The following is an 86248-nucleotide window of genomic DNA, read 5'->3' as shown; positions in this document are numbered from 1 at the left end:
CGGGCTGGTCCCGTGCGAAACCTAAGAAAGGTCTCGTGAAGCTTGCTTCTCGGGGCCTTTTTCTTTTCTGCCTGTCTCGTGCCTCCTTTTTGATTGTTGCTCTTCCTCAGTCTTCCGAACGCTTCCAGCGCTCGTGAAGCTCGGTGATCAGCTGCGGGGCGTTGCCCTCAAGCCAGCTGACAAAATCGCTCTCCTCGGCCTTCAACTCGAGCTTGAGTTGCTTTCCACGACGTCCGATCGTGACAGTGGCGGCACCGACCCCCGGAATCACCGTGCCGGGCCGCCCGCGAGGGCGAGACGAGGATGTGGTCTGTTCGGGCTTCCCTGCAGCAGAGAGGACGGCCAAAAATGCATGATCGGATTTCTCGTCAATACCGCCTTGGTAGGATGTCTTGGCCTCACCCGCCAAAGCTGCAAGCAGTTCGCGATCGGCATCCGTAGCCCCCAGCAACTTCTTGAGCTCTTCCCACCTGGGCCGACCAATGCCCGGAGCGGCACCGATGGCGAGGACCAAGTCCTCCCCAACGGTGCGGACCACGCTTAACAGCTGCGACACTCCTGCCTCGGTCAGATTGAGAACCTCGGCGACACCCTTGTTAGTGCGTTCGGATGCGCTCAGATGGTCACCGTCGAGCAAGGCTGCGGCAACAAGCGCTCGTTCGATGAAGCTTAGATCCCGCCGCTCCTGGTTCTCTAACAGCTGATCACGAAGTGCCTGATCGCCCTCCATCTCTGTGACAATGGCGCGGACCTTGATCCCAAGTTCTCTGCAAGCTTCCAGTCGACGACGGCCATAGATCAGGCTGTAGCGATCACCATCAAGCGGCCGGACGAGGATTGGTACTCGCTGTCCGTTCTTGGAAATTGACGCCTTGAGGCCCGCAGTCTCAATCTGCAGCCTGTCATCGAGCCGACCTGTGGTTTCGATTTGGTCAGGCTCGATTTCGAAAACGCCGCCGCGCAGCCTGCGCCCTTCAAGAGCGTCGGGCGCGTTGCGCAGGGTCTGCAGTGGCAGTCCCAGTTTAGGCTTTCTTGCCATTGCGTCCCCACGTGTTCTGGATGATCGCCGCGATCTCGTCGTTGACGGCGTTCATGGATTCGATTGCACGATCGAAAGTCTGACGCGTGAAGTCCTTCTTGTCGGCCTCGTAGAGCGTCTGCTTCGTCAGCCCTGCATCAGAGATCGCAGTAGACTCAACCATGTGGTTGGTCAGGACTGACCTGCCGAACAGACCCCGGATGAAAGCAATGACCTCGGTCTGCGGGGCATCACCCACCTTGTAGCGGGTCGGCAGAAAGCGCAGCCAGTCGAAGCGAAGGTTTGCGCCAGCATCCCGGATGACGCCAAGCAGATCAGCGGTCATGCGCAAAAACTGCGACATGGACATCAGATCGAGCATTTGGGGGTGAACGGTAACAAGCACCCCTGAAGATGCTGAAAGGGCGGACATGGTTAAAAAACCAAGCTGCGGCGGACAGTCGATGACGACGACGTCATAGTCCGCTTCGACACTGTCGAGCGCGTCGCGCACACGGGCAAAGAATGCGCGGGCGCCGCCACGCTGAATGGCTGCCGGTGTCTCATGTTCGAATTCCATGAGCTCGAGGTTCCCGGGAATCAGGTCAAGACCACGGATGTAGGTCTTGCGGATCACGTCCGAGATCGGGACCGGTTCATCGTAGCGAACCGCATCATACAGCGTGCCACCCTCCATCAGGTCCAGCTCAGGCTGGATGCCATGCAGCGCGGAAAGGGATGCCTGGGGGTCCAGATCGATCGCAAGGACACGATATCCCTTGAGAGCCAAGCGCTGTGCAAGGTGAGCGGATGTTGTCGTTTTCCCGGACCCGCCTTTGAAGTTCACAACAGAAACAATCTGAAGCTCGTCACCGGCACGACGCCCCGGAACGTAGGTTCCAGGCTTCTTCGCGTTTGCCTCAAGAGCGTGGCGAATCTCCCAGATATCATCGAGGGTATATCGCCGGTGGCTGCCCGCAGTGGTTTCGACGTCAGCGATCTTTCCTTCTCGATGAAGCTTGCGAAGGTAGGTATGATCGACGCCAAGCAACTCGGCCGCCTCGCCGCTGGTCAGGCTGCGCATGACTTTTTTGGCGTCGGGAGGGAAGTGGGCAGCACGTTGCGCATGAAGATTGGACGCAAGAAGCTCTGCGTAGTGCCCGATGGCAATGTCCAGGTCCTGCTCAGCTTCGCTCATCTCTGCCTCGATTCGTGGGCGCGTTTTTTATGTGATCGCGCGTTATTTATCGAGACTATTGCCCGAGCTATCAGATTCGTGCAAGCTCTTTCTAGATTTGGTGTCAGTCGCTGCGTCATGCACAAGAGTAGCTAGGGTTTGCGGCAGGCTTGTCTTAGGAACCTTTCGGATATACATTACAAGACGTATATCCGCATGGGAGGTCACGATGCAGGTCGCAAAATGGGGTAACTCGCTGGCCGTCCGTTTGCCCGCGGAGCTCGTCCGAGAGCTTGGTCTCAAGGAGGGTGATCAGATCGACCTGGTCAAGGACGACGGTCGGGTCAGAGTCCGTCGCCTTGCTCGTGCGGATGAGGTACTTACCGGCCTGCGCCGCTTCCGGGGCAAGTTGTCCGCAGCAGAACGTCTGAGCCGCGACGACGCACATGAGCGTTGAGTTCGCGGACACGAATGTCGTTCTTTACCTGCTCGACGACGGCCCAAAGGCCGATCGCGCCGAGGTCATCCTGGGGCAGGGGCCCCGGATCAGCGTTCAGGTTCTAAACGAGTCACTGGTGAACTGCCGCCGCAAAGCTGGCCTCGGTTGGGAGGAAGCAGCGGCCTTTCTCGAAGGCGTGCGCGCCTTGTGTCCCGTCGAAGATCTCACCGTGCAGACCCATGACGTCGGCCGCGCTTTGGCGGAACGCTACGGCTTCTCGATCTACGACGCGATGATCGTGGCCAGCGCTTTGGTTGCGGGGTGTACCACGCTGTGGAGCGAGGACATGCAAGATGGCCTGCTGGTGGAAGGCCAGCTTCGCATCGTCAACCCCTTTGCATGAGCGAACGGCTTCTGTGCCTGAAACTGACCACAACCTTGTAATCCTTCCCTATAGTGGAGGATTTGCAAGGTTGTTAGGCTACTCAAGCAGCCCCAGCCTCTCCGCCCGCTCCAACAGCATCTTGACTGACGACGGCTGCCATCTCGTTCGGCCACGTGGTGTGCGTTCGCGCATTGATTCCAGCCGTTCACAGATCGCCTGGAGCGTAATGCCGGGATCCGCGCCCTTGATGGCGGCGACGATGGCGGGCAGGCGGTCGTCGGTTTCGCGGCGGCCGGCGCGGGCCAAAACTGTCTCGGGCAGGAAGCCGTCGCGGACATAGGCCTTCACGGCGCGCAAGAGACGGCTTTGGGTCCAGCGACGCGCCTCGGGCAAGGGGCCGTTGATGATGCGCACCACGTCTTCCCAGGCCAAGTCAGGGCGCAACCGGCGCACATGGGGCACCCAATCTTGTGCCGTTTCGTTCAGACGCTCCATGTAGCCGTCCTGTCGCGCTAGCCGCACCTTGCGAAGAGCGGCAGGGTCTTTGGCCCGCAGTCCAGGGTTTCCGCCCACGCGGCCCTTTGTGCGCGCACTGGCGAGGCCGGCCTTGGTGCGCTCCCGGATCAGGGCGCGCTCGAACTCGGCCGCAGCGCCCAAGACCTGCAGCGTGAACTTGCCCTGCGGGGATCCAGTGTCGATCGGGTCCTGGATCGAGCGAAAGAACGCACCCCTAGCCTCCAGCCGCTCGATCACTTCCAGCAGATGCGACAGAGACCGCGCAAGCCGGTCGATCCTCACGACGACCAGCGTATCGCCACTCTGGATGCGTTCGAGCACACGCCCAAGCACCGGCCGCGCGCGATTGCCGCCTGAGGCGTGCTCTTCATAGATTTCGGCGCAACCCGCAGATTTCAGGGCCTGCGACTGGGGCAGGGGGGTTTGATCCTCTGTGGATACGCGCGCATAGCCTATCAATGGCATCAAAACAGTCTTTTTGCAGTTTCATATAGCGGCAATAAACGACCGTTTGTAAACGAATGCAATGGCGCTCTCTGTGGCCTTGCTCAACGGAAAACCCTTGGTTTCCATAGGCTGAGCGCGATTAGAGAGCCCTCGCCGACCATCACCCGCGCGTGCTATATAAGGAGCGCTGGCGTCCTCTGACAAAACCCTTGGGTAACGTGCAGAATTCCAGTATTTTGCACATATGAAGCCTCAAGCGCCTGCGTTACATGATGAATCGGACGTTCTCTTCCTCGACGCTGAGGAGGTGGAACAGTCGTCTGAGGACGATCTTTGGTTCCTGCCCGGTCCCATGGAAGAGGAGCCGGATTATCTGCCGCCGGGACCACGGGCCGAGCCGCGTGACGCCGAGGTCCTCGACGATTGGCGCAAAGCAGAGGCGGGTCATGCTGCGCGTCTTGCCCGTGTGGCCGGTCGAGTCGGTGCGCTGGACGACCGGCTGAAGCGGGGCCCGGAAGGATGGCGGCACAGGCTTGCCCTGTTCGAGGCTGCCGACCTCAGCTGGTTCGCGGGTGACCGCATTGGCCCAGATCGGCTGGCGCTCTGGATCTCCATGCGCTTGTCCGGCGTACAGGACGACACTGCCGCGCTCGCGCGTGTCGGTTGGGCGGTGCGGCGGCTATCCGGTGGGCCAGGACCGGAGGTAGACCTTTCCGCCTTCCTTGACCGCCGCGACCCCGAGAACCTCGCGGATGAGGCCGAACCTTTTGCGGATCGCGCAGGCGGTTGGCTGGACCTTACGGCGCAAGCTTCCGAGTTGCACCCGATCACCCGTGCTTGCTTGGGCTTTCACCTCTGGAGCCTAGCGGGACTCGGGCAGCAAAGCGATCGAATGGAGGCGGCCGTCACAGCTGCGCGGATCGCGGCCAGCGAGGGCAAGGGAGCAGTCTTTGCACCTCTGGCCATGGGCGGGGCAGGGGGGTTGCGCGCGGGCGGCCCACCCGCTGACCGTCTGGCGCGATGGCTCGACGGGTTGGAGACCGCCTGCCTGACCGCAATGCGGCACCTTGACGATATCGAGACATGGTCAGCGAGGGCGGAAACGGAGATGACCCCACTCTCGGGCAAGACCCCGCGTGCCTTGCGCGCTGTGGTGACCGAATGGCCCCTTGTATCCGCTCCGATGGCCGAGGCGATGACCGGCGCCAGTCGCGCCGCAGTCCAGCGCAACCTTGCCTGGATGGAAGCGCATGGGCTGATCCGCGAAGTGACAGGGCAGGGGCGGTACAGGATGTGGCGCGCCACGAACTGACGGCTCTGAACGGTCCTTCACCTGGTGGGTTACAGGATCGCCCCGACATTCAAGACTTTGCTCAAGCTGTGCAAGTTGGTGATCCGGATAGCACCGATGCGGTAGAGGATAAGGTGCCGGCAAGGGCACTCTGCCACGGAAACTGCGGTGATTGACTATCCGCGTACCGAGCTCCCCAGCCACTCGCCAATAAATTCGCTTGCGTCGGCAGTTACGAAAACATATCGGTAAACGACGATAGCCGATTTTAGATGAGGCCAAGATGACAGAAGTCCAGCAAGACCTTGAGGACATGAGAATGGCGGCAACAGCCAAGGCCCTGGGCCATCCGGCGCGATTGCGGATCTTGCGGCTGCTGGCGCGAACACCGGGTTGTATCGGCGGTGATATCGTCGAGGCCGTCGGCCTCGCGCAGTCCACGGTGTCCGAGCATCTCCGCATCCTAAAGGAGGCGGGCGTGATCGAAGGGCAGATCGACCCGCCGCGGGTCTGCTATTCACTCAGCCCTGGGGCCTTGCTGCCCCTCTCGGCGCTGATTGAAGAACTCGACGTCATTCGCAGCGAGTCTGCCTGCTGCATAACCCCTGCTAGAGCCCAAGGTTGATCAATGTCACTTTTTGAACGCTATCTGTCTGTCTGGGTGCTGCTGTGCATCGTCGCGGGCATCGTGCTCGCCTCGCTGCTGCCGGGCCTGTTTGCAGCGTTGGCCGCGCTCGAATATGCCTCGGTCAATCTGGTGGTCGCTGTCCTGATCTGGGCGATGGTCTATCCGATGATGGTCGCCGTGGATCTGAGCGCGCTCAAGGGCGTGGGCCAGCGCCCCAAGGGCCTGGTCATAACCGTGGTCGTGAATTGGCTGATCAAGCCCTTCACCATGGCCGCCCTGGGCGTGCTGTTTTTCGAATACGTCTTTGCGGACCTGATCGACCCGGCGGATGCAGGCCAGTACATCGCCGGGCTGATCCTGCTCGGGGCAGCACCCTGCACGGCGATGGTCTTCGTCTGGTCCCAACTTACAAAAGGGGATCCGAATTACACGCTGGTCCAGGTGTCACTGAACGATGTGATCATGGTGTTCGCCTTTGCGCCCATCGTGGCTCTGCTGCTTGGCGTGACCGATATCGCCGTTCCTTGGGAAACGCTGGTTCTTTCCGTGGTTCTCTATGTCGTTCTGCCGCTTGCTGCCGGCATCTTCACCCGGTCCAGACTGATGACCCGGGGTGGAGAAGCTGCAGTTTCTTCTTTCACCGCGCGGATCAAGCCCGCCTCGGTTCTGGGGTTGCCTCTGACAGTGGTGCTGTTGTTCGGGTTTCAGGGCAGCGTCATCACCGAAAACCCGTTCCTGATCGTCCTGCTTGCCACGCCGATCCTGATCCAGTCCTACGGGATCTTTGCCATCGCCTATTACTGGGCGTGGCGTTGGAAGGTGCCGCATAAGGTGGCCGCCCCCTGCGCGCTGATCGGTACATCGAATTTCTTCGAGCTGGCCGTTGCTGTGGCCATTGGCCTTTTCGGTCTCAATTCCGGGGCTGCGTTGGTGACGGTAGTCGGCGTTCTGGTGGAGGTTCCCGTGATGCTTTCACTCGTCTGGTTCGCCAACCGCACAAGGGAGCGATTTCCGGCATGAGTGTCGTCATCTACCACAATCCGGACTGCGGGACATCGCGCAACACTTTGGCAATCCTGCACGCTGCGGGCACCCTGCCAACGGTGATCAACTACTTGGAAACGGGTTGGACGCGTGCGCAGCTCTTAGGTCTGTTCGCTGCGGCTGGCGTAACCCCACAGGAGGCACTGCGCGTTGCGCGAAGCCCGGCAGAAGCAATGGGGCTTACCGCGCCCGGTGTGTCGGACGAGGTTCTCCTCACTGCGATGGTGGAACATCCGATCCTGGTCAACCGCCCCTTCGTCTGCACGCACAAGGGCGTTCGGCTCTGCCGCCCATCTGAAACCGTTCTAGACCTGCTTGATACGCTGCCGCCGGGGCCGCTTGCGAAGGAAAACGGTCAGCTCATTATTGATGATCGGGGAAAACGAATTGCCTGACGACCTGACGAACCTGACCACCCCTCAGCTTGATGAGCAGCACTTCGCTTCAATCGACCGCGAACGACTGCGGCCTACGATCGTCCGAACGCATCCACCGCGTATTCTGATCCTCAATGGCTCGCTGCGGGTCCGCTCATTTAGCCGGCTGTCCGCGGAAGAGGCCGGGCGCATCCTTACGCGCCTGGGGGCGGAAGTGCGGTTTTTCCATCCATCCGGCCTCCCGCTGGTTGATGACGGGGTCGATGCCAGCCACCCGAAAGTCCGCGAGCTCCGCGATCTGGTCACATGGAGCGAGGGCATGGTCTGGTCAAGCCCTGAGCGTCACGGCGCGATGACCGGGTTGATGAAGACGCAGATCGACTGGATCCCGCTGTCCGAGGGCGCCGTGCGCCCGACGCAGGGAAAGACGCTGGCAGTAATGCAGGTCTCGGGCGGATCGCAGAGCTTCAACGCCGTGAACCAGATGCGGCTGCTCGGGCGTTGGATGCGGATGGGGCGTGAGATCGAACTGGTTCAGCGTCGCACCTATCAGGAAATCACTGGCCTTCTGCTGGAACGTAGTGTCGATGCGGCTTGGCTTTGCGGCTATCCCTATCTCCAGCACGCCGATTTGCTGGATCTTGTCGCTGCGCCTGTGTGGCGCGGTGGCCCGCGATACCAGTCTTACCTCATTGTCGGGGCTGAAGATGGAGCGGAAGCGCTGTCCGACCTGCAAGGGGGCACGCATGCATTTTCCGACCCGGATTCGAACTCTGGCTATCTTGTGACCGCGACCGATCTGCGCCGGATGGGGGAACAGGTCGAGGGCTTCTTCAGTCGATCCATTTTCACGTTTGGCCATCGCAACGTGGTGCGCGCGGTGGCGGATGGCGAACATCCGCCAGAACGTGGTCATCGGTCCCGGTCTGAAGGGTCTGCTCCTGATCACAACCGTGGCGGGCATGACGGGCCCTTGTATCGCGATCCTCACCGAAACAGGCGCATCTGTTCTGGTGACGCAGAACGCGCAGCGGCTTATGGCGTTCAACCGGAAAGCTAGGAGGGGATGGGGCTTGCCGGCCGCTTCACCACTTGCAAAGCTGCTGAGCAAACCGTGAGTTGAATCCGGGTTGCCACGCGACTACCATCACAACTTACGAACCTCTCTGGACCCGAGCTAGGAATGCGCCGCTGGATCTCTTCGTTGCTGGTTGTCCTGATTGCTCTCGGCGGTCTGATCCAGCATGCGGAGATGGCTTTAGCTGCTGATATGCCCGGTCACCATATGTCGGCCGAGATGATTGCGGCTGACACGCAGCATTATGACAAAGAGCATCCTCCGTCCCAATCGGCTATGACCGATGCCTGCGCGATCATCTGTCTTGGCACGTCTACGCCTTGGATCGTCACCGCGCATTTGGCCCCGGTCAGGAACGAACACCCCTTGCAGTGGCCGTTCACCGATGCGGCCCATGACAGTCGCGTCGTCGGCCCCGCCGTCCGTCCTCCGAATTCCCTCTGAGCGTTTGCTTCGTGATGCCTCATCAGAGGCGTCTGACACAGTTTGCCCCCCGGGGCATGATGGATTTCTTACATGACAAACTTACTCGATCGCCGCGGCTTTCTGGCCGGGTCCAGTGCTTTAATCGCTGCACTTTCGCTGCCACGCGCTGGCCTTTCACAGACGGCCCCACTTGGGCTGCGCGCGACCACACGCTCTCTGGACATCGACGGGCGCGCGGCGACCGTCTTCGGACTGGTCAATGGCGCCGGTGGCCAGGGGCTGGTTCTGGACCCCGGCCAGCGCTTCCTCGTCAACCTGACCAATGATCTCGACGTGCCGACGATCGTTCACTGGCATGGGCAAATTCCGCCCAATGTGCAGGACGGCGTGCCCGACATGCCATTGCCGCTGCTGCGCCCCGGCGAAACGCGGTCCTATGATTTCGAACCAGCGGCCGGAACGCACTGGATGCACAGCCATGTGCCGGTTCAGGAAATGCAGTTGCTGGCGGCGCCGTTAATTGTCCGGCGCCCCGATGACGTGAAGGCCGACCGACAAGAGGTCACCATTTTCCTGCATGATTTTTCTTTCCGTCCGCCGGAAGAGGTTCTGGACGAGATCCGATCCGGGAAAGGCCATCCAGAGCCTGAAACTGCCGATGATGCGCAGGGCGCCAACGCTCATGCAGGGCATGATATGGGTGCGATGGGCACATCCGGCATGTCGGCGATGGAGGGGATGGAAGGCATGACCGCGGCCGGGATGGGCGGCATGGCGATGGACCTGAACGACTTCAATTTCGATGCCTATCTGGCGAATGACCGGACCCTCTCCGATCCCGAGATCGTGGCGGTCGAGAAGGGCGGGCGGGTTCTGCTGCGCGTCATCAACGGCGCCGCCGCCACGGTATTCTGGATCGCCTGCGGCGATGTTCCGGCGCGACTGGTCGCGGTGGACGGCCAGCCGGTGCAGGCACTTCCGGCGGCGCGCTTTGGCGTTGCGATGGGGCAACGACTGGATATCGAGCTTGACCTGCCCTCGGGCGGTGGTGCCTGGCCGATCCTGGCGCTGCGCGAGGGGGCGCATGAACGCACGGGTCTGATCCTGGCGACGGCCGGCGCGGATGTGCCGATCATCTCGGGCCTGTCGGACGAGGCGGCGCCGGCCTTTGACATTGACCTTGCGCAAGAGGCGGTCCTGCGGGCGCTTGCGCCACTGGCCGACCGTCCCGCCGATTTGTCGCCGATGGTCATGCTGGGCGGCCAGATGCAGCCGTATCGCTGGACCATCAACGACCGACTGTTCGAGGACCGGGTTCCGGTCACGGCGACCACCGGTCAGCGGGTCGAGTTAAATTTCCACAACATGTCCATGATGGGACATCCGATGCATCTTCACGGCCACCATTTCCAGGTTGTGGCCATCAACGGCAACCGCGTGGCCGGGGCGTTGCGCGATACGGTCTATGTGCCGCCGATGTCGATGGTGACCGTGGCGCTGGATGCGGGCGAGGCCGCCGAATGGATGCTCCACTGTCATCACATGCCGCATCTGGCCAGTGGGATGATGACCACCTTCAACGTCTCGGCATGAGGTGGGATAATGTCGAAATCCCGGCTTTTCGTTCTGATTGCGGTGATCGGTGCGGCTGTGTTTGTCTGGGCGCTTCGGCGCCCGGATACGGCCGCTGCCACAGGCACCCCGATGGTCACGGTCAATGTGCCATCGTCGCTGTCATTACCGGCTGCCAAAGGCCGGACCGCCTTTGATACGAACTGCGCGTCCTGCCATGGAGAGAACGCCAGCGGGAGGGACGGTATCGGTCCGCCCTTGATCGATCCGATCTATCGGCTCGGCCATCACGCGGATATTGCCTTTGAGCTGGCCGCGAGAACCGGCGCGCGGCAGCATCACTGGACATTCGGCAACATGCCCCCAACTGAGGGCGTCACCGATGCCGATCTTGCGGTGATCATCGCCTATATCCGCGAAATTCAACGTGCCAATGGCATCAATTGAAAGGACCATCGCCATGGTTCAACGTCGCTCAGTTTTGCGCCTTGCTCTTGCAGGCCCCGCATTGGCCCTGGCGCCGCGGCTCGTAGCGGCAAGCCATTCCCTGCCGCCGGCTTTTCGCAGGCAATTGGAACGCGATCCCAACGCACCTGCCTTGGGAAATCCCGACGGCAATGCGACGCTGGTCGAGTTTTTTGACTACAATTGCCAGTTCTGCCGCGCGATGTTGCCGGTGGTGGGTGCGCTTCTGGATACCGATCGCAGTCTGCGTCTGGTCATGCGCGAATGGCCGGTCTTCGGTGAGGGCTCGGTTTTCGCCGCACGGGCGGCTTTGGCGTCGCGCAGTCAGGGCCGCTATCCTGAATTTCATCGCGCATTACTGCAGCAGAAAGCCCGGGCCGAGCAGGCCAGCGTCCTGCGCACGGCGCGATCCATAGGACTGGATGCCCGGCAATTTCAACGTGACATGGACCGACCCGAGGTTGCCCAGCATATCGAACAGTCGAATACGCTGGCAGCGGCGATGGGTCTGGTTGGCACGCCTACCTTCATTGCCGGGGCGGATTCGCGGTTTGGTGCCGTGCCGTTATCCGAGCTGGCCGGGTTAGTTGCAGCGGTCCGCAAAAGCTGACGGTTCATTCCAATAGGAGGAGAGACAATGGAAAATTCTGATCACAAGATGAATCACGATCGCATGAATGGCGGAAGCTACGGCCGGTTTGCGGCGATGATCTTCACCTCGACCGTGGTCATGTTCGGCCTGATGTATCTGAACACGTGGTCACTGGATCACGTCTTCTTCAGTCAGACCCGGATGTGGATGGCGCTTTACATGGGCGGAGCCATGGCGCTGATCATGCTGGCCTTCATGCTGGGCATGTATCGCAATAGGCGTGCCAATCTCATGGTCGCGGGCCTCGCCTTGTTGGCCTTTGTCCTTGGGGTGTTTCTGGTGCGCAGCCAGGCGACCGTTGATGACACCGCATGGATGAAAGCGATGATCCCACATCATTCGATTGCAATCCTGACCTCGACCCGTGCCAATATCTCGGATCCGCGTGTGCAGGCCCTGGCAGATAGCATCGTCGAGGCACAAACACTTGAGATCGCCGAGATGAAGGCCCTGATCGCCGACCTTCAAGGTGGACCTGCGGCCACACCCGAAATCGATGGTCGATAGACCGCCTATTGGGGGTCCGTTGAACGACAGAAATCAAACAAGGAGTACCAATTTGCTGACGCGCAGACATTTCATCCAAACCACGACCGCGCTGTTTTCCGCTATGGCCGCCAGCCCGGTTCTCGCGACAAGCTGGCCCGATGCCGCACAGAAAGCGGCGTGGGACGCCGAGGTGACGCCGGCGGTTCCCAACCCTTGGGGACTTCACCCCCGTTTCCTGCCTCAGCGTGTTCTGGCAAATGATGGTCTGGTGCCGGGTGATATCCACGTCGATGCCGTGGCGAGATATCTTTATCACATCGAAGAGGGCGGGGTCGCGATGCGCTATGGCGTGGCGATCGGCAGGGGCGATCTGTACGAGCCGGGCGTCTATACGATCAAGCGCAAGGCCGAATGGCCGCACTGGACGCCGACCCAGAACATGATACAGCGCGAGCCGGAAATTTACGGCCAGTTTGCAGGCGGGGTGGAACCCGGCCCCCAAAACGCGCTCGGCTCTCGTGCGCTGTATCTCTATGTCGGTGACAGGGACACCTACCTGCGGATTCACGGAACACCGTTTCCAACCTCGATCGGCAGTCGGGCGAGCTCTGGCTGTGTGCGCATGGTCATGTCGCACATCAATGCACTGTATCCGCAGGTCCAGATCGGCTCGACCGCCTATCTGTATTCCCCCGATGGCAGCGTGACGCCGTTAAGCTGAGTTGCCTCGGCCCAGACGGCTTCGCTGCCTCAGGGGGCGCCGTCCGGGTCAGGATTGACGCGCGTTACAGATATGGTTGCCGTTCGCAGCACGCAGCGGCACCAGCGTCCTTTCGACCGGTCCCACGTGATAATACCAATAGCAATCGTCTTCCGCGACTAGCGTTGCCGTGGTCAGATCCTGATTCGGACCGGCAAGGGCAACGACCGCATCGGGGATAGGATAGAGAGAAGTTTGCGCAGTGCTGCTTTCCACCGTTGGAGCGGTGCAGCCGGCGGCTACAAGCAGTGTTACGGCAATTGCTGTGGTGTTTTTCTGCATGGAATCTCCAGAGGGTTAAGTGAGGTCTTCGGGAACCGATGTTGGCCAGTCATTTGCCGTGGCCGGCTTTTGTGGATTGGAGAGTCGGCCTCGGCAAAACCGGCCCTAGCGCCGTTGGCATCATTTGATACTCTCGCGCGTCATTCGGCTTTGGATCCTGCGCTCGCGTTTAGGCCAAGTCGATTTGATATAGGCCAGAACGGCGGCGATCTCGCTGTCGCTCATGGTGTCGCCAAAGCCCGGCATGTCACTTTCATACTGGCCACCCACGACTGCCGCAGTACCATCGCGGATGATCTTCATCAGCATGACATCGGGGTGATGCCATGTATGTCCGGCTTCATCATGCGGCGGGGCCGGATATCGACCGTTTGGAAGCGGAGATTTCCAGTCTGGCTGGCCCTGTAATTCATCGCCGTGGCAGCTGGCGCAATTCTCGGCATAAAGCGCTTTGCCCCGCGCGATCTCGGATGCATCTCCTGTCATATACATGCCCAATATGACGACGGCGGCAACGGCGATGGCTGCGTTCAAGGTGACACGGCGTGTCCCGTTTATCGCCATTGGTCAGTCGCGCAGCTTTTCCAGCAGTTCCACCACCTCGCGGAACATGACCCGCTGGCGATCCTGATCACCGGATTCAATCGCCGCCTCCATACAGCTTCGGGCGTGGTCCTCGATCAGAAGACGTTCTACCGCGCGCAGGGCGGATCGGATGGCAGCGGTCTGGTTCAGCACATCAACACAATAGCGACCATCCTCGACCATGCGCGACACACCCTGAACCTGACCGTTCAGACGTGACAGACGCTTGAGGACTGCATCGCGATTTTGTTTGTCATGGGCCAATGGCGCGCTCCGGACTTTATCGTTTACAGCTTGCATTATACCCACTGGGGGTATATCGCAAGTTAAACATACCCCCTATAGGTATCGGGCCGGAGGACAGTATGGACGAAGATCAGAACCATTCTCATGAACACCATGACCACGCGTCTCATGGTCATTCCGCCCCGGCGCCTTCCCAGCCGGAACCCGGCAAGGCCATCGATCCCGTTTGCGGCATGCAGGTCACGATCAAACCCGATGCGCGCCACCGCGACTATGGCGGCGACACCTTTTATCCCGCATTATTCGCCGAGCCGGCTCGGCGGCGCGCTGGAGGCGGGTTGAAGCCGTTCTTGCCGGCTTCTGGGCACCAGCTTGTTGCCGATGAGAGCTACGCATCCCGGTTTGGTTGAGAGAGTGGGCGAGACGACATCCTTTGGATGATTTCGCCCTATGGATCGGCCACGACTTCTGGCCGCCCCTGGGCGTTCATTCTGTCGGCGGCATCTGCAACTTGCTCGCGATTATGGGTCGGCCCCGCGTAGCATCTGGATCTGCGGCCAGATGGCGGCCCAGTAGGGCGCGGCCGTTGCGGCAAGTATCAAGGTCATGCGCCGGGCTGAAATGATGAGACGAGCGCCGGCGCGCAGCACGCGTTCCCGCAGGCGGCGCAGGCTCCAAGGGGCTTTCGTGGCGCGCGCCATGGCCCGGCGCGCCACGTGCATGATCTGGTAGGCGAGCATGGCGACGAGCAACCGGACTTCGTTGCAGGCGAAGGCATCGATGGGGGGCGTGACCGATTTCGGCTTCTTGCCGCGCAGATGGGTCTTGGCGCGATTGGTGGAGGACAGCGCTGGAGACAGCACGTCCATCAGCTCGCCCATGTGGCCTTCTGCTTTGCCGCGCTGGCGATAATGGTCCAGCAGGGCCTGCCCCTTCATCTGGAAGCGCGAGATCGAGGTGACGAGGAAGAAGCGGTCGAGCAGCAGATCGACACCTCGACTGACAGGCCCAAAGCGGCTCGGCCCCTATCCTGACCGTGAGCTGGATTGCCAAGAGGCACTGGAAGCGAGATTTGTCGCGCTGGTTGACGAGGCTGAAGCGGTCGGATGGGTGCGGACGGAGGTTTAGTTAGCGTCCGAGGAGCTGGTGTAATTTCATCGCCGCCAGCGGTGTGATCCCGGGTGGCCATCGAGGTGTAAGATCGAGGTGGAGTTTCGACGCTTCAACCACGCACCTTACGGAGACCCCGATGACCAAGACGAACATGGACCTGTCCGAGCTTCTGGCCAAGCACGATCAGGGAGACTTTCTGCGCGGCATAGCCGAGGCCGTGCTGCAGCTGATCATGGAGAGTGATGTGGAAGGTATCATCGGCGCCGGTCGCCACGAGCGCAGCGGCGAACGGACGACCTGGCGGAACGGGTATCGAGAGCGCGCTCTCGATACCCGTTTGGGCACGCTGAACCTGCGGGTGCCGAAGCTGCGCCAAGGCAGCTACTTCCCGGGCTTCCTGGAGGCCCGCAAGACATCCGAGCAGGCGTTGGTGGCCGTGATCCAGGAGGCGTGGATCGGCGGCGTCTCCACCCGCCGCGTCGACGAGTTGGTGCAGGCGATGGGGCTGAGCGGCATCTCGAAGAGCACGGTGTCCAAGCTGTGCAAGGACATCGATGAGCGGGTCGGTGAGTTCCTGAACCGCCCGCTGAGCGGGGAGTGGCCCTATGTCTGGCTGGATGCCACCTATCTCAAGGTGCGTCAGGGCGGCCGGATCGTGCCAGTCGCGGCCATAATCGCTGTCGCCGCCAACACCGAAGGACGCCGCGAAATCATCGGTCTGGGCATCGACCCATCCGAGGCCGAGACGTTCTGGACCGAGTTCCTGCGCTCGCTGCGGGCCCGGGGTCTCGGTGGCGTCCGGCTGGTCATCAGCGACGCCCATACCGGTCTCAAGGCCGCCATCGCCCGCGTGTTCGAATCCACTTGGCAAAGGTGTCGCGTTCACTGGATGCGCAACGCGCTGGCACACGTCTCGCGCGGCCAGCACACCGTGGTCGCCGCCGCGATCCGGCAAGCCTTCGACCAGCCCGACCGCGCCCATGCGGGCGAGACCTGGCACAAGGTGTCCGAGCAGCTGCGTCCGCGATGGCCCAAGCTGGCCGATCTGATGGACGCCAGCGAGCATGACGTGCTGGCCTACATGTCCTTCCCTCGCCAGCATCGCACCAAGCTTCACAGCACGAATCCAATCGAGAGGCTGAACAAGGAGGTGAAGCGGCGTGCCGATGTTGTCGGGATCTTCCCGAACGAGGCTTCCATCATGCGCCTGATCGGCGCCGTGCTGTTCGAGCAGAATGACGAATGGCAGACCTCTAGCCGATACATGATGGTCGAAGCCTTCGCCCAAATCGACAAGGAGGAGCCAAATTGATCCGGCGGATCGATTTCGGTGAAGAGGATCGGAAAATCGTGGCCGCCGATATGGGGTTGAACCGCAATGCCCTTGGCGTTCGGCTGCACAGGGCGCGCGCTGCTCTGCGCGAGGCGATCCAATACCATTGTGGAGCCTGCTGCCTGGAGGATCCCGATGATTGCTACTGCCCAGTCTAGCGCCGAAGCGATCCCCTACTGCGACAAGCAAAGCTAGGCGACGGAATCAGGCGAACAATTCAGGGCATTCACGGGCGCATTTGTTGGTCAAAATGATGTACACCAGATGCAGCGTTGCGAGACCCGCCAGCAGGCAGAAAAACGAAATATATGCGAATTGCAGGAAGGCGATATCGACCACGATCACCGCCCCCAGCGTCAGGGCGAAATGGCGCATGTGTTTGTAATGCGACAGCGCTGGCGGGAGGGTGATAAGGGTCACATAGATTGTATTGGTCAGCCAGCGTGGCATCATGAAATCCAGCCACATGGATTTTTCATAGGCCAGAGACTGATTGTTGACCTCGACCACCACCATGTCACTGTTTAGCCCGTGCGGTATGTAAAGCAGCAGTCCGAAAGCCAGCCCGATCAACGCCATGAGGCGGAACAACCGCTTTCGGGGGCTGTCGTCCGGTTCAAGCACGTAGACCGAGAAGGGGACCCAGATCGGCCACATGAACCAGGTGAAAAAGATGAACCCCATTGCCCCCCACAAAACCGTCAGGGGATCGTTTCCGTTCATGCCGACCCAGACAAAACCCTCGGTAAACTGCTGCAGTCCGGCGAAAAGCGGCATCAGGGCAAGCGGGAGATAGCGTTTGTTGCGCCGCCAAGCCACAATTGAAATGGCCGTGCCGCCGCCAACAAGAAAAACACTGGCGGCAAAGCTGACTTGAGCGGACAGGCACATTTGACTTCCCTCTGTCCTGTTTGTTCGGATCGTCAATCATGCAACGCTAAATCACCGGCCACCCAATTGGAAGAAACCAATTGGAGACCTGTGTTCTTGAAGTCCCAAGCCCGGAATTTTCGGAGAGCTGTAATGATCCGCAGCTCAAAGCGTCTGTGCATAACGGCAGCATGGCCGCTGGCGTTAGTTTGATTGTGCCGTTCTGCTTAAACCCTTAACACTTTAGAGAGTCGAGCACCCGAAGGAGGTAACACGGATGAGCGAGCTTTCCCAATACGCGATCCTTTTCGGGCTGAGTGTCGGTGTGTTCGGTTTCGTGCTAAGCCTTTACGGGCTCGCCCGGGCCATCGGGCGCACGCGCTCGGAACCGGGCAAGGACGTGCCCGCCACGGCCGGTACCTTGTCGCGCGATCCGGTCTGGGTCCGCTATCATGCGCGCTATGCCGGTTATGCGCTGCTGTTTCTGGCCTTCGACATGGAGATGGCGTTCATGTATCCGTGGGCGGTCGTCTACCGCGAAGAAGGGCTGATCGCATTGCTCGACATGGGCGTTTTCCTCTCAATCCTGTTCCTGGGCCTGCTCTATGGCTGGAGCCAGGGCGCGTTGAGGCGGCAATGACCATAGCCGGGGCGCGAGAGGGCGCGATGTACGGGATCAGGCGGGCGGTCGCGGCGGCCATGGCGCGCGATCTGACGGCCTTTGTGCTGCCCGGCCCGTCTGTCGCGCGGTCGATGGGGATCGACCTTGCCAATGCGCACCTGCGTGTTGTAGGCACCCCGCGCCATGCCGACGTTCTCATCGTCGTCGGCCCGATTCCGGACGGTCTGCGCGATGCCGCCGCCGTCACCTACGCGCAGATGCCGCGCCCCCGCGCGATCCTGGCACTGGGCGCAGGCGACATCGCCCCGTTGCCCGATGCGGACGTGTCGGCCCCGCTGACACGGGCCGGGCTGGCCGATCTGCGCCGCGTGATCGCCGCGGGCGCGTTTCGCGCTGACAGCGGGGAGTTTAACGCCCCCGCTCTTGAGGTGCGCGTGGAATACACTTGCCCGATGCACCCCGAAATCGTCCGCGACGCCCCCGGAGACTGCCCCAAATGTGGCATGACGCTGGTGCCGCGCGAAACAGCGTCCGATGGACATGGTGGGCACGGTGGCCACGACATGCCCCGGGAGGACAGGCCAAACCCCGCCGATCACGCACATGCGGGCCACGCTCACGACGCGGGCGGGTCGGGGGCATACACTTGCCCGATGCACCCCGAGGTGATCAGCGACGCACCGGGCAAGTGCCCCAAATGCGGCATGAACCTGGCGAAGGCGGAGGAGGTGGAAAGCCACGGTCACGGGCATGGGCATGGGCATGGGCATGCAAGCCACGCGCCCTCCGCGCATGGCGATCATGCCGGTCACGACGACAAGGCGGGCGGGTCGGGGGCATATAGTTGCCCGATGCACCCCGAGGTGATCAGCGATGCACCGGGCAAGTGCCCTAAATGCGGCATGAACCTGGTGAAGGCGGAGGAGGTGGAAAGCCACGGTCCCGGTCACGGTCACGGGCATGGCGGTCACGGCGGTCATGGCAAACAGCAGGACCATTCCGGCCACGATGGGCATGCCGGACATGGCGGCCACTCCAAGGCCACTATCGACGGGATCGAGCCGCATTTCATGTCGATGGTCGAGATGACCAAGGACCAGCCGCGCAGCAGCGACGGGTTACAGATGGACTGGATCAAGGTGCCGTTCGGGCCGTTCTTTCCCGGCCTGCCGGCTGGGCTGCGGCTGACGTTGACGCTGGATGGCGATACCGTTGCGGCCAGCGACGCCACGAGCCTTGTCGGCGCGACGGATTTGATGGATGGGCCGCAGATGAGGGTGGCCGATTTCGTCGAGCGTCTGGCCACCATGATGCCGCTCAGCAGCGTGTCCTATCGCGCGCTGGCTTGCGCTGCGATTGAGGTGGCCGCCGGCGTCGAGCCCGACCATGACGCGCGCCGTGGCCGCGCCGCCGCCGTGGAACGCGAGCGGATCGCCAGCCACCTGAACTGGCTGGCCGAGTTCGGCCTTCAGTCGGGTTTTTTGTGGCTCGCCGCGCGCGCTGGGGCGTTGCAACTGACCGTTCAAGGTGCCGACGTTGCCGGGATTGCCACGCAGGCTGGGGCGATCCGGCGGCTGTCGCGCCGGGTGCAGGCGGCCCCGCTGATGCGGATGCGGCTTAGACGCATCGCGCGCATCGGCAATGACGCCCCGGCCAGCGGCCCGGTGGACCGGGCGCGAGGTGGCGGATCGGATGCCCGAACGGGTGATCCAACGCTGAAGGATCTCGGGTTCGAAATGCGCGTCCGCAACGGCGGCGATGCGCTGGCGCGGCTGCGGCTGCGCTGCGAAGAGATCGCCCAAAGCCTCGACCTGATCGCGGCCGCCGGGATGATTGCTGTGCCGCAGGTGCCGGATGTGGACAGGGTGTCGGGCGAGGGCGAGGCTCGCATCGAAACACCGCGCGGCACGGCGTCGCTGCGCGTGAAGCTGGCCAATGGCAAGGTGGTCGAGGCCGATCTCGACACGCCGACAGACGTGAACATCGCCCTTGTCGAAACGGTGACGGCGCAGCAGGAACTGGGCGATGCCCTGAGCGCCGTCGCCTCGCTCGACCTGTCGCCCTGGGAGGTGCGTGGATGAGCATTCTTGTCGTTCTCCTGTCGCTCGCCGCCGGGGCCTATGCGCTGGCCGTCATCGAACGATGGGCCGTGCATGGGCACCTGAGCCTGACCGGTCCGGCCTGGGCCGCCTTGGCGCTTATGGGGCGGGAATCGCTGCTGGCGCGCAAATCTGACCGGTTGTTCTTTGAGCTTGGGCCGGTGCTGCTTTTGGTGGCGGGGCTGATGGCGGTGGCAGTGATCCCGCTGGCGCCGGGGCTTATCATCACCGACCTGGCGACCGGAGCGCTGTTTTTGAACGCTGCGCTGGCCTATGTGCTGGTGGCGCTGATCATGGCGGGCTGGGGGCCGAACGGGGCCTACGCCATGATCGCGGGCTGGCGGTTCCTGGGCCAGTTCATTGCCTATGCCATGCTGATCGTGATGCCGATCACCGCCGTCGCCATGCGGGCGGAGTCGCTCTCGACGGTTGAGATCGTCGCCTCGCAGGCGCAGCTCTGGAACGTGCTGTACCAGCCGATGGGGTTTGTCCTGTTCGTCGTGGCGGCGATGGGGCTGGCCTGGCTGCCGCCGCTGGACCTGCCCGATGCGACCGGCGAATTGGCCGGCGGGGTCGAGGCGGAATATACCGGCGTGCGGCTGGCAGTGCTGCGGCTGGCGCGGATGGTCATTATCCTGGCGCTGGCGGGGGCGACCGTGACCTTCTATCTGGGCGGCTGGCTGGGCCCGTGGCTGCCCGCGTGGGCCTGGAGCGCGATCAAGATCCTGGCCGTGGCCGCGGCCATGCTGAGCGTCGGGCGCTATATGCCGCGCATCCGCGAAGCGCGTTACCTGGCGCTGAGCTGGAAGCTGGGGATCTCGCTGGCGCTGGCCAATATCTTTGTCGTGGGCGTGATCGCGCTGGTGGTGCCGATATGACGGTTCAGATGATCTTCTTGGCGTTCTTCGGCGGCGCGGCGGTGTGGTTCGGCGTCGTGGTTTTCCGCACCCATTCGATGGTGCGCTCGGCGCTGGCGCTGCTGTTTTCGCAAACCGCGATAGGGGCGATGTTTCTGGTCATGCAGGCCGAGTTTCTGGGCGTGTTGCAGATCATGATGATGGCCACGGAAATGAGCGTGATGGCGATTTTCATGGTGATGTTCATGATGGATCCCGGCGGCATGGGCAAAATGGACATGACCCACCAGAAACGCCTGTCGCTCTGGGCCGGGGGCATTGGGCTGCTGGCGGCGCTGCTGCTGGTCTGGCTGCCCGATTGGGGTCCGGTCGCCCTGTCTGTGCCGGGTGCGCATGAACAGGCCGCCGATCTGGGCCGCGAATTGCTGGGCCGGTCAATGTTCATCTTCCAGTCGGCAGGGCTGACCATCCTGACGGCCATGGTTGCGGCCACGATGGTGGCCATCGTCCCCAACGCGGAGCAGAGCAAATGATTGTGGAGATGATGATCGCGCTCAGCGTCGGCGCGGGGCTGTTTGGTATCGGTCTTTACGGCGCGCTGAGCCAGACGAACCTGGTGATGATCATCATGGGGGTCGAGCTGATTTTGGCCGCAGCACTGGTCAATCTGGTGGCCTTCTGGCGCTATCTGCATCCCGATGAACCGGCCGGTCAGATGTTCGTGCTGATCGTGATGGCGGTGATGGCGGTCGAAATGGCGGTCGGCTTTGCCATCGCCATCGCGCGGTTCCGGGTGCGCGGGTCGGTTGAGATGGAAGAAGCGCGCGAGTTGAAGGGATGACGATGCTGGCGCTCATTATCCTTGCGCCGCTGCTGGCGGGTCTCGCGGCGCTTGTGCTGCGCCGCGCACCCGAAGCGATTGCACTGGCGGGCGTCGGCCTTGGGTTTGTCGCGGCGATGGCGTTGCTGGCGGGGATCGTTTCCGGTGGCACCATGCAACTGGTCCTGCCGGGGCTGCCGCAGATGCCGCTGCGGTTGGTCGCGACGCCGCTGACGGCGGTGTTTTCGGCCATGGTGGCGACGGTGGCGGCCTGTGTGCTGATCTACGCTGTCGGTTACATGCGCAGCGACCCCGAGAAGCCGCGCTTTTTCGGGATCCTGCTGCTGTTTGTCGCCGCGATGCAGGCGCTGGTTCTGGCGGGCGACTGGATCACCGTGCTGGCGGCGTGGGAACTGATCGGTTTTTCCAGCTATCTGCTGATCGGGTTCTGGCATGGGCGTGACGGCGTGCCCGGTGCCGCGATGCGGGCGTTTCTGTATACCCGCAGCGCCGATCTGGGGCTTTATCTGGGGATTTTCGTGCTGATCGGCTGGGCCGGCACCGCGGAAATCTCGGCCGCGTTGGATATCACCGGCACGCCCGCACTGGTCGCCGGGTTGCTGTTGCTGATCGGCGCGATGGGCAAGTCGGCGCAGGTGCCGTTGCAGGACTGGTTGCAGCGCGCCATGGCCGGCCCGACGCCGGTCTCCGCTTTGCTGCATTCCGCGACTCTGGTGGCGGCGGGGGCGATCTTGCTGATCCGCGTGACCCCGATGCTGCCCGCAGGCGCGCTGATTGCGGTCGGGCTGGTGGGCGGCGTCACCGCCGTCGTTGCCGGCCTGATCGCGCTGGCCGAGCGGGACCTGAAGCGGCTGCTGGCCGCCTCGACCTCCAGCCAGTACGGGCTGATGCTGCTGGCCATTGGCGCGGGGGTGCCGGTGGCGGCGCTGCTGCACCTTATCGCCCACGCGGCGATAAAGAGCACGCTTTTTCTGGGGGCGGGTGTGTTCCAGCATGATCGCGACAGCACCGACATGGATGCGGTCGCGGGCGCGGGCCGGGCACGACCGCTGGTGCTGGCCGCTTTCGGCATTGCTGCTTTGGCGCTGGCGGGGATCCCGCCGCTGGCGGGGTTCTTTTCCAAGGACGCGATCCTTGCCGCCGCGCTGGCGGCCCCCGGGGTCGTATGGCTCGCGCCGCTGGCGCTGGCAGGCACGGTGCTGACCGGGGCCTATATGGCGCGGGCGCTGCGGGTGCTGTGGCAGGGCGAGGCCCAGCCCGTTCTGGGCAAGGGGATGGGCTGGATGGGTGCGGGCATGGCGGTGCTGACGGCGCTGGCGGCGGGGCTTGGGTTCGCCTTCACGCCGCTGGAACATCTGCTTGAGGCCGAACTGCCGCCGGAAGGAACCGCGATGATCCTCGGGCTTATGGCGGCGCTGAGCGGCCTGGTGCTGGGCTGGTTCATCCAACCTGCCCGCCTGATGGGGCCGGTTCTGCCGATGGCGCAGCGCGGCTTTGCCGTCGCGGGCGGTATGGACGGGCTGGTGCTGCGCCCGTCGCTGGCTTTTGCCGCCGCCTGTGAAGGTTTCGAACGGCGTCTGCTGGCGTCGCAACTTGGCCTTGTGCGGATCTTGAGCCTTGGCACCGCATCCAGTGCCGAGCGTTCAGACAACCGGCTTTATGCCGCGACCCTTCAGGTGGGCCGGATGAACCTGCGCCTGGGTGACAGCGCCGAGACCACCGACACAAAAGGCATCGACGGGCTGATCTTCGGCCTTGTCGACCGGACAATTGCCGCCGGCCGCCGCCTGCGCCTGCTGCAAAGCGGGCTCATCCACCGCGAACTCGCCCTGACCGTCATGGGCATTGCCGTCATCGCGGCGGTGCTGCTGATCTTACCGATGTCCTCCTGAAGAAAGACGACCCCGCCATGCCCCTTCTCTCGATCTCCGTCTTTTTGCCGCTTCTTGGTGGCGTGCTGCTGATGGCCCTGCCAAACAAGTCGGCGCGCATCGCCCATGGCGTTTCCATCGCCACCACCGGGCTGACCTTCGTGGTGACGCTGGCGATCTGGGCGCGGGGCACGCTGCCAGGCGGTTTCGCGCAGGTCGAGGAGATCGCATGGATCCCGGCCATCGGCGCGGCCTACCGGCTGGGCATCGACGGGCTAAGCCTGCCGCTGATCCTGCTGACCTCGCTGCTGTTTTTCCTGTCGGCAATCTATGCGGCGCGGATCACCGACCGCCCGGCGGTCTTTGTCGCGCTGATGCTGATGCTGGAGACCGCGTCGATCGGCACTTTCGCGGCGCTGGACGCGCTCCTGTTCTACGTCTTCTTTGAAGTGTCGCTGGTCGGCATGTACTTCATGATCGTCGGCTGGGGCTATGAAGAACGCCAGCGCGCCGGGCTGATGTTCTTCATCTACACGCTGCTAGGCTCGCTGCCGCTGTTGCTGGCGATCATCGGGCTGTATCTGGCCACGGGAAGTTTTGACATGCGGCTGTGGATCGAGGCGCCGCCACTGACTGGGCTGGCGGCGATGCTGGCGCTGATCGCGATGCTGTTCACCTTCGCGGTCAAGATCCCGTCCTTTCCAGTGCATACTTGGCTGCCCGCGGCCCACGTGCAGGCCCCGACCGTGGGCAGCGTGATCCTCGCCGGGGTGATGCTGAAATTCGGCACATACGGCCTTGTGCGTTTCGCCTTACAGATGACGCCCGACGCCTTTGCGCAGGCCGGTCAGGTGGTGCTGGCCTTTGGCGTATTCAGCGCCCTTTACGGTGCCTTCGTGGCGCTGGCGCAGTCAGATCTGAAGAAGATGATCGCCTATACGTCGGTGAACCACATGGGCTATGTGGTGATCGGCGTCGCGGTGGCGGCGCTGACGCTGGACCCTGACTTGCGGGCGGTCGCGCTCAATGGTGCGACCTTGCAGATGGTCAGCCACGGCGTCGTCACCGGGGCGTTGTTCTTTCTCGTCGGCATGTTGCAGTCGCGCGCCCACGAACGCGAGATGACCGCGTTCGGCGGGCTGCTGGGGCAGGTGCCATGGCTGGGCTGGGCCTTCGTGCTGTCGGCCTTTGCCTCGCTCGGGCTGCCGGGGTTGGCGCATTTCCCGGCTGAATTTCAGATCTTCCTGGCCACGCTGAATGCTCAGCCCTGGGCCATCGTGGCGATTATCGCCATTGTGGTGACGGCGGGGCTTTACCTGCGCGCGATCGCGGCGGTATTTCTGGGCGAGCCGAACGAGAAATGGGCGGCGATGCCCGATCTGGACCGCGGCGAGATGCAGGCCGTCGTGCCGCTGCTCATCCTCATCATCCTTATCGGGGTCGCGCCGTCCTGGTTGCTGGGCATGATCGACGCGACGATGCGGGCACTGCAATTCTAATGGCGCGCGACCTGTCCTTTCTGTTTCCCGAGCTGATGCTGGCCTCCACTGTCGTGCTGATGCTGGTGGCCGAGATGCTGCGCGCGCCCCGTCTGGCGTTGGCGTTCGGGCTGATCGGGCTGGGTCTGTCCACCGCGCTGACCCTTCCGCTGCTGGAGGCCGACACCAGCGTCTTTGGCGGCACCTACCGCGTCGATCTGCTGTCCGGCTGGGCCAAGTTGATCTTGCTGCCGGGCACCGCGCTGGCGCTTTTGATGACGCGGGCCGAGATCGCCGGGAAGGACCGCGAGGGCAGCGTTTATGTGCTGCTGTGCCTGGTGACGCTGGGGGCGCTGATGCTGGCGGGCGGTGGCGACATGATGCTGCTGGTCCTGGGCGTGGTCCTGACGGGCCTCGGCTCCTTCGCGATGGTGGCCTGGCCGCGCAACGATGCCGCGACCGAGGCGGCGATGAAATATCTGGTGTTCGGCGCCGTCACCGGATCGGTGATGATCTACGGGCTGACCTTCTGGTTCGGTGGGGCCGGGTCGACGCTCTTTTCCGAGCTCGGGGCGCTCGATGGCAAGCCGCTGATCGCGCTGGCGGGGCTGGTCGCGGTGCTGATCGGGCTGGGCTACAAGGCGGCGCTGGTGCCGTTCCAGTTCTGGGCACCGGACGCCTATGACGGCGCGCCGGTCTCGGTCGCGGCGTTCCTGTCGGTCATCACCAAGGTTGCCGCGATCTTCGCCTTTGCGCAGGTGCTGCGCGATCTGCCGGTAGCCACCGGCTGGCCGTTCGTCGTCGCGCTGATCGCGGCAGTGACGATGACACTCGGCTATCTGGCGGCTCTGGTGCAGACCAATGCCGTGCGGCTGCTGGCCTATTCTTCGGTTGCGCAGGCGGGCTATTTCATGATGGGGATCGTGGCGCTCGGTACCAGCGCGCTGGCCCTGCCTTCGGTAATCGTGTTTGGTGCGGCCTATGTGGCGATGAACCTGGGAGCCTTTGCAGTCATAATGATCGCGGGCCGCAATCTGGACGATTTCAAGGGGTTCGGCCGCGCGCGACCGGTGGTCGGCGTGGCGATGGTCGTGTTCCTGCTGTCGCTCACCGGCATTCCGCCGCTCTTCGGCTTTGTCGGCAAGGTGCTGCTGTTCGGCGCCGCGATCGAGACCGGCTATCTGTGGCTGGCGGTGATCGGCATCCTCAACAGTGTGCTGGCGCTGGCGGTCTATCTGCGCATAGTGGTGTCGATGTATCAGGCGCGCGAGGGCGATGCGGGCCGGACTGATATGGCGCCGCCGCTGTTGGTCGTTCTCTGGGCGACCGCGCTGGTCACGGCGCTGATGGGGCTATTTGCGGGAGTGTTTCCCGGCTGACTTAAGGCGCGGTTTTGTGCCAGTCGGTCAAAGTGGTGATCTTGCTATCCTAGCCTGCCAGCGGCTCGGCCATTCGCTCCGCATTCCCGGGATTAAGCAGCGTCTCGATATCACCATAAGCGCGGCGGGTGGCCACGGCCCCAGCCGCGATACAGTGGCGCTTTAGACCGAATTCAAGTGTGCCGATCGACCGTCCGAATTCAGGCCGGATCACCAGATCCGCCTGCGCGAACCGCAACCGTGCATGTTCATACTGGCAGACTTCTATGGATCGCAGCATCGCCTGCATCCCGTTTTTCGGGCCAATGGTGTTTTCGCGCTGGCTTGGGTCGACGGCGATCACGATCTCGGCACTTGTAGCCCTCGCAACGTCGACCGGCGCTATGTCTGCGTAAGCCCCGTCCATCAGCACATGCGGTCCATCGACCAGGGGTGGCAATATTCCGGCGAGCGCCGCGCTTGCATTGATGTAATCTGTGGCATTCCCCTTGCCGAAAACCACACGTTTCCCGGTCAGCATATCCGTCGCGCAGACAAAGATCGGGATGCGACCATTCTCAAGATTTTTACCTTGCGTCAGACTTGACAGGACGCTGCGGCCCCATGTCTCGGTAGGCGCTCCAACTCCCCAGCCGAAGTACATGTCCCGCGCGGCAAGCAAAGCGGTTCGAAGGCCTTTCATCCGAGCGGTTAGACCTGGCAAGCGAAAGTCCGGGGTTGCCGGAAACCCGCTGGTGTCCATGGCGACCAATGCGTCGAACCAATCGTCGTTCATGGCGTATGTGGTGCCGACGACCGCACCCATGGACACCCCTACGATCGCGCTCGGGGTATAGCCCCTTGCGACGAGGGCGCGTAGGACACCGGCGTGTGACAGGCCTCTCGCCCCGCCACCACTTAACACGAGGGCAAAGGATTTGTGCGTCTTGCCGACTGGTTTCGTGAAATCCGTCAATGTTCAGCCTTCATGTTCGAAAAACGCATACAGCAGCCGCATGTTCGCTTAAACCCTGCATCGAAATAGACGCTGAACGAGGGATATCGTTACGAAATGAATTGTAACTGACGTATCTCGGTCACTTACTCGAGAAGGTGGAACACGCCAAAAAATCAAACCGTAACGATTTTTGCCAACCAACGTTGTAACGTCAGAGAGTGGGCAACGTCTATTTACCTAAACGGTCGTTCTCGATCGCAAGGAAAGTGGACAGGAGCCAACATGAAATCATTGACCCTTGAGGTCCGCGGGCTGTTCGAGGAACTCGATCATCTCGCGGTCGAACGCCATTTGTCAGCTCTCGACGGAGTGCACAGAGCCGAAGCGAACCCGGCATCGGAAAGCGTGACAGTCCAATACGACGAGACGGCAGTGGGCGAGGAAGAGCTGCGCAACACGGTTGAGGCCTGCGGATTCCACTGCGCCGGGGAGCGGGTTCCGAACCATGTCTGCCACGCCGACCATCAAATGTCTGGCGCGGAGGCCCCGGCTGGCCACGACGCGATGGCGCACGAGATGGGCCACGGCGGTGGTATGGACATGGCCAGCATGGTCCGCGACATGCGCAACCGCTTCTGGGTGGCGCTGCTGTTCACCATCCCGATCTTCACTTATTCGCCGATGGGTGGCCTGTTCACGCCACCCGCGCCGCCCTTCGGGCTGGAACTGGATCTGTGGCTGTTCTTCCTGGGTAGTGCCGCGATTATCTGGCCAAGCTGGCCGTTCTTCGTCGCCGCCTGGCGCGCCCTGCGCAACGGCATCCTGAACATGGCGGTCCTGGTCGTGCTGTCGGTTGGCACCGGTTATGTGTTCAGCGTCGGGTCTACCTTCTTCTTTCCGGGCGTGCAATTCTACGAGGCGGTGGCGGTGCTGCTGGTGTTCATCCTGTTGGGTCACTGGCTGGAGATGCGCGCGCGGGCCGGGGCGTCCGCTGCAATCCGCGCACTGCTCGATCTTGCACCGCCGATGGCGACCGTTATCCGCGATGGGCAAGACGTTGAGGTGCCTACCTCCGAAGTACTTGAGGGCGAGATCGTGCTGATCCGGCCCGGCAACAAGATCCCGGTGGATGGCGAGGTTGTCGAAGGCGCGTCGCTGGTCGACGAATCCATGCTGACAGGCGAATCCATGCCGGTCAACAAGGCCGTCGGCGACACCGTGATCGGCGCCACCATCAACAAGAGCGGCAGTTTCCGGTACCGCGCCACCAAGGTCGGGGCCGACACCGCGCTGGCGCAGATCGTCAAGCTGGTGCAGGAGGCGCAGAACTCCAAGGCACCCGCCCAGCTTCTGGCCGACAAAGCCTCACAATGGCTGGTGCTGATCGCCGTCGTGATCGGACTTGCAACCTTCGCGGTCTGGTTCTGGTGGATCGGCTCTCCGCTTTTGTTCGCGCTGACGCTGACGATCACCGTCTTCGTCATCGCCTGCCCGGACGCGCTTGGGCTTGCTACGCCGATGGCGGTGATGGTGGGCACAGGGTTAGGGGCGCAGCACGGTATCCTGTTCAAGAATGCCGGTGCGCTGGAAGACGCGACCAAGCTTGACGTGATCGTCTTCGACAAGACCGGCACGTTGACCATGGGCGAACCGCGCGTGGTCGAGGTCGTTGCCGCCGAAGGCGGCGCGGAGGATGACGCGCTGCGGGCTGCGGCGGCCGTCGATCGCGGCTCGGACCACCCGCTGGCGCTCGCCATTGTCGAACGCGCGGCGGACCTCGACGTCCCGCAGATGGCCGAGTTTCTCAACCTCGAAGGCCGCGGCGCGCGCGCCGAAGTCGCAGGCAAGACCGTGCTGGTCGGCAATCGGCGCCTGATGGACGAGGAGGGTATCGACGTCGGCACCCTGACGGCGGAGGCCGAGCGCCTGAAGGGCGAGGGCCGCACGGTTGTGCATGTGGCGCAGGGCGGACGGATGCTGGGCCTGATCGCCATCGCTGATGCGCCGCGTCCGAGCGCCAAGGCCACCGTGGTCAAGCTGCGCGCACGCGGCGTCGAGGTGGCGATGCTGACCGGCGACAACGAAGGTACCGCAAGGCGGATCGCGGGCGAGCTGGGCATCGACATTGTGCTGGCAGATGTTCTTCCGGGCCAAAAGGCCGAGAAGGTCAAAGAGCTTCAGGCCCAGGGTAAGAAGGTCGGCATGGTCGGTGACGGTGTCAACGACGCACCCGCGTTGACCCAGGCCGATGTCGGATTTGCCATCGGTGCGGGCACCGACGTGGCGATGGAAAGCGCCGATGTCGTGCTGATGAAAAGCGATCCCTACGATGTCGTGGGGGCCATCGAGTTGTCGCGCGCCACCTTGCGCAAGATGCACCAGAACCTGTTCTGGGCCGTGGCTTATAACGTGGTCGCCTTTCCGATGGCGGCAGGGGTGTTTTATCCGTTGATCATCAGCCCCGCCGTGGCAGCACTTGCCATGTCGGGCAGCTCCGCGCTGGTGGCGGTCAACGCGCTGCTGCTGAAACGAACGCGGCTGGAAGGTATTGGTGCGGGCAAGAGTGGGTCCGCCAGCGGCGGCGGTCAGGGCGATGCGCAGGCAGGCCAGGTGCCGCTTCACGCCGGACACTCGCAGAAATCACATTGAATAAGGGGGACTTGAGATGTCTGACACATCATCGACCAAGACACCGGACGGGAAGGGCATGGCGGCGCGGTTTCCCACCGCGTATTCCATCCTGTTCGGCCTGATCATCGTTGTCGCGGCGCTGACCTGGATTATCCCTGCGGGCCAATATGACCGCGCCATGAACGAAGAGGTCGGGCGCGAGATCGCCGTGCCGGGTACGTATCAAACGGTCGAGCCCAATCCGCAGGGGGTCATCGACGTCATGCTGGCACCGGTGGCGGGGTTTTATGATCCCGACAGCTATGCCGCAAATGCCATCGACGTGGCGCTGTTCGTACTGCTTTTGGGCGGCTTTCTGGGCGTGGTGAATGCCACGAATGCCATCGACACCGGCATCCAGACGGCGATGGTGCGGCTGAAGGGGCGCGAGATCTGGATGATCCCGATCCTGATGTCGCTCTTTGCCCTGGGCGGCACGACCTATGGCATGGCCGAGGAAACGCTGGCCTTTTACGCGCTTCTGATCCCGGTGGTGATCGCGGCGGGCTACGATTCCGTGACCGGCGTGGCGATCATCCTGATCGGTGCCGGGATCGGCACGCTGGGATCGACAATCAACCCCTTCGCCACGGTAATCGCGTCTAACGCGGCAGGCATCCCGTTCACGGATGGTATTGCGCTGCGGCTGGTCCTTCTGTTGGGAGGCCTCGCGATCTGCGTGGCCTACGTCATGCGCTATGCCTCGAAGGTTAAGGCCGACCCGGCCCGGTCCGTCGTCGCTGCGCAACGCGACAGCGACCGGCAGTTTTTTCTGAACGAGACGGATGCAACGTTCGAGGAGCCGAAGCTGAGCGGAACTCAGAAGCTGGTCCTGATCCTGTTTTTTACGACCTTTGCGGTAATGATTTGGGATGTCTCGAGCCAGGGATGGTGGATGGCTCGGATGGGCGCGCTGTTCTTCGGCATGGCCATCGTCGTCGGGCTGGTCGCACGGATGGGCGAAAAGAAGCTGACGTCGTCCTTTGTCGACGGAGCGAAGGATCTTCTGGGAGTTGCGCTGGTGATCGGTCTGGCGCGCGGCATCGTGGTGATCATGGAGCAGGGCCTGATTGCCGACACGATCCTGAATAGTGCCGCCGATACCCTCGGCGGCCTGCCGGAAGTCGCGTTCATCAACCTGATGCTTTGGATCGAGATCGGGATGAGCTTTCTCGTGCCGTCGTCGTCCGGCCTGGCCGTCCTGTCGATGCCGATCTTTGCCCCGTTGGGGGATTTCGCGGGGGTCGGCCGTGACCTCGTGGTGACGGCCTATCAATCGGCGAGCGGGCTCGTGAATCTGATCACGCCCACCTCTGCGGTTGTGATCGGCGGTCTGGCCATCGGGCGCGTGTCGTTCGACCGCTGGGTCGTCTTCGTCTGGCCCCTGCTGCTGATCCTCGTCGTCTTCATCTCGGCCGGGATCAGCCTGGCCGCCATTCTCTGATTAGAAAGAAGGAGGCATTCCAGATGTCTGAACCAAAATTGGGCGTTCATTCCGAAGCCGGTACATTGCGGCAGGTGATCGTATCGCCACCCGGCCTGGCGCATCGCCGTCTGACACCGGACAACCGCGAAGACCTGCTGTTCGACGATGTGTTCTGGGTCAAACAGGCGATCAAGGATCACGCCGTCTTTGCCGATGTCATGCGCGGCGAAGGGGTCGAGGTGTTGGATGCGATGGCGCTGCTGGGCGAGACGCTGGACATTTCCGACGCGCGCGCCTGGGTTCTCGACCACCGCATCACCCGCAATGACGTCGGCGTGGGGATGCGGGACGACTTGCGTGCCTGGATGGAGGGTCTGCCCGGCACGGAACTGGCCCGTTTGCTGGTCGGCGGCATCCGGGTGGACGATCTGCCTTTCACGCCCTCCGGCATGTTCGGCAGCTACCTTGGCCCCCACGGTTTCGTGCTGCCGCCGCTGCCAAATTTCATCTTTACCCGCGACAATTCAGCCTGGGTTTATGGCGGCGTGAGCCTGAACCCGATGCATTTCGCGGCACGGCGGCCCGAAACGCTGCTGATGGCAGCAGTCTACCGGTTTTATCCGACATTCGCGGATCGAGTGCGGGTCTGGTTCGGCGATCCGACGCGGGAATTCGGGACGGCCACGCTGGAAGGCGGCGACATCATGCCAATCGGGCACGGTGTCGTCATGGTCGGCATGGGCGAACGATCGACCCCGCAGGCGGTGGGCCAACTGGCCGAGGCGCTGTTCGAGGGTGGCGACGTGACGCGGGTGATCGCCTGCCAGATGCCCAGTTCGCGCGCGGCGATGCATCTGGACACCGTTTTCACCCATTGCGGGGGCGATGTGGTGACTGTCCCCCGTCAGCGGCTATGGCACAGATTTGAGGTTGTGATTTAAGGAGGATTTGGGCTTCGTCGTAGTGACGAAGGAACGAAGATGAAGCCCAAATCCTCCAATTCAAAATCGCCGACCAAGCCCCCTGCAGATCGGGTGGTCAAGGACATCCGGCGTCAGACCCGCCGCCACTTCTCGGCCGAAGACAAGATCCGCATCGTGCTTGAAGGTCTTCGCGGTGACGACAGTATCGCCGAGTTGTGCCGCAAAGAGGGCATCGCGCAGAGTCTGTACTACAGCTGGTCCAAGGAGTTCATGGAAGCCGGCAAACGCCGCCTGGCCGGGGACACCGCCCGTGCGGCGACCTCCGGTGACGTGCAGGACTTGCGCCGCGAAGCCCGTGCGCTGAAGGAGTGCGTGGCGGACCTGACGCTGGAAAACCGCTTGCTTAAAAAAAGCATGATCGCGGATGGGGGCGACGACGAATGAGGTATCCCGCATCCGAGAAGCTGGAGATCATCCGTATCGTCGAGCAGTCGCACCTGCCGGCCAGGCGGACGCTGGACCAGCTCGGCATTGCCCGCCGGACCTTCTACCGCTGGTATGACCGCTACCGGGAAGGTGGGCCGGAAGCGCTGGAGGATCGCCCTTCGGCACCGAACCGGGTGTGGAACCGCATTGGCGAGGACATCCAGGACCAGATCGTCGAGATGGCGTTGGAGGCGACCGACCTCAGCCCACGCGAACTGGCCGTGCGCTTCACCGACGAGAAACACTACTTCGTGTCGGAAGCCACGGTCTACCGGTTGCTCAAGGCCCATGACCTGATCACCAGCCCAGCCTATACGGTAATCAAGGCGGCCGATCAGTTCCACACCAAGACCACGCGGCCGAATGAGATGTGGCAGACCGACTTCACCTACTTCAAGATCATCGGGTGGGGCTGGATGTACCTCTCGACGGTGCTTGACGACTTCTCGCGCTACATCATCGCCTGGAAGCTATGCACCAACATGCGGGCCGAGGACGTGACCGACACGCTGGACCTCGCGCTCGCCGCCTCGGGCTGCGACAGCGCCACCGTTCTACACAAACCCAGGCTGCTATCGGACAATGGCCCCAGCTACATCGCGGGCGAGCTGGCCGAATACATCGAGTCCAACAAGATGAGCCATGTGCGCGGCGCGCCGTGCCACCCGCAGACCCAGGGCAAGATCGAGCGCTGGCACCAGACCCTGAAGAACCGCATCCTGTTGGAGAACTACTTCCTGCCCGGCGACCTCGAGTCCCAGATCGAGGCCTTCGTCGAGCACTACAACAACCAGCGTTACCACGAGAGCCTGGCCAACGTGACGCCTGCCGATGTCTACTTCGGCAGGGCACAGGCCATCATCAAACAGCGCGAAAGGATCAAACGAAAAACCATCGAATATCGGCGCTTGCAGCACCGCAAGCTCACAGCCTAACATCAAATCCCAGACGAGGCCCGCTCTCCGCTAGTCTACGCCCCAATCTGCGCCAAATGTTCTGACGACGGACACTCCGAGCTCGTTTTGATGTTTTGACCACAGCCCGCGGATCCCATACCGGCCAAGAGGCAGCACGCCTCGCGAAAAGGCCTGACACATGGACGCATTCGATCGTATCATGCCAGCCGAGGCGACAGCCCGCTAAAACCGGGGCTACCCACACATGATGTGACCGCCCCCCGACGGCATCTCTGTGCCAAGGTGGGTCTGCGATGATCCACAAAGGAGGACGGTCATGTCGGAGATTATCACGGTCGGGCTCGATCTGGCGAAGAATGTGTTCCAGGTGCATGGGGCGGACGCCGCAGGCGGTGCGGTGCTACGGAAGAAGCTGCGGCGCACGCAGGTGCTGGGGTTCTTTGAGGCTTTGCCGCCTTGCGTCGTGGCGATGGAAGCCTGTGGTGGTGCACATTACTGGGGTCGAGAGATTGGCAAGCTTGGACATGAGGTCCGGCTGATCCCTCCGGCCTACGTGAAGCCCTTCGTCAAACGGCAGAAGAATGACGCCGCCGACGCCGAGGCGATTTGCGAAGCTGCACAGCGTCCGACGATGCGCTTCGTGTCGGTGAAGAGCGAAGAGACCCAAGGGGCGGCGATGGTGTTCCGCGTGCGCGAGTTACTGATCCGGCAGCGCACCCAGGCGATCAACGCCCTGCGCGGTCACCTTGCCGAGTTCGGGCAGGTTGTGCCGCAGGGCGCTGCCAATGCCTCGAAGCTGATCGCCATCGTCGAAGATCCAGAGAGCGGGTTGCCCGCCGAGGCGACAGCCACCCTGCAGGTTCTGATCGGATCCTTGGCGCACCTCGAGGCGCAGATCGGGAGGCTCGATGCCGAGATCTCACGCTGCGCCAAAGAGAACGAGGTCGCCCGACGGCTGATGACGGTGCCGGGCATCGGCCCGCTGATCGCGACGGCCATCGCGACACTTGCGCCGCCTCCCGAGACCTTCCGGAAGGCCCGGGATTTTGCAGCCTGGCTCGGGTTGGTGCCCAGGCAACACTCGACCGGTGGCAAGCAGCGCCTCGGAGCGACGACGAAGATGGGCGAGCGGTCTCTCAGGCGGCTGCTGATCATTGGCGCCAACAGCGTGATCATCAAGCGCCACGTCCATCGTGAAGCTCAACCCGGCACATGGCTGGGGAACATGCTGTCGCGCAAGCCGTCGATGCTGGTGCGTGTCGCGCTGGCGAACAAGATGGCGCGGATTGTCTGGGCTTTGATGGCCCGCGGTGGCGTATACCAGTCTCCGGCCGTGGCAGCGTAAGCAGCCGTCGGTCGCGAGGACGTCGGAGCGGAAGAGGGCAAGGAGCAGTTTGGCGCAACAGTCGTGAGACGGGATCGGGAGAACCAGTGTGCAACAGAGTGCCTTTGAGCACGCGGCTTTGATCTGGACCCGACCTTCGAACACCATACGGGCCCGCGGCATGACCAAGGCCGCATCAGAGGCCGGACACATGTCAGCACCCGGTGACGCGCGGAAAGCAGCTCTGAAATTACCCCTTGCGCAAGGGGCGGTTACACATGTTGCACAAATCCCGTGTGGGATTCATCTCATGAATCCAGCGTGGTAGCTGGGATACATGAGCAGACCTACACCCCCGACCTACAGGACCAGGAACTGGCCAGCCTACAATGAAGCGCTCAAGCGCCGCGGCTCGCTGACGATCTGGTTCGATCCCGAGATGAGCTGGGATGCCGCGCCGACAGGTAGGCGTGGCCGCCAGCAGACCTACAGCGATGCCGCCATCCAGACATGCCTTTCGATGAAGGTGCTGTTCGGCATGGCGCTTCGGCAGACGACAGGCTTCGTCGAAAGCCTACTGCGGCTGGTCGGCCTCGACTGGGCGGTGCCCGACTTCAGCACCCTGTCCCGCCGCCAGAAGACCCTGGCCGTGAACATCCCGTATCGCTGCTCCAAGGGGCCGCTGCACCTGCTGATCGACAGCACGGGTATCAAAGTCGAGGGCGAAGGCGAGTGGCACGCCCGCAAGCATGGTGGACCCAAACGGCGCGTCTGGCGCAAGATCCATCTCGGGATCGACGAGGAAACACTGGAGGTTCGCGCAGTCGAGGTCACAGGGAGCCATATCGGCGATGCACCGGTCTTACCCGACCTGCTCAACCAGATCCCAGCGTACGAGCAGATCAGCAGCGTCACTGCCGACGGTGCCTACGACACCCGCAAATGCCACGATGCAATCGCTGACCGCGGCGCCCGCGCTGTCATTCCGCCTCGCAAGAATGCCAAGCCGTGGAAGACCGTCACCGCCGGCGCGATCGCACGAAACGAAGCGCTGCGGGCATCGAAATACCTCGGTCGTGCTCTCTGGCGACGATGGAGCGGATACCACCGCCGAAGCCGCGTCGAAACGAAGATGCACTGTGTGAAACTGCTGGGGCAGCGCCTCATGGCGCGGGACTTCGACCGACAGGTCGCGGAGCTTCAGGTCCGTATCGCCGTTCTGAACGGCTACACCGCGCTCGGCATCCCTGTCACAGAGCCCGTGGGATAAGTCTGTCCGGGGAAAGGGGAACCCCGGCCATCAGCCGATTTGTGCAACATGTGTAACCGCCCCTTGCGCAAGGGGTAATTTCAGAGCTGCTTTCCGCGCGTCACCGGGTGCTGACATGTGTCCGGCCTCTGATGCGGCCTTGGTCATGCCGCGGGCCCGTATGGTGTTCGAAGGTCGGGTCCAGATCAAAGCCGCGTGCTCAAAGGCACTCTGTTGCACACTGGTTCTCCCGATCCCGTCTCACGACTGTTGCGCCAAACTGCTCCTTGCCCTCTTCCGCTCCGACGTCCTCGCGACCGACGGCTGCTTACGCTGCCACGGCCGGAGACTGGTATACGCCACCGCGGGCCATCAAAGCCCAGACAATCCGCGCCATCTTGTTCGCCAGCGCGACACGCACCAGCATCGACGGCTTGCGCGACAGCATGTTCCCCAGCCATGTGCCGGGTTGAGCTTCACGATGGACGTGGCGCTTGATGATCACGCTGTTGGCGCCAATGATCAGCAGCCGCCTGAGAGACCGCTCGCCCATCTTCGTCGTCGCTCCGAGGCGCTGCTTGCCACCGGTCGAGTGTTGCCTGGGCACCAACCCGAGCCAGGCTGCAAAATCCCGGGCCTTCCGGAAGGTCTCGGGAGGCGGCGCAAGTGTCGCGATGGCCGTCGCGATCAGCGGGCCGATGCCCGGCACCGTCATCAGCCGTCGGGCGACCTCGTTCTCTTTGGCGCAGCGTGAGATCTCGGCATCGAGCCTCCCGATCTGCGCCTCGAGGTGCGCCAAGGATCCGATCAGAACCTGCAGGGTGGCTGTCGCCTCGGCGGGCAACCCGCTCTCTGGATCTTCGACGATGGCGATCAGCTTCGAGGCATTGGCAGCGCCCTGCGGCACAACCTGCCCGAACTCGGCAAGGTGACCGCGCAGGGCGTTGATCGCCTGGGTGCGCTGCCGGATCAGTAACTCGCGCACGCGGAACACCATCGCCGCCCCTTGGGTCTCTTCGCTCTTCACCGACACGAAGCGCATCGTCGGACGCTGTGCAGCTTCGCAAATCGCCTCGGCGTCGGCGGCGTCATTCTTCTGCCGTTTGACGAAGGGCTTCACGTAGGCCGGAGGGATCAGCCGGACCTCATGTCCAAGCTTGCCAATCTCTCGACCCCAGTAATGTGCACCACCACAGGCTTCCATCGCCACGACGCAAGGCGGCAAAGCCTCAAAGAACCCCAGCACCTGCGTGCGCCGCAGCTTCTTCCGTAGCACCGCACCGCCTGCGGCGTCCGCCCCATGCACCTGGAACACATTCTTCGCCAGATCGAGCCCGACCGTGATAATCTCCGACATGACCGTCCTCCTTTGTGGATCATCGCAGACCCACCTTGGCACAGAGATGCCGTCGGGGGGCGGTCACATCATGTGTGGGTAGCCCCGGTTTTAGCGGGCTGTCGCCTCGGCTGGCATGATACGATCGAATGCGTCCATGTGTCAGGCCTTTTCGCGAGGCGTGCTGCCTCTTGGCCGGTATGGGATCCGCGGGCTGTGGTCAAAACATCAAAACGAGCTCGGAGCTCTCCATGTGACCCTGATTTCCCCAACCCCGATCTGGTCGATCGGTTTCATACAAGCTTCAGCTTCTCCCGCATTTTCGAGGCGGTGCTGCTGACTTCATCAGTTTGCCATCAGCGGTCCCCCTCGAAACTCTTCATCCTTCGTTATCATGGCCCACAACATGCGAGCCATCTTGTTCGCCAACGCGATGGCCGCAAGCATCCGGGGCTTGCGGGCCAGCATACGCCCCAGCCAGGAGTTTTCCGCAGGCGGCTTGATCTTGGCACCGGAGATCACTGCCATGGCACCGATGATCAACAATCTTCGGATATCCCGCTGCCCGGATTTGCTCGTGCGACCGAGCCGTTGCTTGCCACCGCTGGAATGTTGTCGTGGAACGAGGCCAAGCCAGGCCGAAAAATCACGCCCCTGACGGAACGTCTCCATAGGCGGGGCGAAAGCGGCCAATGCCATCGCCGTAACCGGGCCAACCCCGGGCATCTTCTGCAGCCGGGCAGAGAAAGGCGACCGCTTGCTCGCCGCCGCGATCTGTGCGTCAAGTTCGGCGATCCGTCGGGACAGGTCATCAATCTGGTCGAAGCAGAGCTGTGCCATATGATGAACGGCCGGAGGGAGGTCTTTCGTCCCATCGTGGCCCGGTTCCAGAGCGGCCCGCAGTTTGTCGATGTTCTCGCGCCCCTTGCCGGCGATGAGCCCGAACTCGGCGAGATGTCCGCGCAAGGCGTTGATTGTCTGCGTCCGTTGCCCGACCAGAAGATTACGCAGCCGAAAGATCATGCCGAGACCCTGCTGCTCCGGTGTCTTCACCTCGACGAAACGCATGGTCGGTCGACTGGCCGCCTCCGCGATGGCCTCGGCATCCGCCATGTCGTTCTTCTGGTTCTTCAAATACGGCTTGACGAACTTCGGGGCGATCAGGCGCACCTCGTGCCCGATCGGCGCCAACGTCCGCGCCCAATAATGAGCTGTCGCGCAGGCTTCCATGGCAACGAGACATCCGGGGTGCCTCTGCATGAACGCAAGAAACTGTTTGCGCGACAGCTTCTTGCGAAACACGACTTCGCCTTCCGCTGTCGCTCCGTGCAGTTGAAAGACCTGCTTCGCCAGGTCAACGCCGATGATCGAGACTTCCTTCATAGCCAATTCCTCCTGATCCTGTCCGGATCAATCTGGCACAAGTGCCGTCAGGAGGGGCTACCCAACCCATCATCAGAGCCCCTCCTGGACCTCCCGCCGGAAGCCGCCCAAGGGGCGGCTGCGCACTATCCAGCCCCTGCCACTTGGGGGCCGGTCGGAATGATGCGCGGAGCCAGCTCGGACCGGAGACCTCCGAATATCGGAGGGTCGGGCTGGCGGCGGTGATCACGCAGAACCATGCTTGAAAATGGATAATTACTATACCATATTTACGCATGGATTTTGAGTATGACCCCGCCAAAAGTGCCTCGAATCTGTCGAAGCATGGCATCGACTTCGATCAGGCACAGGCTCTTTGGGATGACCCGTGGATGCTCGAAGCGCCCGCCAAGACCGAGGATGAACCGCGGCTCATCTCGATTGGGAAGATCGAGGGCAAGCACTGGGCAGCCGTCTGGACGCCGCGAGGTAATGCGGTGCGGATCATCTCGGTGCGCCGCGCCCGAAAAGAGGAGATCAGCTACTATGAAGGCAACTGAGTTCGATAAGAAATTCGACACCGATGAGAACGTGAGCGATGCAATCGACTGGTCCCAGGCGCGGCGTCCGAACGACCAACCCAAGCGCGTGAACGTGGATTTTCCGGCGTGGGTCGTCGAGGGCCTCGACAAGCAGGCTCGGCACTTGGGCGTGACGCGGCAATCGCTAATCAAGCTATGGATTGCCGAACGGCTCCAGTAGGGTCATCGAATTTGACGGTAGCGCCGGTTGTCGCGGGTTTTTGGATTTTTGCGACAGGCGACGGCTACAGTGCCGCGAGCTGCGCAAGATGGCCGTCCAGATCGACGCCGGGGCCGGTTGCGTTGATCGTGTCGAAATAGTCATGCCATCCCGAAGCGGCGATGCCTGACACAAGGGCGGTGATCGACGCCGCGTCGGGCGCACGCCAGATCGCGAAGAATTTTTGTGACGGGGCATGAAGGATCGCGGCGTCTGTCTCACCCAAGGCGATCGCTTCCACGCCAAGGGCTGACAGCGCTCCCATGCCGGAGCCGATGGCCTCGAAAAACTGCTGGCGACCGTTCTGGTCGAGCGCCAGCCATGCGGGTTTCGGGGAATAGAGTTCGGCCAGATAGTGCGCCATGTGAGCGATCCTTTCGTATGTCAGCCCTTGCGGTTGATCGAGCGCAGGGCGCGCTTGCAGATTTGGGCGGTTGCGGGCGTGGTGCTTTCTGCCGACCATCGGGCGCAGAGCGTCTGCACCCAATCGGGCCTGTCCTTGCTGGCGTCGTTCAGCCAGTTGCCAACGGAGTCCTGCACATAGGGGGCAGGATCGTCCCGTAGCGGTTCGAGGATAGGCAGCGCCTTTTCTGGCTGTTGCCGCAGCGGGCCAAGATGGGTGCACCAGACGCCGCGCGGTCTGGTTGCCTCGCTGGCGAAGCGCCGTAAGCGTTCGGACGGTTCAGCCGTCCAGCCAGCGAGCAGCGCAATCGCGTTGTCGAGATCGGCGGTGATGTGAGGCCGAACGGCCATCCATGACCATTCCCGCACCCCGAAATGATGATCGTCGGAAAAGGGCTGGATCGCAGCGAGCCGGGCGGCAAGGGTCATGTCCTCGGCCGCGCCGATCGTGAAACAGGCCCAACCGCGCGCTGTATCGGATACACGGTCGCGCAGCTCGCCCACGGCAGCGAGGCCCCGCCGCTCATGGATCAGGCGCGCGGCCAGCGCCATGCGCCGAGAAATGCCCTCGCCCGCCGCTTGCTGCATCGTCGTTATGGCATCTTCCCCAATTTCGGGGAGAGCGGCGCGCATAAGGGCCGCGAAGTCCACGGCTAGACACTCGGTCAGCGTGGCGGCCTCGACAGCGCCGGCATTGAGCAGGGCGAGCCGGGCCGGCTCAATATCCGCGACACGTTTTCCCGACCGGCCAGCACTCACCGGGGATTGCCAGCAGCAACGGCCGCGCTGTCCTTCGCTGGAATCTCCACATTGCGCCAAACCCGCCGCAACAGGCCGCTAAGGGCCTCGCGTTCGTGCTGGTCGAAGCCCGCGAACAGGGAGCCAATCCACTGGCTATGCTCATTGACCAGATTGAGCGCCACGGCCTGCCCCTTGTCCGTCAGGCGCACCGTGACCTTGCGCCGGTCTTCGTGATCGCGATGCCGGGCAAGGAAGCCGTCCCGCCCCAATCCATCCAGAAGGCCGGTAATCGTGGCGCGCGTGACGCCGGCCCGTTCGGCCAGCTCGTGCGGCGCAAGCCCTTCCGGCAGGTCGCGCAGCAGGAGCAGCAGAACGAATTTCCCTTCCGAGAGGCGATGCGGCGCAAGGCGCGCAGCGCAAGCCCGGTCGATGCCCGAGGCCAGCGCCAAGACCTCGAAACAGAGGCGCATGTTGTCCGTGTCCGGCTGTCCACGGCGTTGCGCCTCATCGAGCAAGGCTAGGTGCTTTTGTTCCAATAGTATCATGCGGCAGCATATAGTATGCCGCCTAATTATAAGTCAATGTTGCACAACTCCTAAAACGTGCAACAGATCGGCGGCCTTCGGAAAATCAGGGATTTTCGTGTCGCAAGTTTTTGTTGCATTGGTCAGGATCGCTTCCAAGGCCACCAAGAACCGCGCTTTGGGTTATCATCGGCCAGAAGCGCCGTCACGCGGGTTTCGGAGCTGTCCAGGCGCTTCCGTAGATCGTTGATCGTATCTGCCATCTGATCCTTCTGGGCTTCCAGGCCATTGGCTCTCTCGTGGGCGACCGCCAGTTCTTTTTCCAGCTCAACAACACGGTCTATGTGGGTCCGTTGCATTAATGCCGCTTCGGCGCAGTAAAAGCAGGAGCTGCGATCATCAAGCGGCTTCCGGGAAGAGTTTGGCGACGAAGTCGATCTCGTTTTCAACTCCGGTCCTGCAGCTTTCGAACTGACCCTTGCGGATGGTGCGGAAGGTTTCGATCCCGGCGAGCGCGGCCTTGGCGCCGGCCATGGTCTGGAAGCCACGCATCGGCCGCAGCCGCTGTTTTATTGCAGCATGATCGCTCTCAATCCGGTTGTTCAGGTACTTGCGATCGACATGGCGGATTGTGTGCTCTGGCCCGAGCCGGTCGTTGATCTCGCCGATCACCTTGGCATAGCTGAGCGCCTTGTCAGTGACGATGGTCAGGGGCTGATACAGGCGAACGGTCTCTCGGGCTTGCCGCAGAAACGCCCTTGCAGCCTTGGCAGATCGCCGCGCCGTCAGCCGAAAATCGATCAACTGGCCGAGCTGATCGACGGCGCGCCATAGATAACACCAGCGTCCACCGACGCGGATGTAGGTCTCATCGACATGCCACTGCTGCCCGCGCCAGGAACGATGGCCACCATAGGCCCGTTTGCGGATCTCGGGGCCGAACTTCCTGACCCAGCGGTGGATTGTGGAGGCATCGACTGTCACCCCGCGCTCGGCCAGCAAATCGCGGACGTCGCGGCACGACAGCGGGTAGCGACAGTACCAGCGCACCGCTAGAAGGATGATCTCCCGAGGAAAACGATGCCGCTTGAACGGATTCTTGTGCTGTGCCATCGGCCCCCCCATCATTACCAACTCAAGGAACTTGCGGTGGTCGGCTAGTTAATGCAACGGACCCATCAATACGGCGCATATCAATTTGCATCGATCTCTTCCTCGGTCATTGGGACATAGTCGATAGAGACCCGTTCAAGGCGAGGTTCCTTTTGCTCAAGACCCCACCGGCGTTCCGTGTAGAGCTCAAGTGCTTTCCGGGTTCTGGCCGCAAGCACATCTGAGGTGAACCCAAATTCAATGCGGACCACGCGCTGCTGCGCCTCAGTCAATCTTGAATGCGGTTTGAGTTTCAGGATGGCCCAAGTGAACCAATCGTCATCTCGGGGCACTGCCTCGGCTGGCTTGGTTCTTGCGAAAGACTGATCAGGGTCTATGCGAGCAGGATGGAAGTCACGGAAACCCTCACGTTCAAAACACCAGGCTCGTACGTGAAGCCTAACGCCATCAGAAGCGAACCGAACAGGTGCAATCCAGCGAGTCATCGGTTCTGGATCTCGCATCGATTGATAAACGATACTCGTTGCCTCTTTCGCCCTGAAGGCACGGTAGAGCGGCCGTAAGACACGCAGGTCCTGAGTGCGTTGCAAATCTGGCAATCTATCGAATGCGGAAAATGGTGCGCCAACCAAGAGTTGCTCCAACTCCATCGAGGACGCCTTGCCACTGAGCCGTTCAAAGCTGTCATGGGCAAGGTATTGGCGCGACGACGCATCATAATGCAGTGCGTCTTTTGGCGCTTCAGCGAGGTAAGCGCGAAAATCGAGAGCGGCCTGTGCATTCGAAATACCAAATCGCTTGATCAAGGAAGCGCGAGTCGCTGCCCCGTCCCAGAAAAACAATCTGTCGAGATACTTCAGGCGCGCACGTTGGGCGTGTTTGAGGTCTTCGAAGGGCATGGGGGAAGGATACCTTGACTCTCTACAATTGTCCATATAATTTTTACATGTGCAATAAATGACGGTGCGACATGAGACTACTTCATACGGCAGATCTGCACCTGGGACGGCAGTTCATGGGGTTGAGCCTCGAGGAGGATCATGAGGTTATCCTGGGTCAGATCCTTGACGCGCTTGTGGTCGAACGAGCCGATGTTCTTGTCATCGCGGGGGACGTTTTTGACCGTGCCTCTCCGCCCAATTCATCGATCCGGCAGTTCAATCGCTTCCTCAAGCGTGTAGCAGAGGAGACCGAAGCCGCTGTGGTGATGATCTCTGGAAACCACGATTCTGGCGACAGGATCGAGGCTATGTCTGTCTTTTCCACCGCGTCTCGTGTGCTGGTGCGGGGGATTGCCGATGCGGTGGAAGCGCCGCTGGTGCTGCGTGACGCGCAGGGCGAGGTCGCCTTTTCCGCACTGCCCTTTTCCTATGAATACGCCGCACGCGAGGTGTTCAGGGATGAAAGCATTAATGCGCCGGCGGAGGTAGTTGCCGCCCAGATCGCTGCGGCAAGGAGGCAGGTGCCTGATGGAGCGCGTTGGGTCGTCGTGGCCCATGCTTTCGTCGCGGGGGGTGCGGTCGGCGAGACCGAGCGCGCCCTGACGCGAGTCGGAGGCATAGAAACTGTTCCCTCCGATGTCTTCGATGGGGCGGACTATGTTGCACTGGGGCATTTGCACAAGCCGCAGGAAGTGGGCGCGAGCCATATTCGGTACTCCGGCGCACCGCTTGCTTTCGGTTTCGACGAGGCGGGAAATGAAAAATCCATGACAGTCGTCGATCTTAAAGCTGAAGGGGTCGAGATCCGCATCGTACCGTTCCGACCGATCCGGCAGGTTCGCTCGCTTACCGGGGCATTCTCGGATCTTCTGGAAGGAACGCCGTCTGACGATTTCATCCAGGCTATCCTGACGGATGAAAACCCTCTAATCGATCCGATGAAACGGTTACGCGCGACCTATCCCAATGCTTGCCATCTGGCCTATGCCCGGCAGGAGCGCGCTGCGGAGACCAAGGCGCTCGGCAGCGGGCGGGCCGCGGTCACGCCGATCGAGATGATTGGCGACTTCGTGAAGGTTGTGCGCGGCCGGGAACCAAACGCCACCGAAGTCGCGATCATCGCGGAAAAGCTCCACACAGTAGCCTCCGGGGTGGATCAGACATGAGACCCATTCGCCTATCGCTTCAAGCCTTCGGGCCATTTGCGACAATCGAGGTAGTCGATTTCCGGTCCGCGCTGGAGACGGGTCTGTTTGGAATTTATGGTCAGACCGGCGCGGGAAAGTCGACGCTGTTTTCGGCGATGTCCTTCGCGCTATTCGGGGCGCCGACCAAGACTGATCAGGAACCACGTTCACTACGCTCGGATCACGCCGCGGCGGATCTACCTACCGAAGTCGAATTTGTCTTTGAGCTGGGCGCCAAGACCTACCTGATCCGTCGTCGTCCGGCGCAGGAACGTCCGAAGGCACGCGGTGAAGGGACCACTGAGGACGCGGCGGAAGCCTCGTTATTCGACGTCACCGGGATTCCGGTGGACACTCTTGGTCCGAGTCAGTCTGGCCGTGTCATTGCGGAAAAGAAGGTCTCGCTAGTAGGGCAGCAAGTCGAGGCGCTGCTTGGCTACGGGGCAGATCAGTTTCGACAGATCGTGCTCTTACCGCAAGGTAAGTTCGAGACGTTCCTGGCCGCAAAAACGGATGCGCGGGTCGAGATATTACGGGATCTCTTCGACGTGAAGATCTATCGCGATCTCGCCGCACGGCTGAAGGAAGAAGCCTCAGAGGCAGAACGATCGTTGCGCGACCAGCGGGCTCTCTACGTGGCTCGACTCGAGGAACGTGGCTTCGAAAGCGCCGAAGCGCTGGAACTCGGAATTGCCACAGCCGAAGCCAAAGTCGAAGAAAAGCAGGGCATTCAGCGCGGCGCGGAGATGGCCAACGAAGCCGCGCGCAAAGCTCTGACCGAAGGCGAGCAAATCGAAAAGGCATTTTCTGCTGCCGACACGGCACAGCAGGCTGTCAATGATCTAGAAAAGAAAACGATCGAGGTCGAAGAGCTGGCCAAGCGCATTGAGGCTGTCCGGAATGCCTTGCAGGCCCGTGATCTTGAGACGGCTTCGCGCGATGCGGAGCAGGATAGCCTGAAAGCGGTGGAGGCTGTCACGAAGGCCGAGGCGGAACTTAACATCGCCACTGGCGCGAAGGAATTGGCGGAAAAGAAACTTGCTGAGGCACAGTCTGGCGATGACCGACGGCAACAAGTTCAGGCTGACCTGACAAGGTTGGAGGCGATCGAGAAGCAGGTCGGGCAGGCAGCGGATCATAGAAGCGCGTTTGACGACGCTGCGAAGGACGAAGCTTCAGCGAAGAAGGCTCTGACCGAGGCCATAGATGCCCGAGAGAAGCTCAAGTCTCAGCGCGATGCGACCGATCTGGCGCTTGATCAAGCGCGAAGGACCGAAACGGAGCGAGGCCAGCTGACCGGTGAGCTGGCCGAGGTCAACCGAGAAAGGGTCAAGGCAGCGGCGTATGCTAAGGCGCAAGAAGCTGTCGCGGATGCTCAACGAAATGTCGATGAGGCATCGAGCGAACTGGCGACAAGAACTGACGCTGCACGAGCCGCTGACGCGGGCTTGCTAGAAGCCGAGGCACGGCTTTCGCGCACGCAAGCGATCATTCTGGCCGAAAAGTTGACCGAAGGAGCGCCCTGCCCTGTCTGTGGTTCCCATGATCATCCCGCGCCTGCCCATGGTACGTCCGAACAATCTGGTTTGACCGAAGCGTTTCGGAGCGCGCAGGTTCTGGCGAGAACTGCCTCCGAAGCCAGAGTTCGGGCCGAAAGCGAACTCGGCAATTTTCGAATGCGGCTCGACGAAAAGAAGCGGGCGCTGGAGGAACAGGAAAGTCCTGAGCGCACGTTGGTGGAACTTGAAGCTGAAATCGCACGGCTTGAAGGCGACGTCGCCGCGCTTGGAGAAGCGGTCGATTTAGACGCGATGACGGAGCAGTTGGCCCAACTCAAGCTGAAACTGACTGAGGCTGAAGCTGCCGAGGCTACGGCGCGCACCGCTGCGGGAAAGGCCGAGACCGATCTTGCCGGCGCGCGTGCCAAGCTGGACACAGTGATCGAGGCCCTGCCGGAAGGTCTGCGCACGCCCGAGGCGGTTGTCGCTCGCCGGGAGGCTTTACAGAGAGAGCAAAGGCAACTGTCCGAGGCGCTGGAAGTGGCGACGCAACAGGACCGAGCCGCCAGTGAAATGCTCACCCGTGCGCAAGAGCAGCTTGAAGCAGCAAAGCGGGCGCGCGACGCGCAGCAACAGCGCGTGAAAAAGGCGCAAGATGATTTTGGTGCTCGGCTTGCCGAGGTCGGGCTGGGCAAAGCGGGATATGATGCTTGCAAGGCGCATTTCCCGACCCTCGATGCCGACCAGAAGACGGTATCCGATCATCGTGAGGGCCTGATCGCGGCTCGCACGACATTGCAGAACGCCACAGCCGCTTGCGCAGATCGTGAACGCCCGGATCTTGGCCCGCTACAGCTGGCGTTGGCAGACGCCACCCAGACCGTGAACGCGGCCAATGCTGCACTCGCCTCAGCGAAAACGGATGTATTGTCACTGACCAAATTCAAGGAATCGCTTGCTGCGGCTCTGACCGAAACCGAGCGGCTAGAAACCGAGACCGGTCCGCTTCGGGGGCTGGCTGATCTGGCTAACGGCAAGAACGATTTCAAGATGACACTCGAGACCTTCGCGATCGGAGCAATGTTCGACCAGGTTCTCGAGGCGGCGAATATGAGGCTCGACCCTATGACGCGTGGTCGCTACCGGCTAACGCGTGGGCTCGAGGCATCTGGCGGTCGCGGCAAGCGTGGGCTCGAAATCGCGGTCTTCGACATCAACACCGGCAAGGCGCGCCCGACAGTAACGCTGTCAGGCGGCGAAACCTTTATCGCGGCACTGGCCCTCGCGCTTGGGCTAGCTGATGTGGTCGAGAGCCTTTCGGGCAAGATCCGGATGGACACAATTTTTATCGATGAAGGCTTCGGGAGCCTCGACACCGAGAATGGGGCGGGCACGTTGGATCAGGTGATCCAAGTTCTTGCTGCGCTGACAGAGGGCAGCCGGGCCGTCGGCCTGATCTCGCACGTCGGGCTGGTGCAGGAGGCTATTCCACAAGGCTTTTACGTGCGCTCGACCCCAAGCGGCAGCCGGGTCGAGGAAAGAACGGGTATGGGATGACGGACAGTTGGTACTACCGTAGGGAGTGGACAGAACATGGGGGTCGTCGTCGGTGATCTGGCCTGTGCTAAGGTAAGCTCTTTGTATGGGGGGCTGCCATGGACGTACGGATTACAATCGAAACGACTTTCGACAACGGGGAGAAGCGCACTCATCAGCTTGACGGCATTTCTCGACCATACCGGGTGACCTGCCCAGACGGGATCGGGCTGCGCCTCGAGGATGGGAAAAGGATCCTCGAACAGATCCAGAGGGTAATCCTTTACGATCGGGTCGATGAGATCATTCGAGAAAGCCGCGTATGCCCGGATTGCGCCTCGGTTCGTGCCATTCATGACTATCGCACGCGCGATCTCGACACGCTCTTTGGGCGGGTTCGGGTCAAAGCCGCGCGCATGCGCCGCTGTTCGTGTGATGCCAGGTCAGCGGCGATGCCCGGTGGACCTATTTCTCCGCTGGCCTATTTCTTTCCAGACCGGGCTACCCCGGAGCTGCAACGGCTACATGCGGACCTTGGTTCCCGGCATACCTTTCGCGAAGCGGCGCGGCTGATGAAAAGCTTCCTCCCCTGCCATCCGCCCCATCACACCACGGTGCGTGACCGGTTGGGAAGAGTAGCCACTGGGCTCGAGAAAAGTCGAAGGGCATCAGGCGATCCCGTTGAAGCCCCGCCCAAAGGTGGTTTGACGGTTTTTCTGGACGGTGCGCATATCCGCTGTCGACCGGAGTATCAGCAGCGACACCTGGATCTTGTGGTCGGCAAGATTAAAAGTCGCAATATGTGCCGACGATTTGGCTTGGTCGCCAATGCGACGGCATCGCCAGGCAGCCGTATCCGAAAAGAGCTGTCCGACTATGGATGGAAGCCAGGCCGTCTGTTGACGGTAATCTCTGATGGCGAGCTTGCTCTCCCGAACCTCATACGGAATGCCGTGGGTGGCGACGGTCAGGTGAAACATATCCTCGACTGGTGGCACATCTCGATGCGCATTCAACATATCGAGGCCGCCGTTCAGGGTCTGGTCCAGACACCGGGGTTCACTGGAGTTCCAGTGCTGTTCCAGCGCCCCGCGAAAAGCCTCCGTTGGCGGCTTTGGCATGGCAGAGCACGGGTGGCGGAAACATATCTGAAGGCGCTGATGCATGATTGCGTCGGCCTCGGGGAAGAACCTCTGGCTGTCCGCACCGCTGCCGCTCGTGTGCAGGCCCGCTGCGAGACACTGTACACCTATCTCGCGAACAACATGGAAGCCCTTGTCGACTATGGCCGACGGTACCGTAACGGGCTGCCCATCTCGTCTTCTCGTGCCGAAGGATCAGTTGATGACATTGCCAATGCCCGCATGGGAAAGCGCAGGAGGATGCGTTGGTCGCCCAAAGGGGCTCACCGAGTAGCCGTCACAAGGGCCGCAGTTCTCGATGGTCGGCTGACCGTCGCAAACAGAAAACGCCCCGCATGACCCCCATGTTCTGTCCACTCCCACGGACAACACGATCACGTTTGAACAGGTCGGCACAACGATGATGGCCTGTCCCGAGGCGCTTATGGAACAGGAACACCGGCTTTTGACCATCCTGCAGGGACAAGTCGCGTTCGAAATCAGTCCAGACGGCGCGCTGATCTTGACCGGAAGCGATAGCCGGAAAATTCAAGCCCGACAGTAAAATTCGCGGCTGCACAAGATGTGCAGCCAGTCGTGCCGATGAATATGTGACGAACCCGGATATCCTGTCAGGGCGCTGTCGCATGAATCGGGGTCCAAGCGCGGGTCCCTTTTCCCGAACGGACTTATTCTGCGGGCACGGTGACAGGAATGCCGGGGGCAATGTAGCTGTTGATAACGGCGATGCGCACCCGCAGCTCGGCTTCGTCGCGCGCGATTGCCCGGGCGTCGCAAGCCTTCTGTTCCTGCGGGAAGGAATGACAGAAACGGCACTGCAAGCGGCAGCTGCTTCGTGGCATTGCGCTCGTCTCAAATACCGCAGGCTGTCACGGCATCGGTTTCGTCGTCAAACGGGCTATGATCGAGAAGGTCGGACAGAACGGGCACGCTAAGCCTTGCGTGCCCGCTGCCCAAGAACGACATCTGACCTCAGACCGAGGCTTCCTTGTTGACCCCACCACTCGTAGCGATCTTGGTCATTCGGCGGTCACCGTCATATGTTTGGTCAAGGCATTTCTGCAGAACGGCCGCGTCTCGGACCTCGGCATCCGTTATTTCGTCAGACAGACCGTGAGCGCGCGCCTCCTTGACCAGCCCTTCCATACCCTTGCAATGCTCGCCGTTCGGCTTGATGCCATGCTCGTTGCAAAGCTTTTCAATCTCGGCAATGCCATCGGAAATACCATTGCCGCCGTCGATCAACGCTTCGGACAGATCTTTGTCATGTGCAGCGCGACATCGGCTATCGACCAGGGTCAGAACCCTGATCTTCCGGCCCGTCGCGAGCGGATCGTGCACGAAGTCCATGGGCCAGACATCGTTCGGCCCGACGGCTTCCGCACGGTCCTTCCTGCACTTCACCTTCACCTTCACCCGACGCTTCGGCGTCTTGTTCCTGAATTTCATGCCCAACTTCTTGTAAATGCGGTGCGTTTTCCTCGCGTCGATCTTCCACCTGCTTCGAGCCTTCGGTGGCGCGGTATCGATGACCCCGTATGCTCAGGCATGGCCATGTCCTTCCAGGCTGACAGACATCGCAGAAATTTTCTCGATATGTCGGGGGGGGGGGATGCTGCGTGTGACACGGCCGCGCACCGCTTGGGGCCAAGGGTGGTCAGCAGAAGAAAGCGGAACTTGATTTGGTGCCTGATCGTGGATCTAGCGTTCCTCGCCACCCGACAAGTGCCGATCCCGGCGCACTGCTCGCGCTCGGGGGGTGACGGGAAAGCTTCCCCGCGACAGCACCTCTCCTTCTGCGTTGGCAACCAGGCGGAACGCGCGGTCGGCACGATAGAAAGTGATGCGCCAGCGTCCTTTGTCTTTGCCCGACCCTCTCTCGGAGCGGCTGCTGATGAGTCCAGTCCGCATCTCGTCGCGGACCTGCTCTTCCGTGATCCTGAAGGCTCGCGCGATGGCGGCTGCTTCCACAACGAACCCGCTGTCGGTTTTGGACACTTCGCTCATCGCACCGCCTCCCATTCCCAGGTCCCGCGCCGATCGCCGCCAGTCGGGCTCTGCGCGGTTTCGCCCGATTGCACTCGACTTCAATCGGCATCTATAATACCAATTTAGATACGTGCCCCGTCAATGCAACTGCGAACAAGGTGCCGCACTGATGTCATCTATCCAGGTTTCCTCGTCGCGCACCCCCTCTGCGCGACCGCAGATCACGGCAGATCTGGAGGCACGGACCGGGCTTGATGAAGTGGTCCTGCGCGAGTTGGTCCATGCCTTCTACGGCAAGATCCGCAAGGACACCGTGCTTGGCCCCATCTTCGCGGCGCGCATCAAAGACTGGCCACCGCATCTAGAGCGGATGACTGCTTTCTGGTCCTCTGTCGCGCTTATGACAGGCCGCTATCACGGCGCCCCCGGTGCCCAAGCATATCAGCCTGCCGATCGACTGGGACCATTTCGAGCGGTGGCTCACACTCTTTCTCGAGAGCGCAAGCGAAATCTGCACACCCGCAGGCGCCGCCCATGTGATCGAGCGGGCCGAACGCATTGCCCGGTCACTCAGCTTCGCGGTCGAGGATGCGCGAGGCCCCGGCATCCCGAAACTGGCTTGAGGATCACATGGCCAATCAATCCGATATCGACATCGCCCGCGTTCGCGACAAAGCGTCCACCACGGACCGCGCGAGGTTGCTGGTGGATCGGATCTGGCCGCGAGGTATTTCGAAGGCCGATCTTGGACACGACGACTGGATCAAGGACATCGCGCCGACCACCGAACTCAGGAAATGGTTCGGCCACGACCCGGATAGATGGGGCGAGTTCCGCAACCGCTATCTGCACGAATTGGCGGACAACACGGACGCGGTCGAACGCTGCCTCGCATGGTGCCGAGCCGGCCCCGTCACCCTTCTCTTTGCCGCGAAGGACCGAGAGCACAACCAGGCGGTGGTGCTGCGGGACTATCTGAAGCAGCGCCTCAAGGGGGATGCCGCATGATGGCCGATCCGGGGACCCTTCGCACAGCTTTATGCGACCTTCTGGGATGTGAATATCCCGTCATCCTGGCCGGTATGGGAGGCGTCGCGCGCGCCGAACTTGCCGCTGCGGTTGCCAATGCGGGCGGTTTCCCGACGCTGGGGATGGTGCGCGAGGCGCCGTCACTCATCATCTCGGAAATCGAAGCTTATCGCAGGTTGTCGGACCGCCCGTTTGCCGTCAACATCATCCCGGCAGCCACCGACCCCGACTTGCTGCACCTACAGATCGAAACCTGTCTCGCGATGAAGGTGGCGGTCTTCTCGTTCTTCTGGGACGTCGTGCCCGAGGCCGTTACCCGTGTGAAGACGGCGGGCGCATTTCTGCTGCACCAGGTGGGCACCCTGCGCGCCGCACGGGATGCCGAAGCTGCCGGTGCGGATGTGCTGATCGCACAGGGGCAAGATGCCGGCGGTCACGTCCACGGGCGCACCCCGACATTCGACCTGCTTCGGGCCGTGCTGGACACCACGGCTCTTCCGGTTGTCGCCTCGGGCAGCATCGGCACCGGCAAGGCGCTGGCCACGGCGCTGTCGCTCGGGGCGCAGGGCGTCCAATGCGGCACCGCCTTTCTGGCCACCGCTGAATCCTTCGCCCATGATTATCACAAGCAACGGATCGTGGGCGCCCGGGGGGAGGATACCGTCCTGACCGACGGCTTCGTGCTGAACTGGCCCAAGGGGGCGGCGGTGCGCGTTCTTCGCAATAGTGTCACCGAGGCCTTCGGCCCAGCCCTGATGGGACATGACCCCCAGCGGATTTCACACGAGGTGATTGCCCATGACGGCCCCATCCCTCGACTGCGTCAGAGCACGGACTCGCCCCTGCGCACCACGACCGGCGCGTTGGAACAGATGCCGCTCTATTGCGGCACCGGCGCGAGTGCGATCAATGCGGTCATCCCTGCCGCGCAGCGCCTGAACGACATTTGCGCCGAGGCTCAGGCCCAACTCGCATCAGCCCGACAAACGCCCATGGTGGGACAGACATGAGCATCATAGTGTTACTGATCCCGATCACGCTGGTGATGGGCGCAATCGGCCTCGGAGCATTTTTCTGGGCAATGAAAGCCAATCAGTTCGACGATCTGGAAGGCGATGCCCGCCGGATACTTCAGGCGGAGGACCGTCCGCGGCCGCCAAGACATAGAAGCGACCGGGAGGTAGCCAGATGATTGAACGGTTGACAGGGGGCGAACGCCAGATCGCATTGATGATTTGTGTCGTCATGGCGATAATCGGGCTGGTGATGGCCGCAGCGGGGCGTGGCGATCCGATGGGAAGCCACGGCGCGATCGTGCTGATTGCAGCCGGTATCACGACTTGTTTCGTCCTGCGTGCGATAGGCGAGCCCGAACCGAACGAGGATCGCACGGTCACCTACTATGATGACCCGACCAAGGCCGGGCTGGTGATCGCCCTGCTTTGGGCCGTCGTCGGTATGGGCATGGGTGTCTGGGTCGCGGCGCAACTTGCCTGGCCCGACCTGCGCTTTGACGCGGCATGGTCAAGCTTCGGCCGCATTCGCCCCGTTCATACATCGGGGGTGATCTTCGGTTTCGGGGGCAACGCCCTCATCGCGACGTCCTATCACGTCATGCAACGCACCAGCCGGGCGCGTCTGGCAGGGCATGTCTCGCCGTGGTTCGTGCTGCTGGGTTTCAACCTTTTCTGCATCATCGCCGCGTCGGGCTACCTGATGGGTGTTACCCAGTCGAAAGAATACGCCGAGCCGGAATGGTATGCCGATATCTGGCTTGTCATCGTCTGGGTGGTCTATTTTGTGCTTTACATCCGCACGCTGGCGCGCCGGAACGAGCCGCATATCTACGTCGCCAACTGGTATTACCTCGCCTTCATCCTGGTTGTGGCAATCCTGCATATCGTCAACAACCTCGCCGTCCCAGCCAGCCTGACAGGAGCAAAGAGCTACTCGGCCTTCGCGGGCGTCCAGGACGCGATGACGCAATGGTGGTATGGCCACAACGCGGTCGCCTTCTTCCTGACGGCCGGGTTCCTCGGCATGCTCTATTACTTCCTGCCCAAGCGGGCAGAGCGACCGATCTATTCCTACCGCCTGTCGATCCTGTCGTTCTGGGGCATCGTGTTCTTCTACATCTGGGCCGGCTCGCACCATCTGCACTATACTGCCCTGCCGCAATGGGTGCAGACGCTAGGCATGACCTTCTCGGTCATGCTGCTGGTGCCCTCCTGGGCCAGTGCGGGTAACGCGCTGATGACGCTGAACGGCGCGTGGCACAAGGTGCGCGACGATGCCACGCTGCGCTTCATGATGGTGGCGGCGGTGTTCTACGGGCTGTCGACCTTCGAAGGCTCGTTCATGGCGGTGCGCGCGGTCAATTCGCTGTCACATTACACCGACTGGACGGTAGGCCACGTCCATGCGGGCGCGATGGGCTGGGTGGCGCTGATCACCTTCGGCTCGATCTACTCCGTTGTTCCGCTGCTGTGGAAGCGCGAAACGATGTATTCCTGGAAGCTGGTGGAATGGCACTTCTGGCTCGCGCTGGCGGGCACGGTGATCTACGTCTTCGCAATGTGGAACAGCGGCATCATCCAGGGGCTGATGTGGCGCACCTACACCGACAGCGGCACGCTGGCCTATTCCTTCACCGACACGCTGGTCGCGATGCACCCTTATTACGTCGCGCGGGCCTGCGGCGGGGCGCTGTTCCTGACCGGGGCGATCCTGGCGGCCTACAACGTCTACATGACGATCCGGCACGCCCCCGAAAAACGCCCGGAACGCGACTACCCCACCTCGTCCGAAGCCGCCGAACCTGCCGTTCCGGCAGCGGAGTGACCTGATGTTTCGCAAGATCCTCTCCCCCTTTGCCCGCCTGTTCGAATTCCACGCCCGGACCCACTATCGCACCGAGCGGCACTCGATGGCTCTGACCCTCGGGATCATCGTCGCCGCCGGAGTGGGCGGTTTCGTGGAAATCGCGCCGCTCTTCACCATTGACGAAACGGTCGAGGCCGCGCCGGACATGCGGCTTTATACGCCGCTCGAACAGGCCGGACGCGACATCTACATTCGCGAGGGATGCTATGCCTGCCACAGCCAGATGATCCGGACCCTGCAGGACGAGGTGGATCGCTACGGACCCTATTCGCTGGCAGTGGAATCGAAATACGACCACCCGATGCTTTGGGGGTCCAAGCGGACCGGGCCGGATCTTGCCCGGCTGGGCAACAAGTATTCCGATGACTGGCACGTGCGTCATCTCGTCGATCCCCGCGCCGTAGTGCCGGAATCGGTGATGCCGCAATATGCTTTCCTTCTGGACGCCACGCTTGAGACAGACGACATGCCGGACCGCCTTGCGGCGCTACGAGCGGTGGGCGTGCCTTACAGCGACGAGCAGATCGCCAATGCCGAAGCCGACGCGCGTGGCCAGGCCAGGCCCGATACCGACGCAGCCGACGGGGTCAGCGAACGCTACGGGGACGCGACCGGCATCCGCCATTTCGACGGGCGCCAGGACCGCGTCACGGAAATGGATGCCCTGGTGGCCTACCTCCAGATCCTCGGCGGGCTCACCGACGCCGCCTTTGAAAACCGGCCACTCGAGGAGGACTGACAGGATGGACCTCACGCACGACCTGACCTCGACAGTCGCGAAGTCCTTCGGGCTGTTCTACCTCATCGCCCTGTCGGTGGGGATCACCATCTACGCCTATTGGCCGTCGCTGGGCAAACGCTTCGACAAGGCCGCGAACAGTATTCTGGATGACGAGGACGGACCATGTCGGTAAAGGAACGCGATCCCCTCACCGGTCACCAGACCACGGGCCACGAATGGAATGGCATCACAGAGCTGAACACGCGCGTGCCGCGGGCGGTGTGGTTCTTCATCATCGTCACGCATATCTGGGCGTTGGTCTACTGGGTGCTCATGCCGGCCTGGCCACTGGTGAACACCTATACCCGCGGGCTACTCGGCATTGACCAACAAGAACAGGTGGAAGAGCGCGTAGCCGCCGCGGATGCCGCCCGTGGCGTCTGGGCGGATCAAATCGCCGCGCTCCCGCTGGACAAAATCCGTGACGACACCCTGCTCATGGCCCACGTCGACCGGACAGCACCCGCACTCTTCGGTGACAATTGCGCGGCCTGCCACGGAAGCCGCGCCGAAGGCGGCCCCGGCTATCCCTCTCTGGTCGATGACGCCTGGCTCTGGGGCGGCGACGACGAAACGATCCTCGAAACCCTGCGTGTCGGCATCAATGCACCTCATCCCGACACGCGCTATGCCGAGATGCTGGCGTTCGGCCGTGATGGCATGCTCGACCGGGACCAGATCCGCATCGTAGCGGACTACGTGCAGTCGCTGGCGGGCCTCGACAGCGGCGCCTCGCCCGAGCGGCTGGAGGTAGGCGCCGCGCTCTTCGCCGACAATTGTTCCAGCTGCCACGGCGCGGATGGCACGGGCATGCAGGACCTTGGTGCCCCGAATCTCACGGACACTCACTGGATCTATGGTGGCACCGATCAGGCGCTGTTCGAGACGATCTATGGCGGCCGACAGGGCTGGATGCCCGCATGGGAAAACCGCCTGACCGAGGTGCAGCGCAAGATGCTTGCCATTTACATCACCTCGCTGGCCGATGGAGGCCCAGAATGACCATTGAGCGGCCCCGTGTTCTGGCGATCTCCGCCGCATTGCTGGTGGTGGCCGTCTTCGCGGCCGCCAATATCCATCTCGTCTCGGTCTCGCTGTCGTCGCAACCGAGCTGCGTTGAAACCGCCAAGGAAGGCGCCGACACCTACCGCCCGGCGAAACCGTCATGCTGAGCCAGAACAACGCCCCGCCGCCGCCCGACAATCCGCACGCCGGGGGCGTCATTCCGAAGGTGGTCCCACCCTTGGCGCGCCCGAGCCCACACGCCCGCGATCTACCGTGGCACACCGCCTTGACATGGCTGCAGGCCGGGTGGCGCGATCTCTGGACCCACCCGCTTTCGAGTCTGGTCTACGGCCTCGGCGTTTTCCTCGTCTCAGTCGTCGTGGTGTGGTTCCTGTTCCACCTGGAATTCGACTATGCCCTGTTCCCGGCGCTCGCGGGTTTCATGGTGGTCGGGCCGCTGATCGCCGGCGGGCTTTACGAGAAAAGCCGCCGACTGGAGGCAGGCGAACCGATCACCCTTGCGCCGATGCTATTCGTGCGGCTTCGGTCCGGTCGTGCCGGTGTCTTCATGGGGGTCATGCTTCTTGGGCTTTTCCTGCTGTGGATGCGCGCGGCGGTGCTGATCTATGCGCTGTTCTTCGGCATGGTGGCCTTTCCGGGCACCGAGGAAATCGTTCCGATGCTTCTGCTGACGCCGGCGGGCTGGGCCCTGTTGCTGGTCGGCTCTGCCGTCGGCGCGCTTTTCGCCGCCTTCTCTTTCGCCATCAGCGTCTTCGCCTTTCCAATGCTGCTGACGGAACGGACCGATGCGCTCTCGGCGCTCGGGATCAGCATGGCGATGGTCTGGAACAACCTTGCGGTGATGATCGCCTGGGGCGCCATCGTGGTGGCGCTGTTCGTCCTTTGCCTGCTTACGGTCGGACTGGGGCTGATCCTGGTGTTTCCGCTGCTGGGACACGCGACGTGGCATTGCTACCGCGCCATCCGCTCCGACGATGCCGCCGCGCATGTGGATGACCGCATGTTCATTCGTCCGGCCTGATACTTGCTCGGTAAAGCTGCACAAGCAAACGGCTTGCTGTCAGACTGACCTCGACGAGACGAGTACCTGGGTCATCGGCGATCCCGCCCCGAAAACGATTGTCGTCGGCATCGGGATGGATGCCGGTCAGCTTACTCTCGCCGACCCACAATCGCACGGCATCCCCGTTGAAATGCCCTGCGCGAGAACGGTTTGCACAACGGCCGAGGATCAAATAGTTGATCAGAAATGTCGCGTTGCCCTTTAATCGGCTCTGCCTCAATCTGTGTGGCGGAACGGTAGCATTCTCGCCCGCAACAATTCTGGACCGGCTCGGCCGTACATGGCGCGCTTGAGCGTCTTCAGGCGATTGATCTGACCTTCTGCTTGGCCGTTGCTCCATGGCATCTCGATGGCGTTTTTGACTGCATCGAAGTCCCGGTTCAATGTGCGGGCAAAGCGCACGATGGGCGCCAGATCGGTTTCGATCGCGTTGTCGATCCATGCTGGGAGCGGGTCTGCTTGGCGGCCGCGCAGGATACCGTTGAACCGCATGGCGAGACTTCGCATCGTTGCGAAGGCGGGAGAACCGGCCTTGAGCGCGTCGACTTTCCGCGCTTGATCCGGGGTGAGCTTTCCGCGGGGTTTGATGCACAGCGCGGCTGCGATGACCGGGGAAATCGCGTGCCCCGTTTCCGGGTCCCGGACTGGCTTAAGGATTTCGTGCTCTACCTTGGAGTCGCTCCCTTGCTGTTCTGCTTTTCGCCAGCCCGCCAACAGACGCTGCAAATGCGACTGACTCCCCTCGTAACCGCGCTCTCGGATCAGACGGAACAGGGCGCTGCCAGTTCGAATGCCCTCCTTCCAGCTTTGGCTCAGGAACTCTTCAAAGTACCACGGCGATGTCGGCTTCAAAGCGGCCCGCCTGCGGTCCGGTGGTGTCTCGAACTGCAGCCATTTCGCGATGCTGCGACGCGGGAACCCTGTTCGCCGCCCGATCTCGCTGCATGAAAGCCCCTGATTTCGGAGCGCATGAATGGTGGCGAAAATCTCTTCCCGAGACGTCCTATGCGCCAGGCGTGACTTCAGAAGGCTGCCGGCTGCGGTGATGTTGTCGGCGTCGGACAGCAGCGCCCTGCCGGTCGCACGGCCGTGAAGGTTCATTTGCTCCTCGATGGCCTGCCGCAGGTTTTGTACGATATGGAACCGGTCAGCGACCTGCTTCGCCTGCGGTGCCCCTTGCCGTGCTGCCTGGGCGTAGAGACCGCAGCGATCTCTGCTGATCACTTCCACCTCGGGGTGTCGCTTCAGCCAGTTGGTGCAGCTGACGACATCTCGATCCTCAAGAATGTCGATCACCACGCGACGCTCCAGATCCACAATGATCGTGCCGTAGGTTTGCGATTTCCGCCAACTCCAGTCGTCGATCCCGATGACTGTCGGCGACTCGCCACTGTCTTGGGCACGGTTCTTCAGCTGCCTAAGCACCGTGTCATCGCTGACTCCAAGGCCCAAACGATGCAACAACCGCTCGGCTGGCCGTCCGCCGGTCGCATGCCCAAGATGGGTGACAATCTCCCCGACACGCGAAGTACGACGTGCAAATGGACGCGCAATCGAGGCGATTTGGTCTGAGAATGTCCGGCGTGGGCAAGCGGGTGCCTGACATCGCCAACGGCAAATTGCGAGATCAACCGTTACCTCGTCTCCATGCGCGGGATAATCCTGCAGCCGCCGACGCCGCCAGCCGTGACGTCGGCGTGAATGCAATCCACAGTCTGGGCAAATGCCGTTGGGAGCCAAGACGCCAGATACAATCCACCCGCCTCTTTCACTTCGCTCAACGCTTTGAACGGCAACATCGCTCCCGGGCGACCAGTGCTTCTTCGAACTCACAACTATACCTCCTGAATTTTCCAGTTTCAGGATAGTTGCGCTGTCCGTCGTCAGAACATTTGGCGCAGATTGGGGCGTAGACTAGCGGAGAGCGGGCCTCGTCTGGGATTTGATGTTAGGCTGTGAGCTTGCGGTGCTGCAAGCGCCGATATTCGATGGTTTTTCGTTTGATCCTTTCGCGCTGTTTGATGATGGCCTGTGCCCTGCCGAAGTAGACATCGGCAGGCGTCACGTTGGCCAGGCTCTCGTGGTAACGCTGGTTGTTGTAGTGCTCGACGAAGGCCTCGATCTGGGACTCGAGGTCGCCGGGCAGGAAGTAGTTCTCCAACAGGATGCGGTTCTTCAGGGTCTGGTGCCAGCGCTCGATCTTGCCCTGGGTCTGCGGGTGGCACGGCGCGCCGCGCACATGGCTCATCTTGTTGGACTCGATGTATTCGGCCAGCTCGCCCGCGATGTAGCTGGGGCCATTGTCCGATAGCAGCCTGGGTTTGTGTAGAACGGTGGCGCTGTCGCAGCCCGAGGCGGCGAGCGCGAGGTCCAGCGTGTCGGTCACGTCCTCGGCCCGCATGTTGGTGCATAGCTTCCAGGCGATGATGTAGCGCGAGAAGTCGTCAAGCACCGTCGAGAGGTACATCCAGCCCCACCCGATGATCTTGAAGTAGGTGAAGTCGGTCTGCCACATCTCATTCGGCCGCGTGGTCTTGGTGTGGAACTGATCGGCCGCCTTGATTACCGTATAGGCTGGGCTGGTGATCAGGTCATGGGCCTTGAGCAACCGGTAGACCGTGGCTTCCGACACGAAGTAGTGTTTCTCGTCGGTGAAGCGCACGGCCAGTTCGCGTGGGCTGAGGTCGGTCGCCTCCAACGCCATCTCGACGATCTGGTCCTGGATGTCCTCGCCAATGCGGTTCCACACCCGGTTCGGTGCCGAAGGGCGATCCTCCAGCGCTTCCGGCCCACCTTCCCGGTAGCGGTCATACCAGCGGTAGAAGGTCCGGCGGGCAATGCCGAGCTGGTCCAGCGTCCGCCTGGCCGGCAGGTGCGACTGCTCGACGATACGGATGATCTCCAGCTTCTCGGATGCGGGATACCTCATTCGTCGTCGCCCCCATCCGCGATCATGCTTTTTTAAGCAAGCGGTTTTCCAGCGTCAGGTCCGCCACGCACTCCTTCAGCGCACGGGCTTCGCGGCGCAAGTCCTGCACGTCACCGGAGGTCGCCGCACGGGCGGTGTCCCGGCCAGGCGGCGTTTGCCGGCTTCCATGAACTCCTTGGACCAGCTGTAGTACAGACTCTGCGCGATGCCCTCTTTGCGGCACAACTCGGCGATACTGTCGTCACCGCGAAGACCTTCAAGCACGATGCGGATCTTGTCTTCGGCCGAGAAGTGGCGGCGGGTCTGACGCCGGATGTCCTTGACCACCCGATCTGCAGGGGGCTTGGTCGGCGATTTTGAATTGGAGGATTTGGGCTTCATCTTCGTTCCTTCGTCACTACGACGAAGCCCAAATCCTCCTTAAATCACAACCTCAAATCTGTGCCATAGCCGCTGACGGGGGACAGTCGATCTCGACCCCGGTCAGGTTGTGCGTCAGGATCAGCGCAGGGATCTCGGCCGGATCGTATCCCTCTTCCTCGTAGATCGCGTAGAGCAGGTCGAAGGCATAGGTCAGCATGTGCCCCGACCCGCAGGCGGGATCGCAGACCTTGATCTCCTCCGGCTTGCCGATCCTCAGGAAGTCGGTCTCCGGCTCTTCCGGCGCGATGTAGTAGTCCATCCGCTCGGCCAGCTTCGACCCCGGCCTGTTCAAGAGCCACAGCCGCCCCAGAGAGTTCTCGACCAGGTAGCGGACGATCCAGTGCGGGGTGAAGAGCTGCGTCGCGGCGGGGATGTTCTCGGCCGTGATCTTCTGGTTCTTCTTGAGGCCCGCGAAGACCTGATCCTTCTTCTCGGAGATGTAGAACTGGTAGAGCCAGCCGATGATCTCGACATCCTGGCAGGCGCCCTCCGTCATGACTTTGCGCAGCTCAGCAAGGATCGAGGATTGCGACAGCAGATCCTCGGGCATCAGCAGTTCAGTGTAGTCGTCCAATTCCTCGAACAGGAACGGCATGGGGCCATGCCACTGGTTACAGGTATGGACCAGCAACTGACGATAGGCTTCCCCCTGGGGATCAGAAGACGGCGTGCGGCCATCGAGCAGCGCCGCGATGCTGCCCGGCGCACCCTCGGGCAGGTTCCCCGCCATCGCTTCAGCCAAAATCTCGGGCCTTGTCTGACCCTCAGCCGGTGAAACAACCCCGACTGTCGTATAGCCATTCGCATCCATGAAACGGAGCGCTGTGAAGCGGTTGAACCAGGTATAGGCCACCTGCTCGATCACCTGCGCCCTCCCATCCCGCGCGATCGCGGCATCGAGCTCTTTCATCGCCTGAGGGTGTTCCCGCCGCGCTGGCGAGGCAGGATCGAGCACAAGATCAAGCTTAGAGCGAACCTGGTCGATCAGCAGATTACGGGCAGCTTGGGCAAACTTCTTCAGCGCGTTCGTGTCCATCAGACAATCACCTTCTTGCCCGCGCGGATCTGTTCCAGCAGGGTCTTTTTCATTTCTTGGACGTAGTGTTCGACGTCAGCCTCTTCGGTCAGGTAGGGCTTGGCGAAACCAACCTTGATTTCGGAAGCGTTGACATAGGTCGGCTGCGGAGCGGGCGCCGGGGTCTCCCCCATCCCTGGGCTCGGTTGCGTCGGCGCCGCAGGCCGGCTGAGACGCTCAACCTCCGCCAAAATCCGCGGTAACAGGTCGAGCCTCGCTCCATTCGCCCGATCGCGCAGGATCGGGATCATTTTGACGCTCTCGAGCCCGGATTTGTGGCTGTCGATGTTGCGCTTGATGTGAGCTTGATCATCTGCCGACAGCGCCTGGAACTCTGGCGTCTGCGTGACCTTCGCCGCGCAGTCCTCAACGGCCGCAACGACAGCTTTGCGTTCTTCGAGCACGGTCAACTCAACGCGATCTTTCAACCCATAGAGATCGGATTTCAGGGACTGGATGGCCGTGCCCTTATAGCAAGCAGGATCGGCCAAGACGCGGGCCAGCGCATCGCCCGCGGCCGCATCCACATAGGAAATATTCGCTTCCTGATCACGCAGAAATTCGCGCGCATCGTCATAGATTTCGCGCTGGGCGCCGCCCATAAAGCTGCGGATTTTGTCGAGCACCTCTTCCTTGGCGTCGAGAAGATCATCCTCCTGCGCCGCAGGCTCGGTGATATACCAAGTGGCGGGCTTACCCACCATCGCAGCAATTTTCGTGGCTAAGGGCTCGAGTGCCACGACAAACGGGTACTGCGCTTTTTGCGCCAGCATCTTACCCAGATCTTCTGACAGCGTCCGCGTGCTCTCCAGCCATTCCGCGCCGATCGTCCGCGCGTCAGTCCCATCCGATGGCAAATCAAACAGCTCCTTGTAGAGCTCTTTCGCCTTCCGGATCTGGGCAGAGGTGAACTCGGTCTGCGGGGTAAGCAGAATATTGGCAAGGGCATGGCTGTTGTTGAGCGCCTTGGCGAGGTCTGCGCGCTCGAGCACCGTGCCGTCGGATCGGGCTTCAAGCTTGCCCTTGCCTGACAGGCTGGCAGCCAGGCAGAGGATAGCCGTCGTCGGCCACCCATAGGGTTTGCCACCAAAACGTTCGGTGAGGTATTTCACCGAGACCTTTACGCCATTGCGAGCCTGCGACTGAACATAGTTCAGCACATCCTGCTCAGCCTCGGTCAGCCCTTCGCCGTTATTGCCGAAGAGCCCACTTTCGGGCGTTGCCGCTTTCAGGATATCGGCCTCAGCATAGGTCACACCCCGCAGCATTGGCAGGTTAACATAGACCTTGTCGACAAGGCCCTGGAAGCCCTTCACGATCCGGTCCTGGGGCTCCTCGCCCCCGATGTCGAGCTCATCGCCCCGCACGAACATCCGCGCCTCGGCCATCAGCTTGCGTAGGCGCAGTTCAAGGTCCTTGTAGCGGCGGCTGTTCTGATCCCCCTTCTCGGCCACGATACGATCACGGCCTGGCTGCTGGGAACCCGCGCGGGCCTGGCGGATGAACTTGTCCGTCTGCTTGAAGAGCGTCAGATCGCGGATGAACCGCACATCGGGCTGCAGCACCACCGCCAGTTCTTCCCGGCTCATGTTCCGCATGCGCACGGCTTCAGGTGATGCAACATCATCATTGAACGGGCTGATCACGTTGATGGAGAGCTCGTACTCCCGACCCAGCAGGTGGTCATCGAGCTTCCGGCTGAAGCTGTATTCGTTGCCGGTGGTCAGGTGCTTGATCTTGCGGTGACGCAGGATCGTGTCGAACGCCAGCGTCTCCATTTCCTTGGAAAGCTCTGATGGGTCGACATCGAGAGCCTTGATCTCCGCCTCGACGTCCTTCTCTTCGTTCGTCAGGAATTCGTAAACCTCGCCGTTGCGCTGAATGAGCGTGTTGCGCTCAAGGAAAGACAGCGCCTCCTCGATCTTACGGCGCTGCTTGACCTGGTCAGTGTCGAACTCGGAGAGCAACAGCACGCTGATGTTGCGGACCGTGGGCTTGAACTCCTTGACGTATTTCACGAGGAAGAGCGCTTTCAGAACACGGACCGCGAAGGGGTCAATGTCCTGGATTTCCTTCTCGGCAATCTGAATCGACTGCTGTACGGCGGATTTCAACGCCGTGCGGATGCCCTCGAACATGAGATCAAAGGTGGCAAGACCGCCTACGGGCTGGTCTGCCATCTTCTTGGCGACCTCTTGGAACACGCCCAGCATCGAGCGTTCGCCGACCGAGCTGTGCTTGCCCTCGAAGGCGTTGTGCTGCGAGAGCGACGTGATCGCCATCTGGAACAGCATGTATTGATAAGGCGGGAACGGGTAGCTCGAGACGAAATGGGCGCGCCCATCAAAGTTCTTCAGCTTGATCGACCCGTCCGTGAAATCAAACAGGGTCTTGAGGTTGTTCTCTTCACGATCGTGCAGGTTGCCGAGACGCACCTGGCCCTCGTCGGTCTTGGATAGAAGGCGGCGCTGGATAACTTCAGCCACGTCGGCCGAGTTCAGCGGCATCTTCACGCCGAAGCGCGCCATGATCTTCGAGAAGTCCTGCGACTGAAACGCTTTCCCATCCCCGATAATGGCTTCCATGTCCTGCTGCGAGGTCACGATGACCCAGGCTTGGCCTTTGCACTTCGTGTTCAGGCTTTCGGCGATCGTCTGCAGGTTCGTCATCAGCTTGACGTTTTCAGCGATGTACTGGCCCACCTCATCGACGAAGAAATTCAGGCGGAACTTTGGTGCCTGCTTATCAATCCAAGCCTTCACTTTGTTGGCAAAGTCCTCGATCGAAACGCGGGTGTCGGCGCGGTACTGGCCAAGAATGTCTGCGGCATCTGCCGGATCGCCGCCTGTCACGGATGCGAACGCGGTGGCGATGTTTTTGCGCTCGAGCGCTGCCTGTTCACGGCCGCGCTCCCAAGGCTTGCCGGCGGCGGCCGCATAGGCATCCTTAAACGCTGCCAGCTGGCCGCGATCATCGAGGTCGCGCTCAAACTGCGCGATATGAGGCAGCTTGCCGTAGTAGCCGCAGGCCTCGTCAAAGACCTTCTGGAACACGGAAAGCAGCGCATCCACATCGGTCTTCGAGATGACGTCAGCCTTTTGGTCGATGTTGAAGAGGATCGACTTTGACGGCACGGAGACGGCTTTGCGCAACGCGCCCAAGAGCATTGGCTGACCGGTCAGCTTTTCCTCGAAAATGTCAAAAGCCCGCGTGCCATCGACTTCCCGATTTTCCATAAGTAGGGCCAGCATCTTGAGCAGGTGCGACTTGCCCGAGCCAAAGAAGCCAGAAATCCAGACCCCGTTGGCGGTGTCATAGTTGTTGTAGGCATCCAGGAAGGTCTCGAGGCGTTTGCCGATTTCATCGGTGATGACATACTCGTCGAGTTCGATGCGCAGGCTTGCTTCATCGTCAGCCTTGATCACGCCATCAATCGGGCGGTCGACAGGCTTGGCGAAAATGTTTCTCAGAGCAGTGGTCATCCGGTCAGACCTCATAGTTCAGAATGTTAAAAGCACGGTAATATTTGTCGTCATGCAGCAACCCGAAGAGATCGAGGGATCCCCCCGTCGCTGTGGAGTGAGTGTAGCTGCCGGGAAAGAACAGGACTGTTGGCTTGTCTTTGGCGGTGCTCTGGAGGTTGTTGAGCACATTGTGCGAGCGGATATACGGATAGACTTCGCCCACACCGGAGAGAAAGATCACGTCATGCGGCTGAGCGGCGATAGCCGCACCAATCTTTGGGATCAGGTGTTCATGGACATCAAGAACGCCCTGCAAAAGCTCGCGCAGCTCTGACTTGTCCATCTCAGGCTCTGCGGCAAGGACGTCTTCGAGGATGCCGCGCTCCTCGAGAAGCCCAAGGGAGATTTCGTAGAGGCTCAGGTCGAGCGCTGTCACGCCCGCATGGGCGATCCGCTCGATCAGATCGCGCCGGTCCTCAAACATTGTGACGCCTTCTTCCGCCGGGAACGGGCAGATGAAAAATGGCACTTCGTTGCCGAGGCCTTGCTTGGTCAGGAACCGTTCGCTGGTGATGACCCGGTAGAGTGTCCCCCGTCAGCGGCTATGGCACAGATTTGAGGTTGTGATTTAAGGAGGATTTGGGCTTCGTCGTAGTGACGAAGGAACGAAGATGAAGCCCAAATCCTCCAATTCAAAATCGCCGACCAAGCCCCCTGCAGATCGGGTGGTCAAGGACATCCGGCGTCAGACCCGCCGCCACTTCTCGGCCGAAGACAAGATCCGCATCGTGCTTGAAGGTCTTCGCGGTGACGACAGTATCGCCGAGTTGTGCCGCAAAGAGGGCATCGCGCAGAGTCTGTACTACAGCTGGTCCAAGGAGTTCATGGAAGCCGGCAAACGCCGCCTGGCCGGGGACACCGCCCGTGCGGCGACCTCCGGTGACGTGCAGGACTTGCGCCGCGAAGCCCGTGCGCTGAAGGAGTGCGTGGCGGACCTGACGCTGGAAAACCGCTTGCTTAAAAAAAGCATGATCGCGGATGGGGGCGACGACGAATGAGGTATCCCGCATCCGAGAAGCTGGAGATCATCCGTATCGTCGAGCAGTCGCACCTGCCGGCCAGGCGGACGCTGGACCAGCTCGGCATTGCCCGCCGGACCTTCTACCGCTGGTATGACCGCTACCGGGAAGGTGGGCCGGAAGCGCTGGAGGATCGCCCTTCGGCACCGAACCGGGTGTGGAACCGCATTGGCGAGGACATCCAGGACCAGATCGTCGAGATGGCGTTGGAGGCGACCGACCTCAGCCCACGCGAACTGGCCGTGCGCTTCACCGACGAGAAACACTACTTCGTGTCGGAAGCCACGGTCTACCGGTTGCTCAAGGCCCATGACCTGATCACCAGCCCAGCCTATACGGTAATCAAGGCGGCCGATCAGTTCCACACCAAGACCACGCGGCCGAATGAGATGTGGCAGACCGACTTCACCTACTTCAAGATCATCGGGTGGGGCTGGATGTACCTCTCGACGGTGCTTGACGACTTCTCGCGCTACATCATCGCCTGGAAGCTATGCACCAACATGCGGGCCGAGGACGTGACCGACACGCTGGACCTCGCGCTCGCCGCCTCGGGCTGCGACAGCGCCACCGTTCTACACAAACCCAGGCTGCTATCGGACAATGGCCCCAGCTACATCGCGGGCGAGCTGGCCGAATACATCGAGTCCAACAAGATGAGCCATGTGCGCGGCGCGCCGTGCCACCCGCAGACCCAGGGCAAGATCGAGCGCTGGCACCAGACCCTGAAGAACCGCATCCTGTTGGAGAACTACTTCCTGCCCGGCGACCTCGAGTCCCAGATCGAGGCCTTCGTCGAGCACTACAACAACCAGCGTTACCACGAGAGCCTGGCCAACGTGACGCCTGCCGATGTCTACTTCGGCAGGGCACAGGCCATCATCAAACAGCGCGAAAGGATCAAACGAAAAACCATCGAATATCGGCGCTTGCAGCACCGCAAGCTCACAGCCTAACATCAAATCCCAGACGAGGCCCGCTCTCCGCTAGTCTACGCCCCAATCTGCGCCAAATGTTCTGACGACGGACATGATAGTTTTCCATGTAGCCAACTATACAAAAAGTTGGCCGTTTAGCAAACTATTTCTACAAACGGATATTCGCCGCGACGCAGCAGGAACGTTGGTCTGGGCTCGCTCCCGACCATCGCCGCAGCTTGCCTGAGCGACGGCACAGCGGACTTTTCGGGCTTTCGCTGCGCCGTTCACGAAGGTCCGTTGCCCCCTCTTCTTCAGGGTGGACTAAGCATCGAGTAACGCATCGATCACCGCGCATTCTGGGGCAGCATCGCCGGTGCATCGCGCAACAGTGTCCGACAGGACGCGCTCGATGCGCTGCAGATCGGCAATCTTGGCCTGAACGTCAGTCAGATGATCTTCGGCGATGATCTGCACCTCGGCGCATGTCCGGGATCGGTCATCGACCAGCCCAAGCAGCCCGCGAACCTCTTCGAGAGAAAAGCCTAGATCGCGGGACCGCATGACGAATTTCAGCCGCTTGACGTGGGCATCGTCGTAGCTTCGGTAGCCCTTCGTACTGCGCGGCGGGTCCGGCATGATCCCGATTTTCTCGTAATAGCGAATGGTTTCCAGGTTGCAGCCCGTTGCGCGGGCCAAATCGCCCCGCCGAATTGATCTCACGCTTGTGTTACTCATTGTGCCGAAAAATCCCTTGAGCCTGTATCAACTACAGACCCTAGAACGGTGGAAACATCTGTTCAAGGAAGATTCGATGGAACAACATTTGGCGGAACTTCCGCAATCTCAGTCGCAGAAAATTGGCGACGAAACCACCAAGGGATGGGGCGTGACCGGCCTCGGCGTCCTCGGTGCGCTGGCGATGACTTCTTGCTGCATCCTTCCATTGGTGCTGGTCAGCTTTGGCGTGACAGGCGTGTTCATCGCGCAGCTCGGGGCGCTCTATGCCTACAAATGGTACACCTTCGCGCTGAGCGCCGCGTTTTTGGGATACGGCTTCTACAAGGCTTACAAGCCTGTAGATGCCGAGGCCTGTGCCGATGGCACCTGCGCCCGCCCCATCGACCGCCGCATCATGCGCGCAACCCTCTGGGCCGCTTCCGCGATTGTCGCTGTCGCCATGATCTTTCCCTACATCACCCCCTTCATCCTGAAATTCTGAACGAGGACCATGACCATGAAGCATCTCCTGTTATCCGCCCTGGCCATCGTCGCACTCTCGACCCCGGCCCTCGCTGAAGAGCGCCAGGTCGAGATCGCCGTCAGCGAACTGACATGCCCGTCCTGTTCGTTCATTGTTGCCAGCTCGATGCGCGGTGTTCCGTCGGTCGAGATCGCCGCATTCGAGGACGGCCCCGAATACGGGCAGGGTGTTTACAGCGTGACCTACGATGACGCCGAAACTTCCATCGAAAGCATCATCGGCGCGGTGACGGCCAATGGCTATCCGGCGCAGGTGCTGCCCGACACAGCCTCCTGAGCCGCCTGCAATGCGTGACAATCTCCTGCAATGCGTGACAATCTGATGGGTGGCCTGCTGGCCTTCGGAATAGCAGCTCCGGTCGTGGTCGTCTGCTGCGGCGGCGGAACTGCCGTGCTTGCAGCGTTGTTCGGCGGCGTTGGGGCTTGGCTCTCTGGAATGAGTGGCATTGCCGTGCTGGTTTTGGCGGGTCTGACCTACCTGATCGTCCGCGCACTGCGTCGTTCGCAAATGAAACGCGCCTCCGGCCCCGACCCATCACAGAGAAAGACGGCTCCTTGACTGACACACCTGAAAATTCCGACCGTCTGCTGAAATGGGGGCTTGGCGGTGCGCTCTTCGCCGCGCTCTGCTGCTTTACACCGCTTCTGGTCGTCATCGTCGCTGGCGTCGGATTGTCGGCCCTCACGGGCTGGCTCGATTACGCCCTGTTCCCGCTGCTGTTTTTCAGCCTCGCCGTGGTGGCACAGGCCCTTTGGCTGCGCGCTGGCAAACCGGGACCGGCCCCGAAACTTTGGGCCACCGGCCTCGCGGTGGCCCTGTCGATCCTGATCATTCTTCTCGAATTCAGGTTCGCAATACGGATCACAATCGGCGTTTTCGCCGCCACAGCACTCTACGCGGTTCTCCTGAACCGTGCGCAAAAGAAAGGATCGCTCTTATGATGATGGGATGTTGCACCGCCACCGGCATGGTCTTCGGCCTCCTCGGCATGTTGACACCGCTGATCGCCATCGGCGCGGTCATATATCTGCTCGCCGCCAGACCAAAAGACCCCGAACATGGCGAGGCGCGCTGAGATGAAAGACCTGAACAAAACCGACGATGAACAGGGCGGCTATGACCTGATCGTTCTTGGGGCCGGATCGGCGGGGTTCTCCGCCGCAATTACCGGCGCGGATGCCGGAAAGCGTGTCGCCCTCGTAGGACATGGCACCATCGGCGGAACTTGCGTCAACGTGGGATGCGTGCCCTCCAAGGCGATGATCCGTGCGGCAGAGGCCGTGCACTGTGCGGGGGCTGCCAAGCGGTTCCCCGGCCTGTCGGGACGGGCACAAGTGGATGATTGGCAGACGCTCGTTCAGTCCAAGGACGATCTGGTCACGACCCTGCGCCAGAAGAAATACGCGGACCTTCTGCCGGAATATGAGGATGTCGATTACATCGACGCCGGTCCCGCGCGGCTGATCGAAGGTGGCGTGACAGTCGGTGAGCGAACCCTGAAAGCACCGAGGACCATCATCGCCACGGGCGGGCGTCCCGTTCTGCCGACCATCGACGGCATCGAGGAAATCGGCGCGCTCAACAGCACCAGTCTTCTGGAACTCGAAGTACTGCCGAAAAGCCTGATCTTCATCGGCGCGGGCTACATTGGCGCGGAGCTGGCCCAGATGATGAGCCGCATGGGCGTGAAGGTCACGCTTGTCGCCCGTTCGCATCTGTTGCCCGGCGCGGAACCAGAGGTCTCGGAGGCATTGGCGGCGGCGTTCGAGGCCGAAGGCATCACTCTTCTGACCGGGTTAAGCTACGACACTGTGCGCCGCGACGACGCGGGCGTGACACTGCGCGTGATCCAGAACGGAAAGCCTGTCGAAGTGACGGCGGATCACCTCGTTTCGACCGCTGGCAGGCGGGCCAATACCAAAGATATGGGCCTGGACGCAATCGGCGTGGAAACCGACGCGCGTGGGTCCATCGTCGTCGGCGAGGACATGCAGACATCGGTGCGCGGCATCTATGCCGCAGGCGATGTGACCGACCGCGACCAGTTCGTCTATATGGCGGCCTATGGTGCAAAGCTCGCGGCCAAAAATGCGGTTCTCGGCGAAGACCATCGCTACGACAACGCCGCGATGCCCTGGGTGGTGTTTTCCGACCCGCAGGTCGCGGGCGTCGGTCTCGGTGAAGCCCAGGCGCGGGACGCGGGCCTCGACGTCAAGACGTCCATCGTACCGCTCGATCAGGTGCCGCGCGCACTGGCCGCACGCGACACGCGCGGATTGATCAAGCTGGTGGCGGACAGAAAGTCCGACCGGCTGCTTGGCGGCCAGATCATCGCGCCCGAGGGGTCCGATACGATCCAGACCCTCGTTATGGCGCTGAAGTTTGGCATGACCACAAAGGCGCTCGGGGAGACGATCTTCCCCTATCTGACGACCGTGGAAGGGCTGAAGCTGGCGGCGCAAACCTTCGATATGGACGTGGCAAAGTTGAGCTGCTGCGCCGGATGAAGATCAGGACAAGGACCGGAGAATGAATGAAGACTACGACCTGATCGTCATCGGGGCGGGCATGGCGGGCGTGGCCGCGGCCAACAAATGTGGCGCGGCAGGATGGCGTGTCGCCATTGTCGATGCGCTGCCCTACGGCGGCACCTGCGCATTGCGCGGCTGCGATCCAAAGAAAATCCTGCGGCGCGGTGCGGAAATCATGGACGCGGCACGGCTCATGCAGGGCAAGGGGATCGATCCCGGTGATCTGTCGATCAACTGGGCCGATCTGATGGCACACAAGCGTGGCTTCACCGATCCCGTGCCGGACAAGATGGAAAAGGGCCTGTCGGGCAACGGCGTCGAAACCCTGCATGGAGCCGCGCGGTTCACGGGAAGCAACACGCTGGAGGTCGATGGAACGGCATATCAGTCGGAACGGTTCCTCGTGGCCGCCGGTGCCATGCCCAGGCCGCTGAGCTTCACAGGGGCCGATCTCGTGATCGACAGCACGGATTTCCTCAACCTGGAGGCCCTTCCCAATCGGGTTCTTTTTATCGGTGGCGGCTTCGTGTCCTTCGAGTTTGCGCATATCGCCGCACGGGCCGGAGCCAACCCGATCATCGTGGATCGTGGCGCCCGGCCCTTACGCGGCTTCGATCCCGATCTGGTCGAAATGCTGATCGACCGCAGCGGCGGTATCGGCGTGGACCTGATGCGCGAAACCGAAATCGTGTCGGTCTCGGAAGCCAGTAGAGCATTCACTGTCGAGGTGAAGTCGGGCGATGAAACCCGAACAATCGAAACCGATCTGGTCGTGCATGGCGCGGGCCGTGTGGCAGCCCTGGCCGATCTGAATCTTGAGGCGGCTGGTGTTGATTACAGCGACAAGGGCATCGTTGTAGCCCCGCATCTGCAAAGCACGACGAACAGCGCGGTCTTTGCCGCCGGAGATTGCGCCGACACCGATGGCATGCCGCTGACGCCAGTCGCAGTGATCGAAGGGAAGGTCGCGGCCTCCAACATGCTCAAAGACACTCAGACCGCACCGGATTATGCCGGTATTCCTACAGCCGTCTTCACAGTCCCGGAAGTGGCGCGTGTCGGTATGTTGGAAAGTGAGGCAAGGGACGCCGGGTATGATGTCGATGTTCGGTTCACCGACACTGGCGATTGGTATTCGAACTACCGGATCGGCGAGACCTCTGCTGCCGCGAAGGTCCTCGTGGACAAGTCGAACGGCAAGATCCTCGGCGCGCACCTGTTCGGCCCGGAATACGGCGAACTGATCAATTTCTTCGGGCTGGCAATCAAGCTGGGCCTGGCGGCCAAGCAACTTAAGTCGATGACGGCGGCCTATCCAAGTGTTGGATCGGATTTGGGCTCGCTTCCCTGAATTTGAAAGATTTTTCGCAATAGACCCGATCCTCCTCGGAACGTATGTCTGGCCCGATGAAGACGGTTCTTATCTACTTCGCCGCTGCGCTGGCCGAAATTGCCGGATGCTTTGCTTTCTGGGCCTGGTTCCGGCTGGACAAGAGCGTGTTTTGGTTGGCACCGGGCATGCTGTCCCTTGCCGCTTTCGCCTGGCTACTGGCGCTCAGCCCCGCCGATCAGGCGGGCCGCGCCTATGCAGTCTACGGTGGCGTTTACATCGTATCGTCCCTGCTGTGGCTATGGGGCGTAGAAGGGCATCGCCCGGATCAATGGGATGTAGTTGGAGCGGTCATTTGCCTTGTCGGTGCGGGTATTATTCTCTGGGCACCGCGCAGTATTTGAGAGGCAGCCGCAGACGGGGTGAAGCGCTGAATCGTTCGATTAGATCGCCTTTTGGTTCACGCGTTCCGACAACTCGGCGCTGCTTTCCCTCCGCATCGCGGCTGCGATCAAGCAGGTTTTCTACCGCCCTCGAAAGCAGCGATACATCCTTTACGCAGCATCGGTCAAAGTGGGCTCGATGCGGTCATGCGGCGGTGCGGCAGGCCGTGTGACCATCCTGGCAGAGCGACATGGCACGCCCGGCCCTTTACTGCCATTCGATATAGTCTCGGCGCCACTATGTGGCGTCACCAAACCAGCCATTCATGTTCGTCGCAGCAATTCTTGGCCGGTGGAAGTCATTGATCTGTGACCTTGATACCGCTCGTCGCGGGTGCGGAATCAGCACAGCGGTTGCGAGGGCTGAAGAAGGTCGGGGGAGGTGCGGAGGTCGGCGGTGCAACGCATCAAGTGCGGCATTGTTCGGATGCATCCTGCCATTCGCAGCCGTAGCATAACAGCGAACCCAAAAACGATAGAAATCAGCGGGGTTCGTAATCTTCGCGAGCAATAGGCGGAAACGAGACCAGAACGCGCAGGCCCGGATGATTATCGTTCAGTGTCAACACCGCGCCATGCAATTCGGCAATCGCCCATACCATGCTGAGTCCCAAGCCATTGCCCGGGGTCGTGCGACTCTTCTCGAGGCGATAGAAACGGCGGAAAACCTTGTCGCGTTCTGCTGTGGGGATGCCCGGACCATTGTCGGAAACCTGAAGCAGGGCGCTGTCATCCACCCTCGACAGCGTTACCTCGATCCGCGTACCTGATGAACAGTGACGCAGGGCGTTTTCAACGAGATTTGCGATCATCTGGGTCAGGAGTTGCTGATCGCCCTGAACCATCGCGTCCTGATCTTCGATGTCAAACCTCAGCGTTTGACCGTTTTCTTCGGCGACGGGGCCGTAGGCGTCTTCGATCCGGGCGAGGATCGGGGCAAGCGGGGCTGCGGTAAACCGACCTGACCGCTGACCGGATTCGATCTGCCCGATCCGCAGCAGGGCGTGGAATGTCTCGATCAGATCGTCGGCGATCTCCACGGCTTGTTCCGCATCTTCCCTGATCTCGGAAGTCAGGTCGGGCGCATTCAGAAGCACATCCAGCCGTTGTCGCAGGCGTTGCATGGGCGTGCGAAGGTCATGGGCGATATCGGCCGAAATCTGTTTCTGGCTTTCGACCATCTGCTGAAGCTGTGCGATGGTGCGGTTGATTTCATCTGCCATACGGGCAAGGTCATCGCCATCGCTGCCAGTGACGGGGACGCGTCGATCCAATTGCCCCAATGCCACTGATTTCAGCGTCGTGGAGATCCGGGTCAGCCGCCGTTCGGTTCTGCGGCCGACAATGACCCCGGCCAGTAAACCGGTAAGCAGCAAGAGGATAAAACCTGCAAGGAATCCGCGACCTAAAACCTCGCGCAGCTCTTCAAGAAAATAGGTGCTTGTGCCCAATGTCAGCCGGTTCGGGCCGAGCTGCGCCGAATGAAGCAGGTAGCCTGTCACATCGTCATAACGGGGCTTTTCGGCTTGGATTGCATTGACCGGGACGTAGCCGCTGCTGCCCTGCCAGTCGATGGCATCGACATTTCCGGTCAGAACGTTGCCATCCGCGTCCTGAAGCAGATAGATCCGATAATCCTCGAAATTGAACCCGGCAAATCCGCCAAGCTTTGCCTGAACCCCGTCCAGACCTTCGCTTTCGTAAAGATTGGCAAAACCGGCTGAATCGTCCGCAAGTTGGTCTAGTACCCATTCGCTGATTTCGCGATCCGCGAAGTGGTAGGTCAGACCAAAGACGAGGGCAGTGATGATGGCGTAAAGTGCGGCAAAACGCAGAGACAACCGCGCCGAGGTCGAGCGCAGGAAGCGAGACATGCCGCCGGCCCTAGCCATGCAGGCTATACCCGGCACCGCGGACGGTATGGATCAACTCGATCTCGAAGGGCCTGTCCACTTTGTTACGCAATCGACTGATATGGGTCTCGACGACGTTGGTCTTGGGATCGAAATGGAAATCCCAGACCGATTCCAGCAGCATCGTGCGGGTCAGTACCCGGCCGGCATTGCGCATCAGATATTCCAGCAGGCGGAACTCGCGTGGTTGCAGGTCCAGAGAAATGCCTGCCCGCGTGACCGTACGGCGGATCAGGTTCATTTCCAGGTCGGCCACCTGTAAGACGGTTTCCTCGGCTTTCAGTGGCGGCCTGCGAGTCAGCGCCGCCAGCCGCGCTGATAGTTCCTGAAACGAGAATGGCTTGACGAGATAGTCGTCCGATCCCGCCTCAAGCCCCTCGACCCGGTCGTCGATCCCGTCCATCGCCGAAAGGATCAGGATCGGCGTCTCGACTCCTGCGCCGCGCACGGATTTGATCAGGGTCAGCCCATCCAGACCTGGCAACATGCGGTCAAAGATCATCACGTCATAACTGTTGTCCAGCGCCGACAGGAAACCTTCGCGGCCATTGTCGCAATGATCGACCAGATGCCCCTGCGCCCGGAGGCTGGAGGCGATGTAGTCGGCCGTTTCGGCATGGTCCTCGACCACAAGGACGCGCATGGCTGCTGCTTTCCATATCTTGTCTGCCCGCAGGGATAGCCCGCTGTGCGTTTGGGTCAAGACGTCGGGACATTACGGATTGGTATAGTTCCGGCAACACCCCTGACAGATCGTTCTTGATAGATGGCGGCTGACACGAACCGTCAGCCTATCGAGCAGGACAAAATGACAATAATAGATGAGGCCCATGTGCCCCTCCACGCGGCAGTGGCCCGAACCCGCCCAAATGTGAGACCGACGCTGCGTGATATGCAGTTGGATGGCCCGACCCGCCGGTTTCTGGTGGCAGTTCTGACGGGATTCGGGCTCCTGCGGCTCTGGGCAATGTTTGCCGTACCTTTCACCGACACGACCGAGGCCCGTTACGGCGAAATCGCCCGCAAGATGGTTGAAACCGGGAACTGGCTGACACCGCAATTCGACTATGGCGTGCCGTTCTGGGGCAAGCCGCCGCTGCATACCTGGCTGTCGGCAGGGGGGATGCAGTTGTTCGGCGTGAACGAAGTGGCCGCTCGGTTGCCGATCCTGCTGACCGCGCTGGCGGTTCTGTTTCTCGTCTGGCTGTGGGTGCGTGATACCGTCGGGCGCAATACGGCGTTGGTTGCCATGGCGGTGCTGGCGACGATGGCGATGTTCTTTGGCGCTTCGGGTTTCGTGATGACCGACATGCCGATGGTTCTTTGCACGACGCTCGTCATGGTCGGGTTCTGGCAGGCGGTCGGAGGTGGCAACAGTCGTTGGGGTTATGGCGTCTTTCTAGGGCTGGCAATTGGTATGCTGGCCAAGGGGCCGGTGGCGGTTGTGCTGAGCGGCATTCCCTTGATGCTGTGGCTGGCCCTGACATGGAACTGGCACCTGCTGCGCCTGCTGCCATGGGCGCGCGGCATGGTATTACTGACAGCGCTGGCCGCGCCTTGGTATGTCGCCGCCGAAATCGCCACGCCCGGTTTCCTGCGCTACTTCCTGATCGGAGAGCATGTTCAGCGTTTCCTAACCCCCGGCTGGCAGGGTGATCTGTACGGGTCTGGCCATCGGGAAGCCAAGGGCATGATCTGGCTGTTCTGGCAGATGGCTGCCCTGCCTTGGAGCTTGGTTGCCACCTTGCTACTGACCCGCTTCGGCAAGACGGTCACGATGTTTCGACGGGATCGCTCGGGCTGGCTGGTTTATCTGTTGCTCTGGACGTTGTCGCCTTTGCTGCTGTTCACGCCTGCATCAAATATTCTTGCCGCCTATGTCCTGCCCGGCTTGCCGGCTGCAGCTGTCTTGCTGGTGGTGCTGTTCACGCAGGTGTTCGAGGCTCAACCGAGCCGTGCAGCTCGAACAGGATTTGCCATCGCGACATCGGTAATCTTCGCTTTTTTCCTGGCGCTGACCTCGGGCGCGGCTTTCGCGCCGCAGAAGATCCGATTGAAATCCGACAAGGGGCTCGTCGCGGTCGCTAGCGCAGCGATGCCCGGTGCGCCGCTTTATATCCTCGGCGGGCGCAGCTACTCGGCCGAATTCTATTCCCAGGGCAAAGCGCGTGCCATCGATCTCGAAGACTTCGCGCGACTGGCCGGCAGCGGTGCACCGGTGGCTTTCTCGGTGCCTCCGGACATGGCGTCGGAGGCGGCGACATTGGGTCTTGAAAATCTGGGCAAATATGGGCGGCATGTCCTGTTTGTCACCCAGCCGACGAACGAGGTGAAATGATGGGCCGCATGCAGGATATCACTCGCGAAACGGCAAACATGACGCCACGCATGCTCGATTCAGGGCCATTGGCGCCCGATCTATCCTTTGTCATTCCGGCATATAACGAGGCAGAAACAATCGAGGAAACGCTGACACGGGTGTCGCGCAAGGCGTACAGGCTGGTGCCGCATTCCGAGATCGTTGTCGTCGATGACGGCAGCAGCGACGAAACGCTGGAACTGGTCACATCCGGCCAATGGGACCTGCCGGTTCGCCTGCTGCGTCTGTCGCGCAATTTCGGCAAGGAACAGGCGATCATGGCTGGGCTGCGTCATGCGACGGGCAAAGCCGTGGTAATTCTCGACGCCGACCTGCAAGAGCCTTTGCGCTATGTCGATACGATGCTGGAGCGCTACCGAGAAGGCTATGAGATTGTCTACGCCGTCCGCGCCCATCGTGATGATGAAAGCTGGTTGAAGCGCCGCTGTACCGCCGCTTTTTACCGCTTCCTGAATATCGGCAGCGAGGTGTCAATGCCTGCCGGAGCGCGGGACTTCCGGCTGATGGATCGAAAGGTGGTCGATGCGCTTTGCGCGCTGCCCGAAAGCAATCGCTTCATGAAGGGGCTTTATGCCTGGGTCGGTTTCCGCTCGCTTGCCATCCCGGTCGAGTTGCAGCCACGCGCCGGGGGTAGCACCAAGTTCCGCTTCCGCGAACTGCTGAGACTGGGCATGACCGGGCTGACCGCTTTCACCGACTGGCCGTTGCGCATGTGGACCGGCATCGGAATGATCCTTGCCATGCTGTCGATCTTCTACGGGCTGTTTCTAGCCGGCCGCACGCTGCTGCTCGGCCATGCTGTGCCCGGCTGGTCCACGCTGGCAGTGGCGATCTTCTTTTTCAGTGGCATCCAGTTGATGTCCATCGGTGTGTTGGGCGAATATCTGGCGCGGGTCTTCAGCGAGGTGAAAGGTCGCCCCGGCTATCTGATCGCCGAGGATGTCACGATTGCCGCGTCATCCGAATGCTAGGCGCGGTCGCGCGGTTCGCCCTGACCGGGGGCCTGGCGACCCTTGTCCATCTGGGCGTCGCGATCGGCCTTGTCTGGTTTGGCATGCTTCCGCTGATCAGCAACACTGTTGCTTTCCTGATTGCCTTCATGGTCAGTTTCTCTGGTCACCATCTGTTCACCTTCGCCGGACATGGTTCGTCCGCGACCCAGACTTTCGGACGATTCGCTATGGTGGCGGCAATCGGATTTCTAGCAAATGAAATTGTCCTGTTCCTATTGCAGGGCATCGGCTTGTTTCGTCTCGAAGCTGCCGTTCTGATCTCGACCGCCTTTGCGGCTGCCTGTACGTTCATCCTGTCGCGCACTTGGGCGTTTGCAGGGAGCGGTCACGCACGATAGGCCACGCCGCGCCTGCCAGGGGCATTGGTGATGGCAGAATCAACGGCGTCGCGAGATCACGCGGCGACTGATACAAGTCGAGCGTCGCCTTGAATATCTTCAACATTCAGCGGTGTAAGTCCGGCCCACAGCCGACATTCGCCAGGACGGTCATCGCTGCAACGCAGTTCCCCGAACCGGCCTTTCGTGACATCGCGCAGAAAAATTGGATACGCGAAGGTCAGCAGTAGGTAATCGAGGAAACCCGAAGTCCCGACCCAATTGCAAAGATCTCAGCCATCGGGTGTACTGGTCGGAATTTCCTGAAAAACCCGGGGACAGGTGTGAAACTTTTCGAGCAGAAAATTGAAGGCGTTCCGCAGTTCGTCAGCTACTTCGCGCCGGTCCTTGAGGTCTTGCGCGATCTTGGGGGGCGGGCGCGCCCGAAACAGGTCTTCCAAGAAATCGCGCAGCGACATGAAGTACCGGACGACTTCCTGAACCAGACCAACAAAAACGGGCAGCCGAAGTTCAACAATCGGGTTGCCTGGGCACGGTTCTACCTTGTTAAGGCCGGCTACCTCTATTCCCCGAAGCGCGGCATTTGGGCCCTGACCGATGCGGGTGGTTCCATCGAAATGACGGATGACCTCGCCGTCGAGATCTTCAGACAAGAGCATGCAGCACTCAAGGCTGATGAAGACGAAGACCAGGCACCGGAAGGCGATATCGTCCCGGAAGGCATCAACTACTGGTTCGTCGGTGCAGCATGGGACGAAGGCGACCAGACCCCACGCTTCCTTGGTGAAGGCATCTGGCAGAATGGCTATGACGACAAGTTCTCACATCTCGTGAAACAGATGAAGCAGGGCGACCGGATCGCGATCAAGGCGACTTACACGCGCAAGAACGATGTGCCGTTCGAGAACCGAGGGCGACCGGTCAGCGCCATGCGCATCAAGGCGATTGGCACGATTACTGGCAATCCGGGGGACGGGAAGACTGTCGATGTCGCCTGGGAAGAAGTCGACCCGCCACGCGAGTGGTTCTTTTATACCTACCGCACGACTGTCGCCAGGGCGCGCTTTGAGGACGACGACATGGCGAGGCAACTGGTGGCATTCGCCTTCGACGGAGAAAACCAGGACCTGGCACGGTTCCTGGCGCATCCCTACTGGGCCGAAAAGTACGCCGAGGACCTCGAACCCCTCACCCTGATCGAGGAGGAGGAGCAGGCGGACGGCGAGACAGATGCGCCTCCGATCGAGCCCTATGGCATCGACGACATCATTGCCGAGGGCGGGTTCTTGTCGCGTGGCGCGCTCGCGAAACTGATTGCACGCTTGGAGGATAAGAAGAACCTGATCCTTCAGGGTGCGCCAGGCACCGGCAAAACTTGGCTCGCGAAGCGCCTGGCAAAGGCGCTGATCGGGCGACGCACGCCGAAGCCCGAGCAACTGCGCTCGGTCCAGTTCCATCCGTCGCTCTCTTACGAGGATTTCGTGCGAGGCTATCGGCCCAGCTCAGCGGGTCTTGTGATCACCGACGGTGTGTTCCTGCAGGTGGTGGAGGCCGCCCGCGCCCAGCCCGACATCGCGCATTTACTCATCATCGAGGAGATCAATCGCGGCAACCCGGCTCAGGTCTTCGGCGAGATGCTGACACTACTCGAGAACACCAAGCGCAGCCGCGCTGACGCGATCGAGCTCGCCTACCGAAAACAGCCAGGCGAGCGCGTGCATGTCCCGGACAATCTCTACATCATCGGTACGATGAACGTGGCCGACCGCTCGCTGGCACTCGTAGATCTGGCGCTTCGGCGGCGCTTCGCCTTCATCTCGCTCGAGCCCATGCTGAACGATTCCTGGGCCGCATGGTGCGCGGATCGCGGGCTCGACAGCGACATGGTGGATCTGATCCGGGCGCGCATGACGGCGCTGAACGACGAGATATCCGGCGACAGGACTCTAGGTCAGCAGTTCCGCGTCGGCCACTCCTACATCACGCCAACCGAGCCGCTGGCCGATCCGAAGGGCTGGTTCAACGACGTGATAGAAACGGAGATCGGACCGCTGCTCGACGAATACTGGTTTGATGCGCCCGAGAGGGCTGCCGAAGCAAAGGCGCGGCTGCGCGACGGGCTCTGATGGCCTCCGAGATTCCGCTTCGCAACATCTGGATCTTGTTTCTCTATGCCGCGGATCTCGTTCAACTCCAGGGTCGATTCGAGCGCGATGTCGAGCAGGCCCAGGACTTGCCGGATCTCATCGGCCGCCTGATGGCCCACGTGGTCGAAGATCGACTTCACCGCAACCTGAGCCGTGGCTACCAGGCGCGGACAGCAGTTCTGCCGCGTGTACGCGGTCGCATCGACATGCTGGCGACAGAGGCGGGCCAGCTCATGGAGCGCGGTCAGATCGCCTGCCGGTTCGAAGAGCATGTCATGGACACGCCTCGAAACAGGCTGGTTCGCGCTGCGCTTGAACGTCTCTCTGCCCGAGTCTCCGCCCGGGAGACCGGACATCGTTGTCGCAGCCTCGCGGCGGATTTCGCGCGCGCGGGCGTCTCGGCGCGCAGGCCCTCTCGCGCCGAACTGGCGACCGACCAGATAGGCAGGAACGAGAATGCGGACAGAATGATGGTGGCACTTGCCCGGATGGTCTTCGATGGGACGATACCGACCGAAACCAAAGGGGCCTCGCTACAGCCCGGTGATGAGACGACCGAGCACCTGATCCGCCGTCTCTTCGAACGCGCCATCGGCAATGCGCTCCGTATAGCCCTGAAGCCAGAGGGGTGGTCCATTGCCCAGGGGCGACGCCTCGCTTGGCCTGTGTCCGGCACAACCCCAGGCCTGTCCGCGATCCTTCCTGGCATGCAGACCGACATCGAACTGACCCATCCCGAAACCGAACGTCACGTGGTCATCGACACCAAGTTCACCCGAATTCTGACCAGATCGAACCACAGGGACGAAATCTTGCGAAGCGGGTATCTATACCAGATGTATGCATATTTGCGTACACAGGAACACATGGAGCAGCCTCCCAGTCTGACCTCGGAAGGAATTCTGCTCCATCCGCAAGTTGGCGGCAGCGTTGACGAAACCCTGGTTATTCAAGGACACCCTATTTCGTTTAGAACGATAGACCTGACCGCGCCCACAACAGAGTTTGCTTCGCAACTGCACAAGACTGCTACTGCGCAAGCGCGGATCGGAATTTGACGGCCCTGAGCAGCCGTTCGCCAGCGTGGACATCGCCGCAGTGCGGCTTCCCCATACCTGACATTCGTGGCACCTGCAGCATCGTTCAGGGCTTCAAGGTCAGCAGTGCGGGACTTTCCTGACTTTCGCTGCGACTGCGCGGTGTGAGGTTTGTGCAGTGGCCCCACAGCGATCCTGAGATCGGCGCCGTCAGGCAGCCTCGTAGCTGGAGAAGATTTCCGTCCTGCCATCTCCGAGGATCAGGAACACGTCGTAGGCTTCCCGCTCATCCTCTGGCCCCATGCCCGGTGATCCGTAAGGCATCCCAGGCACGGCGAGACCGACGGCATCGGGGCGCTCGGATAGCAGCCGTCGAATGTCGGCCGTCGGCACGTGTCCTTCGATCATGTAGCCCTCGATTTCGCCGGTGTGGCAGGAGGTCATGTTCTGGGGGATGCCGTTCTCGAGCTTGTGCCGGATCAGGAGGGTGCCGAAGCTGCGCTCGGTGGTGACCTTAAATCCGTTCTCTTTGAGGATCTCGATCCAAGCTGTGCAGCAGCCACAGTTCGGGTCTTTCAGAACGTGGATCGCGGGAGAGCTTTGAGACAGTCCGGCGGTCGGTGCCGTCGCGGCGAAGCAAGCGGCGGAGGCCATCACGGCGCGGCGGGTGAGGGTCATCAGGGTTCCTTTCAGGTCTTTGCGGCGGCGCGATCGGGGCGTGTCTCAGCGGTCAGATCGACGTGACCCGCAGGTTCAGGCGTGCCGGTAGGACGGAAGAACAGCAGCCGCAGGGCGTTCATCGTCACCAGCAAGGTGGCACCGGTATCCGCGAGGATTGCGATCCAAAGGCCGGTGATCCCGAGCACGGTAGTCACGAGGAATATCGCCTTGAGGCCGAGCGCAATCGCGATGTTCTGGCGGATGTTCGAAATGGTCGCACGGGAGAGGCGGATCTTGCCCGGCACATCGGTCACACGGTTGCGCAGGATCGCCGCGTCGGCCGTCTCGAGCGCCACGTCGGTGCCCGAGCCCATGGCAACGCCAACATGCGCGGCGGCGAGCGCCGGCGCATCGTTGATCCCGTCGCCGATCATCATCACGCGGGCCTCCGCCCTCAGGTCGCGGATCGCTGTCACCTTGTCCTCCGGCATCAGGTCCGAACGATGTTCGATCCCGAGCCCTTCAGCGATGGCTTGGGCCGTGCGCGGGTTGTCCCCCGTCAGCATGACCGAAGATATGCCGAGCCCGCGCAGTTGCGCGATAGCGTTCGCCGCATCGGCGCGCGGCTCGTCCCTGAGCGCGATGAGGCCCTGAGGCACGTCTTCGCGCAACACGATGACCACCGTCTTGCCCTCGGCTTCCAGCGCCGCCACGCGGGTCCGCAGGTCGTCCGTGAGTGCGCCGCGCTCGTTCGCCAGCCGCGGGGAGCCCACGATGACGGTCACGCCGTCGATGGAGGCTTCCGCCCCCTTGCCGGGAAGCGCGCGGCCGCCGGTGGCCGTCGCCGCGCCCACGCCTCGCCGCTCGGCTTCGGCGCAGATCGCCTGTCCGAGCGGGTGGCTCGCGCCGCTCTCGACCCCGGCGGCAAGCGCCATGAGGTCGTCGCCGCTTCCACTCAACACAGAGACATCTGTCACGCGGGGCCTGCCATGTGTGAGCGTCCCGGTCTTGTCGAAGGCGACATGGGTCGTGCGGGCCGCCGCCTCGCCATCGAGCCCCTGGATGCCCTTTTCGCCGAGCAGGGTTCTCTGGATACGCTTCGGCATCGAGCCTGCGCGCACGAGCCCATCCTCGGAATAGAAGACCTCCGCAGCTGCGGCACCAGTCATGCAGATCGTCTTTTGAAAGAGGATGCGGGTCTCGAACAGGTCGCCCTCAAGATCGCGGCATGTGTCCGGAATGAACTCATATGGGTTGCGCAGCAGGGCAAGCGTGCTGTCGATGCCCTTTGCGGATGGAATGCTGGACATCGATTATTTCCCCGTAACGTTTTCTTCTCGGTGGTTACGTTCGGGCTTGTTCTGCGCCGAGCGGAAGCTGTCCCAGAACAGCAGGGCCGCACCGCAGAAAATCGCCACATCCGCAAGATTGAAGGACGGCCAGTGGTATGTTCCGTAATGGAAATCCAGAAAATCCGGGACGGCCTGATAACGCAGCCGGTCGAGGACATTGCCGAGCGCGCCGCCGATGATCAGACCGAGAGCGGCAGCCGTCAGCCTGTCCGGCGCGCGCCACAACCAGATCAGCAGCCATGCCACGATCACGCCAGCAAGCGCGATGAGACCCCACCAAGGCACGATCCCGCCCAGCATACCGAAGCTGACTCCATCGTTCAGAACCCGCACGAGATTGAGAAAGGGTAGAACCTCGACGCCGCGCTCAAGCGCCGGTGTGTTCAGCGCAAGCGCCTTGGTACCCTGATCGAGGCCGAACGCCGCGATCGCGCAGAGCCCGCCCAGAACGCGGCTGTTCATGCCGCTGCCTTCAGATCGGCCCGCGCATCGCGGATGATTGCCCAAGACGAGTGCAGGAACAGTCCGGCGATGCCGAAGGCGACGATGAGGTCCGGCCAGGCGCTGCCCAGCCACGCCACGAGACCGGCGGCAACGACAACCGCCGCATTGCCGATGGCGTCGTTGCGCGAGAATAGCCAGACGGCCCGCATGTTCGCGTCGCCCTTGCGGAACCGCAGCAGCGGCAGAACGGAGATGACGTTGACGACAAGGGCGATCATGCCAAGCAGGCCCATTAGACCTGCATCCGGCGTCGTCCGTTCGAAGACTCGCACGATGGTCGTGCCGAGGACGCCAAGGCCGAGCAGGCCGAGGAAGATGCCTTGGATCAAGGCCGACCGTGCCCGCCAGGCGAGGCTCCAGCCGATGGCCAGCAGGCCAAGGAAGGTGATCGCGCCGTCGCCGATGAAATCGAGCGCATCGGCCTTCACGGCCTGCGATCCGGAAATGAAACCGCCGATCATTTCGAGGACCCCGTATCCCACGTTCAGGATCACGACGATCCAGAGGGCACGGCGGTAGGCCGGGTCCTGATGGGCGGGATTCGGCGGAATGTCTTCATCGCCCTCGATCCGGTCGAAGCCATAGCCTGTCACCGCGACTGCCTTTTCGATGTCCGGCAGGCGCACTTCGGGTGCAGTCAGTGTCATGATGTGCGTCGCGGCCGACACTTTCACATCGCCGGGCGCGACCCCGGCTGCCTGTGCCGCCCGCTCGATCTGCGCGGCATCCTTGGCGCAATCCATACCGGAAACCCGGTAACGGACGGGCGGGACATCTGCCGTCGATCCGGCATTTTCGGTGTTGGCCATGGTCGCGCTATTCCTGCTAGGATGAATCGAAGAACAACATATCAGCGAGGAGTGATATGGCGCAATTGGTCGATGACCGCAAGAGCGCAACCATCGAGCGACGGGCGAAGCTGTTCCGCGGCTTCGCGGACCCGAGCCGCCTGGCCATCCTCGGTGCACTTTGCAACGAGCCATTGGCCGTTCACGAGCTCGTCGAGCGGACCGAACTATCGCAACCCAACGTCTCCAACCATCTGAGGTGCCTGCTGGACTGCGGGCTTGTCGCCAGCGACCGCGAAGGGCGCTTCATCCGTTACCGTATCAGCAACCCGCGCATCACGGTCCTTCTGAACGATGTGGACGCACTTCTCGACGTGGTCGCAAAGGGTGTTGAGGCGTGTGACAATTATCGTGAGGCGTGAGTCAGAACGGACGGCCGGTCGACTCGGCGCAGATCGGTTGGAAAGATGTTGTCCGTGTGCAGGGTCCGACCGGAATCCTGCTGAGGTTCGACAAGCTGGCTTCGGAAGAGACACCATTCATGTATCACTGCCACATCCTCGAACACGAGGATGCGGGCATGATGGGGCAGTTTACGGTCACATAACAGGACCCCACCCGCTCGACACCGGGCGTCGTCAAGAGCTTACGTCTTCTTGCGGCGTTCTATCAGGTGCCGGTGTCGCCTTGTTGAAACGCATTACGGAGTATGTCTAGACCCGAACGGAGAACACCTCGCTAAGCTGCGGGTCCGCCGAAGCGGCCGTCCAGTCGCTCGGCAGCATTCGTCAAAAAGGGCTCGAGGCGGTCATGCGGCGGCGCGGCGTGCTGGACGCCCAGGCGAGTGGGTCCGCCCGGCAGAGACGGCCCGGAGCCGACCTTCAGTCTCGGCTCAGGATGCTGCAGCGCTGCCCGTCGAAGCCGCCATTCGCTGCGCTTGCGAACCCCGGCGGAGGCGGAAGGCTAGCTCTCGGCACCAATACTGTCTCAACCCTTCAAAGATTTGGGTGAGGCCACCAATCCTCTGAAATGGG

Annotated in this window: 90 protein-coding genes and 5 pseudogenes (1 of these 95 only partly in view); 61 read left to right on the top strand and 34 right to left on the bottom strand. The window is 61.6% G+C overall.

Features of this window, described 5'->3' with window-relative positions:
* Nucleotides 1-106: 106 nt before the first annotated feature.
* Together repB and repA are read right to left on the bottom strand one after the other, a co-directional pair.
* Complete coding sequence (gene repB / locus PAF12_RS17715; protein WP_028288626.1) at nucleotides 107-1039, bottom strand: plasmid partitioning protein RepB; 933 nt, start codon at nucleotides 1037-1039, stop codon at nucleotides 107-109.
* A complete protein-coding gene (gene repA, locus PAF12_RS17710; RefSeq protein ID WP_009503867.1) occupies nucleotides 1023-2216 on the bottom strand; it encodes a plasmid partitioning protein RepA in 1194 nt (397 codons plus the stop codon). Before repA ends, repB begins: the two co-directional genes overlap by 17 nt.
* A gap of 208 nt (nucleotides 2217-2424) precedes the next feature.
* On the opposite strand from repA, the gene PAF12_RS17705 reads away from it, so the two are divergent.
* Nucleotides 2425-2652: an AbrB/MazE/SpoVT family DNA-binding domain-containing protein gene (locus PAF12_RS17705; protein ID WP_009503866.1), complete on the top strand. Its 228-nt coding sequence runs from the start codon at nucleotides 2425-2427 to the stop codon at nucleotides 2650-2652.
* Complete coding sequence (locus PAF12_RS17700; RefSeq protein ID WP_028288627.1) at nucleotides 2642-3037, top strand: PIN domain-containing protein; 396 nt, start codon at nucleotides 2642-2644, stop codon at nucleotides 3035-3037. The genes PAF12_RS17705 and PAF12_RS17700 overlap by 11 nt, the downstream gene beginning before the upstream one ends.
* Before the next feature lie 78 nt (nucleotides 3038-3115).
* On the opposite strand, the gene PAF12_RS17695 is transcribed toward PAF12_RS17700, so the two are convergent.
* Nucleotides 3116-4000 carry a recombinase family protein gene (locus tag PAF12_RS17695; protein WP_028288628.1) on the bottom strand — a complete coding sequence of 295 codons (885 nt, stop codon included), beginning with the start codon at nucleotides 3998-4000 and terminating at the stop codon, nucleotides 3116-3118.
* A 226-nt stretch (nucleotides 4001-4226) separates the two neighbouring features.
* On the opposite strand from PAF12_RS17695, the gene PAF12_RS17690 reads away from it, so the two are divergent.
* The 11 genes from PAF12_RS17690 (at nucleotide 4227) to PAF12_RS17640 (ending at nucleotide 12725) form a co-directional block, all read left to right on the top strand.
* Nucleotides 4227-5294 (top strand): hypothetical protein, encoded by a 1068-nt coding sequence (locus PAF12_RS17690; protein ID WP_271109817.1) that lies wholly within the window; start codon nucleotides 4227-4229, stop codon nucleotides 5292-5294.
* A 262-nt stretch (nucleotides 5295-5556) separates the two neighbouring features.
* A complete protein-coding gene (locus tag PAF12_RS17685) occupies nucleotides 5557-5898 on the top strand; it encodes a helix-turn-helix transcriptional regulator (protein ID WP_271109816.1) in 342 nt (113 codons plus the stop codon).
* Nucleotides 5899-5901: 3 nt separating this feature from the next.
* Nucleotides 5902-6921 carry an ACR3 family arsenite efflux transporter gene (gene arsB, locus PAF12_RS17680; RefSeq protein ID WP_271109815.1) on the top strand — a complete coding sequence of 340 codons (1020 nt, stop codon included), beginning with the start codon at nucleotides 5902-5904 and terminating at the stop codon, nucleotides 6919-6921.
* Entirely contained in the window at nucleotides 6918-7340 is a 423-nt protein-coding gene (arsC, locus tag PAF12_RS17675) for an arsenate reductase (glutaredoxin) (protein ID WP_271109814.1), read from the top strand. Before arsB ends, arsC begins: the two co-directional genes overlap by 4 nt.
* A complete protein-coding gene (locus PAF12_RS17670; protein ID WP_271109857.1) occupies nucleotides 7333-8382 on the top strand; it encodes an NAD(P)H-dependent oxidoreductase in 1050 nt (349 codons plus the stop codon). Before arsC ends, PAF12_RS17670 begins: the two co-directional genes overlap by 8 nt.
* 123 nt (nucleotides 8383-8505) lie before the next feature.
* The gene (locus PAF12_RS17665; protein ID WP_271109813.1) at nucleotides 8506-8844 is read left to right on the top strand and encodes a hypothetical protein; all 339 of its coding nucleotides are present in this window, start codon (nucleotides 8506-8508) and stop codon (nucleotides 8842-8844) included.
* 72 nt (nucleotides 8845-8916) lie between these two features.
* Complete coding sequence (locus PAF12_RS17660; RefSeq protein ID WP_120444806.1) at nucleotides 8917-10419, top strand: multicopper oxidase family protein; 1503 nt, start codon at nucleotides 8917-8919, stop codon at nucleotides 10417-10419.
* 9 nt (nucleotides 10420-10428) lie between these two features.
* Complete coding sequence (locus tag PAF12_RS17655) at nucleotides 10429-10845, top strand: cytochrome c (RefSeq protein ID WP_271109812.1); 417 nt, start codon at nucleotides 10429-10431, stop codon at nucleotides 10843-10845.
* 124 nt (nucleotides 10846-10969) lie between these two features.
* Nucleotides 10970-11473, top strand: a complete 504-nt coding sequence (locus tag PAF12_RS17650; RefSeq protein WP_271109811.1) for a DsbA family protein — start codon at nucleotides 10970-10972, stop codon at nucleotides 11471-11473.
* A 27-nt stretch (nucleotides 11474-11500) separates the two neighbouring features.
* Nucleotides 11501-12022 carry a DUF305 domain-containing protein gene (locus PAF12_RS17645; protein ID WP_223850178.1) on the top strand — a complete coding sequence of 174 codons (522 nt, stop codon included), beginning with the start codon at nucleotides 11501-11503 and terminating at the stop codon, nucleotides 12020-12022.
* Nucleotides 12023-12074: 52 nt separating this feature from the next.
* Complete coding sequence (locus PAF12_RS17640; protein WP_271109810.1) at nucleotides 12075-12725, top strand: L,D-transpeptidase; 651 nt, start codon at nucleotides 12075-12077, stop codon at nucleotides 12723-12725.
* Nucleotides 12726-12773: 48 nt separating this feature from the next.
* On the opposite strand, the gene PAF12_RS17635 is transcribed toward PAF12_RS17640, so the two are convergent.
* The 3 genes from PAF12_RS17635 to PAF12_RS17625 all read right to left on the bottom strand — a co-directional run bounded on the left by PAF12_RS17635 (nucleotide 12774) and on the right by PAF12_RS17625 (nucleotide 13895).
* A complete protein-coding gene (locus PAF12_RS17635; protein ID WP_120444812.1) occupies nucleotides 12774-13046 on the bottom strand; it encodes a hypothetical protein in 273 nt (90 codons plus the stop codon).
* A gap of 120 nt (nucleotides 13047-13166) precedes the next feature.
* Nucleotides 13167-13538 (bottom strand): cytochrome c, encoded by a 372-nt coding sequence (locus PAF12_RS17630; RefSeq protein WP_223850180.1) that lies wholly within the window; start codon nucleotides 13536-13538, stop codon nucleotides 13167-13169.
* A gap of 75 nt (nucleotides 13539-13613) precedes the next feature.
* Nucleotides 13614-13895 (bottom strand): metal-sensitive transcriptional regulator, encoded by a 282-nt coding sequence (locus PAF12_RS17625; RefSeq protein WP_120444816.1) that lies wholly within the window; start codon nucleotides 13893-13895, stop codon nucleotides 13614-13616.
* Between the two features lie 101 nt (nucleotides 13896-13996).
* Between PAF12_RS17625 and PAF12_RS17620 the strand changes: the two genes are divergently transcribed.
* The gene (locus tag PAF12_RS17620) at nucleotides 13997-14287 is read left to right on the top strand and encodes a hypothetical protein (protein WP_139085430.1); all 291 of its coding nucleotides are present in this window, start codon (nucleotides 13997-13999) and stop codon (nucleotides 14285-14287) included.
* A gap of 111 nt (nucleotides 14288-14398) precedes the next feature.
* Here PAF12_RS17620 and PAF12_RS17615 read toward each other — a convergent pair whose 3' ends face one another.
* A complete protein-coding gene (locus PAF12_RS17615) occupies nucleotides 14399-14860 on the bottom strand; it encodes a transposase (protein ID WP_223850181.1) in 462 nt (153 codons plus the stop codon).
* A 266-nt stretch (nucleotides 14861-15126) separates the two neighbouring features.
* Here PAF12_RS17615 and PAF12_RS17610 point away from each other — a divergent pair, with 266 nt between their 5' ends.
* The gene (locus PAF12_RS17610; RefSeq protein ID WP_271109809.1) at nucleotides 15127-16302 is read left to right on the top strand and encodes an IS256 family transposase; all 1176 of its coding nucleotides are present in this window, start codon (nucleotides 15127-15129) and stop codon (nucleotides 16300-16302) included.
* Nucleotides 16303-16527: 225 nt separating this feature from the next.
* Here PAF12_RS17610 and PAF12_RS17605 read toward each other — a convergent pair whose 3' ends face one another.
* Nucleotides 16528-17214, bottom strand: coding sequence for a DUF6629 family protein (locus PAF12_RS17605; RefSeq protein WP_230802076.1), 687 nt, complete (start codon nucleotides 17212-17214; stop codon nucleotides 16528-16530).
* Nucleotides 17215-17470: 256 nt separating this feature from the next.
* Here PAF12_RS17605 and PAF12_RS17600 point away from each other — a divergent pair, with 256 nt between their 5' ends.
* Genes PAF12_RS17600 through PAF12_RS17565 form a run of 8 tightly spaced genes read left to right on the top strand, consistent with a single transcriptional unit; the run spans nucleotide 17471 to nucleotide 26340 of the window.
* Nucleotides 17471-17833: an NADH-quinone oxidoreductase subunit A gene (locus tag PAF12_RS17600; RefSeq protein ID WP_061979516.1), complete on the top strand. Its 363-nt coding sequence runs from the start codon at nucleotides 17471-17473 to the stop codon at nucleotides 17831-17833.
* On the top strand, nucleotides 17830-19896 hold the full coding sequence (locus tag PAF12_RS17595; protein ID WP_271109808.1) for a heavy metal-binding domain-containing protein: 2067 nt from the start codon (nucleotides 17830-17832) through the stop codon (nucleotides 19894-19896). The genes PAF12_RS17600 and PAF12_RS17595 overlap by 4 nt, the downstream gene beginning before the upstream one ends.
* Nucleotides 19893-20792, top strand: a complete 900-nt coding sequence (locus tag PAF12_RS17590) for an NADH-quinone oxidoreductase subunit H (protein ID WP_139085420.1) — start codon at nucleotides 19893-19895, stop codon at nucleotides 20790-20792. The genes PAF12_RS17595 and PAF12_RS17590 overlap by 4 nt, the downstream gene beginning before the upstream one ends.
* Nucleotides 20789-21304, top strand: coding sequence for an NADH-quinone oxidoreductase subunit J (locus tag PAF12_RS17585; protein WP_139085418.1), 516 nt, complete (start codon nucleotides 20789-20791; stop codon nucleotides 21302-21304). The genes PAF12_RS17590 and PAF12_RS17585 overlap by 4 nt, the downstream gene beginning before the upstream one ends.
* Nucleotides 21301-21612 (top strand): NADH-quinone oxidoreductase subunit NuoK, encoded by a 312-nt coding sequence (gene nuoK, locus PAF12_RS17580; protein ID WP_139085416.1) that lies wholly within the window; start codon nucleotides 21301-21303, stop codon nucleotides 21610-21612. The genes PAF12_RS17585 and nuoK overlap by 4 nt, the downstream gene beginning before the upstream one ends.
* A gap of 2 nt (nucleotides 21613-21614) precedes the next feature.
* Nucleotides 21615-23504 (top strand): NADH-quinone oxidoreductase subunit L, encoded by a 1890-nt coding sequence (locus PAF12_RS17575; protein WP_271109807.1) that lies wholly within the window; start codon nucleotides 21615-21617, stop codon nucleotides 23502-23504.
* A 17-nt stretch (nucleotides 23505-23521) separates the two neighbouring features.
* Entirely contained in the window at nucleotides 23522-24982 is a 1461-nt protein-coding gene (locus PAF12_RS17570; protein WP_139085412.1) for a NuoM family protein, read from the top strand.
* Nucleotides 24982-26340 carry an NADH-quinone oxidoreductase subunit N gene (locus tag PAF12_RS17565; protein ID WP_271109806.1) on the top strand — a complete coding sequence of 453 codons (1359 nt, stop codon included), beginning with the start codon at nucleotides 24982-24984 and terminating at the stop codon, nucleotides 26338-26340. Before PAF12_RS17570 ends, PAF12_RS17565 begins: the two co-directional genes overlap by 1 nt.
* Before the next feature lie 49 nt (nucleotides 26341-26389).
* Here the strand turns inward: PAF12_RS17565 and PAF12_RS17560 are convergent, their stop codons facing one another.
* Nucleotides 26390-27244, bottom strand: a complete 855-nt coding sequence (locus PAF12_RS17560) for a patatin-like phospholipase family protein (RefSeq protein ID WP_271109856.1) — start codon at nucleotides 27242-27244, stop codon at nucleotides 26390-26392.
* A gap of 315 nt (nucleotides 27245-27559) precedes the next feature.
* Between PAF12_RS17560 and PAF12_RS17555 the strand changes: the two genes are divergently transcribed.
* The 6 genes and pseudogenes from PAF12_RS17555 to PAF12_RS17530 all read left to right on the top strand — a co-directional run bounded on the left by PAF12_RS17555 (nucleotide 27560) and on the right by PAF12_RS17530 (nucleotide 36293).
* Nucleotides 27560-29926 carry a cation-translocating P-type ATPase gene (locus tag PAF12_RS17555; RefSeq protein WP_271109805.1) on the top strand — a complete coding sequence of 789 codons (2367 nt, stop codon included), beginning with the start codon at nucleotides 27560-27562 and terminating at the stop codon, nucleotides 29924-29926.
* Nucleotides 29927-29942: 16 nt separating this feature from the next.
* Nucleotides 29943-31391 carry a YfcC family protein gene (locus PAF12_RS17550; RefSeq protein ID WP_271109804.1) on the top strand — a complete coding sequence of 483 codons (1449 nt, stop codon included), beginning with the start codon at nucleotides 29943-29945 and terminating at the stop codon, nucleotides 31389-31391.
* Nucleotides 31392-31414: 23 nt separating this feature from the next.
* Nucleotides 31415-32269, top strand: a pseudogene (locus tag PAF12_RS17545) (arginine deiminase family protein); the annotation flags it as partial.
* 84 nt (nucleotides 32270-32353) lie between these two features.
* A protein-coding gene (locus tag PAF12_RS17540; protein ID WP_271106531.1) for an IS3 family transposase occupies nucleotides 32354-33717 on the top strand; the annotation gives its coding sequence in 2 pieces (ribosomal slippage) (nucleotides 32354-32701 and nucleotides 32704-33717; 1362 coding nt in all).
* A 298-nt stretch (nucleotides 33718-34015) separates the two neighbouring features.
* The gene (locus PAF12_RS17535) at nucleotides 34016-35044 is read left to right on the top strand and encodes an IS110 family transposase (RefSeq protein WP_009803435.1); all 1029 of its coding nucleotides are present in this window, start codon (nucleotides 34016-34018) and stop codon (nucleotides 35042-35044) included.
* A 316-nt stretch (nucleotides 35045-35360) separates the two neighbouring features.
* The gene (locus tag PAF12_RS17530) at nucleotides 35361-36293 is read left to right on the top strand and encodes an IS5-like element ISPko1 family transposase (RefSeq protein ID WP_271109803.1); all 933 of its coding nucleotides are present in this window, start codon (nucleotides 35361-35363) and stop codon (nucleotides 36291-36293) included.
* A gap of 307 nt (nucleotides 36294-36600) precedes the next feature.
* Here the strand turns inward: PAF12_RS17530 and PAF12_RS17525 are convergent, their stop codons facing one another.
* Complete coding sequence (locus PAF12_RS17525; RefSeq protein ID WP_009803435.1) at nucleotides 36601-37629, bottom strand: IS110 family transposase; 1029 nt, start codon at nucleotides 37627-37629, stop codon at nucleotides 36601-36603.
* Between the two features lie 324 nt (nucleotides 37630-37953).
* Entirely contained in the window at nucleotides 37954-38991 is a 1038-nt protein-coding gene (locus PAF12_RS17520; RefSeq protein WP_036743765.1) for an IS110 family transposase, read from the bottom strand.
* Between the two features lie 275 nt (nucleotides 38992-39266).
* Here PAF12_RS17520 and PAF12_RS17515 point away from each other — a divergent pair, with 275 nt between their 5' ends.
* Together PAF12_RS17515 and PAF12_RS17510 are read left to right on the top strand one after the other, a co-directional pair.
* Nucleotides 39267-39530 carry a BrnT family toxin gene (locus PAF12_RS17515; RefSeq protein WP_271109802.1) on the top strand — a complete coding sequence of 88 codons (264 nt, stop codon included), beginning with the start codon at nucleotides 39267-39269 and terminating at the stop codon, nucleotides 39528-39530.
* Complete coding sequence (locus tag PAF12_RS17510) at nucleotides 39517-39732, top strand: hypothetical protein (protein WP_271109801.1); 216 nt, start codon at nucleotides 39517-39519, stop codon at nucleotides 39730-39732. Before PAF12_RS17515 ends, PAF12_RS17510 begins: the two co-directional genes overlap by 14 nt.
* A gap of 64 nt (nucleotides 39733-39796) precedes the next feature.
* Here PAF12_RS17510 and PAF12_RS17505 read toward each other — a convergent pair whose 3' ends face one another.
* The 6 genes from PAF12_RS17505 to PAF12_RS17480 form a co-directional block, all read right to left on the bottom strand.
* Nucleotides 39797-40135, bottom strand: coding sequence for a DUF6616 family protein (locus tag PAF12_RS17505; RefSeq protein WP_271109800.1), 339 nt, complete (start codon nucleotides 40133-40135; stop codon nucleotides 39797-39799).
* Nucleotides 40136-40155: 20 nt separating this feature from the next.
* A complete protein-coding gene (locus PAF12_RS17500; RefSeq protein WP_271109799.1) occupies nucleotides 40156-40932 on the bottom strand; it encodes a DNA alkylation repair protein in 777 nt (258 codons plus the stop codon).
* The gene (locus PAF12_RS17495; protein WP_271109798.1) at nucleotides 40929-41459 is read right to left on the bottom strand and encodes a MarR family winged helix-turn-helix transcriptional regulator; all 531 of its coding nucleotides are present in this window, start codon (nucleotides 41457-41459) and stop codon (nucleotides 40929-40931) included. The genes PAF12_RS17500 and PAF12_RS17495 overlap by 4 nt, the downstream gene beginning before the upstream one ends.
* A 122-nt stretch (nucleotides 41460-41581) precedes the next feature.
* Nucleotides 41582-41797: a hypothetical protein gene (locus PAF12_RS17490; RefSeq protein ID WP_271109797.1), complete on the bottom strand. Its 216-nt coding sequence runs from the start codon at nucleotides 41795-41797 to the stop codon at nucleotides 41582-41584.
* 40 nt (nucleotides 41798-41837) lie between these two features.
* Nucleotides 41838-42551 (bottom strand): IS6 family transposase, encoded by a 714-nt coding sequence (locus tag PAF12_RS17485; protein WP_271109796.1) that lies wholly within the window; start codon nucleotides 42549-42551, stop codon nucleotides 41838-41840.
* An 80-nt stretch (nucleotides 42552-42631) separates the two neighbouring features.
* Complete coding sequence (locus PAF12_RS17480; RefSeq protein WP_271109795.1) at nucleotides 42632-43450, bottom strand: WYL domain-containing protein; 819 nt, start codon at nucleotides 43448-43450, stop codon at nucleotides 42632-42634.
* Between the two features lie 71 nt (nucleotides 43451-43521).
* On the opposite strand from PAF12_RS17480, the gene PAF12_RS17475 reads away from it, so the two are divergent.
* The 4 genes from PAF12_RS17475 (at nucleotide 43522) to PAF12_RS19050 (ending at nucleotide 49400) form a co-directional block, all read left to right on the top strand.
* Nucleotides 43522-44658: an exonuclease SbcCD subunit D gene (locus PAF12_RS17475; protein ID WP_271109794.1), complete on the top strand. Its 1137-nt coding sequence runs from the start codon at nucleotides 43522-43524 to the stop codon at nucleotides 44656-44658.
* Complete coding sequence (locus tag PAF12_RS17470) at nucleotides 44655-47735, top strand: SMC family ATPase (RefSeq protein ID WP_271109793.1); 3081 nt, start codon at nucleotides 44655-44657, stop codon at nucleotides 47733-47735. Before PAF12_RS17475 ends, PAF12_RS17470 begins: the two co-directional genes overlap by 4 nt.
* Nucleotides 47736-47833: 98 nt before the next feature.
* Nucleotides 47834-49195 carry an ISKra4 family transposase gene (locus PAF12_RS17465; protein WP_271109792.1) on the top strand — a complete coding sequence of 454 codons (1362 nt, stop codon included), beginning with the start codon at nucleotides 47834-47836 and terminating at the stop codon, nucleotides 49193-49195.
* 10 nt (nucleotides 49196-49205) lie between these two features.
* Nucleotides 49206-49400: an META domain-containing protein gene (locus PAF12_RS19050; RefSeq protein ID WP_368045178.1), complete on the top strand. Its 195-nt coding sequence runs from the start codon at nucleotides 49206-49208 to the stop codon at nucleotides 49398-49400.
* 124 nt (nucleotides 49401-49524) lie between these two features.
* Here the strand turns inward: PAF12_RS19050 and PAF12_RS17460 are convergent, their stop codons facing one another.
* The 3 genes and pseudogenes from PAF12_RS17460 to PAF12_RS17450 form a co-directional block, all read right to left on the bottom strand.
* Nucleotides 49525-49677 (bottom strand): hypothetical protein, encoded by a 153-nt coding sequence (locus tag PAF12_RS17460; RefSeq protein WP_271109791.1) that lies wholly within the window; start codon nucleotides 49675-49677, stop codon nucleotides 49525-49527.
* Nucleotides 49678-49828: 151 nt separating this feature from the next.
* Nucleotides 49829-50353 (bottom strand): annotated as a pseudogene (locus PAF12_RS17455) (DUF892 family protein); the annotation flags it as partial.
* A gap of 204 nt (nucleotides 50354-50557) precedes the next feature.
* Nucleotides 50558-50863 (bottom strand): DUF6522 family protein, encoded by a 306-nt coding sequence (locus PAF12_RS17450; RefSeq protein ID WP_271109790.1) that lies wholly within the window; start codon nucleotides 50861-50863, stop codon nucleotides 50558-50560.
* Between the two features lie 410 nt (nucleotides 50864-51273).
* Here PAF12_RS17450 and PAF12_RS19045 point away from each other — a divergent pair, with 410 nt between their 5' ends.
* The 10 genes from PAF12_RS19045 to PAF12_RS17400 are packed head-to-tail and all read left to right on the top strand — an operon-like array spanning nucleotide 51274 to nucleotide 57585.
* A complete protein-coding gene (locus PAF12_RS19045) occupies nucleotides 51274-51468 on the top strand; it encodes a hypothetical protein (RefSeq protein ID WP_368045177.1) in 195 nt (64 codons plus the stop codon).
* A 7-nt stretch (nucleotides 51469-51475) separates the two neighbouring features.
* Entirely contained in the window at nucleotides 51476-51853 is a 378-nt protein-coding gene (locus tag PAF12_RS17440; RefSeq protein ID WP_271109789.1) for a DUF488 domain-containing protein, read from the top strand.
* Nucleotides 51850-52884, top strand: coding sequence for a nitronate monooxygenase family protein (locus PAF12_RS17435; RefSeq protein ID WP_271109788.1), 1035 nt, complete (start codon nucleotides 51850-51852; stop codon nucleotides 52882-52884). Before PAF12_RS17440 ends, PAF12_RS17435 begins: the two co-directional genes overlap by 4 nt.
* Nucleotides 52881-53066: a cbb3-type cytochrome oxidase assembly protein CcoS gene (gene ccoS, locus PAF12_RS17430; RefSeq protein ID WP_271109787.1), complete on the top strand. Its 186-nt coding sequence runs from the start codon at nucleotides 52881-52883 to the stop codon at nucleotides 53064-53066. The genes PAF12_RS17435 and ccoS overlap by 4 nt, the downstream gene beginning before the upstream one ends.
* Nucleotides 53063-54715 carry a cytochrome-c oxidase, cbb3-type subunit I gene (gene ccoN, locus PAF12_RS17425; protein WP_271109786.1) on the top strand — a complete coding sequence of 551 codons (1653 nt, stop codon included), beginning with the start codon at nucleotides 53063-53065 and terminating at the stop codon, nucleotides 54713-54715. Before ccoS ends, ccoN begins: the two co-directional genes overlap by 4 nt.
* Before the next feature lie 4 nt (nucleotides 54716-54719).
* Nucleotides 54720-55496 (top strand): cytochrome-c oxidase, cbb3-type subunit II, encoded by a 777-nt coding sequence (gene ccoO / locus PAF12_RS17420; RefSeq protein ID WP_271109785.1) that lies wholly within the window; start codon nucleotides 54720-54722, stop codon nucleotides 55494-55496.
* Between the two features lie 4 nt (nucleotides 55497-55500).
* Nucleotides 55501-55671: a cbb3-type cytochrome c oxidase subunit 3 gene (locus tag PAF12_RS17415; RefSeq protein WP_271109784.1), complete on the top strand. Its 171-nt coding sequence runs from the start codon at nucleotides 55501-55503 to the stop codon at nucleotides 55669-55671.
* The gene (gene ccoP / locus PAF12_RS17410) at nucleotides 55662-56540 is read left to right on the top strand and encodes a cytochrome-c oxidase, cbb3-type subunit III (RefSeq protein ID WP_271109783.1); all 879 of its coding nucleotides are present in this window, start codon (nucleotides 55662-55664) and stop codon (nucleotides 56538-56540) included. Before PAF12_RS17415 ends, ccoP begins: the two co-directional genes overlap by 10 nt.
* On the top strand, nucleotides 56537-56710 hold the full coding sequence (locus tag PAF12_RS17405) for a hypothetical protein (RefSeq protein WP_271109782.1): 174 nt from the start codon (nucleotides 56537-56539) through the stop codon (nucleotides 56708-56710). Before ccoP ends, PAF12_RS17405 begins: the two co-directional genes overlap by 4 nt.
* Entirely contained in the window at nucleotides 56704-57585 is an 882-nt protein-coding gene (locus PAF12_RS17400; protein ID WP_271109781.1) for a DUF2189 domain-containing protein, read from the top strand. The genes PAF12_RS17405 and PAF12_RS17400 overlap by 7 nt, the downstream gene beginning before the upstream one ends.
* On the opposite strand, the gene PAF12_RS17395 is transcribed toward PAF12_RS17400, so the two are convergent.
* The 6 genes and pseudogenes from PAF12_RS17395 to PAF12_RS17370 form a co-directional block, all read right to left on the bottom strand.
* On the bottom strand, nucleotides 57569-57847 hold the full coding sequence (locus tag PAF12_RS17395) for a hypothetical protein (protein WP_271109780.1): 279 nt from the start codon (nucleotides 57845-57847) through the stop codon (nucleotides 57569-57571). The genes PAF12_RS17400 and PAF12_RS17395 overlap by 17 nt on opposite strands.
* Nucleotides 57844-59382, bottom strand: coding sequence for an ISL3 family transposase (locus PAF12_RS17390; RefSeq protein WP_078522938.1), 1539 nt, complete (start codon nucleotides 59380-59382; stop codon nucleotides 57844-57846). Before PAF12_RS17390 ends, PAF12_RS17395 begins: the two co-directional genes overlap by 4 nt.
* 193 nt (nucleotides 59383-59575) lie before the next feature.
* Nucleotides 59576-60937 (bottom strand): annotated as a pseudogene (locus tag PAF12_RS17385) (IS3 family transposase).
* Between the two features lie 85 nt (nucleotides 60938-61022).
* Nucleotides 61023-62015 (bottom strand): annotated as a pseudogene (locus PAF12_RS17380) (class I SAM-dependent DNA methyltransferase); the annotation flags it as partial.
* Nucleotides 62015-65536, bottom strand: a complete 3522-nt coding sequence (brxC, locus tag PAF12_RS17375; protein ID WP_271109779.1) for a BREX system P-loop protein BrxC — start codon at nucleotides 65534-65536, stop codon at nucleotides 62015-62017. The gene brxC and the pseudogene PAF12_RS17380, both read right to left, overlap by 1 nt.
* Before the next feature lie 4 nt (nucleotides 65537-65540).
* Nucleotides 65541-66074 carry a DUF1788 domain-containing protein gene (locus PAF12_RS17370; RefSeq protein ID WP_271109855.1) on the bottom strand — a complete coding sequence of 178 codons (534 nt, stop codon included), beginning with the start codon at nucleotides 66072-66074 and terminating at the stop codon, nucleotides 65541-65543.
* A 115-nt stretch (nucleotides 66075-66189) separates the two neighbouring features.
* Between PAF12_RS17370 and PAF12_RS17365 the strand changes: the two genes are divergently transcribed.
* Nucleotides 66190-67553, top strand: a protein-coding gene (locus PAF12_RS17365; protein ID WP_271106531.1) for an IS3 family transposase whose coding sequence is annotated in 2 segments (ribosomal slippage) — nucleotides 66190-66537 and nucleotides 66540-67553 — 1362 coding nt in all. Because the reading frame shifts where the segments join, the coding sequence is not laid out codon by codon here.
* Between the two features lie 285 nt (nucleotides 67554-67838).
* Here PAF12_RS17365 and PAF12_RS17360 read toward each other — a convergent pair.
* Nucleotides 67839-68237, bottom strand: coding sequence for a helix-turn-helix domain-containing protein (locus PAF12_RS17360; RefSeq protein WP_040546033.1), 399 nt, complete (start codon nucleotides 68235-68237; stop codon nucleotides 67839-67841).
* A 91-nt stretch (nucleotides 68238-68328) separates the two neighbouring features.
* Between PAF12_RS17360 and PAF12_RS17355 the strand changes: the two genes are divergently transcribed.
* Genes PAF12_RS17355 through PAF12_RS17320 form a run of 8 tightly spaced genes read left to right on the top strand, consistent with a single transcriptional unit; the run spans nucleotide 68329 to nucleotide 73043 of the window.
* A complete protein-coding gene (locus PAF12_RS17355; RefSeq protein WP_007803565.1) occupies nucleotides 68329-68736 on the top strand; it encodes a mercuric transporter MerT family protein in 408 nt (135 codons plus the stop codon).
* Between the two features lie 15 nt (nucleotides 68737-68751).
* Nucleotides 68752-69054 carry a hypothetical protein gene (locus tag PAF12_RS17350; RefSeq protein ID WP_040545980.1) on the top strand — a complete coding sequence of 101 codons (303 nt, stop codon included), beginning with the start codon at nucleotides 68752-68754 and terminating at the stop codon, nucleotides 69052-69054.
* A 30-nt stretch (nucleotides 69055-69084) separates the two neighbouring features.
* Nucleotides 69085-69336: a hypothetical protein gene (locus tag PAF12_RS17345; RefSeq protein WP_072629817.1), complete on the top strand. Its 252-nt coding sequence runs from the start codon at nucleotides 69085-69087 to the stop codon at nucleotides 69334-69336.
* Nucleotides 69333-69719, top strand: a complete 387-nt coding sequence (gene merF, locus PAF12_RS17340) for a mercury resistance system transport protein MerF (protein WP_007803570.1) — start codon at nucleotides 69333-69335, stop codon at nucleotides 69717-69719. The genes PAF12_RS17345 and merF overlap by 4 nt, the downstream gene beginning before the upstream one ends.
* Nucleotides 69716-69853, top strand: a complete 138-nt coding sequence (locus PAF12_RS17335; protein ID WP_007803572.1) for a hypothetical protein — start codon at nucleotides 69716-69718, stop codon at nucleotides 69851-69853. Before merF ends, PAF12_RS17335 begins: the two co-directional genes overlap by 4 nt.
* A 1-nt stretch (nucleotide 69854) precedes the next feature.
* Nucleotides 69855-71285 carry a mercury(II) reductase gene (gene merA / locus PAF12_RS17330; protein WP_040545982.1) on the top strand — a complete coding sequence of 477 codons (1431 nt, stop codon included), beginning with the start codon at nucleotides 69855-69857 and terminating at the stop codon, nucleotides 71283-71285.
* Nucleotides 71286-71307: 22 nt separating this feature from the next.
* Nucleotides 71308-72660: an NAD(P)/FAD-dependent oxidoreductase gene (locus PAF12_RS17325; RefSeq protein ID WP_271109851.1), complete on the top strand. Its 1353-nt coding sequence runs from the start codon at nucleotides 71308-71310 to the stop codon at nucleotides 72658-72660.
* Nucleotides 72661-72716: 56 nt separating this feature from the next.
* Nucleotides 72717-73043: a YnfA family protein gene (locus tag PAF12_RS17320; protein WP_040546036.1), complete on the top strand. Its 327-nt coding sequence runs from the start codon at nucleotides 72717-72719 to the stop codon at nucleotides 73041-73043.
* 521 nt (nucleotides 73044-73564) lie between these two features.
* Here PAF12_RS17320 and PAF12_RS17315 read toward each other — a convergent pair.
* Nucleotides 73565-74956 carry a HAMP domain-containing sensor histidine kinase gene (locus PAF12_RS17315; protein WP_271109850.1) on the bottom strand — a complete coding sequence of 464 codons (1392 nt, stop codon included), beginning with the start codon at nucleotides 74954-74956 and terminating at the stop codon, nucleotides 73565-73567.
* A 10-nt stretch (nucleotides 74957-74966) separates the two neighbouring features.
* A complete protein-coding gene (locus tag PAF12_RS17310; RefSeq protein WP_119746555.1) occupies nucleotides 74967-75638 on the bottom strand; it encodes a response regulator transcription factor in 672 nt (223 codons plus the stop codon).
* Between the two features lie 123 nt (nucleotides 75639-75761).
* On the opposite strand from PAF12_RS17310, the gene PAF12_RS17305 reads away from it, so the two are divergent.
* The 5 genes from PAF12_RS17305 (at nucleotide 75762) to mcrC (ending at nucleotide 81931) form a co-directional block, all read left to right on the top strand.
* Nucleotides 75762-77333 (top strand): glycosyltransferase family 39 protein, encoded by a 1572-nt coding sequence (locus PAF12_RS17305; RefSeq protein ID WP_271109849.1) that lies wholly within the window; start codon nucleotides 75762-75764, stop codon nucleotides 77331-77333.
* Nucleotides 77334-77341: 8 nt separating this feature from the next.
* Complete coding sequence (locus PAF12_RS17300; protein WP_271109848.1) at nucleotides 77342-78346, top strand: glycosyltransferase family 2 protein; 1005 nt, start codon at nucleotides 77342-77344, stop codon at nucleotides 78344-78346.
* Entirely contained in the window at nucleotides 78340-78726 is a 387-nt protein-coding gene (locus PAF12_RS17295; RefSeq protein ID WP_119746558.1) for a GtrA family protein, read from the top strand. Before PAF12_RS17300 ends, PAF12_RS17295 begins: the two co-directional genes overlap by 7 nt.
* 323 nt (nucleotides 78727-79049) lie before the next feature.
* Nucleotides 79050-80852 carry an AAA family ATPase gene (locus PAF12_RS17285; RefSeq protein WP_350135618.1) on the top strand — a complete coding sequence of 601 codons (1803 nt, stop codon included), beginning with the start codon at nucleotides 79050-79052 and terminating at the stop codon, nucleotides 80850-80852.
* Nucleotides 80852-81931 (top strand): 5-methylcytosine-specific restriction endonuclease system specificity protein McrC, encoded by a 1080-nt coding sequence (mcrC, locus tag PAF12_RS17280; RefSeq protein WP_271109847.1) that lies wholly within the window; start codon nucleotides 80852-80854, stop codon nucleotides 81929-81931. The genes PAF12_RS17285 and mcrC overlap by 1 nt, the downstream gene beginning before the upstream one ends.
* Nucleotides 81932-82120: 189 nt before the next feature.
* Here the strand turns inward: mcrC and PAF12_RS17275 are convergent, their stop codons facing one another.
* The 4 genes and pseudogenes from PAF12_RS17275 to PAF12_RS17260 all read right to left on the bottom strand — a co-directional run bounded on the left by PAF12_RS17275 (nucleotide 82121) and on the right by PAF12_RS17260 (nucleotide 85235).
* Nucleotides 82121-82588, bottom strand: coding sequence for a DUF411 domain-containing protein (locus tag PAF12_RS17275; protein ID WP_121634690.1), 468 nt, complete (start codon nucleotides 82586-82588; stop codon nucleotides 82121-82123).
* A gap of 11 nt (nucleotides 82589-82599) precedes the next feature.
* Nucleotides 82600-83616 (bottom strand): annotated as a pseudogene (locus PAF12_RS17270) (HAD-IC family P-type ATPase); the annotation flags it as partial.
* A 267-nt stretch (nucleotides 83617-83883) separates the two neighbouring features.
* Complete coding sequence (gene lspA / locus PAF12_RS17265) at nucleotides 83884-84384, bottom strand: signal peptidase II (protein WP_009807499.1); 501 nt, start codon at nucleotides 84382-84384, stop codon at nucleotides 83884-83886.
* Complete coding sequence (locus PAF12_RS17260; protein WP_036708216.1) at nucleotides 84381-85235, bottom strand: cation transporter; 855 nt, start codon at nucleotides 85233-85235, stop codon at nucleotides 84381-84383. The genes lspA and PAF12_RS17260 overlap by 4 nt, the downstream gene beginning before the upstream one ends.
* Nucleotides 85236-85291: 56 nt before the next feature.
* Here PAF12_RS17260 and PAF12_RS17255 point away from each other — a divergent pair, with 56 nt between their 5' ends.
* Both PAF12_RS17255 and PAF12_RS17250 read left to right on the top strand, forming a co-directional pair.
* On the top strand, nucleotides 85292-85636 hold the full coding sequence (locus PAF12_RS17255; RefSeq protein WP_054522777.1) for a helix-turn-helix transcriptional regulator: 345 nt from the start codon (nucleotides 85292-85294) through the stop codon (nucleotides 85634-85636).
* The gene (locus PAF12_RS17250; protein ID WP_035746442.1) at nucleotides 85633-85821 is read left to right on the top strand and encodes a multicopper oxidase domain-containing protein; all 189 of its coding nucleotides are present in this window, start codon (nucleotides 85633-85635) and stop codon (nucleotides 85819-85821) included. Before PAF12_RS17255 ends, PAF12_RS17250 begins: the two co-directional genes overlap by 4 nt.
* 380 nt (nucleotides 85822-86201) lie before the next feature.
* On the opposite strand, the gene PAF12_RS17245 is transcribed toward PAF12_RS17250, so the two are convergent.
* Nucleotides 86202-86248, bottom strand: partial view of a TetR/AcrR family transcriptional regulator gene (locus PAF12_RS17245; RefSeq protein ID WP_271109846.1) — the 3' portion only. It continues 580 nt past the right edge of the window; 47 of the gene's 627 nt are visible here — the last part of the coding sequence; its start codon lies off the right edge, out of view — the gene reads right to left on this strand; it ends in the stop codon at nucleotides 86202-86204.

This window comes from Paracoccus sp. SCSIO 75233, from assembly GCF_027912675.1.
Lineage (GTDB): Bacteria > Pseudomonadota > Alphaproteobacteria > Rhodobacterales > Rhodobacteraceae > Paracoccus.
This window is presented reverse-complemented; position numbering and strand designations above follow the sequence as displayed.

Excerpts from the sequence above, each read along its gene's own strand:
- repB (WP_028288626.1), bottom strand. The coding sequence starts at position 1,039 with ATGGCAAGAAAGCCTAAACTGGGACTGCCACTGCAGACCCTGCGCAAC.
- repA (WP_009503867.1), bottom strand. The coding sequence starts at position 2,216 with ATGAGCGAAGCTGAGCAGGACCTGGACATTGCCATCGGGCACTACGCA.
- PAF12_RS17705 (WP_009503866.1), top strand. The coding sequence starts at position 2,425 with ATGCAGGTCGCAAAATGGGGTAACTCGCTGGCCGTCCGTTTGCCCGCG.
- PAF12_RS17700 (WP_028288627.1), top strand. The coding sequence starts at position 2,642 with ATGAGCGTTGAGTTCGCGGACACGAATGTCGTTCTTTACCTGCTCGAC.
- PAF12_RS17695 (WP_028288628.1), bottom strand. The coding sequence starts at position 4,000 with ATGCCATTGATAGGCTATGCGCGCGTATCCACAGAGGATCAAACCCCC.
- PAF12_RS17690 (WP_271109817.1), top strand. The coding sequence starts at position 4,227 with ATGAAGCCTCAAGCGCCTGCGTTACATGATGAATCGGACGTTCTCTTC.
- PAF12_RS17685 (WP_271109816.1), top strand. The coding sequence starts at position 5,557 with ATGACAGAAGTCCAGCAAGACCTTGAGGACATGAGAATGGCGGCAACA.
- arsB (WP_271109815.1), top strand. The coding sequence starts at position 5,902 with ATGTCACTTTTTGAACGCTATCTGTCTGTCTGGGTGCTGCTGTGCATC.
- arsC (WP_271109814.1), top strand. The coding sequence starts at position 6,918 with ATGAGTGTCGTCATCTACCACAATCCGGACTGCGGGACATCGCGCAAC.
- PAF12_RS17665 (WP_271109813.1), top strand. The coding sequence starts at position 8,506 with ATGCGCCGCTGGATCTCTTCGTTGCTGGTTGTCCTGATTGCTCTCGGC.
- PAF12_RS17660 (WP_120444806.1), top strand. The coding sequence starts at position 8,917 with ATGACAAACTTACTCGATCGCCGCGGCTTTCTGGCCGGGTCCAGTGCT.
- PAF12_RS17655 (WP_271109812.1), top strand. The coding sequence starts at position 10,429 with ATGTCGAAATCCCGGCTTTTCGTTCTGATTGCGGTGATCGGTGCGGCT.
- PAF12_RS17645 (WP_223850178.1), top strand. The coding sequence starts at position 11,501 with ATGGAAAATTCTGATCACAAGATGAATCACGATCGCATGAATGGCGGA.
- PAF12_RS17635 (WP_120444812.1), bottom strand. The coding sequence starts at position 13,046 with ATGCAGAAAAACACCACAGCAATTGCCGTAACACTGCTTGTAGCCGCC.
- PAF12_RS17630 (WP_223850180.1), bottom strand. The coding sequence starts at position 13,538 with ATGTATATGACAGGAGATGCATCCGAGATCGCGCGGGGCAAAGCGCTT.
- PAF12_RS17620 (WP_139085430.1), top strand. The coding sequence starts at position 13,997 with ATGGACGAAGATCAGAACCATTCTCATGAACACCATGACCACGCGTCT.
- PAF12_RS17610 (WP_271109809.1), top strand. The coding sequence starts at position 15,127 with ATGACCAAGACGAACATGGACCTGTCCGAGCTTCTGGCCAAGCACGAT.
- PAF12_RS17605 (WP_230802076.1), bottom strand. The coding sequence starts at position 17,214 with ATGTGCCTGTCCGCTCAAGTCAGCTTTGCCGCCAGTGTTTTTCTTGTT.
- PAF12_RS17600 (WP_061979516.1), top strand. The coding sequence starts at position 17,471 with ATGAGCGAGCTTTCCCAATACGCGATCCTTTTCGGGCTGAGTGTCGGT.
- PAF12_RS17595 (WP_271109808.1), top strand. The coding sequence starts at position 17,830 with ATGACCATAGCCGGGGCGCGAGAGGGCGCGATGTACGGGATCAGGCGG.
- PAF12_RS17590 (WP_139085420.1), top strand. The coding sequence starts at position 19,893 with ATGAGCATTCTTGTCGTTCTCCTGTCGCTCGCCGCCGGGGCCTATGCG.
- PAF12_RS17585 (WP_139085418.1), top strand. The coding sequence starts at position 20,789 with ATGACGGTTCAGATGATCTTCTTGGCGTTCTTCGGCGGCGCGGCGGTG.
- nuoK (WP_139085416.1), top strand. The coding sequence starts at position 21,301 with ATGATTGTGGAGATGATGATCGCGCTCAGCGTCGGCGCGGGGCTGTTT.
- PAF12_RS17575 (WP_271109807.1), top strand. The coding sequence starts at position 21,615 with ATGCTGGCGCTCATTATCCTTGCGCCGCTGCTGGCGGGTCTCGCGGCG.
- PAF12_RS17570 (WP_139085412.1), top strand. The coding sequence starts at position 23,522 with ATGCCCCTTCTCTCGATCTCCGTCTTTTTGCCGCTTCTTGGTGGCGTG.
- PAF12_RS17565 (WP_271109806.1), top strand. The coding sequence starts at position 24,982 with ATGGCGCGCGACCTGTCCTTTCTGTTTCCCGAGCTGATGCTGGCCTCC.
- PAF12_RS17555 (WP_271109805.1), top strand. The coding sequence starts at position 27,560 with ATGAAATCATTGACCCTTGAGGTCCGCGGGCTGTTCGAGGAACTCGAT.
- PAF12_RS17550 (WP_271109804.1), top strand. The coding sequence starts at position 29,943 with ATGTCTGACACATCATCGACCAAGACACCGGACGGGAAGGGCATGGCG.
- PAF12_RS17535 (WP_009803435.1), top strand. The coding sequence starts at position 34,016 with ATGTCGGAGATTATCACGGTCGGGCTCGATCTGGCGAAGAATGTGTTC.
- PAF12_RS17530 (WP_271109803.1), top strand. The coding sequence starts at position 35,361 with ATGAGCAGACCTACACCCCCGACCTACAGGACCAGGAACTGGCCAGCC.
- PAF12_RS17525 (WP_009803435.1), bottom strand. The coding sequence starts at position 37,629 with ATGTCGGAGATTATCACGGTCGGGCTCGATCTGGCGAAGAATGTGTTC.
- PAF12_RS17520 (WP_036743765.1), bottom strand. The coding sequence starts at position 38,991 with ATGAAGGAAGTCTCGATCATCGGCGTTGACCTGGCGAAGCAGGTCTTT.
- PAF12_RS17515 (WP_271109802.1), top strand. The coding sequence starts at position 39,267 with ATGGATTTTGAGTATGACCCCGCCAAAAGTGCCTCGAATCTGTCGAAG.
- PAF12_RS17510 (WP_271109801.1), top strand. The coding sequence starts at position 39,517 with ATGAAGGCAACTGAGTTCGATAAGAAATTCGACACCGATGAGAACGTG.
- PAF12_RS17505 (WP_271109800.1), bottom strand. The coding sequence starts at position 40,135 with ATGGCGCACTATCTGGCCGAACTCTATTCCCCGAAACCCGCATGGCTG.
- PAF12_RS17495 (WP_271109798.1), bottom strand. The coding sequence starts at position 41,459 with ATGATACTATTGGAACAAAAGCACCTAGCCTTGCTCGATGAGGCGCAA.
- PAF12_RS17490 (WP_271109797.1), bottom strand. The coding sequence starts at position 41,797 with ATGCAACGGACCCACATAGACCGTGTTGTTGAGCTGGAAAAAGAACTG.
- PAF12_RS17485 (WP_271109796.1), bottom strand. The coding sequence starts at position 42,551 with ATGGCACAGCACAAGAATCCGTTCAAGCGGCATCGTTTTCCTCGGGAG.
- PAF12_RS17480 (WP_271109795.1), bottom strand. The coding sequence starts at position 43,450 with ATGCCCTTCGAAGACCTCAAACACGCCCAACGTGCGCGCCTGAAGTAT.
- PAF12_RS17475 (WP_271109794.1), top strand. The coding sequence starts at position 43,522 with ATGAGACTACTTCATACGGCAGATCTGCACCTGGGACGGCAGTTCATG.
- PAF12_RS17470 (WP_271109793.1), top strand. The coding sequence starts at position 44,655 with ATGAGACCCATTCGCCTATCGCTTCAAGCCTTCGGGCCATTTGCGACA.
- PAF12_RS17465 (WP_271109792.1), top strand. The coding sequence starts at position 47,834 with ATGGACGTACGGATTACAATCGAAACGACTTTCGACAACGGGGAGAAG.
- PAF12_RS17450 (WP_271109790.1), bottom strand. The coding sequence starts at position 50,863 with ATGAGCGAAGTGTCCAAAACCGACAGCGGGTTCGTTGTGGAAGCAGCC.
- PAF12_RS17440 (WP_271109789.1), top strand. The coding sequence starts at position 51,476 with ATGGCCAATCAATCCGATATCGACATCGCCCGCGTTCGCGACAAAGCG.
- PAF12_RS17435 (WP_271109788.1), top strand. The coding sequence starts at position 51,850 with ATGATGGCCGATCCGGGGACCCTTCGCACAGCTTTATGCGACCTTCTG.
- ccoS (WP_271109787.1), top strand. The coding sequence starts at position 52,881 with ATGAGCATCATAGTGTTACTGATCCCGATCACGCTGGTGATGGGCGCA.
- ccoN (WP_271109786.1), top strand. The coding sequence starts at position 53,063 with ATGATTGAACGGTTGACAGGGGGCGAACGCCAGATCGCATTGATGATT.
- ccoO (WP_271109785.1), top strand. The coding sequence starts at position 54,720 with ATGTTTCGCAAGATCCTCTCCCCCTTTGCCCGCCTGTTCGAATTCCAC.
- PAF12_RS17415 (WP_271109784.1), top strand. The coding sequence starts at position 55,501 with ATGGACCTCACGCACGACCTGACCTCGACAGTCGCGAAGTCCTTCGGG.
- ccoP (WP_271109783.1), top strand. The coding sequence starts at position 55,662 with ATGTCGGTAAAGGAACGCGATCCCCTCACCGGTCACCAGACCACGGGC.
- PAF12_RS17405 (WP_271109782.1), top strand. The coding sequence starts at position 56,537 with ATGACCATTGAGCGGCCCCGTGTTCTGGCGATCTCCGCCGCATTGCTG.
- PAF12_RS17400 (WP_271109781.1), top strand. The coding sequence starts at position 56,704 with ATGCTGAGCCAGAACAACGCCCCGCCGCCGCCCGACAATCCGCACGCC.
- brxC (WP_271109779.1), bottom strand. The coding sequence starts at position 65,536 with ATGACCACTGCTCTGAGAAACATTTTCGCCAAGCCTGTCGACCGCCCG.
- PAF12_RS17355 (WP_007803565.1), top strand. The coding sequence starts at position 68,329 with ATGGAACAACATTTGGCGGAACTTCCGCAATCTCAGTCGCAGAAAATT.
- PAF12_RS17350 (WP_040545980.1), top strand. The coding sequence starts at position 68,752 with ATGAAGCATCTCCTGTTATCCGCCCTGGCCATCGTCGCACTCTCGACC.
- PAF12_RS17345 (WP_072629817.1), top strand. The coding sequence starts at position 69,085 with ATGCGTGACAATCTGATGGGTGGCCTGCTGGCCTTCGGAATAGCAGCT.
- PAF12_RS17335 (WP_007803572.1), top strand. The coding sequence starts at position 69,716 with ATGATGATGGGATGTTGCACCGCCACCGGCATGGTCTTCGGCCTCCTC.
- merA (WP_040545982.1), top strand. The coding sequence starts at position 69,855 with ATGAAAGACCTGAACAAAACCGACGATGAACAGGGCGGCTATGACCTG.
- PAF12_RS17325 (WP_271109851.1), top strand. The coding sequence starts at position 71,308 with ATGAATGAAGACTACGACCTGATCGTCATCGGGGCGGGCATGGCGGGC.
- PAF12_RS17320 (WP_040546036.1), top strand. The coding sequence starts at position 72,717 with ATGAAGACGGTTCTTATCTACTTCGCCGCTGCGCTGGCCGAAATTGCC.
- PAF12_RS17315 (WP_271109850.1), bottom strand. The coding sequence starts at position 74,956 with ATGTCTCGCTTCCTGCGCTCGACCTCGGCGCGGTTGTCTCTGCGTTTT.
- PAF12_RS17310 (WP_119746555.1), bottom strand. The coding sequence starts at position 75,638 with ATGCGCGTCCTTGTGGTCGAGGACCATGCCGAAACGGCCGACTACATC.
- PAF12_RS17305 (WP_271109849.1), top strand. The coding sequence starts at position 75,762 with ATGGCGGCTGACACGAACCGTCAGCCTATCGAGCAGGACAAAATGACA.
- PAF12_RS17300 (WP_271109848.1), top strand. The coding sequence starts at position 77,342 with ATGCAGGATATCACTCGCGAAACGGCAAACATGACGCCACGCATGCTC.
- PAF12_RS17295 (WP_119746558.1), top strand. The coding sequence starts at position 78,340 with ATGCTAGGCGCGGTCGCGCGGTTCGCCCTGACCGGGGGCCTGGCGACC.
- mcrC (WP_271109847.1), top strand. The coding sequence starts at position 80,852 with ATGGCCTCCGAGATTCCGCTTCGCAACATCTGGATCTTGTTTCTCTAT.
- PAF12_RS17275 (WP_121634690.1), bottom strand. The coding sequence starts at position 82,588 with ATGACCCTCACCCGCCGCGCCGTGATGGCCTCCGCCGCTTGCTTCGCC.
- lspA (WP_009807499.1), bottom strand. The coding sequence starts at position 84,384 with ATGAACAGCCGCGTTCTGGGCGGGCTCTGCGCGATCGCGGCGTTCGGC.
- PAF12_RS17260 (WP_036708216.1), bottom strand. The coding sequence starts at position 85,235 with ATGGCCAACACCGAAAATGCCGGATCGACGGCAGATGTCCCGCCCGTC.
- PAF12_RS17255 (WP_054522777.1), top strand. The coding sequence starts at position 85,292 with ATGGCGCAATTGGTCGATGACCGCAAGAGCGCAACCATCGAGCGACGG.